The sequence below is a fragment of the Alteromonas sp. 5NS40-0096 genome (genome assembly GCF_057544385.1).
The window spans coordinates 1-115,343 of the sequence record NZ_BAAJLQ010000003.1 but is presented as its reverse complement, the minus strand read 5'-3'; the positions used below and the strand labels follow the sequence as shown (position 1 = coordinate 115,343).

Sequence of the window (115,343 nt, the reverse complement as noted above, 5' to 3'; positions counted from 1 at the left end):
TTTGTACGCATTTTGATAATTTCTATCGTGAATCACTTTAGGGGTGACGGCACTATCTGATGGGTCAAAAATATATGATTTTGTGTTTCTCGTGTTCCACCAGTAGTCTTGGGCAATGGCATAGTTTTCGTTAGCCCAATCAACGCGATAAAAACGATTGATGGTCTTCAACAAACGTCTTGGCTCTCCGGAAAAAGGCGCGGTTAACTCAAAGACTTCATCGCGGTAGTCGACTTGGTTTTCGGGGTCCCCACCATCTAGTGCTTTCGCAAAAATTACAGTTGCAGGCTTATCATTGCGCCACTGAATACGTCTACGCCCTTCTCTGACTGCCATAAAACCTTTCGGCAAGTCTTCGATAAGCGGCACAGCCACAATGGTTTCAACCTTTTTACCACTCGCGCTGTAAGCTGCAGTTTCGGACGGAAAGCGGTTGTATTGTACAAGGTAACTGAATGGTTTTTTATACTCAGTAACAAGCACGTATTGACCGTCTGGTGAAACGCTAACAGAGCCATACATGCCGGCTTTAAGCCAAATTTTTTGTTTACCTTTCAGTGACACTTTGACGAGTTCAGCTCGGGTTAACTGCTCAAAATTGAACTCGTCATTCTCGTTTTTCAACAAGTCTTGATACGTTCGGTTTTGCGCCTTTTTTCCATCGCTGACAGATACCGTTGGTCCGGTTGGTGTTGCTAAGGCGGTATCGATAAGTTGTTTGCGATCGTTAGGTACCATTTTGACTAGCAAGGACTTGCTGTCTGCAAACCAGTTGATCGCATCACCCATATTGGCGTTCACATTCGGTTTTGTCAGTTGTTTGGCTGAGGCGTTTTTTACGTCAATGACCCAGACTTCAACGCCGTTTGGCGTTTTATTAGTTACCGCCATGTAAGCCTGATTAGGCGACCAAGTAAACCCCGACAACCGTGGTGACTCAGGCAACCCTTCAATCTCGACAGTCTGATTGGATTGGATCCGTCGAATCTTTATATCATTGTAGAAGGTCGTTCGGCTGCCAATATTATTATTGGGGTCGATTCGCAGCCCACCGAGACGCAACTCTTTCTCAGACAACTCTTCGATTGTTTTGTAATTGTCGCGAAACAATAATAGCGCCGTATCTTGCCTTTCGTTCATTAAAAAGTAAGGCGCTAATTTTACGTCAACCAGCTGCTTTATCTCTTCTGATGGCGTTTGGTATTCAACCGCAGCGTTCACTGTCATTGTGGAACTCCAAAACAAAGTGGCAATTCCCATTGCCAGAAAAAATCGCTTATTGGCCATAACTTGTCCTTAATGTCTTTGTATCTGATTTGACTATTCAACCACTGTATACCTTGTTTGGATTTATCAATGAATACGCATTTCGTAAATAAAAGTTTCTACCATACTTATTCCAACAACAATGTGGACTGTGTTTGGCGAGTGTGCAAGAGATTCTTTAGCAAGAACCTTGTAACAAGGTTTCAATTAAGAGGCGAGATACAGCCGCCGGTGATGTGATTGGATGTATTGTAAAAGGCTAAAGCTTATAAAGAGCTGAGCTTTAGCCTGCGGCTGATGATAGACGTTATCACGAAACAATGTGCAACTAATCGGCTATCGTTTAGCTAGGCAAATACATGGCATAAAGGCCTTGAGTCACACCATTAGTCCACCCAAAACCATGTTGAACTTCATATTCCCCCCCTGTGGCGGATTGAGCAGGATGCACAAGGTCGTACTTTTCCATTAACGTATGATGTTCATCGAAGTAATGCTCAACTGTGTGGAGCCATCGCATGGCAATATCTTTGGCAAGGTCAAGGTATTGATAATGGTTCAAGCCCTGTACAGCGAACCAGTGCAGCGGTGCCCAACCATTGGGAGAGTCCCACTGTTGCGGGCTATCAGACAGAGTGGTAATTAGCCCTCCCGCTTTCAGAAAGCGGCTTTGTATTACACTTGCGATCTGTTTGGCTTGTTGCTCGTCAGCCAACCCAACGTACATGGGTAATACCATGGCCAATGAATACACCGTTGAATGATCTTGCTGTGCTAAATCATAGTCAAAATAGACACCATCAACACTAGACCAACAATACTTTTGAATAGCGTGCTTGCGCTTGGTTGCAAGCTCAAACCAAAGCGCGGCATCTTCGCTTGAAGATAGCCTTTGGTGTAGTTGGCCTATCGTCTTTTCTAGCGCGTACAGTAAACAATTCAAATCGATAGGAACGATGTTTGTCGTTTGGATAGTCGTTAAATCTTCGGCATCGCGAAGCCAACGGGTACTAAAGTCCCAACCAGATTCGCAAGCAGCTCGAATGTTGACATAAAAATCAGCCTGCTTAGCTTCCGTCATTGATAGGGTAGCTTCTACGTCTTCTCTGTAAGACTCGGGACGAGGCGTTGCATCATCATCCCAATATCGATTCAACAATTCGCCATCAGGCATGCAAACGACTCTCATGCCTACCCCCTCTTCTTTAGCTTGTTGGGCGCCTCGCATCCAAAATTGGTACTCAGTATCCAAAGCTGAGATAAAAGACTTCACCCTATCCGTTGAAGTTGTGGGCTCAAGAAGCAAATCGACCAACAACGCGAGTACCGGGGGCTGAGACCGAGAGTGATAGTACGCTCTATTACCATTGGGTATATGCCCAATGGTCTTTTGAAGGTGCACAAAGTTGTCAAACAAGTTGTTTATCAACGCTATCTGTCCAGATTCTTTTAACCCCAGTGCAGTGAAAAACGTATCCCAATAATAAATTTCTCTGAATCTTCCACCAGGAACGACATAGCCATAATTCAGCGGCAATAACGACCCACCTGTGTACTCGTCTGGTCGGCGAATCAGTTGTGGCCACAATTTGTGAATATAAGACGCGACAGAATCCTCTTTGCTAAATTGCGGTTCTTGCATCGGTTGAGGCAATAAAAAATGCTTCATGACAAACGCACTCAGTGCGTTGTTATCGTCGCGAATAGTCGTTTCATAAGCTTCGAGAATGGAGGTCAACTCTCGCTTAGGGATGGCGTCAGCAAAGGTTTTACTGTCGCTGAAAATTCCCGACATTTGGACGTCGTGAAACAGCTGACTGGAGAAAAACAACTGACTGTCATTTAGGTTTTTACTTACTTGCATATCACACACTAATTCTATTCAACAACAGACGACGACGCCGCCACTTTTCGAAACCCGATTAGGGTTAATACGATGCCTATGATGGGAACCAATAAAGTGTAAAAGGCTTGTTCACCACCAAAAATTTCGAACAACCACCCAATGAGTAACGAACCTGAGGTGCCGCCGAGAGCGGAAAAAATGACGATCAAGCCTGTCATTGCAGCATGATTGTGTTTAGGTAGTGAACTCAGCATCACAGAGTTCAATATGGGATAAATCGGCGCCATCAATAAGCCGATAAGTGGCAATAAGTATGCAGCAATAGGCGCCTGCCACAGATGCTGAATACCTTGAGTATCCGCTCCATCAGCTAATGGTAGCGAGAGTAATATCAATGCCATCATCAACAATGCGCTGATCACCAGAAATGGAAACCAACTCACATACCTAAGTACTTGCCCGGCACATAGGCGTCCAAGGGCGATAGAAAACGCAAACAAACTGGTGATTTGCACGCTCACACTGACCGGCAACCCCAATACTTGGTTGTTAAACGTTGGCAACCAGCTACCAATTCCTTGTTCAACCAATACATAGAGAAATATTGATAGAACGAATATGAGTACCAATGGTTGGTACGCGAGTTTCAACATATCAGTGAATGCTTGAGCAGCGGAGGTATTAACCTGACTCGCATCAGGGCGCTGAATTGGCGATACCAAAACCAGTACAGCGCTCGCCGCGACTACCGCCGAAAGCAAGTAGTACACAGACATCCAGCTAGTTGCGCCCGGCTCACTACCATCAATAAAAAAGCTAAACACCCAATATCCACTCAATACGCCAAGCATAAAGATGCCCTCTATCGTATTGAGTAAAGCTGAGTGGGATTTTGTGCTATCAGTGAGTTGGCCAACCATGGCGTAAACAGAAACTTTGGCTAGCGCAAATGCCGCACCGATAACGGCAAAAAGGGCTTTTACTGCGGCGAATTCTGCCCACAAAGGCACCACTAAGCAGACTGATGCAACGGCAACGAGTGAGATGAGCAGTGCTATCTTGTAACCAATTCTTGGAATGAAAGAAGCGACAGCGAAAGAAACAAAAGCGATAGAGAGATCTTTAAACCCCTCGAGAGACGCTGCTGACGTTTTTGAGATATCAAACGTATTGATGGATTGCAGTATTACCGTACCAACGCTATTGAGCAGAATAGCGAAGACGAAATAACAAAACGCGATAGCGGCAATGATTAACAGACGCGGCATAATACCACCTTAAATCTCGAACTTACATCGAGTCTAACGTGCCATTAACAATTTTGCAATCGTTTGCAAAAAATCTTTAAACAAAAACTGAATTCGCTTTGTTAAGAGGATTTTCGCTTTACCAGTTCGATATCGACAGTTTGAGAGTGAGCGTTTTGGCCATTGAGTTGATTCAGTAGTTGCTCGACCATGACTTGTGCCGCATTTCGAGTATTCTGACGTACCGTAGTCAATGCTGGGTGAAACAGTTCAGCCATTGAAATGTCGTCAAAGCCAACAATTGCTACTTCACCAGGAATCGCGATATACCTTTCTTTCAGCGCTTTCATTGCCCCTAAAGCAACCATATCACTCGACGCGACAATACCGTCAAAATTCAAACCGTTTTTGAGAATCACTTCGCTTACTTTATCGTAGGCGGCCTGACTCGTGATATCGATAGACAACGTTAGGCTGCATGCAATATCGAGGTTTGCCTCTTCATGGGCCTGTACAAACCCTTTGTAACGTTCGGCCATCTCGGCATGTTCGGGATCACCCAAAAATACTAATCGCTTGTGGCCTTGGGCGATCAAATGCTGCGTAGCTAAATAACCACCCAAACGATTATTACTGCCAACAATCGGGTACGTTGAGTCGGTGTTTGGGTCTCCCCATACGACTAGTGGGGCCCCCGCTTTTGCAGCGTTTACGGCTTTTTCGTCACTTTTTCCCTGACCTACAACGATCAATCCATCAGCCCGAGAGCTACCAATAAAATAGTGATACCAGTCATCCGACGCCATAAAAGAATTCGACAGTAGAAGCTCGTAGCCTTTGTCGTTCAAAGCTTGATTTAAGTCTCCGACCACTTTCAACAAAAAAGGGTCGTTGATACTTTGTTCGGTGTGTTCGATGAGATTGAGTATCACCGCCACCACCTGAGTACGCTGCGTTCTCAAGCGGCTAGCAGCCGCATTCACACTAAAATTGTGTGCTTTTGCCAGGGCTTGAACTTTTTCTCGCGTCGACTGTTTGATGACTGGGTTATCGTTCAATGCTCGAGAAGCGGTAGAGGTGGAGACACCAGCCAGTTTCGCCAAATCGGATAAGGTAAGTTTTCTTTCAGGCTTCAAAATTTAACAGTCTTTGCACATATCATTACAAAACTATATCGCTTTTCACCTCATTTGCCTACTTAATCTGTCAAATGCGCCTCGCCGAAAATTAGCACTCAGGCCATATAAATCAATAGATTGCCATTAAACGTCACCAAATCATCCATTTGATTTGTAAACAAAATGATAAAAAAATTACAATCGATTGCAAAAACACTTTGCAATCGATTGCATTTTGGCATATTTTGAAAATGCAGGGTGAAACACACCCCATTTATCTGGGGCGAGTTTACCTTTGTGAAGGATTGCGCTATTACCATTGAATGGCTGTTATTCTCAGCAAAGATAAATGCGCCCAAGTTAGAACAGAGTCATAACGGGACACAAACATGAAAACCAGATTAACGCCTCTCTGTATTGCCGTAATCAGTGCTTTTACGATGCAAAGTACCGCCTATGCGCAAGATGCAGCTGAAAACGAAAGCAGCGAACTAGAACGTATCGTCGTAACGGGTACTCCAAGCGGCACGCCTGTGAGAAAAGTCGATACCAGTTTCGCCATCACTAATATGTCAGAGGATGATATAAAACGCTTAGCACCAAAGAGTACTGCTGATATTTTCAAAGCCGTACCGGGTGTATGGGCAGAATCATCAGGCGGGGTATCTGGGGCCAATATCTTTGTACGCGGTTTTCCTGGCGGTGGCGACGCTCCGTTTGTCACCGTGCAGCTACAAGGTGTACCTATTTTCACACCACCCACTTTGAGTTTCCTTGAAAATTCAACACTATTCAGAATGGATGAAACCATTGAGTTCATGGATGCGTTGCGCGGCGGTCCAAACTCAGTACTGTCAAATGGACAACCAGGGTTAACGACCAACTTCATTCTAAAAGAAGGGAGCGAAGAAACCGAAGGCCTTATCAAGTACACGGGATCTGATTACGATCTACAACGTATTGATGGCCTAGTGAGTGGCCAACTCGCCGAAGATTTATATTTCATGGCTGGCGGTTATGTGTCTCGCTCTCCAGGGATCCGTGACACAGGTTTTGATACCGAAGACGGTAAGCAATTTACCGTTAACATCACGAAAGAGCTCGATAACGGAAAATTCTCTATCTTTACTCGTGTGACTGATGATCACGGCGTATGGTATTTGCCTAGCGCGTTAAACGCCGCGGGTGTCGACAACAGTTACGTGCAATTAGGCCCATTGAATCGTCAAGCAAGTATTCAATTCGGTCCTGATGGTGAAAGATTAGATATTGATTTAGGTGATGGGCGTGGTTGGAAAGGCTCGGTCACTGGCGGCAACTTACAACTTGACCTTGGGGATGGCTGGACCCTTGTAGACAAATTCGCTTATACCGAAGGCGATGCCAATACATTTGGCTTAGTGCCTGAAGGCGGCGCGGTAAAACTGTCTACAGTGGCTGACAATGGCAGTACCGCTATCGGCGCCGTCACGGGCACGGAATACGACGGAGACACCGATGTTCAGCAGTTTGGTCGTTGGGTTGTTCTAAAAGAAATCGAAGGGTTTACTAATGATCTCGCCCTGACCAAAGACATTGGTGAAGGCAAAGTGACAGTGGGTTACTTCACAAGTTCATTCTCTGCCAATGATTGGTGGTCACTTGGCAACCAAGCCTATCACGTGGTTCAAAGTGGCGGAGAGCGCCTAACGGGTATTGCGTGTAACGACAACGATGACAGTTGTACATGGAACTATGACATCAATAGTACGGGAGACGGTTCAACTGAGGCCATATATGCCGCCGTCGATTACAACGTCACAGACACTTTAACCCTTGATGTTGGTATTCGCAGCGAAAACCATGAAATCAATTATACGGTTGACGAGGGCCTTGACGGTGTTATCACTAAAGCCGTGCAGTATGACGAAAGAGAAACAGCCTGGACACTAGGCGCAAACTGGCAGTTCCAGCGCAATATGGGGGTATTCTTCCGCGCGAGTGAAGGTTTTAAGATGCCTTACTTTGATGACTTTAGAGACAACTTCGGCGCATTTAGCGACGGGGAAGATCTCATTCAGCAAGTCACACAGTATGAACTTGGCTTTAAAATGGCAGAACAAAACTACAGTGTCTATGCCACAGGATTCTTTAATGAAGTGGAAGGCGATACTTTCGTCGCTCGTCCGGGAGCACCAGCAGAGATTCTGACCAACGAAGCCTATGGTATCGAGTTGGATTTGGCGTACTATGCAGACAATGGTTTCTCCATTACATTAAATGCCACGGTTCAGGAAACAGAGATAACGGCTAGCCCTGCCAATGTAGGGAATGAAGCACAACGTCAGCCTGGTTGGCAAGTACGCTTAACCCCGAGTTATGACTTTGAGTTCAACAGTGTTGAGTCAACGCTTTATGCCACTATTATCGCGGTAGACGACAGGTTCGGAGACAATGGTAATACTGTGGTACTTGAGGGCTATGAGCAAGTCGATGTGGGTTTAAACATGTACCTCACTGAAGAGTTACAACTGCAATTAAATCTACAGAACTTGACTGATGAGGACGCCTTAACAGAAGGCGATCCAAGAAATCCTAGCTCTCCTAATGGCCGCTTCATTTTGCCAAGAAATGCAACGGTTAGCCTGAGCTATCAGTTCTAACACTTTCCTTTGAATGACTTTTCACATCCTCAAATCGCACGACGGTTTGGGGATGTGCTGATTTGCCTCCCTGTATTTGAGCTTTGCTTTACCCTTCCGATTCCTTTAGTGTTGAATATTCGTTTTCTTTTTAATGAATATGAATACTTTCGATGATCTTATCTGCGACCCAACTGCTGAAATGTTTGCGTACATTGTTTCTTTTTATCTGTACTGCAGCAGTTGCTATTGTCTGTCAAGCACGCACGCTTCCCGCTTTACCTGAACCCGTTTCTAACAATGCCGTTGCCAGTGTTACGTTCGACGACAAGCACTATCTATTCTCGTTTATGGGCTTAGGGCAAAACAAAAGTGATAAGGACGTGCACAACAAGGCATGGCAACTTGTCATCGACAACAAGGGGCAAACCACAAAATGGCAGAGTATTCCAAGCGTGCCTTCTTCACTTGCACTCAAAGGTCGACTTGCCAGTGTTGCCGTTGGTATGAACCAATCTGTGTACATCTTTGGTGGCTACACCGTAGCTGAAGATCACAGCGAAATCAGTACGCCAGACGTTTATCGGTATGACGTTCGTTCCAAGCAATATCACGCGTTAACAGCCATGCCTGTTCCCGTTGATGATGCTGTCGCCATTCCCTATCGCGATCGTTATATTTATCTCATATCGGGATGGCACAACGACGGCAATGTGAATCTAGTCCAAGTTTATGACACCCAATCCGATACGTGGCAGCAGGCCAGCCCTTTTCTTGGCGCCCCAGTATTTGGTCATGCTGGCGCGATCGTAAACAATACCATCGTCGTCTGTGATGGTGTTGCCACCATTGCAAGGATGAATAAACGCCGCACCTTCGCGGCAGAAACAGCGTGCTACAAAGGGCTAATCAGTGCGGATGATCACAACCGAATAGATTGGATGACCCTCTCTCACCCTACAGGTGTTGCCCGTTATCGTATGGCCAGCGGCGGGAACGAATCTTCAAAACGGATACTGTTCCACGGTGGAGCTACCAATCCCTATAATTATAATGGCGTCGGCTATAATGGTGATCCAGCCGAACCTGACGATCAGTTGTGGGTCTTCGATACCCAAACCAATAAGTGGCATGTTTCGCAAACTCAGGCCACAACGATGGACCATAGAGGGCTATTAAAAGTGGGTGACCAGTGGGTAGTCATTGGTGGAATGGGGCCGAATCAAACGGTTTTATCAAGTGTTACGCCCGTCACAGTCGACAAATAGGGAATTTTGCTCATGTTCAATCTTATCTTTCGCTCGTTCGTGTTTGCTATCGCGATTTGCCTGCTAAGTGCTTGTGATACGCAGCCACAAAAAACCGATTCGATGCTACGCAGGGAAAAAGCTGACGTCGATGCACTCGAATATGTCAACAAGGCAAAAAATTTGGTGACACAATCGGTACTGACGTCACCTTCGGAACATTTGGATGAACTAACATTGGCTAAACAGGCAGTATGGTCAGCCAAAAATGTATATAAAGAAGCGCGTATTTTAAATTGGGATAACCCTCAACTGGTCGAACTCGACAGTACATTGTTGTCGCTCAATCAAAAACTGGCTCAATCAAGTATCGATGCCCTATCCCTTGCTCTTGATAAAACACGGGAATTTAAACAGGCGAAAATTGAAGTAGAAACGCTGCCAGTTTACGACAACACTGTTGCTAAACAAGGATTACAACGCTCACTAGTAGCGTTCAACCAAGATCTCAATGCGTGCTGTATACAAAAAGCATCCACGATCAATCGTTTTTTACAAGAGCAGAGAAAACAATATCGCGGTCTGATTAAACTCAATCACAATGCCTTGCTGTATTTAAGCCAATATGTTCAAGATGAAATGTCAGAACGTGAGATCAGAGATATGATAGCGGAGGCGCAACTAGCGCTTAAACAGCAAACGTTAGAACAAGCCAATTAGTGGCTGGTTCTAACGTTCTTCGGTTATTCAGTGAACGGGTCCTGCAACCGCTTCAACAGATTGCTTCAACTCAGGCCTAAGGCCAAGTTCAAACGCGACCTCAGCTACAACAAATAAAGGGCCAATCGCCAATCCCATTAGGTCGTCTACAAACGCAGGTTTTTTGCCTTCGTAATAGTGACCAATAAATTGAAGTACCCAGCCGCCAACAAAAATGCCTATGGACAGTAGTAGCCAAACTGGTGTACTTGAAAGCGCAACTGCCTGAGCAACATAGAGCAAGGCCCCCGTCAGTAACGCCATAACAATGCCAAAACGCAAGTCTAACTTGAAGTAGAAAACATTCCCGACAATCCAAACCACAAGAGCAGGGCTCAATAACAGATCGCCAATCAACGGAAGGTTAGCTGTGCCAAAAACAGGGCGGCTTAACAAGCACAGCAAAGAGAATACAATTAATGGAATACCCGCATAGTGGGTCAAAATGTTTCGTTGATCTCGGTGATACTGAGCATATTGGCCTAGATGCTGTTCAATCGTTTTCATAACCGTACCTATTTGAAAAATTCGCTACCCTTCGAGCATACGACAAGATGGCAGCACATACTGTCACCTAGATGACATTTAGGAAGATGGAAAGGCAATGTCATGTAAAGCGTTTGCATCCAGCACTACAATTTTCCCATAGGCCAACCTAACAATTTGCTCCTGTTCAAACTGTTTCAATAGCTGGTTTGTTTTTTGTCTAGACAAAGAAAGCAGTTGCCCCAGCTGTTGCTGAGGAATCGCAATTTCAACCTCCACCTCTTCACTGCTGTGATAGAACAATAGCAGCCTCCTCGCCAGTCGAACGCTAGCAGACGGTAAACTTCTATCTTCTAGATTTTGGAATACCAACCGCATCTTAGATGTTAATAGCGTGCCGAATAAACGCCACCAACTGGGGTCTTCTTGCGTCAATACATGCAAATAATTCGCCGAAAGGAAGAGTAATATGGACGGTTTTAATGCCACAACATCATGGGTTCGGTCTTGCTTATCAAATAAGGCAATTTCGCCAAACCATTGACCCGGTTCAATGACAGTTAAACCAATTTCAGCTCCAGATATATCGAGGCCGCTGATCCAGAGGCCCCCTTGAAGTAAAACATAGATCCCATCAAACGGGTCGCCTCGCCGAAAAAGCATATCTTTGGCATTTAGCTGGCGCATGCGACAGTGAGACAAAAGGTCTCGCTGCTTTTGTTCTGGTAAGCTTTGAAACCACTGGCTAACGTGAGCTAGTTGCTCCTGTGTAATGTTGACGGTTTTATCTGTCATGTTAGACGGCGCGGCACCATTTTTGTCGAGCTGAATTAGCACACAATGTAGAAGCTATCGATATAGAGGGCAAGTTGAAAGTGACGAAATAGAACAGCATCAAAACGGCTTAACTACACTGCGCAAACAAAATCACATCAATTTGCGAGATATTTTACTTTGTCACTACACATTTTAATAATGAGGTCGATAACCTATACGCAAGGATCCGCATCAACACCAAGGAGTCGGTGTTATATTTGGCCAAAGTGGCAAGTAAAATCCGCTTTTTGGGAGCAGTAGTAGGTCATTGGATAATACAAGATTCTTTATTGGAGATTGGCAAGTCACGCCGACATCCAATCACCTCCAACGGGGGAAAAAACAAAAAGTCCTTGAGCCTAAAGCCATGGACGTTTTACTTTTGTTGTGTCAGCAACAAGGTCAAGTGCTGAGTGCCGACGAGATCATTGACAATTGTTGGGCGAACATTGATGTTGGCGACAACCCAGTTCACAAAGCAATTAACCAACTACGACGCGCCCTGGGTGATAATGCCTCTTCGCCCACCTATATTGAGACCATCAGAAAACGTGGTTATCGCGTAATTGCGCCAATTAGCGTAGTAGAAGAAAGCGCAACACCACAAACATCGAACAATTGGCGTGGGGGTTCGCCATTCGTTGGGCTCGGTGCATTTAATGAATCTCAACACGATGTATTTTTTGGTCGAGACAGACAAATTGAAACGCTGCTTACCCTCACCGAAAAAGCGATTAAACAAGGCCGCGGGCTGACCCTGATATTGGGCCCAAGTGGTTGTGGTAAATCGTCATTAGTTCACGCTGGATTACTGCCTCGCCTTCAGCACAAGAAAAATACCCAAGGCATTGCGGCAATTAGTCATATCTCTTTTAATTTCAAAGAAACGAGCAGCAGCCAACTTTGGTTAGACTTGGCTACACACATGATTGACTGGCAGATTGACGAAGAGTTGGTATTTGCTGATGTCAGTGCACAGATACTAGCCCAACAACTCATGGCGTCGCCCGAGACACTGACCCATCGAGTGAGCTCAATACTTGAAGCCTTTGGTGAGTTTAAACATATCGCGGCTCCCAAATTGGTTTTGGTATTAGACCATCTCGAGGTCTTATTAGATTCTCCTGAATTCGAGCCAACGCAACGCCATCATTTTTTAGAAATGATTCAAACCTTAGCCGATAGTAAATCGATTTTAGTTTATGCCATTTCACGAAATGACTTTTACCCGCAAATTGTTACTTTCCCAACATTAATGCGGGACAAAGTAAAAGGTTCGCACTTCGACCTTACCGAACCCAACGCGACAGACTTGATCAAAATGATTCAATTGCCCGCGTTAAAAGCTAACTTGCAGTGGGAGACGGAAAGCACGTCTCATACACGACTTGACGATGCAATCGCCAATGACATAACCGTTCATCATGACGCGCTTCCTCTCCTACAGTACACGTTGAGTGAGCTGTATGAACGAAAGCAAAATAACTTACTGACGTTTGCTGCTTATCGAGAACTTGGGGGCATTGAAGGCGCAATTGGCAATCGAGCGGATGGGGTTTTAGCATCTTTAGGCGAACAAACTCAAGATACCCTTGACCACGTATTGTCCTTACTGATTGCCCACAGTGTGGATGGTTCAAATACCACAAGTAGAACAGCCTATTGGGCCGAGCTTACTACGCCAGATCAGCAAAATCTTGTTCAAGCGATGGTAGACAGCCGGCTATTTGTCTCTGATATTACCAATGGTAAACCGAGTTTTCGTCTTGCACATGAAGCGTTGTTGAGAAGTTGGCCAAGGATCACAAAATGGCTTGAGCAGCATCAAACGAGTTTGATGGTAAAAGCGAAACTAACGATTCAAACCGAAAACTGGCTTGAACAAAATAGAGACTCAGCCTACTTACTTCAGAAAGGCAAACCCCTAGATGAAGCCTTAGAACTGCTGAGTCGCAACCCGGTAGCTATCGACAACAACGTACTGCAACTTGTGCGAAAATCAGAGCAAAAAGTAAAAAGGCAAAGCTGGTTAAAGCGCGGAGTCTTCGCCCTGCTCTGCTTGCTGACAACCTTATCTTTGGCTACAGCCATCAGTACTCAACAAGCCTATCAGTACGCACAGCAGCAAAAGGGAGATGCTGAAAACCTACTGGGCTTTATGGTTGGAGACTTTGCTGACAAGTTGCGAAGCGTTCGCCGTATGGATTTACTCGACGGCATCAGTAACAAAGCATTGGAGTATTTCACTCAGCAAGATAGTCAGAAAACACCGTGGTTGTTCTCTCGTACATCCGATATGTCTATTAAGGCTTCTTTGCAGCAAGTGCTCACAGTACAAGCCATTGCTGAAGTCGATTATTCACGAGGAGAAATAGCAGGTGCCAAAGCGGGATTCAGTCACGCGATAAACCTATTAGAGAGCTTAGGCAGTAAGACTCCTGATTCCGTTGAAATTACTACATCTTTAGGTATCAACCACTTCTGGCTGGGGCAAATTGCCTATGATGCTCTGGACATGACAACCGCGCAACACCACCTCACACGTTACTTAACTTATGCTCAAAAACTGGTTGCAGTAGCCCCTGATGATCCCAATGCCATATTGGAATTATCTTATGCGCAAAACACCTTAGGTACATTGAGCATAGAAAATCGACAATATGCAGATGCATTACAATTCTTTTCCGACTCTTTAGACGCTAAACAAGTGTTATTCGATGCGTCGCCTAACGATACTGAGCTAGCCGTCGATATTGCCGATACTCATTCCTGGATTGCGATAACCTCACACCATTTGGGTGATACCGAAAGAACCTTAGCGCACTATAGCAAGAGCTTGTCATTGCTCAACACATTACAGACGGGCAACACGCCCAATGCCAATATCATGGAAAATGAACTATTGGTACTGATACAACAAGCAGAGTTTATCTACCACACGACATCAGATTTCGATTTAACCTCTTATCTGCATCGCTCAGAATACCTAGCCACCGCCCTCATTAACGAAGATGCTCAAAATCAATACTGGCAAGAGCTCGCGGTTGAAGTGTCCAGTCAGCAAATGAAGTTAGCATCCAAATTCTCAGGTACGACGGAAATACAGCATCAAGCACTGTTGAATTCGATGCTCGAAAACGACAAAACACTACCGCGAGCGCTACTCGATATTGCAATAGTGGCGCAACGAAAGTCAGACTGGCGCAGCAGCAAGGTCGCATTAGATAAACTGGCTATTTGGCTCGAGAAAAAACGTAACGAATCAGCGGATGTTAGTCTCTATGAGAGCGAATGGGCGATCTTAAATTGGGGGCTACACATGTTACAAAACGAAATCCAAGCCGCAGAACAATACTGTGTTAACAAAATACAATACGAAGAAACCGTATGGAAAAACAGCGAAAAACCAAGCTTTCGAAAGCTTAGTGCCATACTTGACCATTGTGCTAAACACAAAAGCATTCCCGAAAGTTATTTCACTACGATTTAAACAACAATGATAAAAGGAAAATTCAATGACAACACCACAGTCCGTTTTTAACTTCACTGTAGAGGTGAAAATTGAACAAGGTAAAGGCATTTTTACCATATTCGACGCTGATGGAAATCCCTTCAATAGCACCATTGAAATCGAAGTCGAGAACTCGGAGATCAACTATACCTTAGTAAATAGTGAAAGCGGTATGACGTTTACCGACCCATTGATTGACCAACAATACGATGATTTGAGTTACACCCTATCGGAAGACAAGAGCAAGATTTGTTTCGTTGATTCAGACGCAGACGAAGAAACCATAGCTCTCTATTTGCAAACTGAGCTCGCTGGCGTAGTTTACACAAGCCAAGACCCTCAAATACGCAATAAAAAGCGAATCTAACAAATATTAGGAGGGGAAACCCTCCTAACTTAATCAATAAAAACAATTACTTAAATTGGAAGGTTTTCAGAAGGTATAAACTTAACGGGTTTTGTAATCTTGCCCTATAGCAAATAGGCAAAGCGGACAAAACAATGAACATTCACGCGCTATTACAGACTCATACTGTGTACGCATCAATCGAAAACAACCGAGTAATATTCGATTGTGAAGACGATTTGAAACGTCAAAATCACCACGAGTTAGATGAGTCAATTCTTCCAATTCACTCTTTCAGACCGGGCACTCAGGTAACGTTCAAACTTGCTAACAAAGGGGCAGAGTTTTCATTCCTCCAACCCGTTATGGTCGAACCCAAAGGATTTCACGACCTAAGTTGCATCATCAGTAACGATAAACAATCCATAACCTTTATCAATTACGGCAGAGAAATACAGCCGATAGAGGTCTACCTCACCGTTGCACACCAAGGTGAAAAACTAAAAAGTAAGCACCCACTTATCTCATGTAAGCCGAGCTTTGTAGAACGCTTTGTGGCTTCAATTTCTCGTAGCAAGCGAAAAGGACATCTCAATGTTGCAGACTAATCCAATCAGTACATGGGCACAACGCTGTGAGCAAATCAGGCAACAATTTCCGATTAACAGCAACAAAAAGAAGCCCAAGAGCGAAAGTGAACGCACACTAACAAAAAGAGCTTGGCCAATAGCACATATTGATGCAAGCTTGGATGGCATTCTCAATGCGATGAATACGGGTATGCTCGTACTGAGAATTGACGGCACTATCGAAAAAACGAATTTGGCGATGGAGCAACTTATCGGCTTTTCTAGCGATGCCTTGGTGGGCAGCAATCTACTCAACCATCTTGCTCCAAGTTGTTTAATGGAGTACCAAGGATTGTTTGAACAGTGCTCTACTCAACCCGCAGAGTGCTTCAAGCATGGCCCAAAAGAAGCCTTACTGATTCACATGGATAGCCATTTAGTGCCGGTAGACTTGTGTATCTCAACATTGTGTAAAGAAGGTGACGAACAGCTCATCATCTGCGTGGTGCATGACTTGTCTTTTCACAAAACCGAGTACGCTGATTTAAAAGAATTGGCCCAAACAGATTGCCTTACTGGCCTGGCCAATCGTCATACGTTTTCCAGCCAATTGCAATCACAATGGGAAAGCTGTCGCAACAACGCTCAGCCGCTTACGCTGATTTTTATTGATGTCGATTACTTCAAAAAATTTAATGATAAATACGGCCATCTTAAAGGAGACAAATGTCTGCAAAAGATTGCCTGTGCCATTTCACAATGCCTTCCAACGCGGGACTGTATTGCTGCGAGATATGGCGGTGAAGAGTTTGCGGTCATTATGCCCAACAATGCGCTGAAAATTGCGCAACTAACTGCGATACGAATCAATAGGGTCATCAGTGAATTACGCTTTGATGATATGGGTTTAAGTAATGATGTGCAGGTAACGGTGAGTATCGGCATGACACAAAGTTGCTCTGAGGGTGTAGCTTGTCCTCAAACCTTGTTGCAAGCTGCCGATGATGCCCTATACCTTGCCAAAGCGGCTGGCCGCAATACCATCATAACCAAAGACAAAGACATCGCATTGCTCTGACGTTTCCTCGATAGAAATCGGCGGCTAATCTCTGCAGGTTGCCGCCGCATTTCTTTACTTTCATCATTTATCGTCTTTGTCACGTTTTTCTCGTTCGCTTTTACGTGCCTCGCGCTCATACTCTCGTCGCGCTTTTTCATATTCACGTTGCTGTTGTTTAGCCGCTTTACGAGCCTCTCGTTCAGCCTCACGGCGTTCCTTTTCATAGTTACGCTGTTTCTCTTGAGCCGCTTTGCGCGAGTTTCGTTCTTGTTCGCGCCGAGCTTTTTCCGCCTCTCTCATGTTTTCACGTGATGATAGCCTAGCTTCTCGCTCTGATTCACGACGAGCTTTCTCGGCTTCTCGCATTTGTTCACGCGCTTCAAGACGTGCTTCCCTTTCCCGATTTTGCTCCTGTGCGCTTTCATCGGCCTTATCTTGCTGTGCTGACGGTTCAGCCTGACTCATCCAGGAAACGAATAGGCCCAAACTCACTATTGTCACGATACTTTTTTTATTCATAGCTTCCCTTCCATATATTTTTAAACGGTAAACAACAGCTAAGACCATACCGCTAAAATATTAAGGCAAGCTGAACAAAAAATAAAAAGTGAAAATACCTCGGCTTGCTGAAATAACAATCAATCTTAAAACTGGTGAAGAAATAGGCCATAGTGACGCCTAACTGGCCACAACGCGCATTTATCAGCGCTATCACATTTCTTGTTTGCAGAATCAAAGCTAGATTTACACAACATACAACCATCGAAAGCTCTGGGGTGACTATTAACGACGACACGGTAGGTTTGTTTGGTTTTGCTCTTCCTCTATAAGTCCAACCCCAGATTATGCATATAGAGATAGCTCAGTTAGTGGATTAGACAGCTCGCTCTTTTCGCGTCGACACTATCGGCTCTCTTAAAAAAATTGCCAGAAACCCACAAAAATATACTCGAACTCAGTCATTTTTCACTCGAAGTGTTAGCGTATTATCACGCTAACACTTCAATTACACAGGTCAGACACTAGGGCGTATTGAACTCTTTGCTGACTCTCACTGCCTAGTCTACTTGCCCACGATTATGTGCTGAACCATAGTCAATATCAGGGCCATTAGGCACCACTTGAGTGGGGTTGATCATCGTATGGCTGTAATAGTAGTGCCGTTTTATGTGATAAAAATCGACCGTCTCAGCAACCCCCTCAACCTGATAAAGTTGACGGATGTAATGGGGGATATTTTTGTAATCCTCCAGTTGGCGCTTATTACACTTAAAGTGGCCAAAATAAACAGGGTCAAACCGAATCAGTGTAGTGAACAGTCGCCAATCGGCTTCCGTGAGAGCATCTCCGGCAATAAAGCGTTGTTGTCCCAGCATTTCATCCACTTTATCCAGTGCATGAAACAAGGCGTTATATGCCTCTGTATACGCTTCCTGACTCGTGGCAAAGCCTGATTTATACACACCATTATTGATAGTGTGGTAGACAAACTCGTTTGCGTCGTCGATTGCCGCTCTCATCGTTTCAGGGTAAAAATCTAGCGTGTTGCCTGTCAGTTCATTAAACGCAGAGTTGAACATACGAATAATTTCAGAAGACTCATTGCTAACGATTTTATTGGTCCGCTTATCCCATAAGACGGGAACAGTGACACGACCTGAATAGTTAGCGTTGTTCTTCGTATAGACTTGGTGCATAAAGTCAAAATCAAACAAGCGGTCCCCTGTACTGTGGCTCGCTTGCTCAAATGTCCAACCTTGACTCAACATATCGGGGCTGACTACTGACACACTGATCAAATCCTCTAAACCTTTGAGCTTGCGAAAAATCAAAGTTCGATGTGCCCATGGGCACGCCAAAGATACATATAAATGGTAGCGATTTGCCTCCGCCTTAAAACCCGCTTGCCCAGTTGGGCCAGCCTCTCCATTTGGCGTCACCCAATTTCGCAGTTGGGCATCTTCTCGCTGAAATTTACCCCCACTCTTTTTGGTGTCATACCATTTGTCTTGCCATACACCATCAATCAATAATCCCATTGCTTATGCTCCTATTGTACCGAACTTGCCAGCGCGAAAGTCTGCTACTGCTTGGTGAAGTTGGGCTTGAGTATTCATTACAAAAGGCCCCATGTGTGCCACTGGCTCATTAATTTTATTCGCCGAAAAAACGAGCGCTCCACCACCGCTTTCTGAATAAAAATCTAGCGACTGCTTAGGGTCGATTACCATCAATGTTCTCTCTGGATAACCGTTCATATTGCCGGTGTGGACGTATACGAGTACCTGCTCATGGAGACTTCTATCTATCCGAGCCTTCCCACCAGCAGTCAGTCGAATATCAGCAATGGCGGCATCGGCAGACAGAGCGTTTAATGAAGATGTCCCAGTACGCTCTCCTAAAGACCAATTGCCAGCAAGAATACGTAACTGCGCTCCCTGCTCGTTCTCAATGACGGGTAAGCCACTTTCTACTGAATCTTGGTATATAGCTGGCCTAAGTTTGTCCTTAGCGGGCATATTGACCCAAATTTGGAAGCCATGCATACCGTCTTCTGCAGCTACCGGCATTTCCGAATGTATGACACCAAACCCTGTGCTCATCCATTGCACGTCGCCACGCCCAATGATCTTGCGATTACCCATTTGATCACGGTGTTCAAACCCGCCTTTGATCATGTAAGTAAACGTCTCCATTCCACGGTGAGGATGCGGAGGAAAGCCCCCAATGAAGTCGGCTTCGTCGTCAGACTTGAGTTCATCGATCATTAAGAAAGGATCGAGGTGTTTGCCAGTGAAATCCGCCACGCGCGAAATATTGACGCCATCGCCGTCTTGGGTAGGTGAGCTAGTTAGGGTACTGACAACTTTCATCGTCGAATCCTCCTGCGTTGGTTTACTCAACTTGATAACAATGTTGTAAGCCTACGCCTGCAAGGATTCGAACTCTATTTGAGATTTACGCCCGTGTTATTCGATTTAATCGAATTATGTTTTAGCATGAGTTTCGTGTATGTGGGCCCCGTGTTGATGATGCCAATGGCCATCGTGATGATATTCCGTGATCCCTTTTGTCACTCGGGAGGCGTGACCGCAGTTTAGTCCGTGATCGTGCTGATGCCCTTGGTGAATCGGCAGATCAGCCTCATGTACGGCGCCATCATCTTGATGATGATCGTGTCCATCGTGCTCATAATCAAAGTGATCCACGTGCCATTCAGCCGCATGGCCACAATCCAATCCATGCTTGTGAGCATGTTCATCATGATGACGATGATCGACACCGGCGGTAGCCACCAATGACACCAAAAAGAGAGAACCGATTATATAGTATTTCATAGTGATCTCCTCGTTACACATTGAGCATAGAACAGCGCTCACTTTTCATCCAACCAATGAGCAAAACACTCGACTAATTGATAAATTGCAACAAAGGGATCAATAAAATGACATGATCGCTGCCTTTATAAATGTTATGTTATCACATATCTAAAGTGTGATAAGGAGTTGCAGTTTGAACCATCAATTGCTCATCAAAAATGCGCGAATCGTAAACGAACGTTCGATAACCTACGCCGACGTTAAGATTAAAAACCAACGAATTGACAAAATTGCGCCGGATATCAGCGCCCAACCTTACCAAACCGTTATCGATTTGGATGGCGATTGGTTGTTGCCGGGTATGATTGATGATCAAGTGCACTTTAGAGAACCTGGGCTAACGCACAAAGGTTCGATATTTACTGAGTCACGTGCAGCAGCCGTAGGCGGTATTACCAGCTTCATGGAAATGCCAAACGTGAAGCCTTCTACCACCACCATTGACGCCCTACGAGCAAAACACGATATTGCCTCACGGGACGCCTTTGGAAATTATTCTTTTTATCTGGGCGCGACGCCCGACAATATTGAAGAGATTAAACGGGTCGACCCAAGTTGGGTTTGTGGCGTCAAAGTATTCATGGGTGCATCAACAGGGGACTTACTCGTTGAACACCCAGAGGCACTTGAACGCATCTTCCGCGATTGTCCGTCACTCATTGTTACCCATTGCGAGAATGGGGCAGTCATCGCACAAAATCTTGAAAAACTGAAGCAGAGCCGCTCGTCATTTAACATTCATGACCATCCCATTATTCGCGATCATGAGGCCTGTTACGCGTCTTCATCATACGCCGTAGATTTAGCTAAACGATATAACAGCCAATTGCACGTATTGCACCTCACCACCGAGAAAGAAATGTCATTGTTCGAACCGGGTCCTGTGGTAGGCAAATCGATCACCGCAGAAGCTTGCGTACATCATTTGTGGTTTTCTGACGAAGACTACGGCAGCTTAGGTAACCTTATTAAATGTAACCCTGCAATCAAACAAGCCACTGATCGAGAAGCGCTATTAAAAGCGTTGAATGAAGGCAGAATTGACATCATTGCCACCGACCATGCACCACATACATTTGAAGAAAAGCAGGCTGACTTCATGCAGGCGCCGGCTGGATTGCCTCTCGTTCAAGATGCGTTGTTGAGTGTACTTGAACATACTAAAACCCAACGTCTTTCCATGTTAGATGTAGTAGAGAAAGTCTCTCATAACCCCGCTATTCGCTACGCAATCAAAGACAGAGGATTCGTACGCGAAGGTTACTATGCCGATTTAGTCGCCGTTTCTGACCGCGAACAAACCACGGCAAGTGATAGCCAGTCCCGCTATAAGTGCGGCTGGACGCCTTTCCACGGCGTGACCTTCTCACACAAAATCAAAGCCACCATTGTGAACGGACACATTGTCTACGACGGGTTTACTTTAAGCTCAACTAGCCCGTCCATGGCGTTGGAGTTCAATCGGTAACCCTTATGCAAAACGATGTAAAATACTTGCCGGACATCACGGCTAAAACCAGTTATATCCCCTCCTCGCCAATCCAATGGGTTGGTATGGAAGCCATTGATCTACCAATTAAAATTGATGATAACTTCAATGCTATGGTCAATGCCCAAGTGAATACCTTTGTCGATTTGCGAACCGATGACAAAGGCATTCATATGTCACGTCTGTACCTAAAGCTACAATCTCACTTGTCTTCTCAACAGTTATCTACTGAGGCTATAGACAACTATTTAGCGGACGTTTTGGCTTCTCACCAGGGAAAAAGTGTCAACGCCAAAGTCAGCTTTCGCTTCAGTTTGATGACCGAAAAGCCCGCTTTATTGACGGATAACAAAGGTTATCAAGCGTATACCATTGAATGGACAAGGCGGCGTGTAGAGGGCGTAAACACGTCAACAATCGCCATCACGATACCGTACTCAAGTACCTGTCCCAATTCTGCCGCACTGGCAAGGCAATTGACCGCTGATAAAATCGACGCCAGCTTCTCGTCTAACACCATCGATAAAAATGAACTCATTGCTTGGCTGCAAGACGAGACAGTCAACATTGCCACTCCACATAATCAGCGTTCATTTGCCTATGTCATTTTGCAAGTCAACGACGCGCAAGCGAAGTCACTGTCGAGCCTCGTTCGTACATTAGAGCAAGCCATTGGCACGCCATTGCAGACCGCCGTAAAACGCCTCGACGAACAAGCGTTCGCAGAACTGAACGGCAATAATTTGTTATTCTGCGAAGATGCCGCAAGACGGCTAAAACAATGTATTGCAAATATGTCGCAAGTTGATGACTATTGGTTCAAGGTAGAACACCAAGAAAGCTTGCATCCACACAATGCGGTGGCCATTGATTTTAAACATAGCCATAGCGCAAGCTTAATGCACTTATAGGGATTTCTGATGATTACAAGACGACAATTTACACTCGGTTCAGTAAGCCTTGCGTTTGCAGGACTAGCCACAAGCGCACTGGGTAAAACCGCAATTTCCGGTGCTGTATCAGACCCTGGCTATGGCCCATTAGTTTCCGATCCCGCGGGTATTCTAGACCTACCCAAAGGCTTTAGTTATGAGGTCGTTTCCACTCTCGCAGAAACCATGTCTGATGGTTTTCATGTTCCAGACCGTGCTGACGGCATGGGATGTATTGCGTTGGACGATAACCGCGTAGCACTGGTGAGGAACCATGAGCTGCATTATCGCCATCTCATTAATCAACCTATTTCGATTCAACAACACAAAGCCGACCGAGCTTACGACGCCTACGAAAATGGTGTTGCCTTCCCCGGCGGTACCAGCACCATTGTTTACAATACCCAAACCAAGCAAAAAGAAGCGGAATATTTAAGCCTAGTTGGCACCGTTAGAAATTGTTCTGGTGGTATTACCCCTTGGGGAACTTGGCTAACCTGCGAAGAGTCGGTCGATGGCAAAGCCAATGGGCTGAACCAAGATCACGGATACATCTTTGAAGTACCAGCCAATGCCAAAGGTTTGGTTGATCCCATCCCGCTCAAAGCCATGGGACGGTTTAATCACGAGGCAGCGGCCGTCGATCCACGCACAGGTATTGTTTACTTAACGGAAGATCGCAACGATAGTTTACTCTATCGGTTTATCCCGAATGTACCGCAGAAACTCGCAGAGGGTGGAACCTTGCAAGCGTTGGTGGTAAAAGGCAAACCAAAATTTGACTCGCGAAATTGGAAACGCCACACCATGCAAAAATCGGTTTGGTACGATACTCAGTGGGTTACGTTGGACAATCCTGAAAGTCCTAATGATGACCTGCGTATTCGAGGTCATAACAAAGGTGCTGCCCTCTTTGCGCGAGGCGAAGGCATTCATTGGGGTGACAATGACGCCTACTTCTGTTGTACGAGCGGTGGTAGCAAAAAACTTGGGCAAGTCATGCGCTATCAACCATCTCCTGACGAAGGCAAGCCCGGCGAAATCCACTCTCCTGGCAAACTACAACTTTTCGTAGAAAGTGAGGACCCGTCACTGTTTAATTTTGGGGATAATTTGACTGTCACTCCAAATGGCCATCTGATCGTATGTGAAGATCAGTACACAGACACGGTAGAGAACCATCTTCGAGGAGTGACGCCCGAGGGCAAAATCTATACGTTCGCAAAATTGTCATTGCAAACTGAATTGGCCGGCGCGTGCTTTTCACCCGATGGACAAACGTTGTTTGTAAATGTCTATTCTCCGACAAAAACTCTCGCTATTCGAGGCCCATGGTCAGCGATGGTATAGATCTAGTCAGCGTCAATAGACCACAGTGGTGTATTGACGCTACACTAAAGCGTGTTTTCACCAACTGCGTTTTTTATGCCCTCGTAAGGCATAATAAGCAATGAACGCATAGCATGGAATCATCACACTGTAAGCGACTTGGCTAGAGCTGACTTCGCCCACCACACCGTATACCAATGGCAAAATCGCACCACCTGCAATACCCATGACCAACACTGCAGAGCCTTTCGCTGTCATATTGCCCAATCCTTCCAATGCCAGTGGCCAAACCGCAGGCCAAACCATGGCATTCGCTAAGCCAAGTAGTGCAATCAACGCGAGCGTATCAGGGATAACTTGAATACCCGCCCATCCCCAGATAACACTGGAAATTACCGTCGATGTATTGGAAGCGAATACAATAGCAAGTGACAGTGCTAGCCCCAGCCCGGCGGAAAACAGTAACGCATCACTTTGGCTTATCAGCTTTGGAATAAAAATAAGGCCCAACAGGTAACCAATCACCATCGCCGTCATGGTGTAGGCGCCGAGCGATGTGGCGTTCGCGACGCCTAATGATGAACCATAGAGCCCGATGGTATCCCCGGCAATCACCTCTACACCGACATAGCAAAACAGGGTTACTGCTCCGAGAACGAGATGGGGGAATGCCAAAACCGAATTCGCTGGCTGATGACTTTGACTCTCTTCTCGCTCTTGTGCAGTCAAATCTGGCAATGATATCTTGCCAAAGACCAACGCCAGTAGCCCCAGCGCTATCGCGATTCCCACATACGGCGTAATAAGTTTTGCACTCATTGAATCGATTTGTGCAAGACGGCTTGCTTCATCCATCTGCGCCAGTGAAGCCTGGGTAATATCCGCAAAATTACCTAATACCAATACGGTAAACAGTACTGGTGCCAAAGCACCCGCCGCTTTGTTTAATAGCCCCATAATAGCTATACGAGCGGCAGCACTCTCTTCAGGACCCAGTCTTACCACATAGGGATTAGATGCAGTCTGAAGTATTGTAAGACCTGAACCGACGACAAATTGCGCAACAAGGAATACAGCAAAGGTTTTAGTGATTGCTGCGGGCACAAATAACAAACAACCCAAGGCGATGATCACTAGCCCCAAAGACATGCCTTTTTGATACCCAGTTTTCTCCAAGATCTTTGCCATGGGTATGGCCATCACGACATACGCAAAGTAAAAACAGAACGCAATAAACAGCGCTTCTATCTCAGATAATTCGCAAACCATCTGCAAAAATGGAATCAGCGCGCTATTTATCCAGGTTACAAAGCCGAAGATAAAAAACAGCAAACCGATACAGGCAATGGGAAACCACGATTTTTGTACCGCGGGTATACTGGAGTGAGTTGTTGTCGTCATTGTTATCCCCTCTCTCGTTATTCGTTTACGGCTTGGCCGCTGAGCCACACTTGCTGTAATGTCAATGATTCATCAAGCAATAACGCGTTGGCACGTTTGCCCGGCGCTAGCGCTCCCATTGAATCACCGAGCCCAAGAAATGCCGCAGGTGTATGAGATGCCATAGCTACCGCATCGGCTAATTCTATCCCTAAGTCTTTGTGGGTGTTCAACACCGCACCATGCATGTCTAAGCATGAGCCAGCCAAGGTACCTGACGGTGTTGTCAGCTTACTCCCTTGGCGCAAAATTTCGGTATCAAAAAACGGTAAGGTGTCCAAGTCGCTACCCACATGCGCCATAGCATCGGTTACCAACATGGTGCGTTCCCAACCTTTAAGATTGATAGCAATTTTCGCGCTGTCTTTGTGCACGTGATGATGATCGACAATCAAGCCACAGTAGGCTTCTTTAGCCAACAACGCCGCGCCTACAACACCGGGTTCTCTCGATGTTAAAGGTGACATGGCATTGTAAAGGTGGGTAAAGCCGGTTGCACCAGCCGCAATGGCTTCGTTGACTTGTTCGAAGTTTGCATTGGTATGGCCTAGCGACACCAAAACACCTTCACTGACGAGTTCTTGTATCAAGCTTAGCTCAACACACTCCGGTGCCAATGTCACCATGACTTCGCCTATGTCCTTGCGAGTGACAGTTGCTATTTCAATGTCGGTGGGCACGCGAATCAGACGCTCTTCGTGCACCCCTTTCTTGGCCTTACTTAAGAATGGCCCTTCAAAGTGTATGCCCAAAATATTACTCATGCCCGCCGCTATCGCTTCCGCAATCGCATCAGCACTGTGTTGCATTACATCGGCGTTATCCGTTATCACCGTTGGCAGCATGCCGGTTGTACCAAACCTGAGATGAGCATTAGACATCGCTTTTATCGCGGCTAAGTCTGGTTGTTGATTCAACAACACACCACCGCCACCATTGACCTGTGTATCGATGTAGCCCGGTATTAAATACCCTGAAAAACCATGTTGCTTTTCAGCTTCTGTTGCAGCTCGGATGAAGGAAATAGTTTGGCCGTCAAACTCAACCGTCGCGTCCTTTCGCCAACCACAACTCGTCAGCACATTGTCTACCGTAATCTTCATATCAAACCGTCTTGGTTACCTTGTTCAAACCGGGGGGTTGATCGGGGTCGTAGCCTAATTCAACCGCAATAGCTTCAATATCCAGATAAAAGCGCTGCAATACAAGTAGCGGCTGAAGTCTGCGATTCAATGATTTGTCACCACTGTAAATCGCTTGAAGTGACGCACCGCGAGATTCCACATCGGCAATGATGTCTTTGTGATAAGGCCAAGACTCATCTTCTACCTGCAAATCAATAATGTGAAGTTTACGCTCTACCAAGGTTACTGGGCCATGAATAAACTCAGCACTACTAAACGCTTCGGCGTGAATACTGAGTACTTCCTTTAATTTTAGCGCGACTTCTCGGCCTACCGCATAGCCAAACCCTCGACCGAGAACCACCGCATTTTTTATCCCTTCAAGCGCTTCTGTGCGTAATTGCCTAGGACTGTCTATTGCGCTTTTCAATCCTTCGGGCAACAGTGTCAATGCCTCTAACAGAGAACGATTGTTTGACCATATTGCACATAATTGCACCAATGCAGAAAGCGTAGCGAGGTAACTTTTTGTTGCTGCGACTGCCTTTTCTTCTCCGGCCCGAATTGGCAGTACCGCATCTGCCAAAGCGGCCAAGGGAGACGCCTCGTCATTTACCAAGGCAACCGTAAATGCGCCACCGGCTTTTGCCGATTCGGCTTGCTTAAGGATATCTGGACTACGTCCGGATTGGGAAATAACAATCGCCAGTGATTTGGACATATTAAGCTGCTGATTGTACACACCAGATACGGAAGGCGCAGCGGCGCAAACAGGCAATCCCATTTCTACTTCAAACAAATACTTTGCAAACACACCAGCGTGATCTGATGAACCGCGGCCGATTATCATAATCATTCGTGGGTCAAACTCAGTCAGAGACGCAACCAATTCACGGCACACAGATTGATTCGCTTCTAGTTGTGCGGCAATCACGCTCGGTGTTTGTGCAGCCTCGGCAGCCATTATAGATTGGCTCATTTTTGGTTCTCCTGAATTCTGTGAGTTTGCTTGAAATAAAGTATTGCCCCCTGTTCGGGGTTTGATGCACAGCGACTGACTCGGCTTTGGAGAGAATCGGTAAACCTGGGGAAATACACGTCTGATAAACCACCTATCATAGCCAGGTTACAATCATTGTCTGCCAGTAAGCGTTCCGCTAGCGACTGCAAATAAGCTGTCGCTTGAGACAAAATGGCTGATGATGTTGGGTCGCCCGCTTCCTCTTGTTCAACCACAATCGGAGCGAGTGATGCATAGTGTTTGGGGCGATATTCAGAGATACGTTGTACTAGAGAAATCGCGTTTTCGACGCCTAGTTGTGCCTTGATAGCAGTGGTTAACGAATCCATCGGCAATAATCCATCGAGGACTTGCAACACGTGCTGTACTGCCTGCAGCCCTAACCATGCACCGCTGGCCATATCCCCGACCAGAAAACCGTGACCACCAACGTCTTCAAATTTGCCATTAGAGTAACGGGTCCCTGAGGAGCCTGTCCCACAGATAATAACTGCCCCGTCATTGCCTTGGTGCGCACCAATACACGCCGCGTGTAAATCACTGATCACTGAAAACTGATGAAAAGGGTGAGCCCACTGTACAATCGCTTTGTATGCAGATGGCACATTCGCTCCAGCCAAACCAGCACTTACGCACAGTTGATTAAATTCGATCGTCAAAGGTGTATGGCTCAATGCGTCCTCGATAGCTTCGACGATTGAAGACTGGCTAATCGCGAGTGAACGCATAACATTCGCTGATCCACTCAAGCCTGTACTGATAAGTTTGCCATTCGCATCTTCCAGTCTGGCTCGACAATGTGTCCCACCGCCATCAATGCCTATGTAATAGTACTCTGTATTCATTTACTCATCCGGTTGTTTACACCGTAGCACTGTCGTGATTCTGGGTAACACCTTACCGCAAAATGACAACGCTGTCATTTTAAAATTTATATTTATTTTCAATATATTGAATTTAATTTTCCAATTTAACGTGCGCACTAGTGGCATCGCTATTTGGTACTCGAGCGCGCACCCAAACAGGACCATCAATAGTGATAGGTGCCGTGTAGAGGGACCAAGATTTTCCGTCTTGACTAAACTCCGAGATCAATCCCGGCAAACTCGCCTTTAATGTCAGTCGGTTCTCTTGCCACTTTGTCCCAGGCAAGGGAACGCGGTAGTTAATTTTTGCTTTATCAAGTCGAGGAAATTGTGTCACTACCATGCTTTTGGCGAAGTTTTGCCAATCCTGATCGCGGGATACAAACCACTCTCGTTGACCAAAATCGTCTTGCCATTGAGGATAACTCCACGCCCGTTCCGCAAATGCTAACAATCGGGGGAATAGCATGTATTCCATATGCGCTTGGTTAGGTGTGACTTCCGTCCACAGTTGAGCTTGGATTCCGAGTAAGGCTGAAGCGTCTGGCGCCACATGGGAATCGATGTAATTTTGCCCAAACCGGTCTTTCCAAAGATCCGCATGGGCAGGCAAGTTACCCGGCATAAATTCAAATACGCGTTGAGTACTCGTTGATTTTGAAGCCCAGTAATAACCCGGTTCATCTGGATGATTACGGTAAGGAAAATCGAAATACAGAATGTCGGGGAATGACAGAATCGTTGGAATTTTATGTGCTAGAAATTCGCTGACTTTTTGCGTGCCATTACCGTACAGCGTGTCCCAGATATTAACTTGAACACGTTTGCCGGCAATTTGCTCAAGGGTATCTTCCATACCGTCACTCCAACCTGCCATGGTCAGTCCAAGACGATTCCCGATTTCAATAACTCGGCCTACAAACTTACTGCGCAAACGCTCTGGATCTTCACCCATAGCAACGCATATTGGCGAATTCACCCAGGCACCGGCGGTTTCATCGGCTCCCAAGTGGTAAGTTTTTAGCGGAACACCCGCTTCTCTGTGTGTCTGTATAATCGATTTCAAGACTGTCTCTACAAATCGATAACTACTCTCTATACACGGGTTCATCGTATTGTCGTTGTAAAACTGGACAGACGCGTAGCGAGTGCGGTCGTTCGGATCAGAGAGTAAGTAGGCTTTAGCCGCATCTAACTCTCCGAGAGCAAAATACTTTTTGTATCTGGCTTCCATTGCTTTCACTGCCGCTCTTGCATGGCCGGGCATATCGAATGAAGGTATGATTTCAATTCCTAGCGCTTGAGCCTTTTTGAGCAACCTTTGGTATTGCTCAACCGATAAAAAGCCATTGCCTTGCGCATCTCTGTGCGGACCGGAACCCAATTGGGGCAATATGCAACGGGTTTCGCTTAAATCATGGCATCGGTAAGCACCGATGTCAGTCAGCTCGGGGAGTTGGGGAATTTCAACGCGCCAACCTTCGTCGTCACTCAAGTGTAAATGGAGAGTATTTAACTTGAGCTGAAACATTTGTTCGAGCAATGTTTCAATCGCTTGTTCGCCCAAAAAGTGGCGTGCTACATCAAGGTGAACACCCCGCAATGCAAACCTGGGGCTATCAATGATCTTGGTCATTATGACCTGACCATCTGAATCGAGCAGCTGTGACAACGTCGTCAGTGCATAGCCCAATGCTACCTGGCTGGCAGCACTGATAGTAATATCATCAGACACAGTCAATTGATAACCCGACACGGAATCAAAATGCTGTGCATCAATGGAAATTGCTATCTCCTCAGGGTTATCGTTTGAAAGCAATCCGACAACCTCAAGTTGCGCTAACATATCATCACTCAAATACGGTTTTAGCGCGGCCGGAGCAATTCCAGAAAAAGGTCTGCGATTTGTAGAATCTTGGCGTTGATTGACTTGTGGAATAACGCGAACTTTGGCCTGTGGCGACCACGCCTCTGGCAACTGCTCATAAATATAGTCTGTGGTTTCCAGAGCCAATTGATCATTGGCATTGCGTTTATATTGCTGAGGTAACTGCCAGTTGCCAGCGTGGGTACTATAAGAAATTCCAGAACCTTGCTCAATTTGACGTTGAGTGCTGCTAATTATTGCAGGTTCACTGTCTCCAATAGTCAGGTATTGATTAGGCATCACATCACTGCGCGCGGCATGCCAAAAAGGCGCTAAAATTTCAAACGTAACTTCGCTGTTTTTCTCAATTCCGTTAGCAAATGTCAGCTTGTGAAAATCACCTTGTAAGTGCTCAATTTTGACATCATTTCGACTCGTCGACTGTATCGGAGATATATGGCTGAAATAAATAACGGTGTTGCTCGGCACACCCAATGCACCCGCCCGATAGGTAACGCTAGCAGAGAAGCACTTGCCAAAGTTTGCAGGAGTATCGCAGTTTACCTGCCCAACATTACTGTCGACTTGATAGAAAACGTCAATTTGTTTTGCAATAGCACTGGCATCGGCTTCAGTAGAAGAAGATAAAGCACTACTGCAACTGGCAACGACACATGCCGTGAAAAGAAAAAATAGAGGTTTACGCAAAACTTAACTCTCCCAAAAATGCGCTTTGAGCGTGGCCATGCAATGTTTGACCATGGTCACTAAATTGATTGGCGATTGCCATAGCGTTTTGCTGCGCTTTAGTAATAATCTGAGCCGAATGAGCGGGTAAGTCTTGCTTACCATTCGGATACTTTGGATAAAAATCTAAACCTGATAACAAGCAATACCAAGACGTTTTCAAATAGAAATTCAGATGAGGATAGTGCCTGAGTACGCCATCAATCGCCATTCCCTTTGACCAAGATTGCAATAGCGCAGCAAGACCTTCTGACACAACTAACGACTCTCTTGCAGCAGACCAAAAACTTGAGTCGTGCCGCTGATTCAACAAATAGTGTGCTTGTACATAGTCTCTTGTCCCCTCGAACATTGCGGCAACTTGTTGATTAAACGCTTCTTGCGGCCATAACACGTCACTTTTAATGCTCTCGATAAACAAACTGATGGATTGCTGCGTGATATTGAGCATTGGTGCTTCTAATGGCTCTAAGAAACCTTGACTCAAACCAATAGCCACACAGTTTCCGACCCAAGAGTTTTGCATACGCCCGGGATGCCATTTGAGTGACTTCCACTGTTCAGGTTGTTGCTGCTTGAGGTGAGAGCACAACGCGTCAATTGCGTCTTGTTGACTGTTGTGGCGCTCACTGTAAACCAAACCAGTACCCGTTCGATGAGATAAGGGAATTTCCCAAATCCATCCTTGTTCAACCGCAGTGGACAAAGTGGAACTTCTCATCGGTTCTTTGCTGCTACGCGAACGACTGAACGCCACCGCGGCATCACACAGCAAGCTGTCGCGATAAGAGACAAAACGCTGCTTCATTGCTGATTCAATAAGTAACCGCCTAAAACCAGTACAATCGATATACCAGGTGGCTGAAATTTGGCCCGAGTTTTCCGTATCGATAGAGGCGATGGTGTCATCGCCAGTCAAAGTCACATGTGTGACCTTGTCGCGAAGATGTTTAACACCTTTGCCAATTGCCGTTTTTTTAAGAAACTCGCCGAGTAAGCCTGCATCAAAATGGTATCCGTAGTCGAGCTTGATAACATCGTGAAGTGGCGCTTTGTTGCTCTGAGCTAGGTGTCCCGTTACGAAAAAATCGTCAGGGTGAGCATGACAATCAAAGCCTTTGAGCTTTGCTGCACAAGCCGCAAAGAAAACCGGCACTTGGTCACTATCGACTTCATTATAAAAAGGGTGAAAATACGAATTGGGCGTAACATCGCCCGACCAACCGGGGAAAGTAATACCCGTTTTGTAAGTTGCGTGACACGCTGGCATCCACTCAGTTTCTGCAATGCCAATCCGCTCAAAAAATGCCTTAAAAAAAGGGGTTGAGCCTTCGCCCACCCCAATTGTAGGAACAGCGTCAGTTTCAATCACAGTGATGGCGGCCGAAGGCAGCTCTGCGGCCAACATATTTGCAGCCATCCAACCAGAGGTGCCACCACCAACAATAACGATTTTATCTTTATTCATCATTGTGACTCACCTTATACGCTGCGCCAGCCCTTTCGGGCTGGCTAACACACTGAATTTAGAACTTCATGCTGGCGCCGATAAAGAATCGGCGTCCATTTGCACTTTGAGTGCCACCGAGTCGCTTACCGTCACTTTCGCGAACGTAGAAGTTTTCCCATATTTCGTTGGTCAGGTTGAGCGCCTCAGCTTTTAACGTGATCGTCTCAGTAAGATTCCAACTAAACTGTGCATCTAATTGAGATTGTTCGTCACGATACCTGTCGCCAATTTCCGTTTGTGCAATGAAGTATTCTGAACGGTAGTTGTAGTTCAAACGAGCGCTGTACAAGTCAGTCTCATAGTACACACCAACGTTAAATGAATCTTTCGACGTATTTGGGAAACTTACCGTACGAGTAACCAAGGTTGCACCGACGATATTACCGGCGTCATCCAGTACTGGCGCGGCCTCATCAATATCAGCATCGGCTACATCCGTGTATGTGTAGTTAGCATAACCACCAAAACCATTATCAAAGGTGTGTTGAATTTGCGCTTCAAATCCTTCAATAGTTGTAGAGCCACCATTTTCTGGCGTGCTGAGTTGATTGATTTGTTGACCATTGATTTCGCGCGCTACCGTTTTGGTAAAGATGAAGTCATTGATGTCTTTCTTGAATACCGTGAAAGCAACAATTGATGCATCATCGAAGTACCATTCCGCTCCCGCTTCAAACTGATTCGCTGTGAGTGGATTCAGACCAGGGTTACCTGCCGTACCTGAGCTCGTTTCTGGCGTTAAGTTAACCGCCGGAGCCAATTGGAATGGCGCTGGTCGAGTAATAACTCGCGCTGCAGCGAAGCGAAGCACAACATCTTGAGTCAGGTCATATGACACGTTTAAACTTGGCAACCATTCGTTATAACCTCCGTCAAAAGACACCGCTGCGCCGGTATTCAGGTCATAACCATTCGAAGTTGTGTCAGTTTCAACATAACGCAAACCAACGTTACCTCTGAACCCGTCACCGCTGAACTTAGCCATGGTATAAAAGGCCGTAATATCTTCTTCAATCTCAAACGACGCATCAGATTGGAAGACGTCGTTGCGTCGGCAAAGTCCATCTGAGTTGCTGTCATTACACTCAGCGACGTTATAGAGCGCGTTGTACATAGAGTCGCGGTCTGGGAAGAAATAGCTCGCCGCTACAGCATTTGTTTCAGAGTGGCTAACATTCACCATGTCTCCCGACCAGAACTGGCTCGCAGGCCCCAAACTTCCCTCACCAATCGGTGCTAGGTTGTTTAAATCTGTGCGATGGCGATTTTGAGAGAAACTACGGCTACGGAGTTTCACACCGCTTTTAATTTCCGTTACTGCGCCCCAATCCACAAAATGTGAATAGTCGACTTGAGCATAATTTTCTTCATCTTCAGTCACGTTCTTTTGATCAAAGATTCCGCCAAGCCACATTTCATCAGTGGGATTTGCCAACCATGGGCTTGGGCCAGTGAAGTCGATATATGGGTCGGTACCGCCGGGGTTGAAGAAGTTAAATGCCGCACGTGGATCGTTGGCATCGACCCAAAACTCCGTAAAGAAGTCTCGGTTTTCCCCTTCACCCGTGGTCGTACCCACTTGGAAGTGAATTGTGCCTTCTTCTAGTTGATACGTTCCTTCTAAGTCGAGAATCTCTGTCGACATTTCAGAACCTTCACGGAAGATGTTGTCGTAAGCCATATGGCGAGCCCAAGCCGGACGATTATCGACACCAGAGACTTGTAGCGATTCCACTACACCATCACTGCTGACTGTTCCTGGGTTTGTATCCGTTCCTAAAAATGCAATTCCGCGGAAAGGAATACCGATGAGGTTAGAGTTCACGTTGTCAGCTTTCAGCGTTGAGGAGAGATAGTGAAGTGATACATCAAAGTCCTCATTTGGAGCCCATTGAGCTGTCACGTCAAAACCAAGTCTTTCGCGATCTTGCTGGAATAGCGCAGAGCCCATTCCCCATGGCAGTGCGCCTTTATCAGATGCACCTGCTGGTGCTTCGATTAAAGGGTCGATTCGGGCGATACTCGGACCAAACCAACCAAAATCTTCATTAGTTTCGCGTCTGACGGTACGTTCTTGGTAGCTTGTAGAAAACAGCACGCCAAATGTTTCGTCTTGGTTCTTCCAGCTATACAAGCCAGAAATTGATGGATCCGTTTCTTCAGCAATGTCGTTGTATTGTGCTTCAACCGAAACTTGCCCTGTATTGGCTTCCATATCTAACGGCTTGCGAGTCCGCAAAATAACCGTACCACCCAAAGCACCTTCATCAAGGTCAGCTTGAGACGACTTATACACTTCTAAGCCTGAGATCATCTCAGAAGCAAGAATTTCGAAGTTAAAGTTACGGGTCGCGTCAGATAGAACAAACCATTGTGCCGTTCCAACCGCTTGGCCATTGACCAATGTTAGGTTTTGATCGGGTTGAACACCACGAATGGTCACACCTTGGCCTTCACCAAAATCTCGGTCAATGGTGATACCCGGTATACGCGAAAGCGATTCCGCAACGTTTTTATCAGGGAACTTACCGATATCCTCAGCGGTAATAGCATCAACCACTGCGTCGGAAAGGCGCTTTGCATTGATATTGGCTTTTTGGCTGCCTCGAATTCCCATCACTTGAATGACTTCGGTTTCATTAGCCCCTTCTTGTGCGAATGCTGGTGTTGCTCCTACCGAAGCGACAGCGCCGAGGGCAAACGCCAGTCGCAAACTAGAAGTAAGTTTGTTGACTCTGTGTGTGTTCATCGTCCAAATCCTTATAATTCTCAGAATGACAACGCTGTCATTTAAAGTTAAATAAAATGACAAGAGGTTGTGATTATTTCGTGCCCAAAATAATGACAACGTTGTCATTGAGTGGTAACCTTACTGTATAAAAATTAGCTTTGCAAATTAAAAATTACAAAAATGTTAAAAAAATACTGACCATTTGTTCCAAACGTTTGGCATCAAAGTCAGGAGGATTACAGGCTGATTAGCGTCTTCAAGTCAGTTAAAATAGTCGCTTATTGACCAGTAGAAATCGAACTATGTTCACAGTTGAACTGCGGTTTTATCAGCCGTATTTAATGTTCGTACTCAACAACAATGAAGGGAATATTTGTGCCTGCAACAATAAAAAGCGTAGCCGAATACGCAGGGGTTTCGATTAAGACAGTTTCTCGTGTTATTAACAACGAAGGAACGGTTAAACCCAATACGTTAGAAAAGGTCCAAGAGGCAATTCGCGTACTGGATTATAAGCCTAACAAAGCAGCCAGAGATTTAGCCGGGCGCGATAATTTCGTACTGGGTTATGTCTACGACAACCCAAATGCTTACTATGTTATTGACATGCAAAATGGCATCTTGGATGAGTGTCGCACAAACGGTTACGAACTGCTTATTCATCCATGTGATGCTTCCAGTCCATCCATTGTTGAAGAATTAATTCACATGGTCGAAAGCGCTAGGCTAGCCGGCCTAGTATTATCTCCTCCGCTTTCAGAAATGCCAAACGTGCTGTCTTCGCTTGACGACAAAGGTATCCATTACGTGCGCGTACTGTCAGGCAATAATGCCCCCGATACGACACTGCCCTGTGTACTTGTCAATGACTTTGAAGCGGCCTATGCGATTACTGATCACCTCATTAAACAGGGCCATGGAAAAATTGCTTTCATTGCGGGTGACCGAGAGCACAAATCTACTATTGAGCGACAAAATGGCTACCGCGCAGCATTGCAAGATAATCATATTGATTCCGACCCGAATCTCATCATTGACGGCACCTACTCTTTCGGTACGGGTGTGGAAAGTGCCGAGATCTTGATCAATCTAGACAAGCGTCCAACTGCTGTTTTCGCATGTAATGATGAGATCGCCGCAGGTACCTTATTTGGTGCTCGCATGAAAGGGCTGGATGTACCTAATGATCTTGCTATCGCTGGCTTTGAGAACAGTCCATTTTCACGCCAAACTTTTCCTCCACTCACTACCGCCGCTCAACCGACATTAGAAATTGCAAAATCCGCGGCATCGTCTTTGATTAGCAGTATCAAAGCGAGGAAAAGAGCCGGTCAACTCGTGCCATCAGAGCCGGTTTACTTCACCCCTGAACTCGTGGTACGCGAGTCGACTAAAGGAGCGTAGCGTATGAGCCAACCCAGTTCAGTAATCATTGTCGGTGGTGGTACCGCGGGTTGGATGACAGCGTGTTTAATGCAAAAACACTGGCCGCGCTCAGACATTCAATTAATTGAATCATCGGCAATCGGTACCATTGGCGTTGGCGAGGGTTCTACACCTTTTATGAAGTATTTTTTCGCACAGATTGGTCTCGCCGAGTCCGATTGGATGCCACAATGCGACGCGACATATAAAGTCGGAATTCAGTTTGATGCTTGGACTCAAAACCCCGCTTACCCCGGTTATTTTCATCCATTTTTTACGCCATTTGATTTAGATACTGGCAATCAATTTTTCGATGCCGTCAATCAGAGACGTCAAGGGCAACGCCGGGATTGTCACCCTGAACACTACTTCCTTACAGCTGAGCTCGTGCGCCAAGGGCTTTGCCCCTCTGCGCTTAACGTCGACACGCAAATTGATTATGCGTATCACTTCGACGCCGGTAAACTGGCCGAAGTGATGAAACAACACTGTTTGTCAGCTGGCTTAACGCACATCATCGACACCATTGAGGGTGTTGACTCAGACGGCAAATCTATTCAGCGTTTGCACACGAGTGCCCATGGCAGTCTGGAAGCTGAACTCTTCGTTGATTGTTCAGGGTTTAACGGCATTTTGGCCAAAAAAGCCCTAAACCGTGATTTTCTCAGTTATGCAGATACGTTGTTCAACAACGCCGCTGTAGCAATACAAACACCTCACAATGAGACGCACCCTTTGCAGTTGCAAACGCGTTCTGAGGCGCTTTCAAGTGGTTGGATGTGGCAAATTCCGCTCACCTCGCGAATCGGTAATGGTTACGTATACTGCAGTGATTTTATCAGTCCGGAACAAGCAGAAAGTGAGTTAAAGCACAGATTAGACATTGAAGAGACATCGGACGTTAAAGTGCGCCACCTCAAGATGGAAGTCGGTCGTCTTGAGCAACATTGGTCGGGAAACTGTGCCGCTATTGGTCTCGCTCAAGGTTTTATCGAACCGCTCGAAGCAACAGCATTAATGTTAGTTCAATATTCTATTTCACAATTGATTGACAGCTGGCAGCCCCAGTCCCCGGCGTCCATTCAAGATAAATACAATAGCGATATCAATCGCATGTTCGATGGTATTCGAGACTATATTGCCGCCCATTACTTACTCAATGACAGAATCGATACTCCATATTGGCAGGCCTGCCGAGAGAGGATGGTGGTGCCGCCTACCCTTGACGCTTTGTACAACGCTTGGCAAACGGGGCAAAACTTCGACAAGGCGCTAAACGATGTGGCGAAGGAACTCGTTTACCTTCGTCCATCTTGGTATTGCATCTTTGCCGGTATGGGTCAATTTGATGGCAGTGACAAAGATACTGTCATTCCCACCTCATCAAGCCGCCAAACACTGCAGGCACTGGTGGCAAAATACTTTGCCGCCAATTAGCGTGTTCTTAAGGTTATAACACCACAGGGCGACTGACTCCTAGATTACCTGCCCTTGTGGCTGGCCAGCTTGGCCAACGTGATGCGCCTCGGACCAAACTCGAAGTTGTTCTAAAATCTCAAGTGCAGATCGGCCAAAATCCGTGAGCTCATAAGTCACGGCGATGGGGCGTTGTTCAATGACCTCGCGTAACACCATACCATTGGCTTCCAGTTCTTTGAGTCTTTGGTCGATCATTTTTTTACTCGCGCCACCGAGCATCCGGCACAAATCATTGAATCTCACGGGCTCATCTTTCAAATGATAGATAATCGATGCTGTCCATTTACCGCCGATCAGGCGCATACCTCGCTCAATCGAACATGGTTCATCACAAACATTGAAAACAATTTTTCTGCCTTTACTGTCTGTTTTTATTTGGCTTTTCACTAATTCCTAACCTCAAAATGGGTAGTTACTAAAAGTATACTAATTGCACAACATAATTAGGTAACTAAAATATACCACATATTATCTTATTGTGTTTCGACGAATTTAATGGAGTGTATCATGAGCCATATTCTTATCATCAACGCCCATCAGTACTACCCGTTTTCTGAAGGCAAACTCAATGGAGCCTTAGTAGACAGAGCCGTTAATCTACTGGAAGAAAAAGGCCACCAAGTGCGTGTTGTCTCCATGCAAGAGACAATCGATGTAGAAGCCGAACTAGCCAATCACCAATGGGCAGATACCATTATTTTGCAATCACCTGTTAACTGGATGGGCGTACCTTGGTCTTTCAAAAAATACATGGACGAAGTCTACACCGCAGGCATGGCTGGCCAATTGTGTAACGGTGACGGCAGACACGCAGGCGCCCCAAAAGCGAACTACGGTACGGGCGGAACCTTGTCGGGTAAGCGCTATATGTTATCGCTGACTTTTAATGCTCCTGCAGAGTCCTTCGACGATCCCGAAGAGTTTCTATTCCAAGGTAAAAGCGTTGATGATCTGTTTTTCCCAATGCATATGAACTTCCGGTTCTTCGATATGACTCCCCTCGATACGTTTGCCTGTTTTGACGTAATGAAAAACGCTGACATTGATAACGATTTTACGCGATTCGATGCCCACTTAACGCGTTTTTTCTAAGGCCATCATGATGAGACCTTCCACCCATTTACTGCGTATTTTGGCGATTTTGCTATCTATGGTTACACCGTCCGTCAACAGTGATCCAGCGGATGCCGCTTATGTTGCTTCGCCAGCGCACTATCAGCTATTACTCGAAAACGACAAAGTCGTGGTGATGAAAATGACTCTAAAACCAACAGAGAGTGACAATATTCATACTCATCACAATGAAACCGTCTATTTTGAAATGGGTGGACAACTTCGTATCACTCCATCAATTGGCCCCTCTTTTGACGTAAATGTATCAAGTGGTCAAGTGATGTGGCATGAGACTTGGACACACCAAGTGACCAATATCGGCGAGACAGACGTTGTAGCCATCATTGTAGAAGAACAACGCCCAAACGAATCACATCAAGGAGCTAACAAATGAGCCAACACAAAGCTATTCACCTCTATACCGCTTCGACAATGAATGGTTGGAAGCCCGTTATCTTTTTAGAAGAAGCCGGCATTGAGTACGACCTCACGTTTGTCGATTTCTCTAAACAAGAGCAAAAAGCACCTGATTACGTGAAGCTCAACCCTAATGGCCGCATTCCGACCATAGTCGACCGATCAAATGACGACTTTGTGGTATTCGAATCCGGGGCAATCTTATGGTACTTGGCAGAGAAATATGGGCAATTCTTACCCAGTGATGAAAAAGAAAAGTCGCGCACGCTGCAGTGGTTGATGTTTCAAATGGGTGGTGTTGGCCCGATGATGGGGCAAGCTATGTATTTTCAGCGTATTGCCGCTAAACAAGGGGAAAACCACCCTTTTGCTATCAAGCGATACGTAGACGAAAGCCGACGTCTATTTGAAGTACTCAATACTCATCTCAAAGACAAAACGTATCTTGTTAATAACGAGTACACCATTGCTGACATGGCCATGTATCCTTGGGCAAGAGCTTACTATTGGGCGAACGTGTCAATTGAGGGATTGCCACACTTACAAGCTTGGTTTGAGCGAATTGATAATAGAGAGGCGACACAGCGAGCGCTGGAAATCCCAAAACCGTTCTGGGCATTTTTTGGCAAAGGTGATGTCGAGGCACTAGAGCGTGAGAACGCCGAACGATTTAAAAGTGACGTGAAAAAAGCATGAATGATTCAAATACTTCAACAAAAGTAAATGTGCGAATCGACATCGTTTCTGATGTCGTTTGCCCTTGGTGCATTATTGGTTACAAACGCTTAGAGCAAGCGCTTGAGCTATTGCGAGACAACGTTGAGGCTACTATTCATTGGCGTCCGTTTGAGCTAAATCCCAACATGCCCGAGGGTGGCGAGAACCTACGGGCACATTTGGCTGCCAAGTATGGCACAACATTGGAAAACAGCATCAAAGCCAGAGCAATGCTGACACAGCTTGGTCAAGAGCTTGGATTCGAGTTTCACTACTTCGATGACATGCGAATGTTCAACACCTTTAAAGCCCACCAACTTATACATTTCGCGGGGCAATCCAATAAAGCGACAGCGATGAAATTGCGGTTGTTCTCTGCATTTTTTAGTGAGGCCAAGGTTATCGAAGATACTGAAGTGTTGGTAGCAGAAGCGGTTGCAGTTGGCTTAGACGAATCGTCGGTAAGAGCAGTACTAACAGAACAAACCTATGCCGAAGACGTCAGAGAGGAACAGCAGGTTTGGACCAGCAAAGGAATAAGCTCAGTCCCTGCGTTTATTTTTAACAACAAGGTAGGGTTGTCGGGTGCCCACGAAGTACAAACCTTTGCTAATGCGATACAAAGTGCCATTGCCCAAACTACAAACATTGATGGATAGCATGGGTACTACCTTGTATACCTAAACGGCGAGTCACAAAAAAATTAGTTTAAAAACCATATTAAATTCATAGTTTTAGCTAATTATAGCTGGGGTTACTTTTTAGTGACTAATTGAAATGACTCGCCCTTGCTCTAATCTTTACGGTCTACACTATTAGTGCAAAAAAACAACAGGCACTAGCCATGATTGGCTACTCACAACTTAGAGGTTGCAAGACCATGATCGAATTTTCATTAAACGGGAACACTGTCAAAACGGACGTCAGTGAAGACACACCACTCCTTTGGGTAATCAGAGATGAATTTGGCTTAAAAGGTACCAAGTTTGGCTGTGGTATTGCTATGTGCGGGGCATGCACGGTCCATATTGATGGTAACGCCATCCGATCGTGTTCTTTTCCAGTCTCACTCGCCAAAGGCAAAGCCATAACCACAATTGAAGGGCTCAATAATGAACACCCATTGCAACAAGCCTGGGTTGAAGAACAAGTCCCTCAGTGCGGTTACTGTCAATCGGGACAAATCATGCAAGCCGCCACGTTATTGGATAAAAATCCGAACCCCAGTGATCAAGACATCGTCAATCACATGAGTACAAATTACTGTCGTTGTATGGCTTACGTGCGAATCAAAAAAGCGATAAAGCGTGCAGCCAATGGGCAAGCTGGCGTACAGACATTTGATCCTCGAGAGAATGCTTAAGGAAAGAACGATGAAAAGTATCAAAGCAGAAAAAAATGCGATTAACCTGTCTCGTCGGGGCTTTCTTATTGGCAGTGTGAATACGTCATTGGTGATGGCATTTACACCAGGCATTGCCATCAAAGGCGTGTCGGCTCAAGAAGCTTTAAGCGACAAGATATTCTCCCCTACTGTTTGGTTTGAAATGGATACAACAGGCGCGGTTGTGGTTAATGTTGCCAAAGCGGAAATGGGGCAACACATAGGTACAGCGCTTGCCAGAATCGTGGCAGATGAACTGGGTTGTGATTGGTCAAAAGTATCTATCCATCATGTTGATACCGACCCTAAGTGGGGTTACATGGTAACAGGTGGTTCATGGTCGGTATTTCAAACCTACAAGCCTTTGTCACAAGCAGGGGCTGCCGGCCGCATCGCTTTAATTGATGCCGGAGCAAAATTACTAGGTGTTGATCCCGCTAGCTGCACAGCAAAAAGTGGCTTTGTCGTCAGTGGCAGCAAGAAGCTTGCCTATGGTGACATCGTCTTGTCAGGTACACTCAATCGAACTTTCAGCGCCGATGAAATCGCGGCGCTTCCGATTAAGAAAAGTAATAAACGTCACTTGATTGGCAACGACAGTAAAGCTCTCGATATTCCGCCTAAGACCAACGGTAGTGCCGTGTATGGCTTAGACGTTGAAATTGATGGCATGGTATACGCCCGCCCAGTGCTTCCGCCAACTCGATATGGTAGCAAAGTGACTCAAGTTGACGATTCAGCAGCAAAATCACTTAAAGGTTACCAAGGGTTTGAAATACTGAACGATCCCAGTGGCGTATTCGAAGGCTGGGTAACGGTACTGGCAGATAACTTTTACACGGCCGTCAAAGCCGGCGATGTCATCAAGGTAGCCTACCAAAAAGGCAAGTCGGCAAATGTTAGCGAAGACATGATACAGCGCGAGGGGCTTCGCGTCGTTCAAGACCGAAATGAGGGCGTATTGTTTGTTGACGAAGGCAACGTAAGTGCAGCCCAACAAACGGGTGAACGCACTATCAATGCCATATATAACACTGCCACAGCGAATCATTTCCAACTCGAACCACTGAACGCAATAGCGGAATTCAAGAACGGAAAATGGCACATTCACACCGGTAATCAATGGCAAGGTTTAACCTTACCCGCCCTTGCCAAAGCAGCCGGCGTTAGTGACGACAACGTCGTCATGCACCAATACTATTTGGGCGGTGGTTTTGGCCGTCGCTTATTTGGCGATTGGTGTATTCCCGCCATACTGACGGCTAAAGCCATTGGCAAGCCAGTGAAACTCATATTTACCCGTCCTGACGATACCTTGTTTGACCAAAGTCGCTCGGCTTCGACTTCGATGTTTCACGCTTCTTTTGACGCAAACAACACATTCACGGGCCTTGAGCACGCATTGGCGGCGGGTTGGCCAACCCTAGCGATGGCACCGGGCTTTATGCCTGAAAGCGTCGATAAAAAAGGAAAAGTCGATCCTTTTGCTGCGTCAGGAGCAGATCACTGGTATTCCATGGACAATCATCGGGCACGGGTTATCAATAACACTGTCGCTCAACAAACCTTTACCCCGGGCTGGCTAAGGTCGGTTGGTCAGGGTTGGATTCTATGGGGACTTGAATCCTTTATCGACGAAATTGCTATCGCCGCAGGTCAGGACCCAGTCGAATTTAGGCTAGCTATGCTCGATGGCAAAGGCAAGCAAGCGGGTAAAGCTCCTGAAGCTGTCGGTGGAGCGACGCGGTTACATGATGTACTCAAACGCCTTCAAACCAAAATTGGCAATCCAAACCTAGGGGCTGACGAAGGCATAGGGTTTTCGGTTACCGCTGGGCAAGAACGCACTATGCCAGCTTGGATAGCCACCGCAGCTCACGTCAAGGTCAATCGGAACACTGGCCAAATCACCGTTAAAAAACTGTCTGTGGTGATTGACGCTGGCATTGTAGTCCATCCAGACGGGGCGCTCGCGCAAATTGAAGGATCCCTTTTGTGGGGACTGAGTTTGGCGCTACACGAGCACAACGCCTACAAAGACGGACAAGTCACTAAGACCAACTTACACACCTATCGACCTTTACGGATGAATGACGTGCCTGACATGGACATTGAGTTTGTCGACAGTGACGAATTTCCTGTTGGTCTTGGTGAACCAGGCGTGATTGGCGTTGCACCAGCAATTGGCAACGCCGTATATCAAGCCGTTGGCGTTAGATTACGCGACCTACCAATGTTGCCTGAGCACTTAAAACCTCAGCTTAGCTGAAAATGAATAGGAGACTAACTTGAAACGTTTATTACTCGTATTTGCTAGCATTGTGATGTCGTCTGCCCTTGCGGCAGGCGACGCCTATAGCAACTACAAGTCTACCCCAAATGCAGACACGGCTTTTATGTATTTATTTCAAGTCGCTACGCATCCCAGATGTGCAAATTGCCATGGTGTAGTGGACCAAGGTATCCACCACCCAACAGTAGGAGACGCAAGAATTCCTCATCCTATGAACATCACATCGGCCAACAATCTGAGTTTGTCGATTCAGGATGGCCAGTTCGTGCAATTGCCAAATGCGCTCCCAGTGAATTGCAGAACCTGCCATCAAAACGAAAACGGTGATGAAGTGGGAATGCCTCCTGGGGCCGCAAATGATCTAATGAAAGGATTCGTTTGGCACATGCCTCCGGCATTTATGGCAATCAACTACGATATGACGCCGGAGCAACTTTGTAACAACTGGCTTGACCCAACAAAGAACAGCTTTTTAGCTCATCGTGGTGGACGACATGATATGAAAACATTCAAAAAGGAATTCGAACATCACGTAGAGGACGACCCACTTGTTCGATGGGCTTGGTCGCCTGGCATCGACCGAACTCCAGCACCTGGGACTCACGCTGACTTCGTCGACGCAATGAAAATTTGGATTACAGCTGGCGCCCCCTGCACACCACAATAGTCATATCTTTTTTAGCGCATGCTCTAGTAGTGTGCGTTTTCTTCTCCTATAGAAAAAAACAAACCTGATCAGTTCAGACACAAACCGTTTTTTATCTAACTAGGCGTTTAATTCACTCAAACCACCGCGAGACAACCTATCACCTGATAGATTTTTTAATCCATTTAACCTACTGAAAATTAATAATTTATTAACCTAAAAAAGCTGCTTGCTTACTTTTTATGCAAAAAAGTATTTGACAATAATTAAAACCACCACTAAATTTACCTACCAGTAGATAGGCAAATACATAAATGTGTTTGCCATCCATTAATTTGTTAACTTACTGGAGTAATCCCAATGAAATTGTATGAAACGAAAGGCTTTCCAAACCCATTGCGCGTATCTATTGCTTTAGCAGAAAAGAATGCGTCAGATAAAGTAGACACTGTTGATGTAGATGTGATGGGTGGTGAACACCGTACAGCTGACTTTCTAAAGAAAAACCCGCTGGCAACCGTACCGGTTCTCGAACTCGACGACGGGACCTTTATTGGTGAGACAACCGCAGTCACAGAGTTTATCGACCATCATTTTGCAGGCCCATCACTCACGGGCGAAACAGCAAAAGAAAGAGCGGTTGTTCATATGATGCAGCGACGCGCAGAAGCCATGGTTATCGACGCAGTTGGTACCTATTTTCACCACGCGACCGATGGTTTAGGTCCTGAATTAGAAACTTACCAAAACCAAGAGTGGGGCGAAAAACAAAAAGAAAAGGCATTAGCTGGCTTGAGATATTTTAATGATGTGTTGGCAGACCAACCTTTCATAACAGGCGAGAATTTTACGATGCCTGACATCACTCTTTTTGCCGGATTAGCCTTTGCTGACTTCGCAAAAGTAGACATTGCAGAGGAGTTAACTCATCTTCTTGCATGGCGCGAACGCATCGCCAATCGTCCAAGTGTAAAAGCAGCGACTGGCGCATAACGCGTCGCATTAAAGATAAGGAGCCAATCATGAAAATTAATGCTGATTTCGATCAAAGAGTGGTTGTACACAGTGCCGATCTAGATTGGATCCCATCTCCAATGGCCGGCGTTGACCGTCGTCCATTGGACAGAGTGGGTGACGAAGTCGCTAGAGCCAGTACTATCGTTCGATACGCCCCTGGCAGCGCGTTTTCATCTCATGTCCATACAGGCGGCGAAGAGTTTATTGTGCTTGAGGGGGTATTCCAAGATGAGCATGGCGATTTTCCTGTTGGCTCCTATATTCGCAATCCACCGGAGTCTAGCCATACACCCGGATCGGCACCTGGCTGCGTTATATTCGTAAAGCTATGGCAATTCGAAATGGAAGACAGAACCCATGTTCGTCTGCGCACGGACCACATGCCGGCGATTCCCCATCGAGATTATCCCGGTATTGCCGTCACCCCTTTGTACCAGGACCAGATCGAGTCTGTATATATGCATGACTTTGCGCCCGGGGCGACGTTGAACTTACCTGTAGAGGGTGGCGCTGAGCTCCTCGTAATGGAAGGCAACATTCAAGAACACGATGACAAGTTGGTCAAACACAGCTGGCTTCGTGTTCCCTTAGGCGGAAAAATTCACGCTACCGCCGGCGAAAATGGTGCCCGAATTTGGCTCAAAACAGGCCACCTTACGCAAGTGGAAGCTCAAATCCAACGGGTCAGTGACCGTTAACATTTAAGGCGCTCTAAGCGCCTTTTCCCATAAAACTGTTGCAATCAAGCCTAGCCTTGAGGGGGAGTTATGTCTCAAATTTTGATAGAAGTGGATGAATTGATTAGCGAGTTTGATAGTCACGGCTACGTTATTGTCGACACCCGTTCGCCAGAAGAATATGCGTTATGCCATATTCATGGTGCAGTGAATATTCACGATATTTTCACCTATTTGTCTTCTTCGACGAAAGCAGGGCTCATCGAGATGCGCCAACACTTCGCTGATGCATTTGGCAAAATGGGGATTGCTCAGTCAACACCTGTCATATTTTATGAAGAAGGGATGACTAGCGGCTACGGCCAATCCTGTCGTGGTCACTATATGGCCGAATATATTGGCTTGCAAAACAGTCGCGTGCTTCACGGCGGGTTTAGCGCATGGCGTCAGGCTGGCGGACCAGTCGACGACACATTGCCAGAAACAACGCCAGTGACATTCACGTTGACTAATGAAGGACTCGACTTAATTGTTGATAAATCGCAAGTACTTGAGGCGATAAAAAGTAACGAGGTTACCCTACTGGATGTCAGGGACGTAGATGAATGGATCGGGCAAAGTAGCTCGCCGTATGGAAAAGACTTTGCCCCGCGAAAAGGCAGGTTACCAGGTGCCAAATGGTTGGAATGGTACCGAATGATGAAACCCACTCCTTCTGGTCCTAGGATGAAATCCCCGGCCGAAGTAAGAGCGGAATGTGAGAATATTGGGCTCGATTTTGACAAGCCGATTTGGTTGTACTGTTTTAAGGGCGCAAGAACATCCAATACTTATGTGGCATTAAAGCAAGCGGGCTTTAGCAATGTCGCAACCTACTTTGGTTCCTGGAATGAATGGTCAAGAGACCTGTCTTTGCCCATTGAGTGAAATACAAAGTAACTGCCTCATTGGGGCCCTGAAATGGTTATTGTTCAGCATCCCAAAAAGTAACTAGAAGCACACGTTTACGGCATCCATGTAACTGCTACACTACGCATCAGAACTTGCACTGAGGAAATGACTTACCAACGGAGGTTCGCTCTTTTCGTGAAATTGATTCACAATGATTTGCTGTTGCCTATCTTCCTCTGACGTGTGTTCATGATGCTGTAAATGGTGCAACCAAGAGCTTTCAAAAAAATATTCTAAAAAACGATTGGGGTTCGCAGTATCTTGAAAAACACCCCATTGGTAAGCTCCATAGCGTTTTCTAGCGACACCCAATTGTTGAATTGACATCTTAAAATCACGCCAATCTTGTTTATTTACGTAATATTCGATTGTTACCATGACCGGCCCCTGATCTAATGACGCGGGCGCCTCACCCAGTCCATTTGCTAATTTGGGAGTTGGCCAATGTAAAGAAGGCTCCAAGTCTCTATCGTCCCCTAAATTTAGACGGTTACGAATAGTCGCTAATGCGCCGATTACCAATATTCCTCCCGCTATCATCAGTGTTTGCGCTAGAGGTAACGCAGATGCAACGTTTCCCCAAATGATACTTCCCAGTGACATCGCTCCGAAAAAAACCATCAAGAAAATAGACAGCCCTCTAGCTCTCACCCAATTTGGAAGAGATGTCTGCGCTGACACGTTCAAATTGGCCAGTGCGATTATCCAAGACGCACCAAAAGTGAAACAACTCACGAGTAAGCTTGTTGTGGTAAAGGTCAGTGCCAGCACAACGAAAATACCAGCATCGATAATAGTCGCGACAAGCAACATGGAGCTTGGCTCCATGTAAACTTTTAAACGTGGCATTAGGAATGCACCAAATAGCGCACCAACGCCGATCAAGGCCGTTGCAGTACCATAGAGACTGGCGTCAGCTTTCATTTGGTGGCTGACGATTAAGGGGAGCAACGCCCAAAAAGCCGAAGCCGCAAGAAAAAAGGCGACCGCGCGAACGAGCGTATTGCGCAATGGAATGCTATGGCGAGCGTAACGAAGGCCGCTAACAATGGCAGGTACTACATGTTCTGTAGGTAAACCATGCTTTTTTTGATTCGGCGGTGACCACCAAAGTAAAGCGCAAATGATAAATAAGTAACTGACAGCATTCAGCCAAAATGGCGCTTGAATACCAAAAGAAACAATTAAGACACCAGCGATAGCAGGGCCAATTGCTCGACTAATATTAATGCCTACACCATTCAGGGCGACCGCTTCTGACAGTTGCGATCTATCAACTAGGTTGGGAACGATGGCTTGCCATGCTGGTGCGATAAAAGCGGCGCTGATTCCTAAGGCAAAGGTAAAACTTATCAATATCCAAGGCGAGATAATACCGACGTGAATCACTGCGCCTAGTCCAATCGCGATAAAGCATGCCAATAGGTTAACCACAACCAGCAATTTTCGACGATCGACTAAGTCAGCCAATGCACCGGCAGGTAAAGCGAACAAGAAAATGGGAAGTGCCACCGCAGTTTGAATCATCGCTATTTTGGTGGGATCGGCGCTCAGTTCAGTCATTAGCCAGGATGCCCCTACTTCATGCATCCAAGTACCAATATTGGAAAGCACTGTTGCACAGAACAATACCGCGTAAACAGGAGACGTTAACACGGTCCACATCGATGTCTCATTTGTTCGAGAACCCATTGCCGCTCCTTAGAATAAATTTTGCATTGAGCCAAAAACCATTGGCCAATACTGGTTTACACTCGGCTTTCTCAATACCTGTTTCACAGTTAATCAACGACTTAAACTACATACCCAGCGGCGGTAAAACCCAAAGTCATTGCGACAACCAGCAAGGCTCCTTCTAATTTTGGTGGCGCAGGTACAGGAATATCCAACCATCGACAGCCCGCGCCTATCGCTAGGCCCAACAAGATTCCCATTACTAACTCAATCATCAGCGTCCTCCTTGGGCTCCGATAACGATGAAGTCGATATTCCAGTGGGGCCACCACAATGTGCGCGACTCTCAGAAGGTTCAGTCATGAACTTGTCAGCTATGCCATAACCCACAGTCATTGCGACGACCAGCAAGGCCCCCTCTATAACCGGCGGCGCAGGAACAGGCACTGAAAATACATAACACAAGATGCCAATAGCGAAACCCAACAGTAAACCAATCAGTAATTTCATGTTTTACCCTACCTTACCTCGATTCCAATGCGCTCACTCTACGCAACAGAAAAATAGGGTTCAAACCATTAAATCTTGGGTGTCAGGTTAGCTAAACTAAAGCGGTGACACTTTGCTCAAGGCCTGGCCTGACCAAAACGATCTTGCATAAATTTAACGAATAACGCGATACGAGCAGATAGGTGACGGTTAGGAGGGTATAGCAAAGCGAGCTGCAGCTCAGGCGCTTGATACTCGTTTAACACTTGAACCAACTTACCTTCATCCAACGCTTTTCCAGCAATAAATGTTGGCAGGAGCGCGAACCCCATCCCCGCGATACAAGCATCTCTGAGAACTTCGGCATTATTGGAACAAAGAACGCCATTGACTCGTATGCTCTTTTCACCATCTGGACCCGTCAATTTCCAATTGTTACCAGAAGGCAGATTACCGTAGTGTAAACAGGGTGATTGTTTAAGACACTCTAGTGTAATTGGCTTTGAGTAGCGCTCGATAAATTGCGGCGAAGCGCATATCACTCGTCTTGCCTCGACAATTGTATGTTCGATCAACGCCATACTGTCACTTGGGGAAGCAATTCTTACGGTCATGTCAAAACCGTTGGAGACCGGATTCACTTTTTCGTCAGACAACACGAGTTGTACCCTGATATCAGGGTAAAGGCTCATAAAGTCGATGATGGCTTGACTTAAATGCATGGTACCAAAAGACATAGGCGCATTGATTTTAAGCTCGCCTGAAGGGTTTTCCTGGTTGTCTTTAATAAGTGACTCAGTTTCAGATACGTCAGCAAGTATCTGTTTGACTCTCTCGAGATAGGCGGTACCTGTCGCCGTTAGCGTAACTTTTCTCGTAGTCCGGGTAAATAAAGTCACACCCAAATCATCTTCTAATGCAATCACCAACTTGTTGACTTGAGAACGCGATAGACCCAATCGACGGGAGGCATCCGCAAAGCTATTTGTCTTCGCCACTTCAGAAAACACCGACATCGCAGTTAGTTTATCCATAGCTAACCCTTTTACTTTTTAGTCAGTATAGATTGTCTCGAAATCGACGACAATAAAGCGCCTATTATCGGTATTCTCCCCTCAGTTTAGTTAATCTAAACTCGCTTTATTGTCTGACTGGAGAGATAACATGCCATATCGTCGCCTACCTTCACTACTCGCGTTGAGAGCGTTCGAAGCGGTATCAAGAAACGGGTCAATGAAGCAAGCCGCAGAAGAATTGAGCGTGACTCCCGGCGCCGTAAGCCAACTGGTGAAAAAATTAGAGGATCAGTTGCAATGTGAGTTGTTAACGCGAATCAACCGAGGGTTTGAGTTGACCGAAGCAGGCATACACCTAAAGACAGGCTTGTCAGACTCATTTAATCGAATGAAAGAAGCCGTGGACTCAGTCATGCCGATAAGTCAGTCCAAAACTCTTATCGTAGCATGTGCACCTTCCTTTGCCGCCAAGTGGCTTGTTCCCCGGCTTTGGCATTTTCTCGAGACACACCCCGACGTCGATATCAGAATTTCATCAAGCTTTTCAAAACTAGACTATGCAACCAAGCAAATTGATATTGGCGTGCGGCTGACTCGAGATACGGATTCTTCTATGGAGCGCCTTGTGATTGGCGAAGAGAGCTTAATGGTACTGGCTTCACCTGAATTTATTCAGCGCCAGAAGATTAACGAACCGAAGGATATCTTGAGAGTGCCAATCCTTTCTGAAGACATCAGTGCTACCCCTATCGATCCTCCCACTTGGACAGATTGGTTTAAAAAAGTCGGCTTGCCGCTGAAGTCTGCAAACAGAGGGGTCAATTTCGGTGAGTACGCTGAACAAGCCCTTGATGCGGCAATCGCAGGGGCTGGCGTAGTTCTGGGGCACAAAGTCCTAGCCTCTAAAGACATCGAACAGGGAAGATTAGTATGCCCGTTTGGACCGGAGATGAAATCCGGCCTCAACTATCAAATCGTTTGTCGTCCCCAAATAAAGCATTCTGATGCGGCTATCGCCTTTAGAGAATGGTTGACGCAAGAGCTAACACAGTCTCTTCTGGTAAACGCCTTACCCTAGCACCAGCCCTATTTTACTTGTACACCCATCATGCGGTTACTTTGCGCTTTAGCGTTGTCTGTTAACTATGACAGCAATTAATTAAACGCGAAATGTAGCTACTGTGTTTTTATCCCACTCTACTCACTACAAAAAATCGCTCCCCTCAGTACAAAGAGAAAATATTAAGTATAAAAATCATAACGTTAAGAGCAATATAGATTATCTAAACTATCAATGGAGTTTAAATCGTTTGTCGATTTTTTCGCAGTCTCTATAGTGAAAAACAGCTCAAAAACATCTCCATACCACTTGTGTATTTGAGTCGTTTTTAATCTTATTTTATCTATTGAGGACTTGTCATGAGCAAAGAAAAGTTAGAAGTATTAACGCCACAAAATTCACAGCTAATTTTTATCGACCACCAACCACAAATGGCATTTGGTGTGCAATCTATCGACCGTCAAACACTGAAAAACAATAGTGTGGGTTTAGCCAAAGCAGCAAAGATCTTTAACATACCAACGACGATCACAACAGTAGAGACCGACAGTTTTTCAGGACACACCTACCCTGAACTATTGAGTGTATTCCCCGAGCATCCATTACTAGAGCGTACTTCGATGAACAGCTGGGATGACCAGAAAGTCAGAGATGCCTTGGCCCAAAATGGTCGTCGTAAAATCATCGTATCCGGTTTGTGGACTGAAGTATGTAATACCACCTTTGCCTTGTCTGCAATGCACGACGCTAACTACGAAATCTACATGGTAGTTGACGCGTCAGGTGGTACATCACAAGACGCTCACGATTACGCGATGCAGCGCATGATTCAAGCGGGTGTTGTCCCTGTGACTTGGCAGCAGGTACTGCTTGAGTGGCAACGCGATTGGGCACATAGAGATAGCTATGACGCCGTAATGGAACTAGTAAAAGAACATTCAGGCGCTTACGGCATGGGTGTTGACTACTGCTACACCATGGTTCACGGCGCTGAAGAACGTGTAAAACACGGCGAGCGACTTGCCCCTGTCCACGCCGAGTAACCTGTTGTTTAAGGCCCGATACCGTCGGGCCATTTCGCAATTCACACATCACTGTATCGCCATTGCTCTGGATGACAAGCGCGCTCTGAGGCAATAAAAACAGGCGATAGCAACCATTTGAGGGCTTTGTAATGACAACGACAAAAGCGGCGTTAGTTTTGCTTGCCAGTTTATCCAGTCTACCCTTGGCTGCCGCGCCAGATATGATTGTTCACAATGCAAAAATTACCACTTATGACGGTAAGCACTATTCAGGTTTTGCCGTAGAGAATGGCACGTTTACCGAGCTATCAACGTCGGCCAAAATGCTTCTAGCACAACAAGACGACGACACCATTGTCATCGACGCTAAAGGCCAACGCATCGTACCCGGTATCAACGATTCTCACCTTCACGTTGTGAGGGGCGGTCGCTTTTACAATTTAGAAACCCGCTGGGAAGGTCTGCGAAGCCTAGAAAAAGGCATTCAAATGATTGCTGATCAGGCTAAGCGCACCCCTGAAGGTCACTGGGTACGGGTCATCGGCGGTTGGAGCCCATTTCAATTTAAAGAAAAGCGCATGCCAACGCCTCAAGAGCTAACCAAAGCTGCGCCAAATACACCGGTTTTTGTTTTGCATTTGTATTCTGGCGGTGTCTTGAACCAAAAGGCCATGGAGGTGCTTGGCGTTACCAAAGACAGTGTGCCCCCCAAAGGAAGCCGCTATGAGCGAGATGCTGATGGCAATCCTACGGGCGTGTTAGTCGCCGATCCCAATCCAATGATCTTGTACCGCACGATTGCCGCTCTGCCCCATATGACATTGGATGAACAATACAATTCCAGTAAACAATATTACCGAAAATTACTGAGCCTTGGTGTAACCAGTGTGGTTGACGCTGGCGGCGGTGGCCATACGTTTCCGGAAAACTACCAAGCGAGTACAGTACTCGCCGCAAGAGGCGAATTACCGATTCGTGTCTCTAACTACTTGTTTCCTCAAACGCCTGGAGACGAGCTGAATAGTTTCGCCAAGTGGATGAGCAACTACAAGCGCAATCAAAATCTCCACCTGCATCTAAACAACGGCTATGTAATAGAAGGCGGTGGCGAGCTACTGGCGTGGCAAGCATCTGATTACGAAAACTTCAGAGCCGCTCGTCCAGAGCTTGCGAAAGACGCAGAAAAAGAGTTGGAGAAAGTCGTCAGACTGCATTTACTGCAAGGTTGGCCGTTTCGTATTCACGCGACTTACAACGAATCTATTGAGCGAATGTTGGCGCTGTTTGAAAAAATCGATGAAACCCAGCCTTTAAACAGTGTTCGCTGGATTATCGATCACGCCGAGACAGTGACCGATAAAAATCTAGATCGCATCAAAGCATTGGGCGGGTCTATTGCTGTTCAAGGACGCATGGCATTTGCTGGTGAAGATTTCTTAGCTCGCTACGGTGAAAAACAAACCAAGCGTACACCACCCATCAAAAAGATGTTGGAGAAAGGCATCCCCGTGGGATTTGGAACAGACGGTACACGAGTATCCAGCTTTAATCCGTGGGCAACCTATTACTGGGCGGTATCGGGTCGCACGGTAGGCGGCCAAAAACTGTACGATCGTAGCAATACACTTGACCGCCTCACCGCGCTAAAAACCTTTACCCAAGGCAGTGCCAATATCTCCGGTGAAGAAGATGTAAAAGGGCAAATTAAGCTTGGTCAATACGCAGATTTTGCGATTCTCAATCAGGATATTCTCAAGGTGAATGAGGACGCGTTACTCGATACCCATTCGGTAATGACTGTCGTCGACGGCAAAATCAGATTTGCAGACAAAGTACTTTACCCCGAATTACATATCCCAAGAGAGCCTGCAATTCCGGCTTGGTCGCCGGTTAATTTCAGTGAAGTTCGCTAGGGAGTTGTCATTATGATTTCTAAAATTGAGCGTCGTGCTGTTTTTAAAAAGGTTGCTGGTGCAACCGCTTTGAGCGGCAGTATTGAGTTAGGGCTGGTATTCGCCCTCCCTCGTTTGGCGCAAGCGATTGACAATTTACAGCGAGGGGAATGGGAAAAACATCGACAATACCAAGCGACGCCAGAACAAAATTTAACGGTGGACATATTACCCGTGCAATAAGTGGACGGGATACCCCTAAAGGTCCTAACAAACTGAAAGTTATTTCGCTTATTCCCAAGGATTTAACCTAGGAGCCATATCATGAAAATACAGCACTTTGGAAAGTTTATCATCGGCACTGCGTTGCTAGCTGCAAGTAGCTCTAGTGCGCAAGCCGCAGTCGAAAAATACACAATAGATACATCAGGTTCCCATGCCTTCGTGCAATTTAAAGTCAACCACTTAGGTTATAGCTGGTTACACGGCCGCTTTAATGATTTTGAAGGTAGTTTTGAGCTTGACCCTAGCGATCATTCCGACGCTGAAATCAGTATTTCAATCGATACAAGCAGCGTCGATACCAACCATGAAGAACGTGATAAACATCTAAAAAGCAAAGATTTTTTAAATGTTAAAGCCTTTCCGAACGCGACATTCAAAAGCACTAAGGTGAATTTAAATAGCGCTGGTAACGGTACTGTCACAGGTAACCTCACGTTAAATGGTGTGACAAAACCTGTCACCCTGGATGTGAATCAAATTGGCTTTGGGGTAGACCCATGGGGTGGTTATCGCCGTGGTTATGAAGCGACAACCACATTTAAGATGGCAGACTTCGGCATGTCTTACGACTTAGGCCCGGCGTCAAGAACGGTCGAAATGACCCTTTCCATCGAAGGGATTAGAAACTAGTCTTACGTTACACACCGCCCTGTCTGATGCAGCAAACAGGGCGGCAAACACCTCTACACTCTTTGGCGCATTTCTGACTACACTAATGCACCAATGTGGAGTTATCCGTTTACTCTTTATTGTTCTCTAGGAGACAGACATGGCGTTTGTTGTTAATGCAGCGAAAAAGGACTTAGGCGGCTTTTCCGTCTCTCGTATCATTCCAAGTGTTCAACAGCGGATGATAGGGCCTTTTGTATTTGTCGACCACATGGGGCCAGCTAATTTCCCCGCAGGCAAAGGGATTAACGTTCGCCCCCATCCACATATTGGGTTGGCCACTATCAGTTATTTGATGGAAGGTAGCATGCTGCACAGAGATAGCTTAGGTTCAATCCAAGAGATTCATCCAGGTGATGTGAATTGGATGACGGCCGGTAAAGGCATCGTTCACTCGGAACGAGAAACGATTGAAACAAGAGGCCAAGATCACGTGTTGAACGGTTTGCAATGCTGGATCGCACTACCTGAAAATAAAGTCGATATGGAACCAAGCTTTCTGCATATCAATCGCGCTCAGTTGCCCTATATCCATCGCGAAAAGATACTGATGCGTTTGATCGCAGGAGAGGCATACAATTACACCTCGCCCGTCAAAACCTATTCTCCTATGTTTTATCTCGATGCCATAACGGAAGCGGGAGCAATGGTGGAGAGACCCTGCGGCAAATCTGAAACCGCTTGCTACATCATCTCTGGCAAACTCAATATTGGTGGAACGATTTTCGAAGCAGGTCAGTTTGTTATGCTTGAAGACGAGGAAACCATAGAAACTGTCGAAAACAGTCGATACTTTTTACTCGGCGGACACAAATTCGAGAAACAACCCATTTTGCGCTGGAACTTTGTTGCCTACACGCCTGAAAAAATAAAAGAAGCCGAAGAACGTTGGCAAAATGGTCAGTTTCCAACGATACCAGGTGATGACATTGAATATATCCCTTTACCTAGCTAATGAGTGAAAGGCTTTCGCTTGTGATCTGGTCCAACTATCAAATAAGACGTGCATGAAAGGCACGTCTTTTTGTATGCTCTATTACCGAGCAAACTCATCTGCAAATCGAGGTTAATTCTTTTTGGGCAAAAAATATCAAGATATTTACCCGCAAGCCCCTGTGATCAAAAGTGCCGATTTAGACAGGCCTTCAGCGGCTGAATTACTGACCTTAGAGTTCTTCGAGGCAGATCCCGGGGAAATGCCATATGACACCTTTGACCAGCATCACATTCTAATTAATCTCAAAGACGAGCCTCATCGGGTGGAAAACTGGAGAGAGGGTGAGCACCGGGATTTCACCTTGCTACACAATGAAATCATTGTCACTCCTGCAGGCGTCTCTTCGGGCTGGAAATGGCACGCAAAATCTAAAGTGATTATCATCACCTTAGAACCTGACAAGCTCAATCAGTTTTCTCAGCACGAATTAGGCATACTGCTCAGTAGTGCGCAACTCAAAAACATTCCGCAGTTTGTCGATTCAGATATCTGCCAAGCCGGTGAAATGTTGCTCGATGCCCTCAACAGCCCACTGGGTTCAGCGGTCATGTTTGAGAGCTTTGCTCGCGTATTTTTGACAAAACTCATTCACAAATACGGCTTAGAGAAAAGCGAGGAAATCGCTTTTAATCGCAGTTTTACGTCATCACATTACAAACGCGTACTCGATTACGTCGCCAATCATTTTCACGAAAACATCACGCTCGAGACGATGGCTGCGCAAGCGGGTATAAGTACCTACCATTTCGCACGTTTGTTTAAACAAACGATCGGCGAAAGCCCTCATCAATTCTTAATGCAATACCGAGTTGAACAAGCGAGAAAGCAACTTGCGGACGCATCGCGACTCATTGCCGATATCGCCATAGCATGCGGCTTTTCTGACCAGGCACACTTTACCCGTGTGTTCAAACAATCGACTGGAAAAACACCTCGTCAGTACCGCCTTGCCGACTAGTGTGAGTCTTCAAAAAGGCAAAAGAAGTGATTGCCGTTTCGCCCCTTTTGAGACGTAGCCGTAAAAAGCGAAACGTTCAATTGTGTTCAATCTGGGTCCAATTTTGATTAATCAAAACGCAATCTGATATTCTGTAATTCAAACGCTAGTGCGCAATCAGGCAGACGCCTGCGAAACATGCGCACCTGAGTCTTCGTCGTATTACAAGTCGGGAGAGGAACCCAGTGATTAAAGTACTTGGCAGGAATAATTCCGTAAACGTTCAAAAAGTCATGTGGATTGCAAAGGAACTAGGCCTAGAGGTCGAGCGCGAAGATATCGGCGGTGCCTTTGGTGGAAATGACTCCCAAGAATATTTGGCGATGAACCCAAATGGCCGGATTCCAACGTTGATTGACGGAGACGAGGTCATCTGGGAATCCAACACCATTGTTCGCTATCTGGCGGAGAAGGCAGGAAAACACCCTTGGTATCCTGAAAGCCTAGCCGCGCGAGGGCGGGCAAACCAATGGATGGATTTTTACCTAACGAATATGCACCCGCCTATGACAGTCATTTTCTGGCAACTTATTCGGACTGCGCCAGAAAAAAGGGATATGGCAGCGTTCGAAAAAGCGGTATCAGAAGCATCGACATTTTGGAAGATCGTTGATAATGCATTGGCAGATCGCCCTTTTTTGGCAGGCGATGCGCCAGATATGGGAGACGTACCATTGGGGTGCTCAGCCTATCGATGGTGCACCATGGATTTCGACAAGCCAGATCTACCCAACGTCAGAGCATATTTCGAGCGTTTGAGCTCACGCGAGGCCTATCAAACGAATGTAATGCTACCTCTGACCTGATAACCAGTCCAATTGGGAAGCTCGACCGCTCCTTGGCTATTATTAGCGCTAAAGCTATGCAAGAGCGAACCATTTTGATGAGCCGCACCTTAAACTGACATTCTGATAGTCAGAACACTTCTATGCGTAGCCGTTAACAACGCGCGTTTAGCAGATAACTTGCTTTTCCCCTAAAAGCACAGAATATGGTAGTTCAGGGGAAACGGGTGTTACTATGAAGTCTCAGTAATAAGCCTCTATGCGCTCAGGGACTTTCGATGAATGCCAATATATTCGATGAATTAGCAGACCGGACTAGAAAAAAATCAGGTAATTCTCTTTCTGACGAATGGCGATATCACTTTGATAATCAACCTACTGAATTAATAGAATGGATACAAACTCAACCCATTGATGGCTTTGCAGTAAATTTTGAAATTTATGAATCGTTAGCAAAATCGGATTTACCACCCACAACGTTCTTAATTACAGAATTTAAACGGCTGCTAAATCTGCTCGAAACTGATCTGAACAACGAACATTTATACCTAACTATTGAATCGTTTACTTTTCTTTCTGAAAATGAAAAAACACACGAACCATGCCAAAGGCTTATATCAGGTTATTTAGGCTCTAAATTAAGCCAAATTCGAAGATTCTCTATATGGCTAATAGTAGATTTTATGTGTGCTTCTAATATAGAAATTCTTCGTTCTATTCAAAATTTAGCTCAATTCGATCGTAACTGGCGGGTCCGAGTGTGTGCTCAATCAGTTTTGTCGGATCTTTACCATGCTGATAAGGGCTTTCCGGAACCTCAGAAAATGCGATTCTTAGACAAATTGAGATATCAATTTCTGGGTCCCGAAATTTGCTGGAAATTCCATATGTAGAATGGTACATAACAAGTTACTGAACAGAGACGAACAGCCCATGTATTGAGGGTATGGATAGACCTCGAATCAAAGTAGATTTCAATGAACGAATAGAATCTGATCTTGTTTTTATATCCAAAACGGACGAAAGAACGGACTCTGAAGGTAATAGAATTAAACTTTTCTTGGGTAGTTTTGTTTATCTTTGCGAGTACAACAACCATGAGGATGGCGAAGAAGAGTACCTCTTTGCAGAAGGTATTGTTGAGTTTAATGACAAATACATAAACAAAAATACTAAATGGTGTTGTCGGATTAACGAGAAAGGAAATGTGGCAAAATACACATAACAAGCCAATAAAATGGTATTGGCAAAGCTTGGCTCGGTTCCACTTCGCTTCTCAGTTGAGCCATACAGTATCTGCCCCTTTTTGTGTCTAGGTATCATTAGGAATGGAAACTGTAAAAGAATTTGAAAAAACAGTTATTCGAACTTTTTGCGCTGGACATATTAGCAACTCTACGATTGAAGTCGCTTTGAATAAGCCGTCTGGAGTTCAAGTGAAATACTTTGGCTGTGATTATCTTATTTCCATCTTTCACGACGAACTTCCATCTAACAGAGTTTCAATCAACTTGGATGAATTCCGCGGTTGCTGGCAGACTCACATTTTAAGTTTTATGGTCATTATTGAGAATGAAACACTCACTCTAGAATGCACCAACCAGTCAAAGGTTGGTTGTCCTGAAGATTTAAGACATGGAAGTATCAAATTCAATACAACCTAACAAACGACCATGGTGTCAATTTATACATTAGCCGCCATTCGTTGTAAGCCGATCACTAGCAGCTAGGCGCTTAAACTTTTTAGTACATACGTGCGACCAATGTTGTAATTTCGTTGCAGTAATTTGTTTGAGGTTTTTTCTGAACACATAATTTGTTGTGCTCGGGAGGAAGGATACTGTGAGGTCTTAGTATTAAGTGTTTAAATTCAAGGATAACGTATGCCTAGGTTAAATGGATTGAGAAAGAATAAAAAATTACGCCTAATCTCGATACTCTCAGTGTTTGCTTTCATCAATGGATGTTCAAAATCTAATTCAATCAGTGAAGAAGTGAATAAATTACTGTCAACTTCAGAAATGACAGCTTTATCCGTGACGGTCGTCACTGAAGATGTTGTGAACACATATCATTTCGGTGAGTTTATTGATGGTTCAAAGCCATCTGATGCTACCATTTATGATGTGGGTTCAATTACCAAAACACATATCGGGTTGATCTTAGCACAAGCCGTATCTGACGGGCTTATAGGGTTAGATACGCCAGTCTCTCAATACTTGGATTCGATCAATAACGATGCTTTAACGTTTCAAGATACAGAGATTACGGTTCGACATTTGGCAACGCATACGTCCGGCTTACCTACGGATCTTTCGTGCACTGCTGTCGCTCTGACACCTGACGAAAGATTAACGTGTTTTAATAACCATGATGATGAAGATCTCCTCAGGGTTTTGAATAACTATAAACTTAAAAAAATACCGGGAAGACAATATCAATATTCAAACGCAGGAATTCGACTACTCGGTCTCATTTTAGAGGAGTTGTACGATACAACTTTGGAGAAATTGCTTCAGGTAATCGTTTTCAAATCAACAGGCCAAAATGAAACCTATACCTTTCTTACTGAGAATCAACGGGATAGTTGGCGACTCGGATCTCATGAAAATGGCCTTCCAACACCAGATGCTTCAGGCTACTTCAACGCTGCGGGAGGTTTAAAATCGACAGCGCAAGATATGGGGAAGTACATCAGCTTCTATCTCAAAGAAAATAATAAATTAGCAAAAAAGACGTTGACCCTGCTGGCAGGAGAAGAGGATGGGCTTGGTAGAGCCTATATGTGGAACACTTTCAGATTAGATTCTGAAGGCCAGTATTATCACGGTGGTGGAACGTTTGGTACGTCCGCTTGGATATCAATTTATCCGAAAGAAAAACTCGGCATATTCCTCGTTACGCCTTATGCTTCTGAAACCGCACAACAACAACTGAACATGGCATCCAACAATATTATTGAAATATATCGTCGCCAGAGATGAGTTTGATAAAAATTTTTATTTCAAAGCTAACACGTTGAAGCTTTTGCCTTTGAGATTCAATGCCAATATCAGCTTTTCGCTGTTTGGTACCATTCCAGTTCAATAGACCAATGAACGCTGTACATACGCGAAAGACGGTTACTTTTAGTAGTGTCTTTTGCAATGGAGTTTAAGTTGCGATTCATCAAATTTTCATAGGTCGCTTTAAACTTAACGTCCACAGTCCCCTGAGCATACCTGCCACTGCTTCACCCTTTGCTCACTTAGCAAGAATATTCAAAAAACAACGCAAGTGCGTCCAATCCTTGCACTCGCATAACCTCTAAAGTTACCCCATCACGCAGTCATGAGGACATCGCAATGAAATTAACGAAACTGGCCTATACCTTGGGCATCGCTTTAACCCTTTCTCTTTTACAACATGCGGAGGCAGCTATGAAACAACGAGTACAATTTGAAAGTAATGGTCAAACACTGATTGGCGATCTGTACCTACCGGACAATTACCAAGCTGGCCAGCACCTACCGGGGGTAGTGGTTTCTGGTTCATGGACATCGGTGAAAGAACAAATGCCAGGTACTTATGCGCAGCAATTGGCGGACAAAGGGTATGCCACACTAGCCTTCGATTTCAGAGGATGGGGCGAGTCGGTTTCGAGTACACCGGAAAAAGTGCGATACACGGAACACCCAATTAAAAAGACGAAAGACATCTTAGCGGCAATCGATTTCATGAGCGAATTAGACGCCGTTGACGGCGACCAACTCGCCACTTTGGGTATTTGCGCGTCAGCAGGTTACGCAATTGATGCTGGCAACCAACACCCCAAGGTTAAAACCGTAGCAACTGTCGCACCTTGGTTGCACGACAAAGAAGTTGTACAACAAGTCTACGCAGACGCGATCCCGACACTACTGGATGCAACCAGAGCAGCAGCGGCCAGTGAAGACGGCATCATATTAGAAGCGGCGAGTGACACTAACCCTCAATCTGTGATGTACCAAATTGATTACTACACGAACCCAGAACGAGGCGCGATTCCCGAGTATGACAATAAATTTAACGCGCTCAGTTGGGAGCCTTGGTTATCCTACGATGCGATAAAAACGGCTTCGGCATTAAACAAACCCGTTTTCCTCGTTCACTCTGATGCGGCGGCTATCCCTCAAGGCGCCAAAAAGTTTGCGCAACTAGCCAATACCGACGCAGAACTCGTCTTATTGGATGATGTAACGCAATTCGATTTCTACGATGACCCTGCTGCCATCACGACGTCAGTCAATTTGGTAGACGAGCACTTCAAAGCAAACTTGAAGTAAGGGGAATGCTATGAAGCACTCAGTAACACAACTTTTAAAGGGGGTAATGATAATGACAGTAATCGGACTTCACACCACAACAGCACAAGCCAACGTAAAAGATGAGGCGATAGTAACGAGCATCGTCGAAGGTGTTGGAACGCTTGCGGACCTTGGGGATTTTGAAGCCTTACAAGATTTGTACGCCCATGAAGTATTGCTAGATTATTCATCTTTAAATGGTCAAGAAGCGACGCTCATCAGCAGTCAGGCGCTAATGACACAATGGGCATCTGTCCTTCCGGGATTTGATGCAACCAAACACAATGTGTCTAACATTGACGTGCAATTTGATCGTGATCTCGCGAACGTCACAGCTAACGTGGTTGCCGACCACTATGTAAATGACCTATTTTGGCAAGTATCCGGACAATACCGTTACCAACTGGCAAAACAAAATGACCAGTGGGAGATTGTAAAGCACACCTTCATTCTCAAAGACGAGAAAGGCACGAGAGACGTGTTCGGGCAAGCGATTTCGAAGGCAGGTGAGTCACCCAATTGTTACCTTGTTCGTCAGCAAACACTAGCCGTCGCCAAACAATTTTTAGCCTCATTAAAGGAAGCAGACTACGCAACCTTGAAAACGTCATTGAGTACCGATGTCGTACTGGATATCCCAAACAGCGGAGTCCGCATTGATGAGGCTTCAGCCGTAATCGAATACTTGAAGCAGTTTAAGGGAAGCGCTAACAATGACTTTGCTGAAGTTACCTATCCATTAAAAGATGCCAATATGGTGTTAGCTCAATGGCAATTGGCAACCGACGCAGACGCCGCGCCCAACATCTATGCCGGTTTGTTTCATGTTGAACAGGGTAAAATAACACTACTACGCTTGTTAAACCGTGACACTGGCACGCAAAACTAAGTGCTCTTAATTGCTAACATTACCACCGCGCTGACAATAACGTTGGCGCATTTACAGTTCGGGGAAAATAGACGGAAACACCTTTTTCGATACATTCAGCTCTCTTAAAACTTCTTCAAAAATTTCAGAGGGTTGCATCCAGTTTTCATCAAAAGGCACGAGTTCAAAATCGATATCAAAACCTGCCTGCTTGAACCAATCGTAGGCCTTATCAAAACTGGTAAAAATGTCGCAATGCAATCCGGGGTTTTGCTGCTGAATTCGCTCACATTGCCATTTAGCAACCGGGTGATCTTCACATACTGCAGCGTAATGCGTCATGCCTTTTGCTTGGAACTTACCGACACTGCGAGCGCACAAACGCTCTGCTTCCGGTACTTGAACTAACCACTTTCGCCAGTCCGCTATCAAGCCCCAGGGTTTGTCCAAGGAAAAAGCCTTGGGTAACACTTCGGCTTGTGCATTGAATATGGCTTGATAATGCTTGCTGTAACTCCAATACTCGTGAAAAACGAACAGCTCTGCATTACTGCTGGTCGATATACTGAAAGGCACGTGCTCAGTGGAGTGCATAATGTTCTTTAACCTTCGGCATTATCAATTTGAACTAAAGTATAGTGTGATACGGTCAAAAGGCGAGATTGCGATCAGTAATTAGCACTAAAGGTATATTCGAAAGACTCTAAATACCTCTACCTGTCTTCACTGCAATCCAACGAACTCAATCTCCCCTCATAACCCATGCTAGCAATGCGAAATACCAATCGAGGAAAGCTATGAATGACTGATCACAAAAGGTAGATATGAATACCCACATTGCTGCCTATCTGTTGTAAAAAACTGAGTCTGCTCAGAGCGCTTTAGCACATAGATGTTGCCAAACTGCTGCCATTTAATAGACTGCCCACTGCCACAACGCTCAGCGACTTGTAAACGCCACTGCCCCGACTTGTTCTCCTTGGTCTTATCCCGTTTTGTCAGTGGATTGATCTCAGACGTAATACGAATATTGCCATTTTCAACAATAAACTCTACACCGTCGGGAAAATAGTGGGCTTCGCCAGCTAGCTGCCGCATGGGCTCTTTATTTTCGAGGTTTTGTACGCTCTGCCCTTGAGTAAAATCAACAACAAAAACTCCACCATCACCGACCACTTTTGCTATTGCTCCTTCAGGATCGTATTTCACAAGTAGCGCTGTTGTCTCATCAACACCGAAGCCCAAACGCTGTTTCGAATCGAATGTCGCTACGGCTAGCCTTGTTTCACGGTCTCGCTCTGAAAAATGCGTATCGAGTAACCCCAAGTCAAATAAGCCAGTTCCTCCAGCCGTTCGAACCGTTAGATCATCTCGCTTGATACCGGAGTCACACGAAGCCGAAGAAATGCAGCGCTGCGACGGTGCCGTGATGGCAAACACGCCTCGCGACATTGCCACAGAAGAATCACCATTGGTTAGCATAGGAACAGGGCGCTCGTCTCTCACTCCTCCGGCTTGAACGGCGGTGCCTGCGCTTGTTCCGCCAACCACCAGCTTTGCGTTTTTTACTTGTTCAAAGATGGTATCGAGCACAATTGAACGGCTTCCATCTGGTGTCAAAAGCGCTCCAAGGGTTTTACTTTGATCGCCCCCGTTAAAAAAGATGCCTTGGCTTTGTTTGATAATTCTCACCAAGTCTTCTGGGTGTTTGCAATAGTGATATTGTGTAGCTGCCCTCTGAGGATAAACTCGTTCGCGGTAAAATTGATTGTTCTGTTGACGCAACAACGCTAAGTTTTCGCATCCTTTATAACCTTGGCGCTCCAAATCGACGGCTTGCTGCCACGCTTTATCAATAGGTAACCAAATCACGTCAAAATCATCACCAGCAAGGGCACCAAGATAAAAGTCAGCTGATTCAAAAGGATCCCGTGATGAAGCCGTCACAACCAGTAGTGTTGTCTTACCTGCTTTTTCGAGTCTCATTGATGCTTGGTGTTTGAAAGCGTCATACACTCTCTGGGCGTGATGATTTTTGTTATCGTCCACACTGACTAATTCAATCAGTCTATTGCCTGCTGAATCTACCTGAATAGCTTCGAAACTATCTAGCAACGAGAAATAAGCTGGGTCAGATAACTGCCGTGTAAAATCATCGTCTTTAGCAATGTCATCAATTCGCGACAGAAATTGCCTTCTGCTCAAGCGTTTTGACGATGTATCCAACGACTCAAAATATGCATAAATATGCAATTTTGACGCATTTGAAATTTCTGAAAAAGGTGGCAGACTTGTCCATCTTTTAAATCCATCTAACGAAATCTGATACAGATTTTCTTTTTTTCCACCTCGGACTCGCTGTAAATTTTCACAGTTTTTTGTCGAAAAACTAGAGCATGTTTTCAATGCACCACCTGCTAAAATCAGATCATAACTCGCATCATCCGCCGCCAAAGATCCAACATAAAAGCATGAAATAGTTAAACTTATACTGAAAATCGACATTTTTAAAATACGTTTCATCGACATCAAAGTTATTGCCTTAAAAGCAGTTAACGGCACGGGAGTTTCTCCTGAAGGATTCATTGACTTTTTTTTACCCTAGTGTTAAGAAAACAACCAAGTCAACGTTTTTTAGCACTCGTTGCAGCATTTTCAATATTCACGATTTTGCATAAACAGGCACAATCTCATGATTAAAAAAGCGGCCAATTTTGGCGCTTATTACTATCAAAGTTTTTATTTGTCGGAGTGGTTCGACGAATAGCCCCTTCAAGTACTCGTTTAGAGTGCTTGTGCTCTGCTGTGCCTGCCACAGAACCCATACAAAATAACTAATCAGAACCGACTTAGATCGGTCATTTGTTGAAGGAAAAATCCATGAAAATGTCAGCTGCTGCGACAGCTGTGTCTTTGGTGCTTGGCGCTAACTATGCCCTTGCCCAAGAGTCACAGCCTGCTAACGATGAGCAAGAAATTGAAGTGATAAACGTCACAGGAACCAATATCATTGGTGTGGATCTAGAGGGTAGCCAACCGCTACGCATTCTCGATGCTGAAGATATTGCCAAATCCGGGGCGGCGACCATTGCCGACTTGATGAGAACGGTAAGCCAAACCCGTGGAGGTGTTGGCTCATTCAACACTATGCAAAGTGGTGCGACGTCAACCTCCACACCACCAGGTCAGGCCGCGGCATCCTTGCGCGGTATCGGGCCTTCTTCAACCCTCACTCTGATCAACGGCCGTCGAGTTGCCGCTAGCTCGTTTGCCTCTGGCACTGAGAACTTTGTCGATATCAACAGTATTCCTGCATCAGCAGTGAGACGGGTAGAGATCTTGGCGACTGGCGCGTCAGCCATCTATGGTGCTGATGCTGTTGCAGGGGTAATCAATTACATTCTCAAAGACGACTATGAAGGGTTAGATCTCACTGCTGCATACGAAAACACGACTGACGACGACAACCATGGCCGAACCAATATTCAGTTGCTTTGGGGCTCAAAAGTTGGCGGAGGTAACCTCACCGTATTTGCTGATTATTACGATCGCAAGTCCATCCACGCCCAAGACTTTAATGCTACTCGAGACCCTGTCTTGGCGAATAGCTACTCCTATCTCCCCAGTGGTACGCCAAACATTTATTTTTTCTCAGCCAGAGATGGCAATGAAATCGGAGCACCAAATTGTGCAACAGCGTTAGTCACAACAGAGTTTGGTGAAGAGATTTGCGCCTATTACGGAAACCAACACGATTTTCTAGAGACGCCCTTGGAATCGTTCTCCGGTGGATTTACCTTCAATAAATCTCTTGGTGATATTGAGTGGCACACCGATTTTATGGTGTCACATACCCAATCCACCTCTATTTCTACACCGGCTCCGATCAATTTGATTGATGACTCAGAGGGGCCATGGGTTCAAGTTGCAGCATTGGACGTATTCGATGACGCCACGAGAAACAGCCTGCTAGACAACCTTTATATCGACCCCTTTGATTCGCAACTCGGCAGGGAGCTTGAAGGCTTTCGCTATGACGCTCGTTTTGTTGCTCCCAGAACGGTTGAAGTTGACACTACGGCTTTCCGACTCGTGTCTAGCTTGTCGGGCGACTGGGGCGAATGGGCTTGGGAATCGGGCATTACCCTATCCCGTTCTGAGTCCGAGCAAGAAGCTGTCGCCGGTATTTACAATCGCTATCGATACACTGCAGCAGTAGACGGGGAATTGTGCAGTAACGGTACCATCGCCAATTACAATGCTGAAACCGACAGCCTGAGTTGCGCCAGTGGCAGTGTCCTGCCATTTTACAACCCGTTTTTACAAGGTGATAGCGCGAACGATGACATTCTAGCACTCACGCAGTCACGCCCTACCAGAGATGGTGAGAGTAGTGTCTACGGCATAGATTTTAAAGTCAGTGGCAGCGTCATGGAGTGGGGAGATGATTACGTAAGAATGGCAGCCGGTATCGAATTCAGACGAGAAGAAATTACCGATACCCCCTCTCTAGAAGCGCAAGCGCGAGCTGACAATCAATACCTAGTTGACGTGTTTGGTTTTGGTTCGAGCTTATCTTCCGCCGCGAGAAATCAGTATGGAGCATTTGCGGAATTCTACGTTCCACTGACGCAACAAATTGAGTTAAACGTCGCGGGACGTTTTGACGATTACAACGATTTCGGCAGTACTTTTAATCCGAAAGTGGGTATTACCTACCGTCCATTAGATGAACTGGTTATTCGCGGTTCTTGGTCAACGGCATTTAGAGCGCCGTCGTTAACTCAGGCCGGCGTTCAACTTCGAACCACACGGGCAGACTTTGATTGTGGCGCGAGTCAGGCGGTAGCGGATTTATATTGTGAAGGCGACAACACGATTCGAGGTAACAATGTATTGGAGCTTGGCAACCCAGCATTGCAAGCAGAAGAAGCGGAAACCATCAGTGTTGGTTTAGCCTATAGTCCTACAGAACGAACCTTAATCACCATTGATTATTGGCAATTTGAACATGAAGATTTAGTCGACACCAATATGACAGGCGTTCTGGTTGAGGCCTTAACCAATGCGGACTTGAGACACTGTGGATTAGTGCCCGAAGGAGAACAGGGGATATCCTATGACCCGGATCTATGCCTAGTAACAGATGCATCGGGCTTGACAATAGAAGAGTCTGGGGCAAATTTAAATGAAATCCTTGATGCTTGGGTTGCCTTCGACGATCCGCGTTTTCAAGAATTACCTCTATTTAGAGACCACGTACTATTGCTAGATAATACCGGCACACAAGAACTCGAAGGTATTGATTTCAATATTGAACATGAAATTGAAATAGGCAGAGGCGCGCTGCAATTTGGACTCAACGGTACGCATTACCTCAATGTCGATCGCAACATTGCGGGTTCTGATCAAATTGAGAGTTTAGAGGGGAGATTCCAGTACCCGGAGACGATTGCAACAGCGGAGCTGTTTTGGGTTGACCAAGACTGGTATGCCGGCGCTTATGTTTATTTCACGGGTAAGTATGAAGATGATATTGACAGACTGCGCGGTCGCGAAATTGATGAGATCAACGAGCTTGGCCTATTAGACGAAAATGGACAACGAGATGTCAGTAGTTGGACTACCCTTTCACTGAGCACTGGTTACCATTTTGAAAAGGCGACGGTTCGATTGACAATAGACAATGTGTTTGACCGTAATGCGCCACTGGCATTTGGTTCTGCACGAGGGTTTGACGCATTTAATCACGACCCTTTTGGAACGCAATATCGACTGTCAGTGACGGCATTTTTCGAGTAACAATACGGGGGCGGTTTGGCCCCCACACTTTTACCGTACGGGGAATTCATCATGAATACCACACAACCTAAAAGGCAAATGCCAGATGCCTTTGTTATTCTGTTTTTCGTAATCATCATTGCTACCGTACTCACTTATACTGTTACTCCCGGATACTTCATTGAATCGGAAGCCACCTCGCAAGGTATCGCTATCGATGCCTTTCGATTTGCAAGTGAGTCGACATCGGGTAAACCCCTATTCGACGGAACAGGTGAAGGCGTGGGCTTGGTCAATTACGCATTTGAAGGTTTAGTGTCTGGCGACAAATGGGGAAGCGCTGTCGGCGTGATTGCCTTTATTTTGGTCGTCGGCGGCGCATTTGGCATAGTGATGCAAACCGGCGCTGTTAACAACGGTATCATTGCGTTAGTGAGTAAAACACAACACGCGGGCAGTATCATTTTGCCGCTGATGTTTGTGCTGTTTTCCTTTGGCGGTGCAGTTTTCGGCATGGGCGAGGAAGCTATTGCGTTTTGTATTGTCCTTGTTCCTCTGATCATTGGTTTGGGCTATGACGCTATAACTGCGGTGCTAATCACTTACGTGGCGACGCAAATAGGTTTTGCGACGAGCTGGATGAACCCGTTTTCGGTGGCGATTGCACAAGGTATCGCCGATGTTCCCCTACTGTCTGGTCAAGAATTTCGCATGGTCATTTGGGTGGTCTTCACACTGATAGGCCTTGCTTTTACTTTACGCTATGCTCGCCAGGTCAAGCGAGACCCCGCCTCATCGGTTTGCCACGTCACCGATACGCATTTTAAACAAACTCAATCCGATATTTCTGGTACCTATACGTTTGTTGATACACTCGTATTGCTGACTTTACTCGCAGGTATCGGTTGGGTCATTTGGGGAGTAAGCGCACACCAGTACTACATTCCTCAAATTGCCAGTCAGTTTTTTGCTATGGGCTTGGTGATTGCCATCATTGTCGTCGTTGCAGGCAGAATGACGATGAATGATTGTTCGTCTGCATTTGTAAAAGGCGCGCAAGAGCTGCTTCCCGCAGCATTAGTTGTTGGTATGGCGAAAGGTATTATCTTGATTTTAGGGGGTGACGATGTGCACTCCCCAAGCACGCTTAATACCTTGTTGTATTACGCAAGCAAAGGCATAGGCGAAGCCGGCGCCACCGCAAGTGCGCTAGCAATGTACGCCTTTCAATGTGTTTTCAATTTCTTCGTTGCCTCCGGCTCTGGGCAAGCGGCTATCACTATGCCTTTGATGGCACCACTTTCTGACTTAGTTGGTGTCAGCCGTCAAGTCGCGGTATTGGCGTTTCAACTTGGTGATGGGTTAACTAACTTAATTATTCCCACATCGGCGTCTTTGATTGGTTGTTTGGGCGTAGCGAGAATTGACTGGTCAGTATGGGCCAGAGTAATGTGGCGTTTTGTAGCTACACTCATTACCGTGGGCGCTATCACAATCGTAGTGGCCGTGATGATAGGATTTAATTAATGCTCACTCTCATTCGCAATGCAACTGTCTATTCTCCTGACTATTTGGGACGAAAAGACATCCTAATCTCAGGTCAGTCGATATGCGCAATCGAAGACCATATCGACCTAGACAGTCGACATTGCAACACCATCGATGCCACAGGCTTAGTGGCACACCCTGGATTAGTCGACAGTTTAGTGCACCCTACGGGTGGCGGTGGCGAAGGCGGCTTTCATACCCGCACTCCCGAAATGACCTTAACCGAAGCGACGTTGGCAGGTGTTACAACGATCATCGGCGCATTAGGCACAGACGCGACCACGCGAACACTGCCGGATTTAATTGCTAAAACCTATGCATTGCGCAATGAAGGTATTAGCGCATTTTGCTATACAGGCTCTTATCAACTGCCAGCGAGAACTATCACAGGTTCGGTAACGGACGATATTGTTTTAATCGATCCTATGATTGGCATTGGTGAAGTTGCTATCGCCGATCACCGCGGCTCGCAACCTAACGCGGAAACGTTGGCCAAAGTTGCATCAGACGCGAGAGTGGGAGGTATGCTGTCGGGTAAAAGTGGTATCGTCTATATTCATGTCGGCGATGCTGCAGACAAACTGGATTTGTTACATCAAGTCGTAAACCGCTCGGCAGTGACAGCCAAACAATTTTACCCTACACATATGAATCGCAGTCAATCGCTATTGGATGCTGGTATCGAATGGACAAAGCTGGGCGGTATCATTGATGTCACAACCAGTACCAATCAATACTTCGTTGACGAAGGAGAAATTCCTGCGGCGCAAGCAATAGCTCATTGCCTCCGACACCATGTACCTTGTACTCAACTATCGATGAGTTCTGACGGCAATGCCAGCTTGCCCGTGTTCGACAGTAATGACAACTTAGTTGCCCTCGAGGTAGGTAAAGTCGCTAGCCTGCAGCACGCTTTACGGGAGTTAGTACGCCAAGAGGGCATTAACACCAGCGATGCGATCGCGACCGTAACGTCTACCCCAGCCTCTTGGTTAGGCCTAGATAAAAAAGGGCAAATCAAAGCAGGTTTTGATGCCGACATTGTCCTCACTACTGTGAATTTTGAGACGCCAGTTCATGTGTTTTGCCGCGGCAAACAAATGGTAGACAATGGTGATGCCATGGTAAAAGGCACCTTTGAATAGGTGCCTTTCCACTAAAGGTATTAGATTTTAAAGAAGCTTATTTGTTCTTGTAAATCACTAGACACTCCCTGTAACTGATGCGCAGCTTCATGGTTTGCTTGCATCGACGCCAACGAGTCTTCCCCCATTTTTTGCACGTCTTCCATGGATGTCGATATCAATCTAATTGTTTGAGATTGTTCCTGAGCATTGCTTTGCACGACCGTACTGTTGCTCAAGGTATTTGCCGCTTGATTGCTAATTTCGGATAAGGTCTCTGCTGCCTCGCGCGTTTTGTCCCGTCCTTTTTCCACTTCTGGCAAAGATGCGTTCATAGCGGCCACTGAAATTTTCGACTCTTGTTGCACGCGGCCAATCTTATCTTCAATTTCACTGGTTGCCGTACTGGTTCGCATCGCCAACTCTCGTACTTCTTGCGCAACAACAGCAAAACCTCTGCCGGAATCACCTGCACGAGCGGCTTCAATGGCAGCATTCAGCGCCAGCAAATTGGTTTGATCTGAGATATTGTGAATAACATTGGTAATATCACCAATCTCTTCAACAAGGCTTGCCAAAGATTCAACCTGTGTGACCGTATTGGCCATTCGCTCTGCAATTTGCTCCATTATATTAGCCGTATCGGTGACCTGCGCCTTTCCAGAGTCTGCACGTTCGGTCATAAGTTTTGCGTTTTCACGGTTTTTACCGGCTTTTTCACTCGAACGAAGTAAGTTTTCTTCCATTGACATTAAGTTATCAACCGTTTCGTCAATGATGTGCATTTGCTGTTTTACGGCTTCAATCACTTGAGATGATCCCGCAGCAACGGTATCGGCCTGTATATTCACTCGATTACTGTCTTGAGAAATATGCGAAACAATTGCTTTGAGTTTTTCTTGCATGTTTTTCTGCGCAGCCATCAAACTATTCGGGTGGCTAGTGTGTGTCACCGCGCCTAAATCTCCTGATGCAGCAGCTTGCAGGCTCTTTCTCGCCAAATCCGGTTCACCGCCAATGGAACATAAAATACTGTTTGCAATCCAAATAGCGATAACAATGCCAAGAATGGCGGCAATAGCGGTAAGCAAGATCATCAGTGTTTGGAAACTTGACGCCGTTTCCACCGCTTGCGGTGTAAGACGTTGATTTTCAGCTTCTTGATAATCAATGAACTCATTAATGGCATTCAACCAATCGATGAATGCAGGTCTCACTTCCTGCAAGGTTAACGCGGTGACTCGTGCTGTCTCACCGGATTGTTTCGCTCGGAGAATCTGTTCAACAATGGGCAAGGTGCGAGCACGAATTTGGTCAATATTATCGAGCATGCGTCGCTCAGCAGAGGTAAATTCAATACCTTCTCGCTGCATTTGCTGCATTTTTTGATGCGAATCTTCATAGAAAGCGGCGAGGTCATCAATTTCCTTTCGCAATGCTCCGGTGTCACTCCAGTCGAGCGACATGGCGACATCCCGTATTGCAATTGCGCGGTCATGCACTGAACCACGGAAATTGATCGCATACCTTTGCTTAACTGAGTTGATGTCCGTAATAACCGTTAATGTATGATTGATTTTATTGACGTTGATCACGCCTACGACGGTCAAGATGATCATCAGTAGCACCGAAAAGCCAAATCCTAAAACCAAACGTGTTTTCACTGGAAGCGCGTTCATTGCTACCATGGATAACTCCGACTGTTATGGACACCTATCAACGATGTTGTTTTGTAATTTTGATGTGTTGGGTGTCAGTTTTAAACCGAAGTAAGAGACCTTGTCGCTGAGTAATTACTTTCGTCGAAAAAACGAGCCACGGCCATTATAAGACGTATTGACTATTTTTTGAGCCCAACGACAGGATTGATGGCAACACCTGTTATCCGCACAACAGGCGATAATGTTACCAAGCAGCAGTATTGGAATTCGCAGAGAGTTTTTTCGCCCCTTGACCCTTGTCTGAAATCCAATTCAGCGTGATGGTTTCGACACTTGGGAAATGAGTAAATAAATTCACAGTCAATCCCGTTGGCGGAGCGTCGCATTGAAACGTGAGTGTTAACGAGAGTTCACCGTGAGTTTCATGGTCATCATGACCTTCATGATCATGGTCATCGTCGTGCTCATCATGGCCTTCGTGATCGTGGTCATCGTCGTGTTCATCATGACCTTCGTGATCGTGGTCATCGTCGTGTTCATCATGACCTTCGTGATCGTGGTCATCGTCGTGCTCATCATGGCCTTCTTGATCATGATCATCGTGTGTCTCATCGGCACCCGGCAAATCAATGTCAGAGTCGGTCAAGGCGCAACCTTGACCAGCCATAGTGACCATGGCTTGCGTTTGAAGCAATGAATACACAGAGCGCATAGTTTGTTTTTGTGCCTCAGTTTCCGGTGCGTGTTCAAACCCGATAATATCAGCGAGAGGCGAAGTCAAAGAAACGAATACTGTGGCCCCTTCTTGAACAACGTCCATTTGCGCACTGCCATGCACATGAGCTTCTTGCGAAGCGGCGCCAAAGCTAGTTGCCAGCAAAGTAGTCGAAAGCAATGTTGTCGTTAGTTTATTGTTGTTTTTCATAATCAAGCCTGGATTGAGACAATAACTTTATTGAAAAGATGCCATCACAATGGTTCCTGCATCTCTTCACTCCAAATTGTTACATTATAACGAGTGCGACACAAACATTAATGCGACCTCAGATCATCAGGGTTTTCACGATAGTTTTGCATCGAATAGAGTACTAGGTGATAGGCTGATGTTCCCATTACATCTTCATAGGGGTCAGGAGTTAACATACCAGTAAACAAATAGGCCGAGTCGAGATCGGGAATGTCGATCCCCTCCCGCACATAAGCGTAAATCATTTGATTCGGCGGCGGCGCAGGATAATGTAAACACGCACCAAAATAGGGAACGATGAAAAAGGACGTCGCTCGTTTGTTGCTCTCCACGTCGACAGGGACCAAAAAGCCAGGAATCTGAATAATTTGATTACGTAAACTGGCCACCGTATTCATAGAGATACTCATCTGTTGGTAATCATCATCTTTGGCAGCAAGAATCGCATTGAACATTTGATCTTCAAAGGATTGACCGTCATCAGACCGAAAACGTTCGATTGCTTCTCGCTCGTCAGGTGGCAGTAAATCAGACCACCCAATGAGGTTGATATCCTGTTTAGCGGCATCAAAAGACGAAGCAGAATAAAGGCTATGCCCAAATGCGAGGGCCAATAACTCAGGCAGCTTAGGCGCAAGTATACCCAAGCCCAAACACACTGCTAACACGGTTGCCGTTATGAAAAGTCTCAATTTTACATCCTACTTACTCGGGATAGTGTTACAATATAACACTCGTTATTTGATTAGAAGTAAGGTCGCTATGCCAACAAGTCAACCCCCCATTAAATCTGTACCAACTAACGTCATTACAGGCTTTTTGGGAGCGGGTAAAACGACATTGATCCAGCGGTTACTAGAATCCAAGCCAGAACACGAAAGATGGGCAATTCTGGTGAATGAATTTGGCGAAGTAGGCATTGATGGCGCTTTATTTGACGGCAAACGCTCAAACAACGTATTTACTCGCGAAGTGCCTGGTGGTTGTATGTGCTGCGCTTCAGGTTTACCTATGCAAATTGCACTCAATCAGTTGCTTGCTCAATCACGTCCTCATCGGCTACTCATCGAGCCAACTGGGCTTGGCCATCCTAAAGAAGTCTTATCTGTACTGACCCAAAGCCACTATCAGTCAATTCTAGACTTACGCTCTACACTCACGTTAGTGGATGCCAGAAACCTAAACAAAGAGAAGTACACGCAGCATCATACTTTCAGAGAGCAAATACAAATTGCTGATGCCATTTACGCCGCAAAGCATGACTTATATGCTGATGCCGACTATCAAAATCTTGTGTCTTTTACTGAATCTTTGGGTTTAAGCCCAGAAACAATCATCAATCAGCATGACGACAACGCGCTTTTGAATATACTGAATGCACCTTCCAAATATCATCCACAACTATCGCACGCTCACCATCATCATAGTCATGGTGACGTCACTGATGTAAAAGCGGCGCTTGAAAAACAAGATGTGATTGCGCTGTCTAACGAAGGCGAAGGTTTTTATTCCAGAGGTTGGGCGTTTTCCGCAAACCACGTTTTTTCTCTGGTTGGCGTATTAGAACTGATGAAGAATATCAATGCAGAGCGTGTCAAAGCCGTATTTATTACTGACCAAGGTATTGTTGGCATCAACGCCGTTAACAACGAATTTCGGTATTTCGAACTAGATGATGCAGAAGCGTCACGGTTAGAAATTATTACGTCAGATAATACGCTGGCTGACGCCCTACCCGCTATGATTAAAAAAATAACCGTATCGCAGTAGCTGCCATACGGTTATCTTAAAAAATGAAGCCAAATCTTGTGTTATGCAGAAACGCGGATTTTTACCGTGCGAATCAAGCTGACAGGCTTGCCTTTGTGTAGCGCTTCAATATTCAACTTGATCTCACTGACGCCTGCATCTGCCGCAACAAACACGACATTCACTACACCGCGGGCCGAATCCAGATCGACTGCCTCTTGGCCTTCTAGCGTAATAGATTCACCACCAACAATGTTCATTTTGGCGTCGGTATAACCCGCAGGCAAAAAGTAACCAACATTAAAATCTGTTGATTTACCTTGCTTCACCGACTTAGCAAATGGGTGGGACATTTCAATACGGGAGGCAGGCTTGACCAAAGATAAGTTTGGCATACTCCCACCCGGCCCGTGTTTCGGAGAGAACCCTCCAAAGCCGTATCCGTCATGTAAATCGCAAGCTGTCGCGGTCATTGACGCGGCCAAACACACTGCCGACGCCGTTAAAGTTAATTTATTCATAATAAGGCATCAAATTATCAAGATTCATTTTATACGCAGAAGTGCCAAGATCATTACTTTCAACTTCAAGACCCAGGGTACCTTCAAAGAAATACGCATCACTCAAGTTAGGTAAGTCTATACCATCTTTGAACTCAACGTGAATAATCTGGTTTGGTGGCGGTGGCGGCATGTGTAAACACGCGCCAAAGTATGGCACGATAAAAAACTCTGTCACCGTTTGGTCATCGGTCATTTCCAAGGGCACGATAAACCCCGGGAGTCTAACCGCTGCACCATCGAACTTTTCAATCACCTTGGTCGATTGCAACGCCGAGTAGTACTCGTTTAACGCCTTGTCTTCTTGGTTTCCATAAATGGCTTCTAAATTATCCTGCTCTGAGCCATCGGCGATTTCGTTTATAAATTCAGGGCGATTCATTAATGCATCAAGGTCAGATGCAGGCATTAAGGCAACCCAATCGACATCCGTGTACTCCTTCTCCTGTGCCACAACAGAGCCACTTGTCATTAAGGTTATCGCCAAAAGGCCGCTTGCTATCCAGCCTTTTACACTTCGAAATGCATTTAACATCGACGTCTCTAATTCGTTACAATTTGAACGAATGTTATAACAAACTAGAAGCTTGCAAAAGTCTGTCGAGAGGAATTACCCTATTCTTACGTTCAACGCCATTCTACCAAGCCTACAGTATTTCTTATGAGCTCAACTGCTATTTCGATTGAAAACCTCGTTTTTCACTACGATAAATCCGCTGCAAAGCCTACTCTCGACATTCCCACCTGGACAGTGCACAAAGGCGAAAAAGTCTTTCTAAAAGGCGCATCGGGCTCTGGTAAAACGACGCTGCTGAACTTGTTGTGTGGTACCTTGACACCAACTCATGGCCAGATTCAGCTCCTTGACCAGCCTTTTTCTCAGTTGCGCTCTAGCAAACGAGATGCTTTCAGGGCAAAGCATATTGGTGTTGTATTTCAACAGTTTAATTTGATCCCCTATCTCACCGTGCGCGAAAACATTCAGCTTGCTCAATACTTTGGCGGAGTGCAGCTTTCCGGTGACGCACAATTGACGGAACTCACCGAGAGGCTTCATCTCGACCCGTCGCTACTGTCTCGCTCGGCAAGTGAATTGAGTGTGGGTCAACAACAACGAGTGGCAATTGCGAGAGCGTTAGTAAACCAACCTGAAATATTGATAGCCGATGAACCCACGTCAGCATTAGACAGTGAAGCCCGTCACGCTTTTATGACATTACTGATGGAAGTCGTAGATCGCACGAAAACCACGCTGGTTTTTGTCAGTCACGACCCGAGCTTGGCGACGTATCTGGACACACTGGTGTTAATCGATGATCTCAATCGCGCGACGGAGGTGACCGTATGATTTTCCGTTTAGCGGCCAAAAGTTTAGCCAATCGCAAGCATTCCGTTATGTTGACGCTCCTATCGCTCATTGTCAGCATCAGTGTCTTAATCAGTGTTGAGCACATTCGGCATCAGGCAAAAGAGAGCTTCAATCGCACCCTATCTGGCACAGATTTGATTGTTGGTGCTCGCAGTGGGCAATTAAATTTGTTGTTGTACACCGTTTTTCGCATCGGCGCGCCAACAACTAACATCTCTTGGCGTGCAGTGGAGCAGCTCGAGCGCAATAAATTAGTCAAATGGGTAGTACCTATCTCCCTTGGGGACTCACACCGAGGTTACCGAGTGTTGGGCACAACGCCGCCGTATTTCGAACATTACAAATACGGTAACAAACAACCTCTCGAACTGAGAAATGGTGAGGTTTTCTCCTCTCCATTTGGTGCAGTTGTTGGATATGATGTTGCCAAAACACTGAACTATCAGGTCGGTGACAGTATCAGCATCGCTCATGGGCTGGGACAGGTCAGCTTTACTAACCATGATCAGGCGCCATTTACGATCACAGGTATTCTGGCTCCCACAGGCACACCAGTAGACAAAACGATTCACATACCTCTAGCTGGTTTAGACGCGGTCCACATGCCGCCAAGTGCTTTGGCTAATTTTTTGGAAGCGGGCAAATCTGGTCAGTATCCGAAGCTAACACCAGATTCCGTGACGTCGGCGTTGATCGGGCTCAAATCTAAATTTGCGACGTTTAAGCTACAACGCAACATCAACACCGACAAAAAGGAGCCGATGACGGCAATTTTACCCGGTGTCGCCTTAGCCGAGTTGTGGCAAGTGTTGGGAGGTGTTGAAAATGTACTAAGAGTCATCGCTTTACTGATCTTAGTATCTTCTCTACTTGGTTTATCGACAATGCTGCTTGCCTCTATGCGAGAACGAAAAGCAGAACTTGCAGTATTGCGGGCAATTGGCGCTGGGCCGAGTACGATATTTCTGCTTATCGAATTAGAGGCATTGATGCTGACCATTATTGCCATCGCTAGCTCATTCGGCTTGGTCTCTGGCTTGCTGTGGTTATCCAGTGACTGGCTAATCGAAAATTACGGCGTGTTTATCAGTGCCAGTGTTTTTACCCCAACGCTGGGTATCGCGGCGGCCATTGTTCTGGGCTTGTCCGCTTTGGTAGCGGCAATGCCAGCAATAGGTGCCTATCGAACCACACTACAGTCAGGCTTAACCGTTCGGTGAGCCTGACCGACAGCGTCTGCTACTCCTTATCGCTGAGCTCAGATAGAAGCTCAGCGGCCTCTGCAGCCTGATTGCCAAAACCATCGAACAGCTTTTTCACAACAGGATGTTCAATGTTCTTGGGGGTTAAAAAACGAAATAGTGCTGCGGTAAACAAAGCCAGTAAACCACAGAATATGCCTTGGGCTACCAACCAGTTTGCCGATGCTACAGCCCATAAGTCCACACCGAAAAACACCATAAAACCGACTAACGTAAATGCAAGATAAAACGGCACGATGAGCAACGACAAGCGAAAGTAAGCTAACGCTGATAACCTAACGTTAGCCAAGTCTTTTTGCACTTGCTCTACGGGTTTTGCAAAATCGAGTTTTACCGCTTTACCAAGCAACATTATCGCCGTAATGGTGACGAATACAGACCACAATGACACGGTAATGCCACTGAGATATAAATGCGTTATCTGGCTATATTCCAGGGTAAATTGAACCATCACAGTCGTAAAAACAATACCGCACATAAGAGCGATAGCGTTTGCCCAAATAAACGGCTGTACGGTTTGCTTCGCTTGTGAATGCACCAGTTGCTTTACGACACGAGAATTGAGATTCAATGTTTTTGACAACTTAGCGTCTTGTGACGCCCACTTTTGTGATAATGACTCAAAGGTATCCATATTAATGGCTCCTGCTGACTGTTTGATTTAACTTTTTCTTAATGCGCGACAAGCGACTACCGACATTCGTTGCCGAGAGCGACAACACCTCTCCAATCTGTTCGTAATTCAATCCGTCCAAATGTAACAGTACGATGGCTCTTTCGAACTTGTTAAGCGACTTCATTATCGTTTCAATGTCGCCGTCACTAGACAGATTTTGCTCTGATTGAAATTCAAAAACGTCTTCATCAATATTGGTTTCGAGTTTAGGCCGCGAAGAGGCTTTTCGAACAAAGCTGATGGCCGTATTCAGCGCCACTTTATAAATCCATGTTGATGGTGCAAACCGATCATCGTATCGGTCGAATGAACGCCACAGCTGCAGCATGATTTCTTGTGCGACATCAGCCCTACTTTCATCATCGAAAAAGTAGTTGCCCGCCACTTTGTAAATCAATCGAATATGCTGATTGATTACCTTTTCAAACGCTGCCTGCTTAGAGTCCACTTTGTTTTCTCATTCCTGTTGTTGATATGACTTGAATGTTGATACTCTATTATTCGCAGACGTTGTGATAAAAATCACACTGCATTAAATAATATTTTTCCGCGATGCAAAGAGACACTCATGGAACAAGAGATCGAACAGGTTCAGCAGGTTTACAACATATTAGTTGAGTTCTTTGTCACCTACAGTTTTCAACTCGTCGGTGCTTTGGTTATCTTTATCATTGGCCTGTGGGTAGCCAAAAAAGTCGCCAGTTTGGTCAACAGCTTATTGCTGAAAAACAACATCGACCAGACTCTGAGCAAATTTCTTGGCAGCACAGCCAAGGTCATCATTATTGTGATGTTTGCCGTTATCAGCCTCGGTAAAGTTGGAATCAGTGTAACGCCATTTGTCGCGGCCATTGGTGCTGCCTCACTCGGTGCAGGTTTGGCTTTTCAGGGGCTATTGTCAAACTATGGCGCGGGTATGACTATTATTGTTACCTCGCCTTTCAAGCTTGGGCATACGATATCGGTCAAAGGTGTAACAGGAGTCGTAAAGGACATTCATCTGGGAATGACAGTATTGACCAACGAAGACGAACAGGAAATCACCATTCCCAATCGCCATATTGTCGGCGAAATTTTACATAACTCCTTTGCCAATACCCTTGTGAGTGGAGAAGTTGGCATTGCGTATAGCAATGACCCCAATGATGCTGTGCTGAAAATTAAATCCGCAATTGTCGATTCTGGTTTGATCGACCCCGATAGGGAGCCGCAAGTCGGTATCGATAACTTCGGAGATAGCAGCATCAATATTGGATTTAGATGTTGGGTGCCAACTTCTACGTTCTATCAAAACAAATATGCGTTAAATCAATTGGTTTTCGCAACACTACAGTCAAATGGCTTTACCATCCCATTCCCTCAACGAGAAGTGTCTATAGTAAAAGAGACTTAATGGCAAAACGCCGCCATTCGCGAAAGACATCGCTCTGTGGCGGGCACAAATGAGGCACGATATGTTCTCGCGAATCAGTATCGATATGTGGCGTGTTTTTGTTGCGGTAGCGACCCAAGGAAGCACAATAAAAGCGGCTGAGCACCTACACAAAACGCAGTCTGCGATTAGTCATTCGCTAAAAAAAATCGAAGGCGAACTCGCTCAGCAGCTGTTTGAAGTACAAGGCCGAAATCTAGTGCTTACGCCATTAGGTAAGGTTCTTTTGCCAAAAGCTCAACGCCTTTTAGGCGAAGCCGATACTGTCGAAAACTTTGGTCGTAATTTTAAGCTTGGCCAAGTCAATGAAATCATTATAGCGGTGGATATCTTGGTCGATCAGCAAAAGCTGCTAAAGGCATTGTCGGCTTTTAGTCTGAATTACCCCGATATCTCCGTTCGCATTCACGAAACCGTGCTGTCGGGTGCACAATACAAATTAGACAATGGTAAGGTTGCCATTGGTATCGCTAGTCGGCTTCCTACGGGGTTAGCTATCTCACCTTTTGATACTGTGCAAAAACACTGTGTCTGCGCGTCCACGCATCCTCTTGCACGCATCCAACAGTTATCTCTAGAAACGTTGACGGACTATGTACAGATTGTCATGCAAGACTCGGGACCGGATAACATAGATTCAGGTTGGTTAGGCTCAACCAAACGCTACAGCGTCTCGCATCTATCGACAGCCGTTGAATTTGTCTTGTCCGGAGCTGGCTACGCTTGGTTACCCAAATTCAAAACCACTGAGTTAATACAACAGGGTCGGTTGCATTGCGTCGATTTGAAACAAGGCGCAGAGCGACAAGTCCACTTACAAATGGGCATGGCAGAAAAGTTTGCAACCATCCCAGAGGTGCACTTTTTATACGAATGTCTCTCGACACATGCACAAACATCCCAAGAATAAATATAGCAATTTCAGATTGTTAGATTAGTCGAAATGTTACCTATGAAAAAAACGACGTATTCATAGCAAATTTATTCGTTATTTTTTGATTCGCTCATTCACTAGCATGACCTCGTTAATGATTTGAGGAGAGAAGTGATGAGCACAAACTATCTAAAGCTGCTGGCAACAGGTGGCGCATTAGCCGCGAGTATATCGCTATCTCACATCTTAGCCGAAGGTGGGTTGCAAGCTCACGTTATCGCTTTTTTTCAGGCTGCAGGCTGTGCCATCTTGCTCTTTGTCGCAGATAACACCCACTCTCAGTTTCGTTTTTGGCCTTATGCTTTCATCTCCTCACTATTAGGCTACACGTTGCCAATGATGCTGGTTTTAACAGCACTTCCACATGTGGGTGTCGGGTTGTCTTCGCTCTCCTATGCGTTGCCGTTACTTGTGACTTACTGCCTTAATGTAATGATGGATAAGCACCAATTGCACTGGCAAAAAACACTGGCGGTTTTGACTTTGACTTGTGGCACCGGTATCTATCTGGGAACGTCTCAATACGTCGAGTGGCAGGTCAATGGTAGTTGGTTAATCATACTGTTGCTTTCTCCGATAAGCGTGGGCGCAGCTAACGTATTTAGAGGAATGTATTACCCTGTATCCCAAAGCAGCACTCGCATCGCTTTTCAAACGAATCTCTGCTCTGCAGCCGTTTTGATTCCCGGCCTGTTTACACAGGACCTCAGTGCTCTGCCCAATCAACCACAGCTGCTGATATCACTCGCCGCTTTAATAGGCGTAGCCGCATTGGGGCAGTGGTTCTTGTTTTCACTACAACGGACAGCCTCACCGGTCTTTGTCGGTCAAATCGGCAGTGTTGCTATGTTATTCGGCGGACTGTGTGGCGTACTTTTCTTCAATGAGCCACTTTCCATTTCTCAAGTTTCAGGGCTCATGTTGATCTTATGTGGCGCCATCATCTTCAGCCGCACCCAACACGTAATGCCTAAACCCGAGTTACTCACTCAACGTTCTACCATTTAATCTGAATCGAAAGGAGATTTAACCATGTTATTACGAGATGCCATTAAGAAACGCAGAGCCGTAAAACACTTTATTCCTGAAGGCCCCATTGACGATGCGTTGTTTAATGAATTGATGGAGGCTGTTATCTTGTCACCAACGTCGTACAACATGCAGAATTGGCGCTTTGTGCGCGTCACCGATAACCAGCTTCGAGACGACATCACACTTGCAGCATGGGGGCAATCTCAAGTTTCCATGGCCGCAGAACTCATTATCTTGTGTGCGGATCTCAACGCATGGCAAACACAACCTATGCGATATTTTGAAAACGCACCTTTAGCAATAGCCGAGGCGCAAGTATCCATGATGCGAGACTTTTATATCAACAAACCCTCTGTACAGCGGGATGAAGCCATGCGTTCCTGCGGTATTGCCGCACAAACACTGATGTTAAAAGCGAAAAGCCTCGGATTAGATACCTGCCCCATGGTGGGCTTTGACCCGCAAAAAGTCGCTAAGCTAATTCAATTGCCAGATAGTCATGTCATAACCATGATGGTTGCACTGGGTAGGGCCGAGCAACCCGCTCACCAAAGGGGCGGCCAACTGCCATTGAATGAAGTGCTTATCGAAAACCAATTCGGTTGAGTATCTGATATAAGATCGCGAGTGTTTTTGGGAGGTTAAGCGCTTACACCTTCTACTTTCGTAGTGAATTGCGCTTCCTCCATTGCTATCGGCAGCCACAATGAATAGACTTGCCGCGTTATAAAAATTGCAGGTCAACTATGCCGTTAAAGATAATGGTTGGCGCAAGGACGTGGCTCTACCTACTCACAATACTTTCGTGTTTTTTCCGCGTAATTGCTGATGAACAAAACACCGATATTACTATCGTTGCTGATGAGTGGCGCCCTATGCATTTTCTCGACGAAAATGGTCTGCCCAAAGGTGCACTTTACGAATTAGCTGAGCACGCCTTTACAAAAGCAGGTATCTCATACAACATAGTCGAGCAGCCCTTCGCTCGCGCGTTAAAGACCGTCAAACAACACAAAAATGTTGTGATGCTATCCGTTGGTCGTCACGCCAACCGAGAAAGCCAATATCGCTGGCTAACACCGATTTACACCGACACCTACATGGCCGTTGCATTAAAGCAGCGCCGCGACATCGTCATTGAAACACCGCAGGATTTAACTAAATACACGTTAGGCGTTGTAAGGGGTTATCCCTTGGCTGTGCTCAGTCCTGAGTTGAAAAGCCAGCTTAAAGTGGTCGAAGTCACCAGCACACAGCAGATGTGGAATTTACTAAAAACAGGCCGTGTCGATTATGTCTTTTCAACAAAGAACCTGGCTTTATTTGAAGCCGAGTATGCAGGCGTGGACCCCAATTCAGTAAAAGGTGTGTTTCAGTTTAAAGAGAAAAATCTGATTCGCGTATACGCCATCACCAGTAAAGACACCCCTCAACCCACTGCCGAGCGATTGCAAAAAGCGCTAACCAATGCCGTTGATTCTGAATATTATGATGCACTCATGGCGCGCTGGCAGATAAACGCGATTTCATTGGCGCAAGAATTGAGATTTTTCGGCGAATAATTGCTACCGTAACCCCATAATCGTTTTTTCGAGGAATGAGAGATTGTGTGAGTTACTTGGCATGTCAGCAAACGTGCCTACCGATATCTGTTTTAGTTTTTCAGGGTTACTCGAAAGAGGCGGCCGAACCGGGCCTCACAAAGACGGCTGGGGCATTTCGTTTTACGAAGGTAAAGGATGTCGCAGTTTCAAAGATTCTTTACCTAGCTGCGAATCGGAAATAGCCAATCTCGTTAAGCGTTACCCCATGAAATCCCAGGCGGTTATCAGCCATATTCGTCAGGCAAATCGCGGTGGTATTAAACTCGAAAACACCCACCCATTTATTCGCCCACTGTGGGGGCGGCATTGGACATATGCGCACAATGGACAACTCAGCCAATACAAATCTGCGCTTAACGTGTCGCATCAACTCCCCGTGGGTACCACAGACAGCGAGTTGGCATTTTGCTGGATCCTCGAGAAATTAGTAGAACGCTATCCAAAGAAACCGACATCGATGGCCAGTGCATTTCGTTATGTTGCCACACTGGCCAATGAGCTTCGTCAGTTTGGCGTGTTCAATATGCTACTTACCGACGGAGTTTATGTCTTGGCGTTTTGCTCAAATAACTTAACTTGGATTACGCGCAGAGCGCCTTTTGGTAAAGCGACTTTAATTGATTCTGATTGGATAATCGACTTCGACAAAGAAACGACACCCAACGACATTGTCACCGTTGTTGCTACGCGCCCGTTAACCAATGATGAAACATGGCAGAAGATGGAACCTGGGGAATTTGTCTTGTTCAAAAACGGAGAAATCCAGTCTCAAAAGGTGTTGCCGTAATAGGCAAAATACAGCTAGAGTCGACGAGTGTCGCATCCCATTGGTTAAGACTATAAGACAATAGGGATAACTTATTGGTCTCATCAAAAGCCCAAATGCTATGCTATCAATAGTCAACCATTGGGGCAGCCATGAAAATACAACGTCGACACCTCGACTACTTTGTCGCCATCGCCGACGCTGAAAGTTTCAGTAAAGCGGCAGCCAGATTATTCGTTTCACAACCATCGCTGAGTCAGCAAATTGCTCAACTGGAAGAAATCATAGGAACCGCATTATTCGTGCGAGGCCAAGGCAAAACGACGCTCACGGCCGCAGGGCAACACTTTTACACCAAGGCGAATGACCTTCGCCGCGAGCTCAACGCTATTGTTAACGAAACGCGAATGTTGGGCGAGTCTCATTCTTTGCTTATCGGCTTGCCTGACTACCATATGTTTGCTCCTGTAACCGAAGGCCTCCGAGCGTTTTCTCATGACAACCCAAAAGGGTTCATAGCAAAGGAAATGATGGCAGCAGATATGGTACAAAGTATTGAGCAAGGCGAAATCCATTTTGGTTTTATCGCTAAGCCGTTTCCTTTCGAATCAGCAAATTTAGTATCGATTTGTATCGAGAAAACGGCGCTTCAAATTTGCGTATCGTCGGATAATTCTTGTGCCACCCAACACCACTTTGCGCTGGCAGATTTTACGAATAATGAACTCATTTTATTAGCCAAAGAAGACAACCCTGGATTCCATCGGTACGTGGTAGACAGCCTTAACCAGGTTGGTGCAAAGCCTGTTTTGAGCAGTGCGCAAGCCACTGGTTTGCAAGCGCAATATACTCTTGTGGGTATTGGGCAAGGTGTTTGTTTGACACTGACTCATGCACCGTTGCCCTCCCAACGTTTACGCACACTACCGATTGAGGGCTCTCCTTTGATTCACGACTTACATTTGGTTTGGCGCAAAGACTTACACCACCCACTTGCTGAATCCTTCAAAACATTTTTTACCCAACCAGAGTAAACATCAGCTATGTTTGAATTACGACCTGACGGTATCTTAGTAACCGCCAAACTTTCACTCCATGACCATATAGAACTGGAAAACGGAATAAAAACTATCCAAGACTTTTGTGCGGCAATGATGACTGAACCTGGTTGTTTGTTCGCATTCGCAAGTCGTGAAATCAAATCTGCTCGGTCTTTCATTTTATGGGAGCAATACGCTGACGAAACCGCTATTTCTGCTCATTTTAAAGCCCCACATACTCAAAGCTTTATCGAAGCCGATATTTGTACCTTGGACTTCTCTGCTCAATCTTCTATTGCGTTGGGGGTCAAGTGAAAACATTTAAATGGGGCATATTAGGTACCAGCTTTATCTCCGAGGTAATGGCGAACGCGATTACTCAAAATAACGACGGCAATGTGGTTGCTGTTGCGGGGCGCTCACAAGCCCCCTTACGCCAATTTGCCGAAAAACACTGTGTCTCTCATGTTTACTTGGATTATCAGTCTGTTATTGATAACCCCGAAGTCGATATTGTGTATATTGCACTCCCCAATCACTTACATGTGGAATGGGTAATCAAAGCTGCCAATGCAGGCAAAGCCGTTCTGTGTGAAAAGTCATTGTCAATCGACGTAGCGTCTGCCAACAGGGCGATTGGAGTAGTGAGAGAGTCGAATGTGTTTTTTGCTGAAGGCTTAATGTATTTGCATCATCCACTGATTGCTAAGCTTCATGAGGTTATCAAACAGTCCACAATGGGCAAACTAAAGAGTATTCAAGGGAGTTATTGCGCAGCCATTTCCGCATTCACGAATCCAGCAGGCAAAGGTGTCCTCTTTAATTTAGGTTGTTATCCAATGTCTTTGGCAATCAGCGCACTGTCAGCCGCGGGGGTAGATACATCAAACATCGAGCTGCTAAACGCGATTGGCCGCAAAGGCGATGATGGTAATATCGTCGAAACCACAGGCGTTTTCAGTAGTGCTCAAGGCCACAACATCACGTTGCACTGCGCAGAAGACTATGGCTTACGCGCCAGTTTTGCGCTGTTATTTGAACAGGGATTTATCGAGTTTGAAACCAATCCTTGGTTGCCAACTCACAACAATGTGATCAACGTTTCAGTCTATGAACAAACGCCCCAGCGAATTGAAGTCGGCGCCCTTGGTGATGGGTTTGATTATCAAGTTGAGCATGTACACCAAGCGTTAAACACGAGTTGTTACGAGTTTGCCGCACCACTGCCCACCTATGAGCACAGTTTGTCAGTGATGAAACAACTTGAGGATTGGGCTTCACAGATGCGCATCATCCAATAAAAAAGGAGAGCCAAGCTCTCCTTTTTTCACTCATCATATTTATAGCGTTAAAATGACTTTTACCGAATCATCCACACTCGATTCGTCGATGTATCCAATCGCGTTCGGGTTGGCTGCCACTTCAGCCTTCACTTCGGCATCTGAGCCAAGTTCTTTTGGCGGCGTACCTTTGCCAGTAAAAATCAATTTTGACCAGTATGATTTTAGCTGACTATTCGACTTACCAATCACTTGTTCATTGAACATGGCAGTGATGTCACTCGCTTCAGGCTGATTTAATGGCGCCGCTTTAGCCCCACCAAATTTCTTTTTCTTGCCCAAAAACAGCTTAGCAATATCTGATTTACTCGGAGAGTCACTGACGGCCGGATTCACAATAACCGCAATACCTGCAACGCTAGAGTGAGCGAACAGTAAGGTTATCGTCAATATTAACAAACGTACAAAAGTGTTATTTAACATTGCCATCTACCTCAGAAAACCGTTGAAACTGCGAAGCGAACTAAACCAACATCATTGTTTGTGATGTCGTCATCTTCTTGTTTGTATTCAAGCTTGAATACCGCAGCAGGGTGAAAATCATATCTCACACCAACTTGCCAAAATGTTGAGTCAGTTCTAAACCCTTCTGCTGCACCAGCCGTCGTGTGATAGAGGGTACCGAATGCATCAACAGGAGGAAAAGCCGGAACGGGCAAACCGTCAATCGCCAATGTATTGGGTTCATCTTCGTCAGCCCCTATCGTCGCATGCACCATGATTTCGTCGTCTAAACGGTAGCCTGCAGACAAATACCAAGACTTCTGCTCTTCCGCCAACAAGTTGTCACCGGGTTCAACAACCGTGTATTCCGCGATCAATAGCACTTTTTCATAATCGACCGTCGCACCAAAACCTAAGAAGGTACCAGTATCGTCTTCCACGACTATGTCAGCCGCGCGATCGGCGAAGCCAGCATTGGCCCACGCACCAGCAAGATTGTCGAAATCTGCTATGTCAAAGGTGATATCAGCACGCGCATAACCCGCTCTGAGTGATAACCAGTCGTAATTCATTGTTAGCGCGGCGGTAAAGAAGCTATCTGCCTCAGTACTGACTTCTTGGCCGCTGATCGTCGCATCCTGATTGTTACTGCCGTAGCTCAGCTGAATGATGCTTTCCCAGTCTCCGAAGTAGTCAGTGTAAAGCACACTTACTCCATCAATAGAACTGAACGGTAAAGAGTAAACGCTCTCAGGTGGCGCAACCCAGTGGTATGCATAACCGACATCTAGGAAGTCAGAATACACGAAAAACGGTGCGCGCTGACGACCAGCCAACAACTTAACGGTGTCTGTAAGTTCATACCCTACATATCCCCACTCTAGCTCAAGGTTCCAATCATCTTCCCCTCTCGCGATTAGCTGTCCTACAACGCTTAACCCATCGCCAAGATCTGCATTGGCCTGCAGTCCAAACAAGGAATCTGGGCTAAAGCTGAAGTCGCCATCGTAGTTGTGTAACGTATCTTCATCATCCGTCGTCATACCACCCGCTAACGTAGCGAAGCCGTTAAAATTGATTTCTGCTAAAGCAGACGCGCTGAGTAATGCACTACAGGCAATTGCGCATGTAAAAGCCTTTTTGGCCATGTGTGTCTCCAAAGTTTTTTGTGTTAAACACGAAACGAACGAGCAATTTGCTCAAGACTGCTGGCAAGCTGATTGAGGTTCTCAGCTACACCGGCCAATTGCGTTGACGATGCCGCGGTTTCATCTGTCTGAGTTTGGATGTTATCTACATGCCCAACCATCAGATGTGAAACGGTTTGTTGTTGTTCTGTGGCTACCGCGATTTGCTCGTTCATTGCATTGATTGAATTCACCGTTTCGGTGATTTTTTGCAGGCTACTTCCCGCTTGATTTGCTTCATCTACAGTAGTGATTACCGAAGACTTGCTCGCATCCATTGTTTCTACCGCAGCACTCGCAGCACTTTGCAGCTGCTCGAGCATGGCGTTAATTTCTTCCGTTGATTCCTGTGTTCGGCTGGCGAGGCTTCTTACCTCGTCCGCAACTACCGCAAACCCGCGGCCTTGCTCACCGGCACGAGCCGCTTCAATAGCGGCATTAAGTGCCAATAAGTTTGTCTGTTCGGCGATGCCACGAATCACTTCCAGTACCACATTTACCTTGTTGGTATCTTCTTGTAACTGCGTGACTACCGCAGCAGCGGTTTGCATACTTTCCGACAGCGTTTGAATACTGTCGACCGTTGAATTGACAACCGTAAAGCCTTTTTGCGCTTCACCATCGGCGAGCTTGGCGGCGCTTGCGGCTTCCGCTGCGTTTTGTGCAATTGACGCTACGCTGTCACTCATTTCATCAACAGACATTTTCGACTGCTGTGCATTTTGAATCTGCCGCTGCATAATTTCGTGGATATCTGTCGAAAGTCGATTAACACTGCTGGCTTGTTCAGCCAATGGTAAAACGGAGTCGACGATTTGCTTGATAACGGACTGCAACTTTTCGATGAAACTGTTGAACCAATGTACTAGGTCACCTATTTCGTCTGAACTATTGGTGGACAATCGAATTGTTAAATCACCGTCTTCACTCGCAATGTTTTTCAATGAGCGAATCACGTCCTTCAAACTATTACTGATAGTCATGCTGACAGGGATCGCTACAGCCAGTAACGCAACTACGGTAACGAGAGCTACGACAATACCGATAATAGACAAACTACTTGCTGAGCTTCTCGCGCCCTCAAACGCCGCAGTGAAAGCCTGCATCTGCTTCTGTTGAAACTGCTTTAAAGAGCTTTCGACTGCTGCGAGTTGTTCCGACATCGCCTGACTTCTTGCCCCCACCGTTGAGAAGTCCACCGTCTCGTCAACCATTTCTCTAGATAGGCTAAAAGAAGATTGAAAATACGTATTGAACTGTTGTCGAATAGTCTCCACATCTTCAATTGTGGTGCGATCGGTCTGGCGTATTTGGTTTAAGTCACCACGTAACTCCAACGCTAACGATTCCGCTTCGTCTAGCATTTCTTCTTCTGCACTCGCGACTGCGTTACCCAGCGTTTCTTTGATTTTTTCCAATCGAATTAGGTTTTTTTCAGCAATTTGTAACAACGGAAACTGCTTAGATTGCGCATCATTGAGCGTCGCAACTGTGCCATTGATCTCGGTTATCGTAATGGTCAAGTAGCTCAGTAAACCTATGATCCCTACCAAGGGAATTAACCAAATCTTGTGTGCTATTGATAAGTTCTTAAAAAAAACCATTCAGGTCTCCTAGGCCATCCATGACGCAAGCATTAATGTTATTTACAGCCCCACCCTGTTTTAGAGGCAATCAAATATTGGATTTGTCATTTTTGAGGCCAACTCATCTGACCTGTTGTATTTTACTGACAAAAACAAGAATTTATATCCGTCTTTAGTCAAAAAAGCCGATGCGAAATTGAACAAACGGCATTTAACATTTAATATACATTTCAAAGGAGAAAGCGCTTTCTCGTCAATATTTCGCCGATGATACTTTTTTGCATTTTGACTCATTACTGCAAAGTGTAGACGTAATTATCGAATTTGCGTTATCGGATAATTCATTGAGACGAAAGCATTTTTCTCTGTCATAGTAGGTTTATATAAAAACGTTTAAGAATCTGGATTGATGTATGCAGCAAGAAAATATGAAATTTATCATCCTGATCAGTTGTGTCGCGACAATTGGCGGGTTCCTATTTGGCTTTGACAGTGGGGTGATCAACGGCACGATCGATGGTTTACAAGCTGCGTTTAATTCCACCAGCATTGGCACTGGGTTTAACGTTGCTAGTATGCTTCTTGGCTGCGCATTTGGTGCGCTGTTTGCCGGCACTCTTGCCGATGTGTACGGCCGTCGTACATTACTTATCGTCGCCGCTGTATTGTTCATTATCAGTGCGTGGGGCTCTGGTATCGCAGGCAGTTCTTTCGAATTCATTATTTACCGTTTAATCGGCGGATTAGCGGTAGGTGCAGCATCAGTCATGGCCCCCGCCTACATTAGCGAAATCGCCCCAGCCCATGTGCGAGGCAGGCTTACCACTATTCAGCAAATTGCCATTATCGTTGGCTTGTTTACCGCATTTGTCAGTAATTACCTGTTGGCCAAAACAGCCGGCGTCTCTACCGCCGAGTTTTGGTTTGGCTATGAAGCATGGCGTTGGATGTTTTGGATTGAATTGGCACCTGCCACTCTATTTCTGTTCGCCCTTATGTTTATCCCAGAAAGCCCGCGTTTTTTGGTGATCAAAGGAGAAACACAAACTGCGAACGAGGTTTTTACCAAACTCTATGGTCAATCAACCGCAGAAACCAAACTCCAAGAAGTAGAAGTGTCGTTAGCGCAAGACAAGCACAAGCCTTCAATCATGGACTTGCTAGACAAGGGTAAAATCAAACCTATCGTATGGGTAGGCATTGGCCTTGCCACGTTTCAACAGCTGGTCGGTATCAACGTTGTATTTTACTACGGCGCAGTATTATGGCAGGCAGTAGGCTTTTCTGAATCCGACGCCCTACTCATAAATATTATCAGTGGCGCCGCGAGTATTGTTGCCTGTGTCATCACTATTTTCCTCATCGATAAATGGGGTAGAAAACCTTTTCTAATGCTTGGTTCTATCGGCATGGCAGTGACACTTAGCCTAATGGTATTCGCCTTTACCAATGCTGGTGTGGATGCAAGCGGCAATATGGATTTGGGTAATTATGGCTCTCTTGCGCTCATCGCTGCCAATGTGTACGTGTTCTTTTTCAACATGTCATGGGGGCCGGTGATGTGGGTGATGCTAGGAGAAATGTTCCCAAATCAAATTCGAGGAGCGGGTTTAGCTGTCTCCGGCCTTTTCCAATGGGGGTCCAACTTTATCATTGCGATGACATTCCCAGTATTGCTGACTTCTATCGGCTTGGGTGGCGCTTACGGCGTATATGCCTTCTTTGCCTTTATCTCAGTCGGCTTTGTCTTCAAATTCGTCAAAGAAACAAAGGGGATCGAATTAGAGGATATGGAGAAAATCTAAGGTTTTGCACCTTAAATTACGACCAAAGTTGGTCTTTTTATGACCAACTTTTGGCGTTAAACTAAAAGGATTCAGCTTGGGATGGATCCCATAAGGTAATCAAGGTGCTCCTTATGGCTTACAAAGTTAACTACAAAAACGATGTTGTCGTGATCAGTTTCCATGAACATGTTGATGGGCTTGATGTTGCTCAACTTCACCGAGATCCCGCTTTTATTGAGGGACTTCGCCAATTTGACAAAATCCTCTATGATTATTCACCCGCATTGTCCTTGAGTATGGCACCCGATGACGTGAGAGCATTTGCTCGACTTGCCCATATAGAAGCGCAATTTACGCCTCATATGCATCTTATCTTAATCCCACAAAACACCGAATATCTTGAACGGGCAGAGCAATACCGCGATATGGTAATGTCGCTTGGCTGGCGTGTAGATATCGCCAACGATCAAAATGACGCCTTCGCTCTATTTGAGAGCGAACACAAGGAATTCGCTTAACAGCTCACTCCTACGGCGCAGTTAGCTGGCTAGTCATATTGAGTAGCACTTTATTTCGTTTGCCTCAGTTCATAGCTGACGGCTTTTGCTCAAATCTTATTCTCGCCCTCAGATATAGACAAACGTAAATACCAACCGATTCGCTGCAATCCCACCTGTGCTATTCACTGAACATCGGGGTGTATAATTTTTTTCTAATTTTTACTTTCATTAATGAAATTGTCGGCTATACCTTAAAGATACAACCGCAAAAACTAGACTAAAGTATAATAAAACTAAAAAAACGATCGCATTTTAGTCAATCCCAAAGAAGGAAAGCGGTATAAGTAAGGAACGCAGATATGACAGACCATGCATTAATAAATGAGTCAGCCGAGCACAATAGTTTTAATACAAAGTTTTGGCTGATACTAGTTATCACCGTTATCGTCAGTGTCGGTTTGAGCCTCACTGGATTGGCCATTTTAGCAAGTGTTTTGGGTATGGCTGGAACGGCGACTGCTTTTTTAATTACTCAATCGTCACCGGATTCAACTGCATCGGTCGGCCAAGTTCAATCACAAACGCATTTAGAAGACATTCGAGAATTTGGGCTCCTTACACACGAGCTGTCACTTGTTCTCGAACAGTGTAAACAGAACCTCGTTGATGTTAACTCCACACAGGACGACGCGATTACTACCCTTAGCGGAGCATTTCTCAACTTTCAAAATCTCGCTGCAAGCCAAAGCACCTGTATTCAACAGTTACTCCAATCCGGTGACAACGAGGGTGAATTATACGCCCCAAAAATGCGCGCATTTGCCGCCAATACCGAACAAACGATTAGTGAATTCATTGCCTCAACGGAGGCAAACAAAGCCACAACGGCAGATATATTGTCGAAGGTTGATGAAATCTGCCGAACCATGCCAACCGTTGTAAAAGCACTGGGAGATATCGACGATATTTCTGCACAGACCAACCTATTAGCCCTCAATGCAGCGATCGAAGCAGCGAGAGCTGGCGAAGCAGGTAGGGGATTCGCCGTTGTGGCAGATGAAGTCAGAGCGCTTTCCAATCGCTCTACGCAATTCAGCGATGTCATCAAAAAACAGATGGATATGTTTGGTGAGCAGATAGAGAAGCTAACTGAAGAAATCCATGCATTGGCCGCTCAAGACCTCAACCACATTATTGACGCCAAACAAGATATTCAGGCATCACTTGAAGCGATCATTGCGAAAGCCGAAGCGGACTCCGTCACTACTTCAGAACTCACCGGGATTGGCCAAGAACTCGAGAGCGCAATTAATAACGCCATTAGGGGCTTACAGTTTGGTGACATCAATGGCCAAAACTTAGTCTACACGAAAGAAATTCTTGTTTTTGTGACGGAACAACTCGCTGATATTCAGAGCATCTCAATCGAAGAACTCTCTGCTCGCATTCATGACTATCAGCAGAAAATGACCCAGAGGGTAAACGTAGACCACAACCCCGTCTCTCAAACATCCGTAGAGGCAGGCGAGATCGAGCTTTTTTAACTGGGTCGAACCAGCGCGTTCGGCACGCACAACAATTTGGAATGTTAGTGGTGGAAAGTGATAACCACCTAGGTGCAATTTGAGTAATAGGAAGATGTGAAATGGGTAAGAGTGTATTAGTGGTAGATGACTCACCATCCATACGTCAGATGGTTGAAGTCACTCTCAAAGGTGCTGGGTACGACATAACAACCGCAGGGGATGGTCAAGACGCGTTAGATAAGTGCAAATTCACGCGCTTCGATTTTGTTTTGACCGACCAGAATATGCCGAGAATGGATGGCTTAACACTTATCAAATCTCTCAGAAGCATGGGCGCTTATGCCAGAACTCCAATCATGGTGCTGACCACAGAAGCGAGTGCTGACATGAAAAGCCAAGGAAAAGCCGCTGGTGCCACAGGGTGGATGGTAAAGCCGTTTGACCCCAACAAGTTGCTTGAAGTGTTAAAAAAGGTCCTTGGGTAACTAGCTGGAGGCCCTATGTCTATTGATATCGAGCAGTTCCATCAAACGTTTTTCGACGAGAGTTCCGAACATCTCGACGATATGGAGCGCCTGCTTATGGCGCTGGATTTGGATGCCCCTGACGACGAAGATGTCAATTGCATATTTAGGGCCGCACACTCGATAAAAGGGGGCAGTGGTATATTTGGCTTCGACGCTCTCACTGGCCTGACCCATGTAATGGAAAACTTGCTAGACGATGCGCGCAAAGGGCAACTCAAGTTTACCACCAGCATAGTAGACACCTTACTCGACACAGTTGATGTACTAAAACACATTCTCGCTAGCTACCAACAGCATCAACCCATCCCTCAACAAGAAATGGATGTGGTGTTCTCTCGGTTACTCGAAATTCTTCAAGACACTCACCCTGATGAAGTTGAAGCCCTTCGCCATGAGAATGATAAACAACACACTCAGACCGAAGCTGAAGCGGATGACGATTTTGGATTCTTCGATCTAGAGGACGACCGCGAGGAATCCAAACCTGCAGAATCTGACGACTCGTTTGGCTTTTTTGACGATGATGCAGAAGAAAAAGTCAGCGATAACGAAAAAGATGATTTTGGCTTCTTTGAAGCGGTGCCCGTTCAAAATGCCATTGCGCCCGAATACGGCTTCCACAAATCAATAGAACAAGTGAGAAAGGACGCAAAAGAAAACAAACCAACAGAAACGCCTATACAAGACAATGCAAAAGCATCGAGTAAACCCACATCGATTAAAACAGGCAAAGATTCCACGACCATTCGAGTCGACACTGCCAAAGTTGATGCCATGGTTAACCTTGTCGGCGAATTAGTCATTACGCAGTCGATGCTATCTATGATCAGCGACGAGGTGGAAGGCAGTACGGGTGATAAGTTAATGACGGCTATCACCGAGTTACAACGCAATACTCGTGAGATTCAAGAGTCAGTCATGGCAATGCGTATGTTGCCCATCAACAATACGTTCAATCGCTTCCCTCGAGTCGTACGGGACTTGTCGTCAAAACTGGGGAAAAAGGTCAACCTAGTTATCGAAGGTGGTGCAACCGAAATCGACAAGAGCATGATTGAAAAGCTTGTTGATCCCCTCACCCACTTGGTCCGAAATAGCATAGATCACGGTGTCGAATCCCCCGAAGAGCGCCTAGAGGCAGGAAAGGGAGAAGAGGGGCAAGTTATTCTGCGGGCAGAACAAAAAGGCAGCAGTATTATCGTGAGTATCGTCGACGATGGTGCCGGATTGGACCGCGACAGAATTCTCGCTAAAGCGGCTGAAAATGGCCTGCAGGCCGACGACAACATGAAAGACAGTGATGTCTGGCAACTCATTTTCCAACCGGGGTTTTCGACAGCATCAGAAGTCACAGATGTGTCGGGACGCGGTGTCGGCATGGATGTCGTCAGGCGCAACATCGAATCGATTGGAGGCAAGATCGAAATCGAGTCTCAGCCTGGCTTGGGCTCTGCGTTTTATATCCACCTGCCGCTCACGTTAGCGATTGTCGATGGCATGTGTGTTTCCGTCGGCGATCAAATTTTTGTTGTTCCCTTGGTGAACATTATCGAATCCATTCAACCTACCAAGGCGCATATTAAAACCATCGGCAACGATACCTTGTTAAGAATTCGCGACCAATATTGGCCACTCGTAGCAATACACGACGCGATGCAGATTGATGATGCCATTACTCAGCCCACCGAAGGCATCATCGTTTTACTAGAGAGCAGTAAAAAGCGATTTGGCATTCTGGTTGATAGTCTTGTGGGCCAACAACAAGTGGTCATAAAAAGCCTTGAACAACACTACCGCAAAGTGCCCGGGCTCTCCGGCGCAACCATTATGGGTGACGGCAGAGTCGCCATGATTGTTGATGCAGATGCGCTAGCCGTACTGAGCCCGTCTATTGAGCAAGAGGAGAACGTCGCGTGACACGCCAAGATCACCCTGAAACCGTCTCTCACCAGACTGTAAAAGAGTTTCTGAGCTTCGTACTTGGAGATGAACACTATGCATTGGACATTATCTCGGTAAAAGAAATCCGAGGGTATGAGCCGGTAACCAAAATCGCTAATGCGCCCCCGTTTATCAAAGGGGTAATCAATTTGCGCGGCGACATCGTGCCAATCGTTGATCTGCGTTTGAAATTCAATGTCGGCGAAGCAACGTATGACGAATTCACGATTGTGATCATGCTGAACGTACTTAATCGCATTGTAGGTATTGTTGTAGATGGTGTGTCTGACGTTGTCAGGCTGACAGACGACGATATCGCACCACCACCTGAGTTTGGTGTGGCATTTGATGTGAGGTATCTACACGGCCTCGCGAATGTCGAAGATCAGATGATCATACTCGTAAACATTGAAAGCCTGATTTCCAGTGAGGAACTGTGCTTATTTGATAACAGCAACGCAACCGAAGTGGAGTAAATGATGAGCATACTACCCTGGTTTAAACAATCTCAATCAGACGACGAGACTTTGCAGCAGTTGCGCAATGCCCAGTCACTGGATGGAATCAGTTCGTGCATTATGATGGCAGACGCCGATAGAAACATCGTCTATGCCAATGATGCCGTAATGCAACTTCTAAAAGAAGCCGAAGCCGATATTCGCGAAGTACTGCCACAGTTTTCAGCGGATAACTTAGTCGGCCAAAGCATTGATCAATTCCATAAAAATCCAAATCATCAACGAGGTATTTTAAGTAACCTTCGAGACAAAATGTCCTCGTCGATCGTGGTGGGAAAACAGAATTTCAAATTGAATCTCACGCCGCTATTTGACAGTGAAGGCAATAACATTGGTACCACCGTTGAGTGGATTGATCAAAGTGAATTGCTGCTGAAAAGCGGCATGCTTGACGCTTTAGATCGGTCCCAAGCTGTTATTGAATTCGACAGTGAGGGAGTCATCCAAACCGCGAATGACAATTTCCTCAATGCGATGGACTACCGCCTCAGTGATATCCAAGGGCAACATCACAGCATGTTTGTCGAACCTGAATACTCACGTTCCAATGAATACCGTCAATTTTGGGCAGACCTCAAAAAAGGTGAACTAAAATCTGGCGAATTTTTCCGGGTGGGACGCAATGGCAAAGAGGTTTGGATTTTTGCGTCTTACAACCCTATTTTTGACTCCGCTGGTAATGTGACCAAAGTCGTTAAGTTTGCTTCAGACATTACCGAAGAAAAACGTCAGAGCGCGTATTTTGAGGGTCAGATTGACGCCATTAACAAGTCCCAAGCGGTAATAGAGTTTGAACCCGATGGTACTATCATCAATGCCAATGAAAATTTCCTCGCCACCGTTGGCTACAGCTTAGAGGAAATTAAGGGCAAACATCACAGCATGTTCGTCGAGTCGTCATACAAAAATACCGAAGAGTACCGCAACTTTTGGCAGCAACTCGCCAAAGGTGAGCACTCCAGTGGCGAATATAAGCGCATTGGCAAGGGCGGCAGAGATATTTGGATTCAGGCAACATACAACCCCATTTTGGACCAAAAAGGCCGTACTTTCCGGGTGGTCAAATACGCATCGGATATCACTGACAGGACCATGGCAGTCAATACGATCAAGCAAACCATGACCAAATTAGCGACCGGTGACCTGACTTGCCGAATAGAAAATGAATTCAAAGGTGATTTCAAGGTTGTCGGCGAGTCGATTAATCAATTTATCGATGATATGTGCGGCACGATAGCCAGTATTAACGAAGCCGTAGAAACCATTAATAGCGCATCTGGAGAAATCGCATCGGGTAATGCTGATTTGTCGAGCCGTACAGAGCAGCAAGCATCCAGCTTGGAAGAAACGGCATCCAGTATGGAGGAGATCACAGGTACCGTCAGGCTCAATGCAGAGAATGCAGAGCAAGCCAACAGTTTAGCATCTCAAGCGTCGAAAATTGCCATTGAAGGCGGAGACATGATTCAAAGTGTGGTTAGCACCATGTCATCAATTAACGAATCGGCACAAAAGATATCTGACATCATTGGTGTCATTGATGGCATTGCATTCCAAACCAATATACTCGCTCTCAACGCGGCAGTGGAGGCAGCTCGTGCTGGGGAGCAAGGACGAGGATTTGCGGTCGTCGCATCTGAAGTTCGCACCTTAGCGCAACGCTCAGCAGAAGCAGCCAAAGATATTAAAGAACTGATCTCAGACTCAGTAACCAAAGTCTCCAGCGGCAACACCTTAGTGAACCAGTCAGGTGAGACAATGCAAGAGGTTGTCACTTCAATTAAGCGAGTCAACGACATTATGTCGGAAATTGCCGCTGCCTCTGCGGAACAATCGGCTGGCATTGACGAAGTAGGAAAAGCGGTAAGTCAAATGGATGAAATGACACAGCAAAATGCCGCCTTGGTTGAACAAGCGGCGGCGGCAGCGGAGAGTTTACAGCAACAATCCGTACAACTTTCCGAGCGTGTTGCGACCTTTAAGTTGGACGAATCTATGCTGAGTAGGCGGGCTAACGATCGCATTGAATCAAGATCGAGTACGGTTACGGCGCTGCCAAATGCAAGAGCGATGAATGGTGCTAAACCCGTTATCAGAGCATCCGAGCCTCACTCAGACGAATGGGAAAGCTTTTAACTCATGAGTGCTGCGATTTTGCCTAAAAGCCAATACGAGTTTGCGTTTAAACCAAAAGATTTTGAACGCGTACGCCGCTTTATATACCAAAAAGCGGGAATTCATCTGGCACAGAGCAAGGATTCAATGGTGTACAGCCGCCTTGCTCGGCGAATCAGGGCACTCAATCTAACCAGTTTTGATGCGTATCTAAAATATTTACAGTCGACACCGGAGGAAGAACAGGCATTTATTAATGCCCTAACGACTAACCTAACTGCGTTTTACCGCGAGCCTCACCATTTTCGTGAACTCGCGGTCTTTTTACGCACTCACAAAAGGCCATTAACCATATGGTGTGCGGCCAGTAGTTCAGGTGAAGAACCCTACTCTATCGCAATGACAGTAGTCGAAACCCTTGGTCGATTTGATGTTCCGGTAAGTATTATCGCGTCTGATATAGACAGCAATGTTCTCAACTTCGCTCGGGCAGGCGTATACCCCGCAGACATCACAAAAAAGCTTACGCCGGCACAGTGCAAACAGTTTTTGTACCGCGGCAAAGGACGACACAAAGGCAAAGTCAAAGTCGTTGATGAACTCAAACAATTGGTGAGTTTCCGGCAGATTAACCTCACCGACGCTGAATGGCCGATTCGCGGTCCTATCGACATCATTTTTTGCAGAAACGTGATGATTTATTTCGACCGGAAAACGCAGCTTTCGATACTGAAAAAAATGGTACAGCTCATGCCGAGTGACGGACTCTATGTTGCCGGACATTCGGAGAATTTTAATAGCGAACCCGATATCGTGAAACCACTGGGAAAAACCACTTACCGCCCAGTTAAAGGATGAAATGACAAAACACCAAGACGCGCCTTTTTCTGAACCCTATGAGCCCAATAGCTACTATGACCCTAGGTTCGAAAAGCAAGCAGTGAAGATACTACCAGGCGAGTACTTCGCCACCAGTAATGACGTCATGATTGTCACGGTTTTAGGCTCTTGCGTTTCGGTCTGTCTTCGCGATCCCTTTGCTGGTATCGGTGGCATGAATCATTTTCTACTACCGAATGACCATGTCCAACAGCAAGAGCAATTTAGCCGCCCAGCCCGTTACGGCCGTCACGCAATTGATATTTTAATCAGTGAGATTGAAAAATTGGGGGCATTACGCACAAGGCTCGAAGCCAAAGTGTTCGGGGGAGGAAATGTGCTCAAAGGACTTACCGTTAGCAACATCGGTGATATGAATTCGGATTTTGTTCTGAACTACCTCAGTGAACTCAATATTCCTATCGCTGCCCAAGACTTACTCGATATCTATCCTCGCAAAGTCTACTTTTTTCCAAAAACGGGGCAGGTCTTAGTGAAAAAAATCAAACATCTCAATAATACAACCATTGTTGAACGCGAAAGTGCTTATCGCATGAAATTGAGCGCTGACGATCAGTGGCACACAGTGGAAAAGTAGTATGACTAACCCAATCAAAGTATTAATTGTCGATGATTCTGCGTTAATTCGCAGTTTACTCAAAGAAATCATCGACAACGAATCAGATATGCAGGTCGTTGGCACAGCACCGGATGCGTTTGTCGCCAAGCAAATGATTCTAGAGTTCAAACCTGATGTCATCACATTGGATATTGAAATGCCCAAAGTCGACGGTTTGCGTTTCTTAGAGGTCATGATGAAGGCACGCCCCACACCTACCATAATGATTTCAACGTTAACAGAAGACAAAGCCGAACCTACATTACGCGCTTTGTCTTTAGGTGCACTAGACTTTATACCAAAGCCCAAAGTGGGGGTCGCTCAAGGAATTGAAAAATATCAATCGTTGATACTTGAAAAAATTCGCGTAGCATCACGTTCGAAAGTGCGCGAACAAAAAACAACAATAACGCCTATGTCTACAATAAATTACTCCGGAACAGAAAAAATTATCGCTATTGGCGCTTCCACTGGCGGTACAGAAGCCATCAGAGAAGTATTGGAATTTTTCCCCGCCAATGCCCCAGCAACGGTGATTACCCAGCATATGCCTCCAGGCTTTACTAAAACTTATGCTGACAGGCTGAATTCCCTTTGCCAAATTCGCGTGAAGGAAGCCGCCAATGATGAACGCTTATTGCCTGGTACAGCCTATTTAGCACCGGGAGACAGGCATATAGAGATTGTAAGAAGCGGTGCTGACTACCGTATTAAGCTACTTGATACAGAGCGTGTATCTGGCCACAAACCTTCAGTAGATGTGATGATGTCATCGTTGGCACAAACTGCAGGACGCAATGTTGTCGCCGCAATATTGACGGGGATGGGCAAAGATGGGGCTCAAGGCCTGCGTAAGTTAAAAGACGCAGGGGCTTTCACAATCGGCCAAGATGAAAAAACCTGTGTGGTTTATGGCATGCCTAAAGTTGCCAAAAAGTTAGGTGCTATTTGTGAAGAATTGCCGCTTGAAGCGATTTCACCATCAATTATGGACAGAATCCGCGCGGAAAAAGCTAGCTCTAGGCTATAGCGAAGAACGAAAACATTGCGCCACGCGTCTATGGCTTACCGCCGCTTTTGGTTAGTATTCTCCGAGTTTGCGCATCGCATTTACAGACCCAAATCGCCAAAAAGATCTGGCCGCCTCGTGGCATCAGCCTAACTCAGGCTTCGCCACTTCCCTCTGTGTCTATAGTCGTTCCCTTGGTTCGAGTGGCACGTATTAGTTAGTCATATTCATAGCATCAGACGGATTTCAGGCAAAAGTCAGGTCCATGTCATGTTTCTTGTGCCCAGCCCTTTTAACCTAACTCCAATTCAACTTGTCCGTGTGTTTGTTGGCACATGTGGCTTTATCGCAATGGAGATTATTTTGCTAAGAAGAACACACTTAACACTGAGTATTGGTCTCAGTGTTCTACTTACTTTTAATGCTAACGCCAATACACAAAATACCGCTGAAGCGCCGGCTGCATCAGCAGAAGAAGCGAACATTCGGCATTGGCGAGAGCCTTCTATCGAACGTACGTTTTGGGATATCACCGAGTTGCCCCATGCATTTGTGGATTTTGCTCCTGCTGCATTGCCGGATGGCATCGCTGTGGGGCAGTTAACCCCAAAGCGCCAACAAGCCCTCAAGCAATTGGCAGAAGAAATCGAAAAAAAGCAGCATACGGAAGTCGATAGTTTGTTAATTGCTCACCAAGGAAAATTAGTTTTCGAATCTTATTATTCTCGAGGGCGTATTAATCTTTCTCATCCACAGTCCTCCACAACCAAATCCTATACGGCACTAGCAGTGGGTAGAGCAATACAGCTAGGTTATTTATCCATGGACGATCTGCACAGGCCGGTTATAGAATTGATTTCGGGGTTAGACCATAGCACCTTTGCGCTGGGCATCGAGCGACTCACGCTCCATCAATTACTTTCAATGAGCTCTGGTATAAACATCGCTCCAGAGAAAATGCAGCAGTATCGAGACTCTCCTCAAAACTACGAAGGAAAAAAGCTCATTCAAGCTTACTTTTCAGATACCGATGAGATTGCCATTGCCGATCAATCCTTTAACTATTTAGGGGCTAACCCAGATATCGTGATGCAAGTGCTTGATTCGCAGGTCCCTGGCTCTGCAGAGGCTTTTATTAAACACGAACTATTCGACACGTTGGGCATTGAGAACTTCGATTGGCGCCTGAGAAGTCAGGGCATTCCCTCAGCGGGTTCAGGCTCCAGTATGACCTCGCGCAATATGATGAAAATCGGGAGGTTAGTTGCAGACGGTGGTATTTGGCAAGGCGAACAATTCATCCCCAAGGCATTTGTCGCGAATGCGATCACTCGCCACAGCCCTATCACTGACGAACAAGCATCTGGATTTTACAGCGGCGATAAGCTATCCAACTCTGACTATGGCTATTTTTGGTGGCAAGTCGACATGGCCGTAGGTCAACAAACCTTTACCTCGCATTCTGCCCAAGGTGGTGGCGGTGTCACTATTTTGTTAGTTGAAGAATTGGAACTGATCATTGTGGTGACCGCCCATTCAGAACAAGCTTTTCTGCAACTCATTGCGGAGCGTATTTTACCGCTCTTTGTGGAGTAAAAAGCACCGAATGTCGCTAGCGTTCTGTTCAATTTGAACTGTGATGGCGTCTCAGCGTTAGACGCTGAGAAAATCCATGTCTGGTTCGCCGCCATCAATTTGTTCACAGTCGATAGACCGAAAGTGCCACACGCCGTTTTCATCCAAGCGGCGCTCTATATAATTTTCGTACCTCAAGTAGTTGAGGTGCGATAAACACTCCGCAACAGCGAAGAATATATTTCGTCCTGACAGTTCCCGCTTAAACAAAACAGGTAAACAGCTCACCACCGTTTGCTCTTCTCGGCATGCCTCCACCAACGCATCTAGGTGTTGTTGATGATGCTGACGCAGTGCAGCCAATCTATTGTGTAATTCGTAAAACGGCTGGTTGTGCGCCGGTAGCACAAGTGTTGAGGCGGGTAGTTGCATCAACATAGACAAACTTTTCAAGTAATCGTCCAAGCTATTGACGTCGGGTTCTGTGCTGTAAGCACCAATATTTGGAGAAATCGCGGGTAACACTTGGTCACCGGCAATCAAGATTTGTCTTTCTTGGCAGTACAGACAAGCGTGCTCTGGGGAATGACCTGAGCCAATTAGCACTTCCCAATGCTCTCCATTTATTGGTAAGACTAGGCCATGTGATAGTCTGCGATAACTCAATGGAATTGGGCTCACGACGGCGCTTAAGCCCTTGTTGCCAGATACCGCTCGCTCTACTTGCTCTTTTGCCATACCCATTGCAGTAAAATAAGCGCGATCGGTCCAATTGTCGGCACCATTCGCTCCACCAAAAAGTGCCCGGCTTGCGAAATACTCGGTTCGCGTCATATAAAAAGGCACACGGAATTTTTCCGTAATCCATCCAGCAAGACCAATATGGTCTGGATGCATATGCGTCACAATGACCGCCTTCACGGGCTTATCTAATTGAGAAAAAATGGCTTCCCAATGAGTGCGAGTGGTATCCGTTCCTAGGCCGGTATCAATAACGTATATGCCATCAGTATCTTCGATGAGATACAAATTGATGTGATCGAGATCGAAAGGCAATGGCATGCGAAGCCAGAAAATACCATCCGCCACTTTCGTCAATGAACCAGCTTCCGGTAAAGGCAAATCAGCGTAATTTTTCATAGTCATTCCCATGGCACAGAAACCTTTATCCTAGGCCAGTGCGGTTACAACGCAAGCTTAGCTGTTGAATAGGTAACTATTGATACAAGTGATATAATCGAGGTTTAGCAGTAGTGTAGGCTTGTCAGTATTCATGCAAGGGCGCGGTTTTATTCTTTCCAAACGAGTGGTGACTCGCCAGCGCAAAAGTATCGTCGAAACTTGGGTGGCAACGGATTCAGGCCCAATGTGCTTGCATTCTCCATATCAGCAACCTGTTTGTTTTATTCTGGCCCAAGATGCACAGAATGTTAGCGATATCGTTAAATTAGAAAACTTGTCTGTCGAAATCGTCGATTCTCACCTCAAAACCTTGCAACAAAACCCAGTCAAAGTACTCAAAAGTCGAGACGACTCCACGCATTACCAATTGAGACGAGCACTGCAAAAACGAAAAATTGACCCGCTAGAGGCGGATATCAAGCTCAGCGACCGATTCTTGATGGAGCGTTTTATCTACGGCTCCGTGCAATTTGTAGGAAAGCGACAAGAGCAAAACGGTGTCATTGTCGAAACCCAATTTCGGCCCACAGACTACAAACCGCCACTGAGTTATGCGGCAATTGACATTGAGTGTGACGAACATGAGAACCTCTACTCTATCGCCATTGCTTCTGACACACTAAACAAAGTCATATTAATCAATACCGATGCAGCATTGAGTGCCTCTGGGTACGACTTACAAATAGTCGAGTCGGAACGTCAATTACTGCTGTCATTTGTCGATACGATTTCACAGTTGGACCCAGATATTTTATTGGGCTGGAATGTCAAACAGTTTGACTTTGCCGTGCTCGACCGACGTGCGAAACGCCTCGGTATCAGCCTAAAACTCGGCAGAGGTAATAACGAGCTCACGACCAGAGAATGGGAACAAGGGCAAGTCATCGCAGATATCCCAGGACGCTGTATCATTGACGGTATCGATGCGTTGAAAACCATGACTTACAGCTTTGAGCGTTTCTCTCTCGATTTTGTCGCGAACTCACTATTGGGCAAAGGAAAGCTCATTGACGATACCGAGGACAAGTTAGCGACAATCAAAAACATGTACCGCAGCTCGCCGCTCGAATTAGCAAGATACAATTTAGAGGATTGTGTCTTGGTGAATGAGATTGCGCAGAAGACACAATTCATCGATTTTCTTATGCTTCGCGCCAAACTCACAGGGTTAGATATGAGCCGACCCGGTGGCAGCGTAGCGGCCTTTTTAAATGTATATTTACCTAAACTACACCGCGCAGGCTATGTCTCAAACAATCGCCCTGAGCACGGGGGGTTAGCGAGCCCAGGTGGCTATGTAATGAATTCGAAGCCAGGGCTGTACGAACATGTTTTGGTCCTTGACTTTAAAAGCCTGTACCCGTCCATCATACGCACATTCAAGATCGATCCTCTGGGATTGGCTCAGGGCATCTTGTCCCCTGATACCGCGATCCCAGGATTCAAAGGGGCGTTGTTTTCAAGGAATGAGCACTTTCTTCCAGACATTATTACGTCGTTGTGGCAACAAAGAGACGAAGCTAAAAAACAAAATGACGGCCCTCGATCTCAAGCGATCAAAATTTTGATGAACTCTTTTTATGGCGTATTGGGCTCTGGTGGTTGTCCACTCTACAATCCACAACTTGCGAGCTCTATCACGATGAGAGGTCATGAGATCATGCAGCAAACTGCAAAATGGATTACAGAGCAAGGATATGACGTTATCTACGGCGATACGGATTCAACCTTCGTACACATTGCCAACGTGCAAAGCGGAGAACAAGCTAAAGCGATTGGCGTGCAGCTGCAAGATATGGTCAATCAGCGGTGGCGTGAAAAGCTGCGTGACGATTTCAATTTAGATTGCTACTTAGAATTGGAATTTGAAACTCACTACGAACGCTTTTTCATGCCGACGATCAGAGGCACTGAATTGGGTAGTAAGAAACGTTATGCCGGTTTGATAAAACAAGGCGACACGGAGAGCATAGTGTTCAAGGGGTTGGAAAACGTTCGGTCAGATTGGACGCCTTTGGCAAAACGCTTTCAAGAAACCCTTTACCAACTGATATTTGCCAATCAAGACGTAAACCGTTTTATCACGCAAACCATTCATCAGCTTCGCAACGGGCTGTTGGACCAAGAACTGGTGTATAGCAGACGCTTGAGAAAGCCACTTAGTCACTATACGAAAACGGTGCCTCCTCATGTCAAAGCGGCAAGGCTGGCGGACGAAGAAAATGATAAACGGGGCAAACCACTCAAATATCAAAACAAAGGGACGATACGATACATAATGACAACACAAGGCCCGCAACCGATTGAATACCAACAGAGTCCAATCGATTACGAGCACTATATCGAAAAGCAAGTTCAACCTATTGCCGATAGCATACTGCCGCAAATTGACCTGGCTTTTTCGTCACTCGACGAACAACAGTTATCCCTGTTTCAATGATTTAGTTACGGGCAGTAAACGCGTTTTGCTCGTCGCTGTACGTTACCTTTTGGCCAGGTCTGAGCCTTTCTGCACCGCGAACTACTACTACGCCACGGTGGCTTAAATCGCCGAACACTTCGATTCGAGAGCCTATACCAATGCCGGTTTCTACCATAACTTGGCGCGCTTCCATGTTTTCATCAACTTGATACACATAGACACCCGATTTTCGTAATACTAGCGCATCGCGAGGTACAGTTGTGCCTTGGTGCGCCTCACTATGTGGCAATGCCACGCGAACCGCGCTGCCAATAGCAAAATCACCCGGTGCTAGCGCAATACGCAACTCCATCATTCGCGAATTTTGATTGCCAACAGGTACAATCGTATTGATCGTTTCGCCTTTGCTGTGGAATTTGTCTTTCACAGTCACCGACATACCGTTTTCGATAAACGGAATCACACTCAAAGGGGCTCGAACGCTGGCTTCAATATTGGTCGGGTCAACGACTCTTATCAAATTCTGGCCGATGGATGTGTATTCACCTGGTGACTGAATTCTCTCAACGACAAGTGCGTCAAATGGCGCTACAACTTCACTTTGCTGCAATTGATAAGCCGTCATGTCGTAAGTCAGTTTTGCTTGATTGAGTTCTTGCCGAGCAATTTCGAGTTCAGAGGCAATCTCGTCTAGTTGATCACGTGAGGTATTTTGCTTCGCTGCCATAGTAGAAAAACGTTTAATGCGTTTGTCTAACATGTTCACTCGTGCTTCCCACTTAGCAATATTGGCACGTTCTTGACCCAGCGCGATTTTCAATCTGTGATCATCTAACTTCACCAAGACTTCACCTTTGCGCACCTGAGAGCCGACATCTGCCATCCAAGTAATACGTCCCGCTACTTCTGCAGCGAGCTCAGAATCGGTTTTCGACATCACAGTGCCAGGCACCCAAACCTCTTGCGCTATCATCTCTGATTTGACTTCACCCACTTCAACTAGTGCCGGCGGTGGTGCCTGAGGCGTCTCTTGTGCATTGACCGCAGCGTTCAACGCAAAGAGCGAAATTACAATACATCCAACTTTACTGATTTTCATGACTAGGCCTTACCTGATTACAGGTGCTTGTTAATTTTATTCTGTTTAGAGAGCGACATGCGTTGCGACATTTGTCCGCCTTGTGCAGCCGTTCTGTTCCACGCAAACGACGGCAATTGAATTTGCAACAGTGTAGGTAGCAATATGAGAGTGAACACCGTACTCACCGTCATACCGCCCACGATAACCGCTGCAAGTCCGCGATAAATCACACTGCCAGCGCCTGGGAGCAACAGTAGTGGCAACATGCCGAAAATTGAGGTGAGTGTGCTCATAAAAATAGGACGAAGACGAAGTAATACCGCTTGATATACCGCCTCTTGTCGCGACAATCCCTCGCGTTCTCCATTGCGTGTTTGGTGCACGAGCAAAATGGCATTGTTGACAACGAGCCCGAGCAAAATGATAAAGCCGATCATTGTCAATAAATCCATGGGCTGGAAAGTAAACAGATTCAATATTTGAATCGCTGCCACCCCACCAATAGTCGCCAAAGGAATCGACAATACCACTAAAATACTGTCTTTTAATGAGCGAAACAGTCCAGCCATCAACATCAACAGTAAGCCCATAGCGAGTAAGAAGTTTTTACCCATTGTCGATACTGCGGTTTTTAAGCTATCCGCACTGCCGCCATAATTGATCGCACCATCAATTGGCATGACCGCCATAATTGCTGGCTCAACTTGTTCTTTCACCAATGACATTGCTTCTTCAAGCGTCATACCTTCTGGTGGGTTGAAGTTCAGCGTCAGGGTGCGTCGACGATCAACTCGTTGAATTTGCGACGGGCCAACAGCGCGTTCAACCTGAACCAGTTCACCTAACTGCACTAACTCACCACTCGGCGTCATGATAGGTGTGGCGGATAGCGCCTCTGGATTATCCCAGGCCTCTGCGCGAAAGATGATATTCATGCGTTTGACGCCATCAAAATATTCGCCAACGTACATACCATCACCCAGTGTCCTCACGAGGTTGGCTACTTGAGGTCGGTTATAACCCACTTCCATCATGCGATTATCATTTGGGTAGAACTGTAATTCAGGCTCTGCTTGCTCAAGAGATGGGTTTGCCCTTGCATTGGCACTCGGGAAAACTTCTCGAATTTTATCCAAGCCGACTTGTGCCGCTGCCGTGAGTCCCTCTTGATTGCGGCCTTGCAACATAATATTGATCGAACGACCATTGCCAAATCCACCGAACAGATTGCCTTGCATTGCAAATGTACGTGTGTCAGGTAAGTCTTTAAGGATCTCATCACGTACAATCTGCTCCAACTCTTTCACTTTACTTTGGTCTTTCGCTCTCACACCCAACGTACCGCCATTGGGCCAAGTGATAATGTAATAGTTTTTCAAGGCGGGAGATTTCTCGCCGTCCATGTAAGGTTGAAGACGTTCCACAACGATAGGCATCACCTCCTCTGCGACAAAGTTTTCACTTGCGCCAGCAGGCAAATTGAAGAAAGCATCTACTGCATCACGCTTGACCGGAGGGAGGTAATCCAGCTTTGGCATCAGCAAATAACTACCGACCAAAGGAACAGACATCAATACAGCTATAATGGCAAAACGTCGCTTACCATTTGACGTCATACGTTTAATCGCATCTGCTATTTTTTGCCAGACTGAGGTCATGTCATTGTTCGATTCATCGGTTTGCAACCAACGGCTCGCCACTACTGGCAACACAGTCACGGCAACAACGAGCGATATAGTAACGGCGATGGCAATAGTTAGCGCCAAATCAGCAAACAGCTGCCCTTCAACGTCTTTTAAGAACATCACGGGAATAAAGATAGCCACTGTCGTTGCCGTCGATGCCATCAATGCACCGAACACTTCCTTGGTGGCAAGGTACGCTGACTCTTGTCGATCTTTGGTTAGCTTCCTGTGCCGCACAATGTTTTCTAACACTACGATGGCAGCATCGAGAACCATACCCACCGCAAACGCCAAGCCCGCCAAAGAGATAATATTGAGAGAGCGGCCTGTTAGATACAAAACAACAAACGTGCTCAACAGTGAAATAGGTATCGCCAACGCCACAATCAACGTTGCTCTGAGTTGTCGTAAGAACAACCACAAAATACCTATCGCTAGCACTACGCCAATCAGCAAGTTACCGGTAACTAAATTAACGGCACGGTAAATAAAGACAGACGCATCAAATGACTGCGCCATTGTCAGTTGCTCATCGGCAAGGACTTGTGTATTGAGTTCGTCTACTTTTGCTTTGACCGCTTCGAGAGTGGACAGTACGTTGGCATTGTTTTCGCGATCGACACGAATGGATATAGCAGGGTTGCCGTTTTGCACACTGAAGTTTGCACCATCTGCGCGTTTGATCTGAATTTCTGCAATGTCGCCTAGCTTTATTGGACTACCATCACGCCATTCCAGAATCATATCACCCATTCTTTCAGGTGCGTATTTGCCTTCGAATCGCAAGGTGTAGCGACGACGACCTACGTCAACAAAGCCTCCGGATACGTCGTTAGCACTTCCTAATACATTTGCGATATTAGTTAAGTTAATACCCAACTCTGCAGCTTTGTAAGGGTCGAATACAATTTGAAACTCTTCTGCACCTCCCACACCAGATTCCATGCGCACGCGAGCAACACCCGGAATGGATTCAATTTGCGGACGAATGACGTCCTCGAAATAGGTCACATAGGTGTTAATTTCATTTGGATTGCCTGGTAAACGCTGCAAGAAAAAGTAAGTCAAAGCCGGGGCATCACCACCGCGACCACCGAGCATGATATTCGGAGATAGAGCGTCACGAGGTAGTGGCGGGAGACGGTTCATGCGACTTATCACCTCGATAATCGTCTTTTGCATGTCAGTCTCTAAACCAAACTCTAGGTTGATCCACGCATTCCCTTGGTTGGCCCACGCATTCATACTCTGCAAACCAGGTATTCCCTGCAATACCTCTTCTTGAGGCTCGAGGATTTCCGATTCAATTTCTTGTGGTGAGGCTGCCCGCCAGAATGTTTGTACCGAAATAGAAGGGCGTTCGATGTCAGGGAAAAGCTGTACCGGTAAGCTAATTAAGCTGTACAAGCCAAGAGCCGCGATAATCGCGACAAATATACCAACCCCTGATGCGTTTTTTATTGCGGAACGTGTAATGTCCATGTCCGTTTACCGGTCTAAATTTTAGTGTGATAACTATAGGTCGAGTTGATTACACAAAAAGTTTAAATCCGCCAAACAGGGGTTTATTCAGGTGAACTACAGGACTTTGTGATACTTGTTACAAAATGTTTCAGTCGAGAGATTATTGGTCGTAAATAGCTGCAATTCAACGCAGCAAGGTGATCCATTACGCGGTTAAGCTAAATGCTTTTCGGTTGAAAAAGTGTACGGCGGACTCACTATTGAACTCGATATTTATCTTAGTCAAATGACGCACTGCGTCTTCTATAGTGGGAAAAAAATCGTATTCAATTCCAGTTTGATCATAACCATTAGACAATTGATAACGAATAGTGGATTCAATATCTGAATCCTTAATTACAACGGCTAAGTAGGAAAGGCCGCACTTTTTGCGAATCGCCGTATGTTTAGTAAAGCCCTCAAACACAGAAGGCGGCATTAAGCTCTCTCCGTAAAGGCAGCTGAGCTGCGCCCATTTCCTGCCAGTATCGAGTTGCTTGATTAAACTACCAAGCTCTCTGATACCCCGAGAAAATGTCTGGTCGTTCCATGGTCCTTCGGCAGAAAACATAATAAGTTGATCATCCCTTCCGGTATTAAAATGACCATGTTCTGCAGCGCCTACCATGTATTGTTCCTGAGTTATTGAATAAGGGTTCAATTATATAAACATTGATTAATATTCAAACTATTCTTTAGTCTATTGATTGACCGTTTAGTCAAATAAAGAGTCACGCAATGTTGCACAAAAACCGTGCAAATGTTTGACAACAATTCTACTCTGGCGACACAATGCAAAGGATATGACCACCCCCCTACTGAATTTCACAACAACAAAAAGAGATGGTTATGGAAGACGTAAGCACACACACCGCGCAAGAAGATGAACGTAACAACGACATAAAAATTTATGTTAACGGTGAAATTGTTCACCGCGATAACGCCAAAGTTTCTGTCTACGACAGCGGCTTTATGCTGGGTGACGGCATTTGGGAAGGCCTTCGTCTCTACAAAGGCAAATGGGCATTCCTTGATGAGCACATGGATCGATTATTTGAAGCCTCGAGAGCCGTTGACATTGATTTGGGTATGACAAAACACGAGGTTATCGAGGCATTGGAACAAACTCGACTCGCCAATGATATGCACGACGACGTGCATGCCCGTCTTATGTTTACTCGAGGCGTTAAAACCAAACCGTTTCAACACCCCAGCTTATCGCAAACCGGTCCGACCCTCGTCATCATATGCGAGCACTCGAAAGCATCCATAGCGCGTCCGATAAAGTTGGCCACCGTCCCACATTTACGTGGTTTGCCAATGACTCAAGACCCTAAACTCAACAGTCACAGTAAACTCAATTGCATACTAGCCTGTATTGCGGCAGAAAAATGTGGGGCCGATGAAGCCTTGATGCTAGATATCAATGGCTTTGTTAACACTACCAATGCATGTAATTTTTTCATTGTTAGAAAGGGAGAAGTTTGGACGTCAAGTGGTGACTATTGTATGAACGGCATTACTCGACAAAAAGTCATCGATGTCTGTCGAGCTAACGGCGTTACCGTAAAGGAAAAGAATTACTCACTAGTGGATACCTACGGTGCGGATGAAGCTTTTCTGACGGGGACATTTGGCGCACAAACTCCAGTATCACACATAGACGGACGGCAAATTGGAGAATCATACCCAGGTCCGATTACACAGAAAATTAGGCAGTGGTACTTCGATTTAGTCAAACAAGGTTAGAGGAGACAGATATGCGTATTGCAATGTGGTCTGGCCCCAGAAACTTATCAACGGCGATGATGTATGCCTTTGCTGCACGAAGCGATTGTGCTGTTGTTGATGAACCTTTCTACGCCGCTTATTTAAAAGCATCAGGCTTAGTGCATCCTATGCAAGAAGCGATACTTGCTTCTCAGCCAACCGATGCAAATTTAGTGATTAAACAATGCCTTGATGACATTCCTGAAGGCAAAAATCTGTATTATCAAAAACAGATGACACATCACATGTTAGCCGCCTTCTCCCTCGACTGGCTCGCCGATGTCAATAATGTTTTTCTCATACGTCACCCCGCCCGAGTGGTTGCTAGTTACCAACAAAAAAGAGAAAACCCGACGTTAGAAGATATTGGCTTTGTAAAGCAATTAGAAATCTTCAACTACGTCAGAAATCGTTTAGGCAGAACGCCAGTTGTAGTAGACAGCGATGATATTCTTGAAAACCCGGCACAAGTCTTAAGGGCTTTGTGTGAAGCGATTGATATTGAGTACCAACCTAATATGCTTTCATGGCAGGCTGGAGGTCACCCCGCAGACGGGGTTTGGGCACCCCATTGGTATGAGTCGGTATGGAAAAGTACTGGACTCAATGCCACTGCTAAAAAGCCGCTTCCCCAATTATCGTCAACACTCAGCGAGATCGCTAACGCCGCAATGCCATACTACGAAGAGATGGCAAAGCACAAGGTATGTGCTCCTTAGGTCAAGTTGCAACCATGCCCACTCAATCGAGTGGGCTTTTCACAATGGGAGCCCCGTACCGGCGAGGGACGGTGGCGACGCTCACGGGGTAGCCCCAGTGAGTAAAGATAAAGATGACGCTTTTTACTGCGCCCAAAACAAAAAAAGCCCACTCAACTGAGTGGGCTTTTCGGAATGGGAGCCCCGTACCGGCGAGGGACGGTGGCGACTCTCACACGGTTCGAACCTGTGAATCTAGTTAAATTGTGGGCGTCGTGAATAAGGAATGCCCTATAGCACGTCAAGAATATAAATGGGTCTCGTATTAAGGTCGCACATTTTTCTGCGCTTAAAACAAAAAAGCCCACTCAACTGAGCGGGCTTTTCGGAATGGGAGCCTGGCGGTGTGCTACTC

102 protein-coding genes (1 of these 102 running past the window's edge) are annotated in these 115,343 nt (G+C 45.8%); 64 read left to right on the top strand and 38 right to left on the bottom strand.

Annotation, left to right across the window (positions count from 1 at the left end):
* The 4 genes from AC27G9_RS10480 to AC27G9_RS10465 all read right to left on the bottom strand — a co-directional run.
* Positions 1 to 1,287: the 5' portion of an alpha/beta hydrolase family protein gene (locus AC27G9_RS10480; RefSeq protein WP_487073884.1), read on the bottom strand. It extends 1,131 nt beyond the left edge of the window; the window shows 1,287 of its 2,418 coding nt (coding positions 1–1,287); the start codon lies at positions 1,285 to 1,287; its stop codon lies beyond the left edge, outside the window.
* Between the two features lie 322 nt (positions 1,288 to 1,609).
* Positions 1,610 to 3,130 carry an alpha,alpha-trehalase TreF gene (gene treF, locus AC27G9_RS10475; protein WP_487073882.1) on the bottom strand — a complete coding sequence of 507 codons (1,521 nt, stop codon included), beginning with the start codon at positions 3,128 to 3,130 and terminating at the stop codon, positions 1,610 to 1,612.
* A gap of 14 nt (positions 3,131 to 3,144) precedes the next feature.
* On the bottom strand, positions 3,145 to 4,380 hold the full coding sequence (locus tag AC27G9_RS10470) for an MFS transporter (RefSeq protein ID WP_487073880.1): 1,236 nt from the start codon (positions 4,378 to 4,380) through the stop codon (positions 3,145 to 3,147).
* Positions 4,381 to 4,481: 101 nt separating this feature from the next.
* The gene (locus AC27G9_RS10465) at positions 4,482 to 5,495 is read right to left on the bottom strand and encodes a LacI family DNA-binding transcriptional regulator (RefSeq protein WP_487073878.1); all 1,014 of its coding nucleotides are present in this window, start codon (positions 5,493 to 5,495) and stop codon (positions 4,482 to 4,484) included.
* Positions 5,496 to 5,866: 371 nt separating this feature from the next.
* On the opposite strand from AC27G9_RS10465, the gene AC27G9_RS10460 reads away from it, so the two are divergent.
* The 3 genes from AC27G9_RS10460 (at position 5,867) to AC27G9_RS10450 (ending at position 10,065) form a co-directional block, all read left to right on the top strand.
* Complete coding sequence (locus tag AC27G9_RS10460; protein ID WP_487073876.1) at positions 5,867 to 8,119, top strand: TonB-dependent receptor; 2,253 nt, start codon at positions 5,867 to 5,869, stop codon at positions 8,117 to 8,119.
* A gap of 152 nt (positions 8,120 to 8,271) precedes the next feature.
* Complete coding sequence (locus tag AC27G9_RS10455; protein ID WP_487073874.1) at positions 8,272 to 9,366, top strand: Kelch repeat-containing protein; 1,095 nt, start codon at positions 8,272 to 8,274, stop codon at positions 9,364 to 9,366.
* Between the two features lie 12 nt (positions 9,367 to 9,378).
* Positions 9,379 to 10,065 (top strand): hypothetical protein, encoded by a 687-nt coding sequence (locus AC27G9_RS10450; protein ID WP_487073872.1) that lies wholly within the window; start codon positions 9,379 to 9,381, stop codon positions 10,063 to 10,065.
* Between the two features lie 27 nt (positions 10,066 to 10,092).
* Here the strand turns inward: AC27G9_RS10450 and AC27G9_RS10445 are convergent, their stop codons facing one another.
* Positions 10,093 to 10,611 (bottom strand): Mpo1 family 2-hydroxy fatty acid dioxygenase, encoded by a 519-nt coding sequence (locus tag AC27G9_RS10445; protein WP_487073870.1) that lies wholly within the window; start codon positions 10,609 to 10,611, stop codon positions 10,093 to 10,095.
* Positions 10,612 to 10,689: 78 nt separating this feature from the next.
* Entirely contained in the window at positions 10,690 to 11,385 is a 696-nt protein-coding gene (locus AC27G9_RS10440; RefSeq protein WP_487073868.1) for a Crp/Fnr family transcriptional regulator, read from the bottom strand.
* A 289-nt stretch (positions 11,386 to 11,674) separates the two neighbouring features.
* Here AC27G9_RS10440 and AC27G9_RS10435 point away from each other — a divergent pair, with 289 nt between their 5' ends.
* From AC27G9_RS10435 to AC27G9_RS10420, 4 genes are all read left to right on the top strand, one after another.
* The gene (locus tag AC27G9_RS10435) at positions 11,675 to 14,896 is read left to right on the top strand and encodes an nSTAND1 domain-containing NTPase (protein WP_487073866.1); all 3,222 of its coding nucleotides are present in this window, start codon (positions 11,675 to 11,677) and stop codon (positions 14,894 to 14,896) included.
* A gap of 25 nt (positions 14,897 to 14,921) precedes the next feature.
* Positions 14,922 to 15,284: a DP-EP family protein gene (locus tag AC27G9_RS10430; protein WP_487073864.1), complete on the top strand. Its 363-nt coding sequence runs from the start codon at positions 14,922 to 14,924 to the stop codon at positions 15,282 to 15,284.
* A 134-nt stretch (positions 15,285 to 15,418) separates the two neighbouring features.
* Positions 15,419 to 15,871: a hypothetical protein gene (locus AC27G9_RS10425; protein WP_487073862.1), complete on the top strand. Its 453-nt coding sequence runs from the start codon at positions 15,419 to 15,421 to the stop codon at positions 15,869 to 15,871.
* Positions 15,858 to 16,910, top strand: coding sequence for a GGDEF domain-containing protein (locus tag AC27G9_RS10420; RefSeq protein ID WP_487073860.1), 1,053 nt, complete (start codon positions 15,858 to 15,860; stop codon positions 16,908 to 16,910). The genes AC27G9_RS10425 and AC27G9_RS10420 overlap by 14 nt, the downstream gene beginning before the upstream one ends.
* A gap of 63 nt (positions 16,911 to 16,973) precedes the next feature.
* On the opposite strand, the gene AC27G9_RS10415 is transcribed toward AC27G9_RS10420, so the two are convergent.
* From AC27G9_RS10415 to AC27G9_RS10400, 4 genes are all read right to left on the bottom strand, one after another.
* The gene (locus tag AC27G9_RS10415; RefSeq protein ID WP_487073858.1) at positions 16,974 to 17,411 is read right to left on the bottom strand and encodes a hypothetical protein; all 438 of its coding nucleotides are present in this window, start codon (positions 17,409 to 17,411) and stop codon (positions 16,974 to 16,976) included.
* A gap of 539 nt (positions 17,412 to 17,950) precedes the next feature.
* The gene (locus AC27G9_RS10410) at positions 17,951 to 18,931 is read right to left on the bottom strand and encodes a glutathione S-transferase family protein (protein ID WP_487073856.1); all 981 of its coding nucleotides are present in this window, start codon (positions 18,929 to 18,931) and stop codon (positions 17,951 to 17,953) included.
* A gap of 3 nt (positions 18,932 to 18,934) precedes the next feature.
* The gene (locus AC27G9_RS10405; protein ID WP_487073854.1) at positions 18,935 to 19,765 is read right to left on the bottom strand and encodes a pirin family protein; all 831 of its coding nucleotides are present in this window, start codon (positions 19,763 to 19,765) and stop codon (positions 18,935 to 18,937) included.
* A gap of 114 nt (positions 19,766 to 19,879) precedes the next feature.
* On the bottom strand, positions 19,880 to 20,230 hold the full coding sequence (locus AC27G9_RS10400; RefSeq protein WP_487073852.1) for a hypothetical protein: 351 nt from the start codon (positions 20,228 to 20,230) through the stop codon (positions 19,880 to 19,882).
* Between the two features lie 175 nt (positions 20,231 to 20,405).
* Between AC27G9_RS10400 and AC27G9_RS10395 the strand changes: the two genes are divergently transcribed.
* Genes AC27G9_RS10395 through AC27G9_RS10385 form a run of 3 tightly spaced genes read left to right on the top strand, consistent with a single transcriptional unit; the run spans position 20,406 to position 24,043 of the window.
* Positions 20,406 to 21,740, top strand: a complete 1,335-nt coding sequence (locus AC27G9_RS10395; RefSeq protein ID WP_487073850.1) for a dihydroorotase — start codon at positions 20,406 to 20,408, stop codon at positions 21,738 to 21,740.
* A gap of 5 nt (positions 21,741 to 21,745) precedes the next feature.
* Positions 21,746 to 22,672: a GTP cyclohydrolase FolE2 gene (gene folE2 / locus AC27G9_RS10390; protein ID WP_487073848.1), complete on the top strand. Its 927-nt coding sequence runs from the start codon at positions 21,746 to 21,748 to the stop codon at positions 22,670 to 22,672.
* A 9-nt stretch (positions 22,673 to 22,681) separates the two neighbouring features.
* Positions 22,682 to 24,043, top strand: coding sequence for an alkaline phosphatase PhoX (locus AC27G9_RS10385; protein ID WP_487073846.1), 1,362 nt, complete (start codon positions 22,682 to 22,684; stop codon positions 24,041 to 24,043).
* Between the two features lie 57 nt (positions 24,044 to 24,100).
* Here AC27G9_RS10385 and AC27G9_RS10380 read toward each other — a convergent pair whose 3' ends face one another.
* The 7 genes from AC27G9_RS10380 to AC27G9_RS10350 form a co-directional block, all read right to left on the bottom strand.
* A complete protein-coding gene (locus AC27G9_RS10380) occupies positions 24,101 to 25,423 on the bottom strand; it encodes a sugar MFS transporter (RefSeq protein WP_487073844.1) in 1,323 nt (440 codons plus the stop codon).
* Between the two features lie 17 nt (positions 25,424 to 25,440).
* Positions 25,441 to 26,565, bottom strand: coding sequence for an N-acetylglucosamine-6-phosphate deacetylase (gene nagA / locus AC27G9_RS10375; protein WP_487073842.1), 1,125 nt, complete (start codon positions 26,563 to 26,565; stop codon positions 25,441 to 25,443).
* Between the two features lies 1 nt (position 26,566).
* Complete coding sequence (gene nagB-II, locus AC27G9_RS10370; RefSeq protein WP_487073840.1) at positions 26,567 to 27,565, bottom strand: glucosamine-6-phosphate deaminase NagB-II; 999 nt, start codon at positions 27,563 to 27,565, stop codon at positions 26,567 to 26,569.
* Positions 27,562 to 28,452 (bottom strand): glucosamine kinase nucleotide-binding domain-containing protein, encoded by an 891-nt coding sequence (locus AC27G9_RS10365; RefSeq protein ID WP_487073838.1) that lies wholly within the window; start codon positions 28,450 to 28,452, stop codon positions 27,562 to 27,564. Before AC27G9_RS10365 ends, nagB-II begins: the two co-directional genes overlap by 4 nt.
* Positions 28,453 to 28,564: 112 nt before the next feature.
* A complete protein-coding gene (locus tag AC27G9_RS10360) occupies positions 28,565 to 31,048 on the bottom strand; it encodes a family 20 glycosylhydrolase (RefSeq protein ID WP_487073836.1) in 2,484 nt (827 codons plus the stop codon).
* Positions 31,041 to 32,558 carry a tryptophan halogenase family protein gene (locus tag AC27G9_RS10355; RefSeq protein ID WP_487073834.1) on the bottom strand — a complete coding sequence of 506 codons (1,518 nt, stop codon included), beginning with the start codon at positions 32,556 to 32,558 and terminating at the stop codon, positions 31,041 to 31,043. The genes AC27G9_RS10360 and AC27G9_RS10355 overlap by 8 nt, the downstream gene beginning before the upstream one ends.
* Positions 32,559 to 32,613: 55 nt before the next feature.
* Positions 32,614 to 35,346 carry a TonB-dependent receptor gene (locus tag AC27G9_RS10350; RefSeq protein WP_487073832.1) on the bottom strand — a complete coding sequence of 911 codons (2,733 nt, stop codon included), beginning with the start codon at positions 35,344 to 35,346 and terminating at the stop codon, positions 32,614 to 32,616.
* Between the two features lie 357 nt (positions 35,347 to 35,703).
* Between AC27G9_RS10350 and AC27G9_RS10345 the strand changes: the two genes are divergently transcribed.
* Positions 35,704 to 36,732 (top strand): LacI family DNA-binding transcriptional regulator, encoded by a 1,029-nt coding sequence (locus tag AC27G9_RS10345; RefSeq protein WP_487073830.1) that lies wholly within the window; start codon positions 35,704 to 35,706, stop codon positions 36,730 to 36,732.
* Between the two features lie 3 nt (positions 36,733 to 36,735).
* The gene (locus AC27G9_RS10340) at positions 36,736 to 38,190 is read left to right on the top strand and encodes a tryptophan halogenase family protein (RefSeq protein ID WP_487073828.1); all 1,455 of its coding nucleotides are present in this window, start codon (positions 36,736 to 36,738) and stop codon (positions 38,188 to 38,190) included.
* A gap of 39 nt (positions 38,191 to 38,229) precedes the next feature.
* Here the strand turns inward: AC27G9_RS10340 and AC27G9_RS10335 are convergent, their stop codons facing one another.
* On the bottom strand, positions 38,230 to 38,619 hold the full coding sequence (locus tag AC27G9_RS10335) for a winged helix-turn-helix transcriptional regulator (protein WP_487073826.1): 390 nt from the start codon (positions 38,617 to 38,619) through the stop codon (positions 38,230 to 38,232).
* Positions 38,620 to 38,739: 120 nt separating this feature from the next.
* On the opposite strand from AC27G9_RS10335, the gene AC27G9_RS10330 reads away from it, so the two are divergent.
* The 10 genes from AC27G9_RS10330 to AC27G9_RS10285 all read left to right on the top strand — a co-directional run bounded on the left by AC27G9_RS10330 (position 38,740) and on the right by AC27G9_RS10285 (position 47,423).
* Positions 38,740 to 39,324 carry an NAD(P)H-dependent oxidoreductase gene (locus tag AC27G9_RS10330; protein ID WP_487073824.1) on the top strand — a complete coding sequence of 195 codons (585 nt, stop codon included), beginning with the start codon at positions 38,740 to 38,742 and terminating at the stop codon, positions 39,322 to 39,324.
* A gap of 7 nt (positions 39,325 to 39,331) precedes the next feature.
* Entirely contained in the window at positions 39,332 to 39,739 is a 408-nt protein-coding gene (locus AC27G9_RS10325) for a hypothetical protein (RefSeq protein ID WP_487073822.1), read from the top strand.
* Positions 39,736 to 40,458: a glutathione S-transferase family protein gene (locus AC27G9_RS10320; protein WP_487073820.1), complete on the top strand. Its 723-nt coding sequence runs from the start codon at positions 39,736 to 39,738 to the stop codon at positions 40,456 to 40,458. Before AC27G9_RS10325 ends, AC27G9_RS10320 begins: the two co-directional genes overlap by 4 nt.
* Complete coding sequence (locus tag AC27G9_RS10315) at positions 40,455 to 41,138, top strand: DsbA family oxidoreductase (protein WP_487073818.1); 684 nt, start codon at positions 40,455 to 40,457, stop codon at positions 41,136 to 41,138. Before AC27G9_RS10320 ends, AC27G9_RS10315 begins: the two co-directional genes overlap by 4 nt.
* Before the next feature lie 221 nt (positions 41,139 to 41,359).
* A complete protein-coding gene (locus AC27G9_RS10310; RefSeq protein WP_487073816.1) occupies positions 41,360 to 41,842 on the top strand; it encodes a (2Fe-2S)-binding protein in 483 nt (160 codons plus the stop codon).
* A 10-nt stretch (positions 41,843 to 41,852) separates the two neighbouring features.
* A complete protein-coding gene (locus AC27G9_RS10305) occupies positions 41,853 to 44,132 on the top strand; it encodes a xanthine dehydrogenase family protein molybdopterin-binding subunit (RefSeq protein ID WP_487073814.1) in 2,280 nt (759 codons plus the stop codon).
* 19 nt (positions 44,133 to 44,151) lie between these two features.
* Positions 44,152 to 44,823, top strand: a complete 672-nt coding sequence (locus AC27G9_RS10300) for a hypothetical protein (protein WP_487073812.1) — start codon at positions 44,152 to 44,154, stop codon at positions 44,821 to 44,823.
* A 339-nt stretch (positions 44,824 to 45,162) separates the two neighbouring features.
* Positions 45,163 to 45,795 carry a glutathione S-transferase gene (locus AC27G9_RS10295; RefSeq protein ID WP_487073810.1) on the top strand — a complete coding sequence of 211 codons (633 nt, stop codon included), beginning with the start codon at positions 45,163 to 45,165 and terminating at the stop codon, positions 45,793 to 45,795.
* Between the two features lie 29 nt (positions 45,796 to 45,824).
* Positions 45,825 to 46,517, top strand: coding sequence for a cupin domain-containing protein (locus AC27G9_RS10290; protein WP_487073808.1), 693 nt, complete (start codon positions 45,825 to 45,827; stop codon positions 46,515 to 46,517).
* Positions 46,518 to 46,586: 69 nt separating this feature from the next.
* Positions 46,587 to 47,423 carry a sulfurtransferase gene (locus AC27G9_RS10285; RefSeq protein WP_487073806.1) on the top strand — a complete coding sequence of 279 codons (837 nt, stop codon included), beginning with the start codon at positions 46,587 to 46,589 and terminating at the stop codon, positions 47,421 to 47,423.
* Between the two features lie 102 nt (positions 47,424 to 47,525).
* Here AC27G9_RS10285 and AC27G9_RS10280 read toward each other — a convergent pair whose 3' ends face one another.
* The 4 genes from AC27G9_RS10280 to AC27G9_RS10265 form a co-directional block, all read right to left on the bottom strand.
* The gene (locus tag AC27G9_RS10280) at positions 47,526 to 49,139 is read right to left on the bottom strand and encodes an MFS transporter (protein ID WP_487073804.1); all 1,614 of its coding nucleotides are present in this window, start codon (positions 49,137 to 49,139) and stop codon (positions 47,526 to 47,528) included.
* 101 nt (positions 49,140 to 49,240) lie between these two features.
* Entirely contained in the window at positions 49,241 to 49,396 is a 156-nt protein-coding gene (locus AC27G9_RS10275; RefSeq protein WP_487073802.1) for a DUF1427 family protein, read from the bottom strand.
* On the bottom strand, positions 49,389 to 49,631 hold the full coding sequence (locus tag AC27G9_RS10270) for a DUF1427 family protein (RefSeq protein ID WP_487073800.1): 243 nt from the start codon (positions 49,629 to 49,631) through the stop codon (positions 49,389 to 49,391). The genes AC27G9_RS10275 and AC27G9_RS10270 overlap by 8 nt, the downstream gene beginning before the upstream one ends.
* Before the next feature lie 116 nt (positions 49,632 to 49,747).
* Positions 49,748 to 50,644, bottom strand: a complete 897-nt coding sequence (locus AC27G9_RS10265; RefSeq protein WP_487073798.1) for a LysR family transcriptional regulator — start codon at positions 50,642 to 50,644, stop codon at positions 49,748 to 49,750.
* A 130-nt stretch (positions 50,645 to 50,774) separates the two neighbouring features.
* Between AC27G9_RS10265 and AC27G9_RS10260 the strand changes: the two genes are divergently transcribed.
* The 13 genes from AC27G9_RS10260 (at position 50,775) to AC27G9_RS10200 (ending at position 63,550) form a co-directional block, all read left to right on the top strand.
* Entirely contained in the window at positions 50,775 to 51,704 is a 930-nt protein-coding gene (locus AC27G9_RS10260) for a LysR substrate-binding domain-containing protein (RefSeq protein WP_487073796.1), read from the top strand.
* A gap of 341 nt (positions 51,705 to 52,045) precedes the next feature.
* Positions 52,046 to 52,729: a hydrolase gene (locus AC27G9_RS10255; protein ID WP_487073794.1), complete on the top strand. Its 684-nt coding sequence runs from the start codon at positions 52,046 to 52,048 to the stop codon at positions 52,727 to 52,729.
* 131 nt (positions 52,730 to 52,860) lie between these two features.
* Positions 52,861 to 54,624, top strand: a complete 1,764-nt coding sequence (locus AC27G9_RS10250; protein WP_487073792.1) for an amidohydrolase — start codon at positions 52,861 to 52,863, stop codon at positions 54,622 to 54,624.
* Positions 54,625 to 54,636: 12 nt separating this feature from the next.
* Positions 54,637 to 54,846, top strand: coding sequence for a hypothetical protein (locus AC27G9_RS10245; RefSeq protein WP_487073790.1), 210 nt, complete (start codon positions 54,637 to 54,639; stop codon positions 54,844 to 54,846).
* Positions 54,847 to 54,927: 81 nt separating this feature from the next.
* Positions 54,928 to 55,518, top strand: a complete 591-nt coding sequence (locus AC27G9_RS10240) for a YceI family protein (RefSeq protein WP_487073788.1) — start codon at positions 54,928 to 54,930, stop codon at positions 55,516 to 55,518.
* Between the two features lie 139 nt (positions 55,519 to 55,657).
* On the top strand, positions 55,658 to 56,512 hold the full coding sequence (locus AC27G9_RS10235; RefSeq protein ID WP_487073786.1) for a pirin family protein: 855 nt from the start codon (positions 55,658 to 55,660) through the stop codon (positions 56,510 to 56,512).
* A gap of 121 nt (positions 56,513 to 56,633) precedes the next feature.
* Entirely contained in the window at positions 56,634 to 57,512 is an 879-nt protein-coding gene (locus tag AC27G9_RS10230) for an AraC family transcriptional regulator (protein ID WP_487073784.1), read from the top strand.
* Positions 57,513 to 57,736: 224 nt separating this feature from the next.
* Positions 57,737 to 58,357 (top strand): glutathione S-transferase family protein, encoded by a 621-nt coding sequence (locus tag AC27G9_RS10225; protein WP_487073782.1) that lies wholly within the window; start codon positions 57,737 to 57,739, stop codon positions 58,355 to 58,357.
* 257 nt (positions 58,358 to 58,614) lie between these two features.
* Entirely contained in the window at positions 58,615 to 59,229 is a 615-nt protein-coding gene (locus tag AC27G9_RS10220; RefSeq protein WP_487073780.1) for a hypothetical protein, read from the top strand.
* A 435-nt stretch (positions 59,230 to 59,664) separates the two neighbouring features.
* Positions 59,665 to 60,000: a hypothetical protein gene (locus tag AC27G9_RS10215; RefSeq protein ID WP_487073778.1), complete on the top strand. Its 336-nt coding sequence runs from the start codon at positions 59,665 to 59,667 to the stop codon at positions 59,998 to 60,000.
* 219 nt (positions 60,001 to 60,219) lie between these two features.
* Complete coding sequence (locus tag AC27G9_RS10210; RefSeq protein ID WP_487073776.1) at positions 60,220 to 61,320, top strand: serine hydrolase domain-containing protein; 1,101 nt, start codon at positions 60,220 to 60,222, stop codon at positions 61,318 to 61,320.
* Positions 61,321 to 61,680: 360 nt separating this feature from the next.
* A complete protein-coding gene (locus tag AC27G9_RS10205; protein WP_487073774.1) occupies positions 61,681 to 62,640 on the top strand; it encodes an alpha/beta hydrolase in 960 nt (319 codons plus the stop codon).
* A 52-nt stretch (positions 62,641 to 62,692) separates the two neighbouring features.
* Positions 62,693 to 63,550, top strand: coding sequence for a nuclear transport factor 2 family protein (locus AC27G9_RS10200; RefSeq protein WP_487073772.1), 858 nt, complete (start codon positions 62,693 to 62,695; stop codon positions 63,548 to 63,550).
* 51 nt (positions 63,551 to 63,601) lie between these two features.
* Here AC27G9_RS10200 and AC27G9_RS10195 read toward each other — a convergent pair whose 3' ends face one another.
* Positions 63,602 to 64,123 carry a hypothetical protein gene (locus tag AC27G9_RS10195; RefSeq protein ID WP_487073770.1) on the bottom strand — a complete coding sequence of 174 codons (522 nt, stop codon included), beginning with the start codon at positions 64,121 to 64,123 and terminating at the stop codon, positions 63,602 to 63,604.
* 201 nt (positions 64,124 to 64,324) lie between these two features.
* On the bottom strand, positions 64,325 to 65,782 hold the full coding sequence (locus AC27G9_RS10190; protein ID WP_487073768.1) for a type 1 glutamine amidotransferase family protein: 1,458 nt from the start codon (positions 65,780 to 65,782) through the stop codon (positions 64,325 to 64,327).
* Positions 65,783 to 66,409: 627 nt separating this feature from the next.
* Between AC27G9_RS10190 and AC27G9_RS10185 the strand changes: the two genes are divergently transcribed.
* The 3 genes from AC27G9_RS10185 to iadA are packed head-to-tail and all read left to right on the top strand — an operon-like array spanning position 66,410 to position 72,003.
* Entirely contained in the window at positions 66,410 to 69,331 is a 2,922-nt protein-coding gene (locus AC27G9_RS10185) for a TonB-dependent receptor domain-containing protein (RefSeq protein ID WP_487073766.1), read from the top strand.
* A 51-nt stretch (positions 69,332 to 69,382) separates the two neighbouring features.
* A complete protein-coding gene (gene yfcC, locus AC27G9_RS10180; RefSeq protein WP_487073764.1) occupies positions 69,383 to 70,837 on the top strand; it encodes a putative basic amino acid antiporter YfcC in 1,455 nt (484 codons plus the stop codon).
* Entirely contained in the window at positions 70,837 to 72,003 is a 1,167-nt protein-coding gene (gene iadA, locus AC27G9_RS10175) for a beta-aspartyl-peptidase (protein ID WP_487073762.1), read from the top strand. Before yfcC ends, iadA begins: the two co-directional genes overlap by 1 nt.
* A 20-nt stretch (positions 72,004 to 72,023) precedes the next feature.
* On the opposite strand, the gene AC27G9_RS10170 is transcribed toward iadA, so the two are convergent.
* The 3 genes from AC27G9_RS10170 to AC27G9_RS10160 form a co-directional block, all read right to left on the bottom strand.
* Positions 72,024 to 73,670, bottom strand: coding sequence for a methyl-accepting chemotaxis protein (locus AC27G9_RS10170; protein ID WP_487073760.1), 1,647 nt, complete (start codon positions 73,668 to 73,670; stop codon positions 72,024 to 72,026).
* A 217-nt stretch (positions 73,671 to 73,887) separates the two neighbouring features.
* Positions 73,888 to 74,568: a ZrgA family zinc uptake protein gene (locus AC27G9_RS10165; RefSeq protein WP_487073758.1), complete on the bottom strand. Its 681-nt coding sequence runs from the start codon at positions 74,566 to 74,568 to the stop codon at positions 73,888 to 73,890.
* 107 nt (positions 74,569 to 74,675) lie between these two features.
* Entirely contained in the window at positions 74,676 to 75,302 is a 627-nt protein-coding gene (locus tag AC27G9_RS10160) for a DUF3299 domain-containing protein (RefSeq protein WP_487073756.1), read from the bottom strand.
* 70 nt (positions 75,303 to 75,372) lie between these two features.
* On the opposite strand from AC27G9_RS10160, the gene AC27G9_RS10155 reads away from it, so the two are divergent.
* On the top strand, positions 75,373 to 76,380 hold the full coding sequence (locus AC27G9_RS10155; RefSeq protein ID WP_487073754.1) for a CobW family GTP-binding protein: 1,008 nt from the start codon (positions 75,373 to 75,375) through the stop codon (positions 76,378 to 76,380).
* Between the two features lie 41 nt (positions 76,381 to 76,421).
* Here the strand turns inward: AC27G9_RS10155 and AC27G9_RS10150 are convergent, their stop codons facing one another.
* Together AC27G9_RS10150 and AC27G9_RS10145 are read right to left on the bottom strand one after the other, a co-directional pair.
* Positions 76,422 to 76,880 carry a hypothetical protein gene (locus AC27G9_RS10150; RefSeq protein ID WP_487073752.1) on the bottom strand — a complete coding sequence of 153 codons (459 nt, stop codon included), beginning with the start codon at positions 76,878 to 76,880 and terminating at the stop codon, positions 76,422 to 76,424.
* Positions 76,873 to 77,454, bottom strand: a complete 582-nt coding sequence (locus AC27G9_RS10145) for a DUF3299 domain-containing protein (RefSeq protein ID WP_487073750.1) — start codon at positions 77,452 to 77,454, stop codon at positions 76,873 to 76,875. The genes AC27G9_RS10150 and AC27G9_RS10145 overlap by 8 nt, the downstream gene beginning before the upstream one ends.
* A gap of 126 nt (positions 77,455 to 77,580) precedes the next feature.
* Here AC27G9_RS10145 and AC27G9_RS10140 point away from each other — a divergent pair, with 126 nt between their 5' ends.
* Entirely contained in the window at positions 77,581 to 78,267 is a 687-nt protein-coding gene (locus AC27G9_RS10140) for an ABC transporter ATP-binding protein (protein WP_487073748.1), read from the top strand.
* Positions 78,264 to 79,508, top strand: coding sequence for an ABC transporter permease (locus AC27G9_RS10135; protein WP_487073746.1), 1,245 nt, complete (start codon positions 78,264 to 78,266; stop codon positions 79,506 to 79,508). Before AC27G9_RS10140 ends, AC27G9_RS10135 begins: the two co-directional genes overlap by 4 nt.
* A 19-nt stretch (positions 79,509 to 79,527) precedes the next feature.
* Here the strand turns inward: AC27G9_RS10135 and AC27G9_RS10130 are convergent, their stop codons facing one another.
* Entirely contained in the window at positions 79,528 to 80,184 is a 657-nt protein-coding gene (locus tag AC27G9_RS10130) for a hypothetical protein (RefSeq protein WP_487073744.1), read from the bottom strand.
* Between the two features lies 1 nt (position 80,185).
* Positions 80,186 to 80,674, bottom strand: coding sequence for an RNA polymerase sigma factor (locus AC27G9_RS10125; protein WP_487073742.1), 489 nt, complete (start codon positions 80,672 to 80,674; stop codon positions 80,186 to 80,188).
* A gap of 120 nt (positions 80,675 to 80,794) precedes the next feature.
* On the opposite strand from AC27G9_RS10125, the gene AC27G9_RS10120 reads away from it, so the two are divergent.
* From AC27G9_RS10120 to AC27G9_RS10080, 9 genes are all read left to right on the top strand, one after another.
* On the top strand, positions 80,795 to 81,619 hold the full coding sequence (locus AC27G9_RS10120; protein WP_487073740.1) for a mechanosensitive ion channel family protein: 825 nt from the start codon (positions 80,795 to 80,797) through the stop codon (positions 81,617 to 81,619).
* Positions 81,620 to 81,668: 49 nt separating this feature from the next.
* On the top strand, positions 81,669 to 82,568 hold the full coding sequence (locus AC27G9_RS10115; protein WP_487073738.1) for a LysR family transcriptional regulator: 900 nt from the start codon (positions 81,669 to 81,671) through the stop codon (positions 82,566 to 82,568).
* Positions 82,569 to 82,706: 138 nt separating this feature from the next.
* Positions 82,707 to 83,600, top strand: coding sequence for a DMT family transporter (locus AC27G9_RS10110; RefSeq protein ID WP_487073736.1), 894 nt, complete (start codon positions 82,707 to 82,709; stop codon positions 83,598 to 83,600).
* Positions 83,601 to 83,624: 24 nt separating this feature from the next.
* Positions 83,625 to 84,230 carry a nitroreductase family protein gene (locus AC27G9_RS10105; protein ID WP_487073734.1) on the top strand — a complete coding sequence of 202 codons (606 nt, stop codon included), beginning with the start codon at positions 83,625 to 83,627 and terminating at the stop codon, positions 84,228 to 84,230.
* 140 nt (positions 84,231 to 84,370) lie between these two features.
* Positions 84,371 to 85,186, top strand: coding sequence for a substrate-binding periplasmic protein (locus AC27G9_RS10100; protein ID WP_487073732.1), 816 nt, complete (start codon positions 84,371 to 84,373; stop codon positions 85,184 to 85,186).
* Between the two features lie 43 nt (positions 85,187 to 85,229).
* Positions 85,230 to 86,015, top strand: a complete 786-nt coding sequence (locus AC27G9_RS10095) for a class II glutamine amidotransferase (protein WP_487073730.1) — start codon at positions 85,230 to 85,232, stop codon at positions 86,013 to 86,015.
* Between the two features lie 131 nt (positions 86,016 to 86,146).
* Positions 86,147 to 87,028 carry a LysR family transcriptional regulator gene (locus AC27G9_RS10090; RefSeq protein ID WP_487073728.1) on the top strand — a complete coding sequence of 294 codons (882 nt, stop codon included), beginning with the start codon at positions 86,147 to 86,149 and terminating at the stop codon, positions 87,026 to 87,028.
* Between the two features lie 9 nt (positions 87,029 to 87,037).
* Positions 87,038 to 87,349: a putative quinol monooxygenase gene (locus AC27G9_RS10085; RefSeq protein WP_487073726.1), complete on the top strand. Its 312-nt coding sequence runs from the start codon at positions 87,038 to 87,040 to the stop codon at positions 87,347 to 87,349.
* Complete coding sequence (locus tag AC27G9_RS10080; protein ID WP_487073724.1) at positions 87,346 to 88,335, top strand: Gfo/Idh/MocA family protein; 990 nt, start codon at positions 87,346 to 87,348, stop codon at positions 88,333 to 88,335. Before AC27G9_RS10085 ends, AC27G9_RS10080 begins: the two co-directional genes overlap by 4 nt.
* A 39-nt stretch (positions 88,336 to 88,374) precedes the next feature.
* Here AC27G9_RS10080 and AC27G9_RS10075 read toward each other — a convergent pair whose 3' ends face one another.
* Genes AC27G9_RS10075 through AC27G9_RS10065 form a run of 3 tightly spaced genes read right to left on the bottom strand, consistent with a single transcriptional unit; the run spans position 88,375 to position 91,609 of the window.
* Positions 88,375 to 88,797 carry a phosphate ABC transporter substrate-binding protein gene (locus AC27G9_RS10075; protein ID WP_487073722.1) on the bottom strand — a complete coding sequence of 141 codons (423 nt, stop codon included), beginning with the start codon at positions 88,795 to 88,797 and terminating at the stop codon, positions 88,375 to 88,377.
* A gap of 11 nt (positions 88,798 to 88,808) precedes the next feature.
* The gene (locus AC27G9_RS10070; protein WP_487073720.1) at positions 88,809 to 89,966 is read right to left on the bottom strand and encodes a porin; all 1,158 of its coding nucleotides are present in this window, start codon (positions 89,964 to 89,966) and stop codon (positions 88,809 to 88,811) included.
* 23 nt (positions 89,967 to 89,989) lie between these two features.
* Positions 89,990 to 91,609 carry a methyl-accepting chemotaxis protein gene (locus AC27G9_RS10065; protein ID WP_487073718.1) on the bottom strand — a complete coding sequence of 540 codons (1,620 nt, stop codon included), beginning with the start codon at positions 91,607 to 91,609 and terminating at the stop codon, positions 89,990 to 89,992.
* Positions 91,610 to 92,004: 395 nt separating this feature from the next.
* On the opposite strand from AC27G9_RS10065, the gene AC27G9_RS10060 reads away from it, so the two are divergent.
* The 11 genes from AC27G9_RS10060 (at position 92,005) to AC27G9_RS10010 (ending at position 104,608) form a co-directional block, all read left to right on the top strand.
* Positions 92,005 to 93,396: a sugar porter family MFS transporter gene (locus AC27G9_RS10060; protein ID WP_487073716.1), complete on the top strand. Its 1,392-nt coding sequence runs from the start codon at positions 92,005 to 92,007 to the stop codon at positions 93,394 to 93,396.
* Between the two features lie 113 nt (positions 93,397 to 93,509).
* Positions 93,510 to 93,896 carry a hypothetical protein gene (locus AC27G9_RS10055; RefSeq protein WP_487073714.1) on the top strand — a complete coding sequence of 129 codons (387 nt, stop codon included), beginning with the start codon at positions 93,510 to 93,512 and terminating at the stop codon, positions 93,894 to 93,896.
* 341 nt (positions 93,897 to 94,237) lie between these two features.
* The gene (locus tag AC27G9_RS10050; RefSeq protein ID WP_487073712.1) at positions 94,238 to 95,422 is read left to right on the top strand and encodes a methyl-accepting chemotaxis protein; all 1,185 of its coding nucleotides are present in this window, start codon (positions 94,238 to 94,240) and stop codon (positions 95,420 to 95,422) included.
* Between the two features lie 101 nt (positions 95,423 to 95,523).
* Complete coding sequence (locus tag AC27G9_RS10045) at positions 95,524 to 95,889, top strand: response regulator (RefSeq protein ID WP_487073710.1); 366 nt, start codon at positions 95,524 to 95,526, stop codon at positions 95,887 to 95,889.
* 15 nt (positions 95,890 to 95,904) lie between these two features.
* On the top strand, positions 95,905 to 97,848 hold the full coding sequence (locus AC27G9_RS10040; protein ID WP_487073708.1) for a chemotaxis protein CheA: 1,944 nt from the start codon (positions 95,905 to 95,907) through the stop codon (positions 97,846 to 97,848).
* Entirely contained in the window at positions 97,845 to 98,348 is a 504-nt protein-coding gene (locus AC27G9_RS10035; RefSeq protein ID WP_487073706.1) for a chemotaxis protein CheW, read from the top strand. The genes AC27G9_RS10040 and AC27G9_RS10035 overlap by 4 nt, the downstream gene beginning before the upstream one ends.
* A gap of 3 nt (positions 98,349 to 98,351) precedes the next feature.
* Positions 98,352 to 100,526 carry a methyl-accepting chemotaxis protein gene (locus AC27G9_RS10030; RefSeq protein WP_487073704.1) on the top strand — a complete coding sequence of 725 codons (2,175 nt, stop codon included), beginning with the start codon at positions 98,352 to 98,354 and terminating at the stop codon, positions 100,524 to 100,526.
* A gap of 3 nt (positions 100,527 to 100,529) precedes the next feature.
* Positions 100,530 to 101,363, top strand: a complete 834-nt coding sequence (locus AC27G9_RS10025) for a CheR family methyltransferase (protein ID WP_487073702.1) — start codon at positions 100,530 to 100,532, stop codon at positions 101,361 to 101,363.
* 1 nt (position 101,364) lies between these two features.
* Positions 101,365 to 101,982, top strand: a complete 618-nt coding sequence (gene cheD / locus AC27G9_RS10020) for a chemoreceptor glutamine deamidase CheD (RefSeq protein ID WP_487073700.1) — start codon at positions 101,365 to 101,367, stop codon at positions 101,980 to 101,982.
* Position 101,983: 1 nt separating this feature from the next.
* A complete protein-coding gene (locus AC27G9_RS10015) occupies positions 101,984 to 103,033 on the top strand; it encodes a protein-glutamate methylesterase/protein-glutamine glutaminase (protein ID WP_487073698.1) in 1,050 nt (349 codons plus the stop codon).
* Positions 103,034 to 103,375: 342 nt separating this feature from the next.
* Positions 103,376 to 104,608: a serine hydrolase domain-containing protein gene (locus tag AC27G9_RS10010; RefSeq protein ID WP_487073696.1), complete on the top strand. Its 1,233-nt coding sequence runs from the start codon at positions 103,376 to 103,378 to the stop codon at positions 104,606 to 104,608.
* A 57-nt stretch (positions 104,609 to 104,665) separates the two neighbouring features.
* Here AC27G9_RS10010 and AC27G9_RS10005 read toward each other — a convergent pair whose 3' ends face one another.
* Entirely contained in the window at positions 104,666 to 105,727 is a 1,062-nt protein-coding gene (locus AC27G9_RS10005; protein ID WP_487073694.1) for an MBL fold metallo-hydrolase, read from the bottom strand.
* A gap of 133 nt (positions 105,728 to 105,860) precedes the next feature.
* On the opposite strand from AC27G9_RS10005, the gene AC27G9_RS10000 reads away from it, so the two are divergent.
* Positions 105,861 to 108,209, top strand: coding sequence for a DNA polymerase II (locus AC27G9_RS10000; protein ID WP_487074669.1), 2,349 nt, complete (start codon positions 105,861 to 105,863; stop codon positions 108,207 to 108,209).
* Position 108,210: 1 nt separating this feature from the next.
* On the opposite strand, the gene AC27G9_RS09995 is transcribed toward AC27G9_RS10000, so the two are convergent.
* The 3 genes from AC27G9_RS09995 to AC27G9_RS09985 form a co-directional block, all read right to left on the bottom strand.
* Positions 108,211 to 109,290: an efflux RND transporter periplasmic adaptor subunit gene (locus tag AC27G9_RS09995; RefSeq protein ID WP_487073692.1), complete on the bottom strand. Its 1,080-nt coding sequence runs from the start codon at positions 109,288 to 109,290 to the stop codon at positions 108,211 to 108,213.
* A 17-nt stretch (positions 109,291 to 109,307) separates the two neighbouring features.
* Positions 109,308 to 112,439, bottom strand: a complete 3,132-nt coding sequence (locus tag AC27G9_RS09990; protein ID WP_487073690.1) for an efflux RND transporter permease subunit — start codon at positions 112,437 to 112,439, stop codon at positions 109,308 to 109,310.
* A gap of 187 nt (positions 112,440 to 112,626) precedes the next feature.
* A complete protein-coding gene (locus AC27G9_RS09985) occupies positions 112,627 to 113,088 on the bottom strand; it encodes a hypothetical protein (protein WP_487073688.1) in 462 nt (153 codons plus the stop codon).
* 221 nt (positions 113,089 to 113,309) lie between these two features.
* Here AC27G9_RS09985 and AC27G9_RS09980 point away from each other — a divergent pair, with 221 nt between their 5' ends.
* Both AC27G9_RS09980 and AC27G9_RS09975 read left to right on the top strand, forming a co-directional pair.
* Positions 113,310 to 114,209, top strand: coding sequence for an aminotransferase class IV (locus AC27G9_RS09980; RefSeq protein WP_487073686.1), 900 nt, complete (start codon positions 113,310 to 113,312; stop codon positions 114,207 to 114,209).
* 11 nt (positions 114,210 to 114,220) lie between these two features.
* Positions 114,221 to 114,949, top strand: a complete 729-nt coding sequence (locus tag AC27G9_RS09975) for a sulfotransferase-like domain-containing protein (protein ID WP_487073684.1) — start codon at positions 114,221 to 114,223, stop codon at positions 114,947 to 114,949.
* Positions 114,950 to 115,343 lie beyond the last annotated feature (394 nt).

Coding starts and splice junctions, on each gene's coding strand:
- AC27G9_RS10405 (WP_487073854.1), bottom strand. CDS start 19,765: ATGAAAGTTGTCAGTACCCTAACTAGCTCACCTACCCAAGACGGCGAT.
- AC27G9_RS10025 (WP_487073702.1), top strand. CDS start 100,530: ATGAGTGCTGCGATTTTGCCTAAAAGCCAATACGAGTTTGCGTTTAAA.
- yfcC (WP_487073764.1), top strand. CDS start 69,383: ATGAATACCACACAACCTAAAAGGCAAATGCCAGATGCCTTTGTTATT.
- AC27G9_RS10165 (WP_487073758.1), bottom strand. CDS start 74,568: ATGAAAAACAACAATAAACTAACGACAACATTGCTTTCGACTACTTTG.
- AC27G9_RS10075 (WP_487073722.1), bottom strand. CDS start 88,797: ATGTTAAATAACACTTTTGTACGTTTGTTAATATTGACGATAACCTTA.
- AC27G9_RS10110 (WP_487073736.1), top strand. CDS start 82,707: ATGAGCACAAACTATCTAAAGCTGCTGGCAACAGGTGGCGCATTAGCC.
- AC27G9_RS10145 (WP_487073750.1), bottom strand. CDS start 77,454: ATGTTAAATGCATTTCGAAGTGTAAAAGGCTGGATAGCAAGCGGCCTT.
- AC27G9_RS10425 (WP_487073862.1), top strand. CDS start 15,419: ATGAACATTCACGCGCTATTACAGACTCATACTGTGTACGCATCAATC.
- AC27G9_RS10195 (WP_487073770.1), bottom strand. CDS start 64,123: ATGCACTCCACTGAGCACGTGCCTTTCAGTATATCGACCAGCAGTAAT.
- AC27G9_RS10420 (WP_487073860.1), top strand. CDS start 15,858: ATGTTGCAGACTAATCCAATCAGTACATGGGCACAACGCTGTGAGCAA.
- AC27G9_RS10350 (WP_487073832.1), bottom strand. CDS start 35,346: ATGAACACACACAGAGTCAACAAACTTACTTCTAGTTTGCGACTGGCG.
- AC27G9_RS10215 (WP_487073778.1), top strand. CDS start 59,665: ATGGAAACTGTAAAAGAATTTGAAAAAACAGTTATTCGAACTTTTTGC.
- AC27G9_RS10210 (WP_487073776.1), top strand. CDS start 60,220: ATGCCTAGGTTAAATGGATTGAGAAAGAATAAAAAATTACGCCTAATC.
- AC27G9_RS10410 (WP_487073856.1), bottom strand. CDS start 18,931: ATGGGATTATTGATTGATGGTGTATGGCAAGACAAATGGTATGACACC.
- AC27G9_RS10385 (WP_487073846.1), top strand. CDS start 22,682: ATGATTACAAGACGACAATTTACACTCGGTTCAGTAAGCCTTGCGTTT.
- AC27G9_RS10200 (WP_487073772.1), top strand. CDS start 62,693: ATGACAGTAATCGGACTTCACACCACAACAGCACAAGCCAACGTAAAA.
- nagB-II (WP_487073840.1), bottom strand. CDS start 27,565: ATGAGCCAATCTATAATGGCTGCCGAGGCTGCACAAACACCGAGCGTG.
- nagA (WP_487073842.1), bottom strand. CDS start 26,565: ATGAAGATTACGGTAGACAATGTGCTGACGAGTTGTGGTTGGCGAAAG.
- AC27G9_RS10455 (WP_487073874.1), top strand. CDS start 8,272: ATGATCTTATCTGCGACCCAACTGCTGAAATGTTTGCGTACATTGTTT.
- AC27G9_RS10070 (WP_487073720.1), bottom strand. CDS start 89,966: ATGGCCAAAAAGGCTTTTACATGCGCAATTGCCTGTAGTGCATTACTC.
- AC27G9_RS10085 (WP_487073726.1), top strand. CDS start 87,038: ATGTTTGAATTACGACCTGACGGTATCTTAGTAACCGCCAAACTTTCA.
- AC27G9_RS10255 (WP_487073794.1), top strand. CDS start 52,046: ATGAGCAAAGAAAAGTTAGAAGTATTAACGCCACAAAATTCACAGCTA.
- folE2 (WP_487073848.1), top strand. CDS start 21,746: ATGCAAAACGATGTAAAATACTTGCCGGACATCACGGCTAAAACCAGT.
- AC27G9_RS10050 (WP_487073712.1), top strand. CDS start 94,238: ATGACAGACCATGCATTAATAAATGAGTCAGCCGAGCACAATAGTTTT.
- AC27G9_RS09980 (WP_487073686.1), top strand. CDS start 113,310: ATGGAAGACGTAAGCACACACACCGCGCAAGAAGATGAACGTAACAAC.
- AC27G9_RS09990 (WP_487073690.1), bottom strand. CDS start 112,439: ATGGACATTACACGTTCCGCAATAAAAAACGCATCAGGGGTTGGTATA.
- AC27G9_RS10155 (WP_487073754.1), top strand. CDS start 75,373: ATGCCAACAAGTCAACCCCCCATTAAATCTGTACCAACTAACGTCATT.
- AC27G9_RS10320 (WP_487073820.1), top strand. CDS start 39,736: ATGAGCCAACACAAAGCTATTCACCTCTATACCGCTTCGACAATGAAT.
- AC27G9_RS10290 (WP_487073808.1), top strand. CDS start 45,825: ATGAAAATTAATGCTGATTTCGATCAAAGAGTGGTTGTACACAGTGCC.
- AC27G9_RS10315 (WP_487073818.1), top strand. CDS start 40,455: ATGAATGATTCAAATACTTCAACAAAAGTAAATGTGCGAATCGACATC.
- AC27G9_RS10270 (WP_487073800.1), bottom strand. CDS start 49,631: ATGAAATTACTGATTGGTTTACTGTTGGGTTTCGCTATTGGCATCTTG.
- AC27G9_RS10235 (WP_487073786.1), top strand. CDS start 55,658: ATGGCGTTTGTTGTTAATGCAGCGAAAAAGGACTTAGGCGGCTTTTCC.
- AC27G9_RS10430 (WP_487073864.1), top strand. CDS start 14,922: ATGACAACACCACAGTCCGTTTTTAACTTCACTGTAGAGGTGAAAATT.
- AC27G9_RS10090 (WP_487073728.1), top strand. CDS start 86,147: ATGAAAATACAACGTCGACACCTCGACTACTTTGTCGCCATCGCCGAC.
- AC27G9_RS10015 (WP_487073698.1), top strand. CDS start 101,984: ATGACTAACCCAATCAAAGTATTAATTGTCGATGATTCTGCGTTAATT.
- AC27G9_RS10325 (WP_487073822.1), top strand. CDS start 39,332: ATGATGAGACCTTCCACCCATTTACTGCGTATTTTGGCGATTTTGCTA.
- AC27G9_RS10120 (WP_487073740.1), top strand. CDS start 80,795: ATGGAACAAGAGATCGAACAGGTTCAGCAGGTTTACAACATATTAGTT.
- AC27G9_RS10265 (WP_487073798.1), bottom strand. CDS start 50,644: ATGGATAAACTAACTGCGATGTCGGTGTTTTCTGAAGTGGCGAAGACA.
- AC27G9_RS10130 (WP_487073744.1), bottom strand. CDS start 80,184: ATGGATACCTTTGAGTCATTATCACAAAAGTGGGCGTCACAAGACGCT.
- AC27G9_RS10115 (WP_487073738.1), top strand. CDS start 81,669: ATGAGGCACGATATGTTCTCGCGAATCAGTATCGATATGTGGCGTGTT.
- AC27G9_RS10105 (WP_487073734.1), top strand. CDS start 83,625: ATGTTATTACGAGATGCCATTAAGAAACGCAGAGCCGTAAAACACTTT.
- iadA (WP_487073762.1), top strand. CDS start 70,837: ATGCTCACTCTCATTCGCAATGCAACTGTCTATTCTCCTGACTATTTG.
- AC27G9_RS10240 (WP_487073788.1), top strand. CDS start 54,928: ATGAAAATACAGCACTTTGGAAAGTTTATCATCGGCACTGCGTTGCTA.
- AC27G9_RS10205 (WP_487073774.1), top strand. CDS start 61,681: ATGAAATTAACGAAACTGGCCTATACCTTGGGCATCGCTTTAACCCTT.
- AC27G9_RS10285 (WP_487073806.1), top strand. CDS start 46,587: ATGTCTCAAATTTTGATAGAAGTGGATGAATTGATTAGCGAGTTTGAT.
- AC27G9_RS10060 (WP_487073716.1), top strand. CDS start 92,005: ATGCAGCAAGAAAATATGAAATTTATCATCCTGATCAGTTGTGTCGCG.
- AC27G9_RS10250 (WP_487073792.1), top strand. CDS start 52,861: ATGACAACGACAAAAGCGGCGTTAGTTTTGCTTGCCAGTTTATCCAGT.
- AC27G9_RS10450 (WP_487073872.1), top strand. CDS start 9,379: ATGTTCAATCTTATCTTTCGCTCGTTCGTGTTTGCTATCGCGATTTGC.
- AC27G9_RS10030 (WP_487073704.1), top strand. CDS start 98,352: ATGAGCATACTACCCTGGTTTAAACAATCTCAATCAGACGACGAGACT.
- AC27G9_RS10220 (WP_487073780.1), top strand. CDS start 58,615: ATGAATGCCAATATATTCGATGAATTAGCAGACCGGACTAGAAAAAAA.
- AC27G9_RS10400 (WP_487073852.1), bottom strand. CDS start 20,230: ATGAAATACTATATAATCGGTTCTCTCTTTTTGGTGTCATTGGTGGCT.
- AC27G9_RS10065 (WP_487073718.1), bottom strand. CDS start 91,609: ATGGTTTTTTTTAAGAACTTATCAATAGCACACAAGATTTGGTTAATT.
- AC27G9_RS10170 (WP_487073760.1), bottom strand. CDS start 73,670: ATGGTAGCAATGAACGCGCTTCCAGTGAAAACACGTTTGGTTTTAGGA.
- AC27G9_RS10440 (WP_487073868.1), bottom strand. CDS start 11,385: ATGACAGATAAAACCGTCAACATTACACAGGAGCAACTAGCTCACGTT.
- AC27G9_RS10040 (WP_487073708.1), top strand. CDS start 95,905: ATGTCTATTGATATCGAGCAGTTCCATCAAACGTTTTTCGACGAGAGT.
- AC27G9_RS10330 (WP_487073824.1), top strand. CDS start 38,740: ATGAGCCATATTCTTATCATCAACGCCCATCAGTACTACCCGTTTTCT.
- AC27G9_RS10355 (WP_487073834.1), bottom strand. CDS start 32,558: ATGATGAATAAAGATAAAATCGTTATTGTTGGTGGTGGCACCTCTGGT.
- AC27G9_RS10305 (WP_487073814.1), top strand. CDS start 41,853: ATGAAAAGTATCAAAGCAGAAAAAAATGCGATTAACCTGTCTCGTCGG.
- AC27G9_RS10045 (WP_487073710.1), top strand. CDS start 95,524: ATGGGTAAGAGTGTATTAGTGGTAGATGACTCACCATCCATACGTCAG.
- AC27G9_RS10415 (WP_487073858.1), bottom strand. CDS start 17,411: ATGAATAAAAAAAGTATCGTGACAATAGTGAGTTTGGGCCTATTCGTT.
- AC27G9_RS10005 (WP_487073694.1), bottom strand. CDS start 105,727: ATGAAAAATTACGCTGATTTGCCTTTACCGGAAGCTGGTTCATTGACG.
- AC27G9_RS10055 (WP_487073714.1), top strand. CDS start 93,510: ATGGCTTACAAAGTTAACTACAAAAACGATGTTGTCGTGATCAGTTTC.
- AC27G9_RS10280 (WP_487073804.1), bottom strand. CDS start 49,139: ATGGGTTCTCGAACAAATGAGACATCGATGTGGACCGTGTTAACGTCT.
- AC27G9_RS09995 (WP_487073692.1), bottom strand. CDS start 109,290: ATGAAAATCAGTAAAGTTGGATGTATTGTAATTTCGCTCTTTGCGTTG.
- AC27G9_RS10100 (WP_487073732.1), top strand. CDS start 84,371: ATGCCGTTAAAGATAATGGTTGGCGCAAGGACGTGGCTCTACCTACTC.
- AC27G9_RS10135 (WP_487073746.1), top strand. CDS start 78,264: ATGATTTTCCGTTTAGCGGCCAAAAGTTTAGCCAATCGCAAGCATTCC.
- AC27G9_RS10470 (WP_487073880.1), bottom strand. CDS start 4,380: ATGCCGCGTCTGTTAATCATTGCCGCTATCGCGTTTTGTTATTTCGTC.
- AC27G9_RS10000 (WP_487074669.1), top strand. CDS start 105,861: ATGCAAGGGCGCGGTTTTATTCTTTCCAAACGAGTGGTGACTCGCCAG.
- AC27G9_RS10185 (WP_487073766.1), top strand. CDS start 66,410: ATGAAAATGTCAGCTGCTGCGACAGCTGTGTCTTTGGTGCTTGGCGCT.
- cheD (WP_487073700.1), top strand. CDS start 101,365: ATGACAAAACACCAAGACGCGCCTTTTTCTGAACCCTATGAGCCCAAT.
- AC27G9_RS10380 (WP_487073844.1), bottom strand. CDS start 25,423: ATGACGACAACAACTCACTCCAGTATACCCGCGGTACAAAAATCGTGG.
- AC27G9_RS10445 (WP_487073870.1), bottom strand. CDS start 10,611: ATGAAAACGATTGAACAGCATCTAGGCCAATATGCTCAGTATCACCGA.
- AC27G9_RS10365 (WP_487073838.1), bottom strand. CDS start 28,452: ATGAATACAGAGTACTATTACATAGGCATTGATGGCGGTGGGACACAT.
- treF (WP_487073882.1), bottom strand. CDS start 3,130: ATGCAAGTAAGTAAAAACCTAAATGACAGTCAGTTGTTTTTCTCCAGT.
- AC27G9_RS10150 (WP_487073752.1), bottom strand. CDS start 76,880: ATGAATAAATTAACTTTAACGGCGTCGGCAGTGTGTTTGGCCGCGTCA.
- AC27G9_RS10245 (WP_487073790.1), top strand. CDS start 54,637: ATGATTTCTAAAATTGAGCGTCGTGCTGTTTTTAAAAAGGTTGCTGGT.
- AC27G9_RS10275 (WP_487073802.1), bottom strand. CDS start 49,396: ATGATTGAGTTAGTAATGGGAATCTTGTTGGGCCTAGCGATAGGCGCG.
- AC27G9_RS10260 (WP_487073796.1), top strand. CDS start 50,775: ATGCCATATCGTCGCCTACCTTCACTACTCGCGTTGAGAGCGTTCGAA.
- AC27G9_RS09985 (WP_487073688.1), bottom strand. CDS start 113,088: ATGGTAGGCGCTGCAGAACATGGTCATTTTAATACCGGAAGGGATGAT.
- AC27G9_RS10140 (WP_487073748.1), top strand. CDS start 77,581: ATGAGCTCAACTGCTATTTCGATTGAAAACCTCGTTTTTCACTACGAT.
- AC27G9_RS10310 (WP_487073816.1), top strand. CDS start 41,360: ATGATCGAATTTTCATTAAACGGGAACACTGTCAAAACGGACGTCAGT.
- AC27G9_RS10460 (WP_487073876.1), top strand. CDS start 5,867: ATGAAAACCAGATTAACGCCTCTCTGTATTGCCGTAATCAGTGCTTTT.
- AC27G9_RS10295 (WP_487073810.1), top strand. CDS start 45,163: ATGAAATTGTATGAAACGAAAGGCTTTCCAAACCCATTGCGCGTATCT.
- AC27G9_RS10340 (WP_487073828.1), top strand. CDS start 36,736: ATGAGCCAACCCAGTTCAGTAATCATTGTCGGTGGTGGTACCGCGGGT.
- AC27G9_RS09975 (WP_487073684.1), top strand. CDS start 114,221: ATGCGTATTGCAATGTGGTCTGGCCCCAGAAACTTATCAACGGCGATG.